Genomic DNA, 115,343 nt, shown 5'->3' with positions numbered 1-115,343 from the left:
TACCTGCCTGAGCGGAAATGGTTTCTGCCACAATTAAAAGTACCCAGACCAAGCCCAATGAGAAACGTAGACCCACTAAGATAGACGGCATAGCCCCAGGCAGAATGATTTCTTTATACAGTTGCCAGCGGGTCAGACCATAGCTTTTACCCATCTCAATCAGTTGAGGGTCGACTGAACGAATACCATGGTAGGTATTGATATACATGGGGAAAAAAACACCCACAGCCACCAGAAACAGTTTGGCAGACTCATCAATACCAAACCATAAAATCACCAAAGGAATGAGGGCAAGTGCAGGAATATTGCGAATCATTTGTAAGGTGGTATCGAGTAAGGTCGATGCAATTCTGGATGAACCATTGAGTAGTCCTAACAACAAACCGAGACCACCTCCCAACAGCAAACCAAGTAAAGCACGTCCAGCACTGACCTTAACGTGATGCCAAAGTTCACCACTGACTAAAAGATGCCAGAAGGCGCTGACCACGGCGCTAGGTGCAGGTAAAATTCGACTTTGTAATAGACCTGTCGTTGATGCAAGTTGCCAAATGGCAATCAGGATCACGGGAACAACCCAAGGCAGCAGACGCTGTCCAAGGGCTTGTGTTCCACGTGAAACATTCAGTTTTTTAGAATAATTCATGCAGTCTCCTTCGGATTTTGATCTTTGGAGAGTTTCTTTTTCTTATCTTCATCAGGTACATAGTTGTTGGCAATAATCTCACCGAACGGCCCAGTCAGATTTGGTTGTGCCAGTCTTTCACGCGTTTTAAGCGGAAGCAGTGGAAATACCAGTTCAGCAAAACGAATTGATTCTTCAAGATGCGGATAACCCGAGAAGATAAAGGTATCGATGCCTAAGTCTGCATACTCCTGAATACGTGCAGCAACGGTTTCTGGATCACCTACCAACGCTGTACCTGCACCGCCACGTACCAGTCCAATCCCTGCCCAAAGATTCGGTGAGACTTCGAGCTGATCACGTTTTCCGCCGTGAAGTGCGGCCATACGCTGCTGACCGACAGAATCCATCTGGGCAAATTTCTTTTGCGCAGCGGCAATGGTGTCATCATCTAAATACTGAATCAGTTCATTGGCTGCTGCCCAAGCCTGTTCATTGGTTTCACGTACAATCACATGCAAACGGATCCCGTAATTGAGGGTACGACCTTTGGTTGCAGCACGAGCGCGCATCGCTTCAATTTTTTCTTTGACCGCAGCAGGAGGTTCCCCCCACGTCAAATAGGTATCGACTTGTTCTGCGGCTAATTCTGAGGCGGCATCGGATGAACCACCAAACCACAGTGGCGGGTACGGTTGTTGTACGGGTGGATACAGCAATTTGGCATCATCCACGCTTAAACGATCACCATGAAAGGTGAATGATTCACCTGTATGTGAACGAGTCAGAATTTCGCGCCAGATTTTCACGTATTCGCTGGCTGTTTGGTAACGGGTGCTGTGATCTTCATACAACCCATCGCCTTTAAGCTCTTGTTCATCACCACCTGTCACCAGATTAAGCAAGATTCGACCGTTAGACAGACGATCAAAGGTCGCGGCCATACGTGCCGCCAGTGCTGGCGTGGTAATTCCAGGACGCAGTGCCACCAAAAATTTAAGCTGTTTGGTTGCATCAATCAGACTGGCGGCGGTAATCCACGGATCTTCACATGAGCGTCCAGTTGGAATCAAAACCCCGCTATAACCCAAATTATCAACTGCGACCGCAATTTGCTTCATATAGGCATGATCGACCTGTCGTGCACCTTTACTTGTACCTAAATAGCGACTATCACCGTGAGTGGGAATAAACCAGAAAATATTCATGGGAGAGTTTCCTTTAATGTGTTCAATCTTGGGTTTTTGGTGAGTGGGTCGACCAGATGGTCTGACTGACATGAATCTCTTTAGGGATCAGTTGAACCTGTTTAAACAGATCAGCAATCTGTTGCTGTGCTTCAACCACCTCGGTCGTAAGTGGATGAACAGGCGAAGGTTTCAGGCGTTTATCAAGTACAGCTTTGGCGACTTGTGTATCTAATCCTGTACTTTGTGCATAAATACTTAATCCTTCATCCTGATGTTTGACAAACCATTGATCTGCCTGATTCAGACCATCCAGTACCTTTTGTGCTGCATCTGGATGTTGTTGGATAAATTTTGGATTGCCAATATAAAAAGAATAGGTGGTTGGAAATGCTGTTCCATCAATCAAAGATTTGGCATGACCTTTAAGCTCGGTTGTACTCAGGTACGGTTCCCAGATTGCCCATGCATCAATGGCACCTTTATCAAACGCGGCACGCGCATCGGCAGGTGGAAGCCAGATCGGTTGAATGTCTTGCCAGCTTAGACCTGCTTTTTGTAAAACTTTGGCCAAAAGCTCATGTGCACTAGATCCCTTTTGTACCGCGATACGCTTACCTTTTAAGTCTGCAATCGATTTAATTGGACTGTTGGATGGAATGAGAACGGCCTGTGAATTGGCAGGTACCACCTCATAGCCCACATAGCTCAAGTCCTTGTTGGCAGCTTGCGCAAAAATCGGTGGCGTATTGCCTACCGCGCCAAAATCGACGGCACCTACAGCCAAAGCTTCAAGCATTTGTGGGCCAGCAGGGAATTCACGCCATTCGATTTTGGCATTTGGAAATTCTTGCTCAAATATTTTTTGCTGCTTGGCTATCAGAAAATTTAACGACGACTTTTGAAAACCAATGGATAAGGTTTTTACAGGATTCGCTGTTGATGCTGTTTCATGCGATGACTGCGCCTTAGATTCTGTTTTCTGACAAGCACTCAGCCCTGCCGTTACAATGATCGTTCCCAGAATACCAATCGTTTTAAATGTACTCATAATGATAAATCCAGATAATTTGCTTATTATTTAATCTCGCCCTTTAAAATGGCGTCTTGAATTTTGAGCGGCTGAGGAATGAGTTTTTGTTGATAGAAGGCATCGGCAACCTGTTGTTGCTCATTAATCACGGTATTTGACAGTGGTGTTACCCCAAAGCCCATGCGGGATATCGACGTTTTTAGAATGTTAAAATCGAGTGCAGTTGGTTTTTCAAGAAGTTTCGCTGCGTCATCCTGATGAGTTTTGACCCATTCAGTGCTTTGATTCAGTTCTTTGACCAGCGTTTTTAGAACCTCTGGATGATTCTGGGCAAATTTACGATCTGCCAAATAGAACTGATGATTGCTCACAAGATCTTGTCCAGTCGCAATCACACGAGCGCCAATCTGTTGCTCGGCAGCAGCAAAGAACGGATCCCAAATCACCCATGCATCCACTGCACCTTTTTCAAAAGCAGCACGGGCATCGGCAGGCGGTAAATACACCACCTGAATATCGTTCAGCGTTAAATGATTTTTTTCTAATAGTTTGAGCAATAGATAATGAACATTGGAGCCTTTATTTAAGGCAATACGTTTGCCTTTTAAGTCTTGAACACTATGAACGGATGAATTTTTTTGTACAATCAGTGCTTCTGCATTGGGTGCAGCTGGCTGATTAGCAACATAAACCAGATTAGAGTTGGCTGCCTGTGCAAAAATGGGTGGTGCTTCACCTGCCTCGCCAAAGACAACACTGCCTACATTTAAACCCTCAAGTAGCTGTGGGCCAGCGGGGAATTCAACCCACTTGATCGTAATTCCTTCTTTTTTTAAGATTTTGTCTAATTCACCACGCTCTTTCACAATCGGTAATAAACCATATTTCTGAAAGCCAATATTTAAGGTGGTCAAATCCTGTGCTTCTTTTTTGGCACAGCCACTCAGCATCATGATGCCAGTGATACTTGCTGCAACCACTGAAAATTTGAACCATGAAGATGAAATGATACTGGTCATGATGTGCTGTGCCTCTAACTCAGAAAAATAAAGATGAGGCCACACCATAGAATTATTTCTATTCCATAAAAAATAAAATTTTTAATATTACTTATATAAAAATCAGATAACCAAAAAACTGCAAAGCTTATCTGAATTGTTGGAGTATAAATCCTAAAGATTATCTTGGATTATTTTTATAAATATTTGTTTTACATATTATTTTAAAAAAAGACTAAATTTATTCATTTTACTGATTTGTAAGATGTCAATAATTCAGCAGATTTACGACTAAATATATATGGAATAAAGATATAGAAACTTATGCTAAGGGATTGTTCTACACACAATCATTGAGCTGAAAACAGATTAAAATTCAAAAATCCGTCAGCTTTATGAGAAAGGGACGGAATTGCAATTTAACTAAAAATTGTGCCCAAATTACATCAGTATTTTTTTAAAAACGAGTGAGTTACGTTGGTAGTTATACAGCTCTTGTCGGGCACTAGGGAGATCATCGACACTTGCTGTTTGGAAACCGTGTTCCAGAAACCAGTGTGCAGTACGGGTGGTGAGAACAAAGAGTTGCAAAATCCCTTCTTGACGTGCTTTCTCTTCTAAAAAATGCAGAATTTGACTACCCCGATTCGATTTACGATAGGCAGGATCAACGGCAACACAGGCGATTTCAGCAGAACGAATTTCATTTTTTGCTGTCGGAATTGGATAGAGCGCGGCACAGGCCAGAATCATGCCATCGCGTTCGATCACCGCAAACTGACTAATCTCACTTTCCAGACGTTCACGTGAACGGTAAACCAGAATGCCTTCTTCTTCGAGAGGGCGTAGTAGATTAATCAGACCTCCTACATCTTGAATAGTCGCTGTACGAACGTCTTCATAGTGGGCATCGGTAATCATGGTACCAATGCCATCACGAGTAAATAACTCTTCAATCAGGGCGCCGTCATAAGCATAAGAAATCAGATGAACGCGATGTACACCAGACAAAGACGCTGTTTGTGCGCCTTGTAAATGTAGTGCCATCTCATGATCAAGTTGCTGGAAATGTTTGATATACGGCTCAAGCTGTTGAGGGGTGAGTTCACGTAATAGTTTACCTTGATCACTGAGTAAGCCTTGCTTCTTGCCTAAAAAAATCAATTTATCTGCATGCAGTGCAGTGGCGGTTTTTGTTGCAACTTCTTCTGCCAAAAGGTTAAACACTTCACCCGTGGTGGAATAACCTGTGGGACCCAACACCACAATATTATGATTATCTAAATGCCGCTGAATGGCGTCAGTATCAATAGCGCGAACTTCACCCGTAAGCTGAAAATCGACACCATCACGTATCCCGTAAGGTTTGGCCGTGACAAAGTTACCTGAAACGACATCAATCCGCGCACCAAACATAGGTGAATTGGCAAGCCCCATCGAAAGGAGTGCTTCAATTTCAAGTCGAATGGAACCCACAGCATTCATAACGCAAGCCAGAGATTCACGTGTTGTGACTCGACGATGTAAATGAATGGGTGTCTCAATCTGCTTTTCTTGCAGATTTTGATTGATTTGTGGACGTGCGCCATGAACCAGAATCAGACGGATTCCGAGAGAATGTAACAGTGCAATATCATGAATAATATGCTGAAAATTTGGATGCTGAACTGCTTCACCACCAAACATTAACACCAGGGTTTTATTTCGATGAGCATTAATATAGGGTGCTGAGTGACGAAACCAGTGGACATATTGTTGTGTTATGTTCTGAACAGAAGTGGTTTCATAACGCTGCATATCAAACTCAGGAAGGTGAAGACATAAGGATGATTCTAAACAAAATTAGTGAGCCTTCAATAAAAAAATGTCCAAACCCGAAAAGTTTGGACATTTTAAGTGATTATGGATTTAGTTAATCACTTTAATAATTTTGTGATTATGATCATTGATCAAGACATAATGACCGTTGGCTTTAATCCAGTGCTGACCTGGGCCTGGCTTGTGAAGGCGTTTGTGGTCGCGATGATCAACTTTGTAACGTGCCGAATTATACTGTTTAGGTACAGCCTGGCCTGGACGCCAGTTTTGTTTTTTGTCCTGATGAACTACTTTCTGAGGGGAACGATCATGATTGTCGTGTGGCGCCGCCATTGCAGATGTCGCGATGATGCCTGATGTTGCTAAAATAATTGCTGTTGCTAGTTTACGCATTTTTGCCTCGTTTATATCATATCTATCTTTGATAAAACCAATGTAATGAATAACTTAAGATATATAATGGAGGTGAGTTATCAAATTGTGAAGTTAGTGAACAAAAGATGTAGGCTCACTTGACATATAAAAAAGCCCGATATTTTAATCGGGCTAAACATGTCACTGACTCAGCTTAAAAATTCAGAATACGTATAATGTCGTTGCTGTCTGAATTGACCAGAATAAAATCATTATTAATCTTGTACCACTGTTGACCACGCCCTGGTCTTGGCAGATTATAATCACGATAATCCGCTTTATAGGCATCACCGCGATAATGCTGCGGCATAATATAGCCCGTTTGCCATTTGTGTTGCTTTAAGCGCTGTACGCCTTGTTCCTGACGCATTCGACGTTCTGAACGGATCATATCGTCGTTACTGCGATCAAATCCAGCCGAACCACGATCTCGACCTGGTCCACCCATACCTGGCCCATGGTCAAAAGGTGGTGCAGCCAAAGTGACAGTGCTCATTAACGTCACAAAAGATAATGCCAAGCCTGTCAGAACCTTTTTCATGAAGCATCCTCGTCGACACATATTTTCTCTTTCATTGTTTTACTGTACAAAAAAAATGCAGAGAAACTGTGAAGATCATTCAATAATTCAATTAAAAATATGGAGATATATTCTTTTAGCTATTTTTTAATAATTTAGCCATTCTTATATCAAAATGTATTATGTAACAGATTAAAACATACTGTTCAGATCGTCTCGACTTTTGTTCGGTTTTAAAAAACGATCGTCAAAAGTATGAAGGTCTCATGCAAAAAAGCATCCCGCAGGATGCCTTATACCGGCTTAAAGTTTTAATCCTGTGCATCAATACTTTGGCCATTCAGATGCAAACTATCTTCACCCATTAGATAAAGATAGGCTGGCATAATCGACTCAGTTGTTGGTAAAGTCAGAGGATCTTCTTCTGGATAAGCCTTGGCACGCATGGCTGTGCGTGTTGCACCCGGATTAATGCAGTTAAAGCGAATGTTCGGATAGACATGCTCACTGGCAAAAATTTTGCTCACTGCCTCAATGGCCACCTTGGACACCGAATATGCACCCCATAAGGCACGTGCTTCACGTCCTACACCAGAACTTGCAAATACAACCGAGGCATTATCTGACCTTTCAAGTAACGGTAGCAGCGCCTGAGTCAGCACAAAAGGCGCACGCAGGTTAACAGCCATCACATCATCCCAGACATCGGCTGGGTAATGCGCTAGGGGCACACGTTCACCCAAGATACCTGCATTGTGCAAAATTCCGTCCAGACGCCCAAACTGATCTTCCAGTGTATTGAAGAGCAGCTCATAGTCACGGTCCGATGCACTGGAAAGCTGTAAAGGTAAGATCGCAGGCTGCGGTGCACCCAAGCTTTCGATTTCATCATAGATGACTTCAAGTTTATTTAAGGTTCTTCCATGCAGAACAACAGTCGCACCGTGTAGCGCATAGCTCATGGCTGCTGCTCGTCCAATTCCATCGCCTGCACCTGTAATTAAAATAATACGGCCTTTTAATAAGTCGGTACGAGGTTGATATTCTGAATATTTCATTGGAAAACCTCCTTTAAAATCGAGTCATTATTATGATGTTTGTAGCATAGTATCCTGATTTAATGGCGTAATGTGTAGCTGTTGAGACAAAATTTTCTGTAACTCGGTAACATGCTGAACAATCACGTCAGCCTGCCATGCATTCAGGTTGTCTTTATGTTGCAGGGGTAAATAACCGTAAGCAGCCAAAATGGTGTACATGTGTGCGGCACGACCGGCGTCGATATCTCTTGGATGATCGCCGACGTAAATGATCTGCTCAGGTGCGATGTGCAGTTGGGTTGCTGCCAGAAACATCGGTTCAGGGTCTGGTTTGGTTCTTTGCACATCTTCAGGGCAGACCAGCACCGCACAGCGCTCGGTCAGGTTCAGGCGTTCTAGTAGCAACTCAGTCAAATGACGTGGTTTGTTGGTGACAATGCCCCAAGGAATTTGTTGGGATTCGAGCATTTCAAGTAAAGGATACATCCCTTTAAACAGGTCGGTATCCACCACGATATTCTGTTCATATCTGTCTAAAAAGCGCTGACGATGCGTCAGAAATACCGCATCATCGACAGCCAGTTCAGGATACACCAGCTTGACCATCGCACGTGCACCTTCGGATACCTGTGTACGAATCAGATCGGCATCAACCACTTCGCGCTGTTCTTCACGACACATTTCTTGAATGATGCGAATAAAGTCCGCAGCCGTATCAATTAAGGTTCCATCAAGGTCAAATAAAACTGCTTTCATGATTGACCTTCTTTGAGGGTATGCACCATGTAATTGACATCGACATTTGGCGCCAGCCAATAGTGTTTGGTCAATGGATTGTAGTGCAAACCCGTCATATCTTTAAGCTTAAGACCTGCTTCACGAATATCGTGTGCCATCTCTGACGGGCGAATAAATTTGTGGTAATCGTGAGTTCCTTTTGGCAGTAAACGCAGAACGTATTCGGCACCAATGATCGCAAATAGGTAAGATTTTGGGTTACGGTTAATGGTCGAGAAAAACACATGCCCACCTGGTTTGACCAGAGTCTGACAGGCTTTGATGATTGATGCAGGATCTGGAACATGCTCCATCATTTCCATACAGGTCACAATGTCATATTGGCCTGCTTGCTCTTGAGCAAGTTCTTCAACTGGAATCTGACGATATTCGATATTTGCGACTTGTTCTTGCTCTGCATGTAAACGTGCTACATTCAGCGGTGCCTCACCCATATCGATTCCGAGTACATCTGCACCGCGACGTGCCATACTTTCAGCCAAAATCCCGCCACCACAACCGACATCCAGTACTTTCTTGCCCGCAAGGCCACCTGCATGTTCATCAATCCAGTTTAAACGTAAAGGATTAATTTGGTGAAGTGGGCGAAATTCAGAATGCTGATCCCACCATTTGGCTGCAAGTGCTTCAAATTTTGCGATTTCCTGTGGATCAACATTCAGTTGTGACATGGGTATGGCCTCAAATTTAGATGATTTTAATGCGTTTAATTTGCTGTTTAGTGTAGCGGTAATTCCAGAAAAAGCGATAAATTCAGAAAAAATCTTCACATAACGAAACGAAATTTGAATATTTGTTTTATATTTAACGCATACACTCAGCATAACGGTTTAGAGGATAACACGGACAATGAAAAAATTTGTATTGGGCGGACTTTCAGCAGCGATTATGGCATTTTCGGGCACCACCATGGCTGCCGACTTTGTAGCAGGTAAAGATTACACGGTGATTGCCAATCCAGGCAAAGTAGATGTACCTGGTAAAATCGAAGTGCGTGAGTTTTTTTGGTATGGTTGTCCGCATTGTTATAAGCTTGAACCGTTTATGCAGACTTGGTTAAAGCAGTTACCTAAAGATGTTAATTTTATTCGTACGCCAGCGGCAATGAATAAAGTATGGGAGCAGGGCGCACGTGCTTACTATGTCTCTGAAGCATTGGGTGTACGTCAAAAAACGCATTTGCCATTGTTCCATGCGATCCATGCACAAAACCAGCAACTTTTTGATCAGGCGTCTTTGGCAAAATTCTATGTGAATTATGGTGTACCTGAACAAAAATTTAATAGCATGTTCAACTCTTTCCCAATCACATCCAAAATTGCAGAATCGAATAAACTGGCACAGCAATATCAATTGACAGGTGTGCCTGCGATAGTGGTGAATGGTAAATATGTGGTTCAGGGTGAAGATGGTAAAGTGACACAAGTGGTTAATTATCTGATCCAGAAAGAACGTACTGCCAAGAAATAACCATGCAGAATTTTTTCTGAATGCATAAAAAAGGTTTCTATGATGTAGAAACCTTTTTTATTGACTGTGATTTAGAGGCGAGCGTTACGAAAGATCTTTCAGATCGATTTCAAAGGCATCCAGATTGATCGACTGCGCAGGCAAGGACAGTGCCTGATTGACATATAGGTTGATCAGTTTTTGTCTTGAGCCAATCGAACGTTGATAATAACTTGAGTTCAGCAGCAGCGCAGCACCATAGGTCAGTGACCAGATGTAAGACAGATAGTCACGAATCGACATATCATAGTTGACCGATTTTAAATAGGCTTCGGTAATGTCCTTAATGGCCAGAATACGTTCCTGACGAATTTCATAAAGTGCTTCAAACAGATGATTGAGCTTCGATTCGGTCATGGTCAAATTTTCTTCAAGCTGGTGCAGCAAGATGGTTCGTGCAGGTGCCAGTAAATGATGCAACATATAAATCGGTGCATATTCCTTGAAATCATGATGGTGCTTCTGTGAAATTTCCAGCAAGCGTCGTTCATTCTGAATCACCAGTTCGAGTAGCAGCTCATTTTTACTCTTGAAATGTTTATAGAGCGTTCCTTTCGCAATGTCGAGCTCTGCGACAAGCTCATCTAGCGTAATTTCCTGATTGTTTTCCAGTAACAGCCTTTCAGCGACACTCAGGATGCGTTCTTTGCGGATTAGAAATTGTTGATGGCGATCTGGATTCATGAGTCTTCCTATCACTGTTTGATCACACGCGAGCATCCATTTGCTTTTGGCGAGATTGTCTATTGCTTTAATTAATATCACTTTACTCTATATCATGTACAACACATGGTCTTCAACAAAAAAACCAGCTTATCCCCAGTTTGCCACGCCACGAAACATCAAACGGATTTGAGTATTGGCATTTTCAACAAACTGTTGCTGGTGTTGCGATAGTGCCGCATCCTGATACTGGCTTGCAAGGCTGAGCCAAGTCATGGCCCAAGTAAAAGAAAGATTAATTAAAATGGTAGAGAGAACTTTCAGATCCTGTGAATCCTGAATATGTTCAAACATCGGTAGCTTGCGCAAATCGGTGGCTAGATCTTCAATCAAATCTTCAATTTCGCGTGCAATCGCCTGACGCACCGCAGCAGATCCACCCCAACGCTCTGCAATCATAAATTGCCATTCGAGTGGACTATGATTAATGGCCTGAAAAAACAGCTCGATACTGCTATCTGGATGCGTGCTGACTTGCTGTAAATAGCTTTGTCCAAGCTGATGAATCAGGCTTTTGATATGAAGTGCGACCTGATCAACCAGCTCTTGGCCCAATGCATCCATATCTTGAAAGTGCCGATAGAACGCAGTGGGCACCAATCCTACTTCACGTGCAACTTCGCGCAGACTGATACTGCTAAATGAACGACCTCCTGTACTCAGTTGCAATGCTGCATCAAGTAAAGCCTGGCGGCTCTGCTGTTTACGTTCATCCCGTATCGACATGCACATGACCTATTAAAAACCTGTCAAGAGTCTACCAAAAACTTACTGCCTTTCACAAAAGTTAAAAAGAATAAATCAAAAAATGAGTGAACACCTGTTGACTGAATTATAAAAAAGGAATAATGTGTACAAGTGTTCACTAAAAGCACATTTGTTCACTCATATAAATAGCCAGATACAACGAGGAACGTATGAACATGTTAGCCAGTTATCAGCCGCAATGGGTACGTGAAGATTTTGTTGATTTCATATTGGAAAAAGTTAATCCAATGTGGACATGGAAAAAAGCCAAAGCACAGGTGGTCTCCATCACGGCTGTGGCTTCCGATTTTTATCAAATTCGTCTATTACCAAATCACCATTTTAAAGCGCCGCATTTTAAAGCAGGGCAAAGCGTCTTGGTGACTGTTCCTATTCAGGGGGTAATGCATCAGCGTAGTTATTCGGTGATGCAAATCGATGCAAATGGTGTGATCCAGCTGGGTGTTAAAGTGCAGGGTCGTGTATCTCGTGCGTTTAGTCAGCTTGCAGTGGGTGACATTATCGAGATTTCACAACCACAAGGTGGCTTTTATCTTGAACCTAAAGCAGATGGCATTGTCCTGATTGCATCTGGAAGCGGAATAACGGCCATCTATGCTTTGCTACAACAAGCGATCAAACAGCAACTATCACACATTACCGTGATGTATTTTACCCGTGATGATGCATTTCATGATCAGTTACAAGAGATGATACAGCAGCATAGTCATATTCGATATTTACATATCAACACTTTGCAACAGTCGCAGCATCTCACCTTATCATTGCTTAAAGAGCATATAGAAGACCTTGAGCGTAAACAGACTTATATATGCGGCGCATCTGGCATGATGCAGGCGGCAAAAGACATTTTTAATCAACTCAATGCCATTGATCGTTTACATATGGAGTTTTTTCAACCATTGGTAGATGATAGTCAGGAAGCACAACCCATCACTTTCCTGCGTTCACAGCAAGAGTTTGAAGCCAGAACCAATTTACTGGAAAGTGCGGAACAGGCAGGTTTACGTCCATCTCATGGTTGCCGTATGGGCATATGCAACACCTGCACCTGTACCAAAGTGAGTGGTTCGACTAAAAATATTCTCACGGGTGAAATTGATCATGGCAATAATACCCAAATCAAACTTTGTGTAAGTCAGGCCATTAGTCCTGTCGTGATCAACCTTTAAGACCGTAAGAATCCATCAGATTCGGAGAAAAATAATGAATATGTCTGTCAAATTCCCTGAAAATAGTAAGTCACAATATCTCAACCCAGAGCAGGTTGAAGCATTTGGTCGTCGCGTTGAAGAGATTCGCCGTGAAGTGATGGAAAATCTAGGCGAAGCCGATGCTAAATATATCTATAAAATTCGTAATTTTGTCCGTTATAGTGAAATTGCATCACGCGGCATGTTGATGTTTGGTGGCTGGATTCCACCCGTCTGGTTAGCTGGAACAGGTTTACTTGGACTATCCAAAATTGTAGAAAACATGGAGCTTGGGCATAACGTCATGCATGGTCAGTTTGACTGGCTCAATGACCCAAGCCTCAATGGTGCCAATTATGACTGGGACACCATTGCAACGGGTGATGACTGGAAACATACCCACAACTATGTGCATCACACGTATACCAATATTGTAGGCAAGGATCATGATGTAGGATATGGCTTACTGCGCGTGAGCGAACAGCAAAAATGGGAGCCTCGTTTCTTATTTAATATTCCTTTGGGAATACAGTTGATGGTGTTATTTGAATGGTATGTTGGGGTACAGAATCTGCACCTTGAAGATGCTCTGGTTTATAAAACTAAAACCTGGAAACAAGTATGGTCGGATTCGACTAAATTCCGTAAAAAATTAGTGCGTCAGGTGGGTAAAGACTATGTGTTCTTTCCGCTCATTGCAGGGCCTAATGCTGTTCCTGTATTTTTAGGTAACGCTGTTGCAAATGTAATTCGCAGTTTGTGGGCTTCTGCCGTGATTTTTAATGGTCATTTTACCGAAGATGCGGAAACTTTTGAGGAAGACAATACGGCCACCGAAACACGTGCACAGTGGTACCTACGTCAGATTCGTGGCTCAAGTAATTTCAGTGGCACGGAATGGCTGCATATTTTAAGTGGTAACTTAAGCCATCAAATCGAGCATCATTTATTTCCAGATATGCCAGCCAACCGTTATGCCGAAGTTGCACCTAAAATCAAGGCACTCTGTGAGGAGTATGGGGTGAATTATAACGAAGCCAATTTCGTTAAACAGTTCTGGAGTGTCTGGGTTCGTTTGGCAAAATGCTCGTTGCCAAATGGATATACAGATCAGGTTTCAAGTAAGATTCAAAAAATGAAAACGATCTTCAGCTTGAGCAAATAAGGCTTTTGTAAAAAGCACAGAATTGGGCCGAATTCGGCCCAATTTTATTGGAGTCATTTGTTATACTATGCTGCAATCTTATTTAGCGGCAATGAAAGGATGGTTTATGCGTCTTGACCAACGAGCACTTGATCAATTACGTGATGTAAAAATTACGAGAAATTACACCCGTTATGCAGAAGGTTCGGTTTTGGTCGAATTTGGTCATACCAAGGTGTTATGTACCGCAAGCATTGACAATTCTGTACCACGCTTTTTAAAAGGTCAGGGACAAGGCTGGGTGACTGCTGAATATGGCATGTTACCGCGTTCAACCCATACGCGTAGCGACCGTGAAGCCGCACGTGGCAAGCAAACTGGTCGTACACAAGAGATTCAACGTTTGATTGGCCGTAGCTTGCGTGCCATGGTCGATTTGAAAAAACTCGGTGAAAATACGATTACCATTGACTGTGATGTGATTCAGGCAGATGGTGGTACACGCACCGCAGCAATTACAGGCGCGGCAGTTGCGCTGATTGATGCCATGAATGTGCTATTAGAAAAGAAAAAAATTAAGCAGGATCCACTTAAAGGTCTGGTGGCTGCAATTTCAGTCGGAATCTATCAGGATGAAGTGCTACTTGATCTTTGCTATGAAGAAGATTCAAACTGCCAGACAGATTTAAATGTCGTGATGACTCAGGCGGGTGAGTTTATTGAAATTCAGGGTACTGCGGAAGAAAAACCGTTTACCCGTACCCAAGCCAATGCCATGCTTGAAGTGGCTGAAAAAGGCATTCAGGAACTCATTAAGAAACAACAGCAAGCATTGGGCTGGTAAGGTTCTTTTAAAATCAAAACGCATCTTTGGATGCGTTTTTTTATTTTTATAGTGACTGGACAAATAATTATTGTAGAAATATTAGCATCTCTAATACTATTATAAATAAATCTAATACTATTATAAATAAAAAGCCTATTAACTGAATGTAATGATTAGATCTATATTTTTTACCAAACTTCAAAAGTTTGTTATGATTGATGTTTAAACAATAAAATGAGATATGAACTCATATATGACAAGTCCAATTTTTTTACATGAATTACCCATCGAACAATTACAACAGATGTCTCAAGAAGATATTGAGCAAACTTTGAAGGCAGAACAGCTCTATTTTCAACACCGCCCTAAAGCAATGTATTACCTCGCTGTCAATGGATCTAAAACTAAACAAGGTGGTCTTGTTAAAGCCAGTGCGACACAAGGGAAAATTGGAGATCTATCAATTGCTCGTATTGGCGATGACGTGATCTATGCGGACGGCACAATTGCCAAGATTATTTCAGGTGCAGGAAAAGTCTGTATTGTTGAAGGACTTTCTGCTGCATTGGTCGGGAGTCAATTGGATAACGGTGATGAAATTATCGATAGTCCAAACCGTACAGTTGCAATTAATATTTTTAAAGGTGAAACATTACCTGAAGGATTTTTAATTCCTGAAGGAACTGATCATGGCTAAAGGCTTTGCAATTCACAATGCACCAACCAATCACGGTGGAATTATTCCTTCAACCCAAGTGAGAGGTTCACAACAAGGAAATTTATTTGTACGTGCTGGAGATGGCCACTTTTGCCCTAAATGTAAGTGTTGGTCTACAGTCATTAAAAGTCATGATCATGTCATCATGGATGGTAAGCCTGTGGCTTATGCTGGCGATAAGCTAACTTGTGGTGCAACGATTCAGCCTCAGCAGAGTCATGTGGTTGGAGATAGTGGTAGTTACTATAATGGATCTACAAACTTTAGTCAGAATTTACTAGACTCTCAAAAAGGGATATTTGATGAGCAAATACAAGTTGAAGTTAATAACAGTTTTTCAGATTTATTCTTAGGATTAGCGTATAGGCTTAAAGTTGATGGAAATGTTATTGAAGGAACACTGGACTCTAATGGAAAAACATTAAGATTTGAGACTAAAAAACAATCACAAGTAACTGAATTTGAAATTTTTTTCAAAGAAAATATTAAGTATTTTTCTGATTTAGAAGGAGAAGAGTAAAATGGGATTAAATATTATTGAAAATAATTTAGATAAAATAATCACGAATAATAAAAATGATAGTTTAGCTAAGTTAAAGCTAAGAACACGTTTATTAACACTGGGGGAAATTGAACTATGCAGATTAGTTTATAAAAATAGTATTGATTATTCTAGAGTTACTATTATAGAGGGAAGCTTTTTTCCATTGGATTTACAAAATGAAGATACTTTTGTTACTCCTAATGGACATATTTTCATTCCAACTAAGCATTTTCTATTAGATTATAGTACTGCTAGTCTAAGCTATAAGCATCTATTTATTCATGAAATGGGGCATGTTTGGCAACATCAAAGAAAAAACAATGTACTTATAAATGCTGGGATAGCACAAGCATGTACTATTTTTAAAGATCCATATAAATATAATATTCATGGTGCAGATACTGTAGCTGATTATGTAAAATATAAGAATACCAAAAAGTTTGTTAATTATAATTTAGAGTCCCAAGCAGAAATTTTTGCAGACTACTGGGCATTAAAAACCAATAATATTCATGTAATTAGCAAAAAAAACATATCTAATATAGATAAAAGTAATTTAGATACCACACTGGCAATTTATGAAGAAAAAATAAGCGAAGTGATTAAGTAGATGAACATGAAAGAAAAAAAAATAGTTGGATATATCATTATAGGATTTTTTTTAATTTATATTATTTCTTTTTTCATTAGGAATGAGAATGAAAAATTTACTATTAGCCTTGTTAATAATAATCTATTGATTAAATTTCCTAATAAGATATTTGTTAAAGATTATGCAATAAAGGACTATGAGGAAACTAATCAATCAAATATCAATAAAATATTTGAGTACAAAACAATTTTGGAAAAAGAATACTATCAAGAAGTTAATGAAGTTTTTATAAGAGATATATCAAATTATGGTATTAAAGAAAATCATGCTTATTTCTATACTATGTTTCAAGAGGATAATAAAAACTCTAGTAAAAAATTAAAATCACTCGGCTTCTGTATAAAAAAAGATTTTGTTCTCGTACAGGGTAGTAGGGAAAAAGATAGTGACTTTATAAACAAGTGCCATTAAATTAGGCTTTGATTAGGAATATTAAGATTTGAGATTTTTATTTAGAAATAATCTTAATAACTATTTGAAATTATTAATAAAATTAAAATAATACGCCTTATGCAAATTTTGATAAAAACTAAGTCATAGCTAAGTTTTTACCTATTGACTCCTCTTTGGGATGGAAATAATAATGAAAAAAGATTTTTTAGGTTATAGAATTATTAGTATTGTAGCTGTTATTTCTATAATTTACATATTATTTATAGTCTTGTATTTAAAAAAATAGTAAAGAATTGAGTATCTATACTAGAAATTCTAATATTTACTTTGTTTTTAAAAATAATGAAATTTTAGTTCATGATTACCACATAAGAAGTTTAATTGAGAGAAAACAAGGAAGTATTGAGTATAAAAAATTTTAGAAAAATTTGTTGAAAAAACATCTGAAATTATTTTAACTAAATATAGCAAATATGGTTTGGAAAGAAATCATCCTTACTATCTCTCTATTTCAAGAGAAGGTTTAAATAATGAGCCTGGTGTAGTGCTACAAACATTTAATTTCTGTATAAAGGATAAAGATATAATCTACTCAAAGAAAGATGATGAAATTTTTATTCAAAAATCTATTAATTAAATAATCTACCTTTATAACGTAAATAAAATGATTAACTCGAATCGCGGATAAGTAATTGATTTGAAAAAGAGAAAGATTAGAGCCATCAATTGAGTGACTACACCAAACTTACAGCTCTATTCCTTATGTTCGATATTATCCAATTATTCTGTGTCATTGATGATTTCTTTCTAAAATTTAAATTAATTTACTGGAAATTTATAAAACAGAACTTTCAACACTTAAGACATCGAGCTGCTCAGCTCAGTATTTCTGAAATTATATTTATTGCTGTTTGATACAAGTGCTCTCATTTCAATAAGTCCAAAGCCTTATTTACCTCATTAAAACTGGACAAAAACTATTTGTTTAAACAGCTTCCTTATTATCAATGCATGATTCATCTGATCAATATGCATCAACTGGCTTTAGATGTCTTGCATTTTGCTTTGATGAAAAATCAGCAAAGTTCTTGTTTATGGATCGGTTCTACGACATGAGTTGTCTGTAAAAAACTAGCGAATACAACGGAATCAATCGTTAGCAGCCATTTCAACACAAGGAAAAAGCTCCATGCGTTGGTTCCTTGCCTGTAAGCTGCATGTGCTCATGAATCATTCAGGAGATATTGTTCGTACAGTTTTATCGAATAGATATACAGCAGACATCAAAATGGTTGAAAAATTGGTCAAAGGAATGACTGCCAAACTGAATGCTGATCATGGCTATATAAGCCATATATGGCGCAAGAGGAGTTAAAAAGTAGATTAAAATTACAAAGCATTGATTTAGTTACTTATCACCTCAAAAACATGAAATCTATACAGTTATCAAACATAGATAAATATCATCTGAAACAGCGCAATAAAATAGAAACGTTATTCAGCTTACTGAAAGGAACTTACAATCTATTGACAACTGAGCGAGAAGTGTTGCAGGTTATTTAGCTAGTATTTATACATCTTTATGTGCTTATCAAATATGTCATCAAAACAAGTCGATGATTCGTATTATAGGAATATCCGCTTAAGCAGGATTCGGGTAATAAATAAAAATCTCACTGCTGTTCTAAATATGCATAACAGCACACTTGACCAGATTAAAAAGAAACAGATAGTTATTTTGAAGTCACTGAACAATAGAAAACTGCCTACAAATACAGTGTATAAGTGTAAGTCCTATAGATTTGGGGAGTTGATCAATTAGCGCCATACACCTTGTAGAAACTGATATGTTCAACATGCCTTATTTCGTTTGATAACGGATATTCACGGTCATCCTGTTACAATATTGCAAATTGTTTCACAAACCATAACCTTTTGCATTGAAGCACACACACAACCTGCGCAAGTTTGTCACTTTTGCCAACTAAGGTGTTAAATCATTGAAATGCATCAGATAGAGGAAGCTATGCTTCAGGTTTTTATTATTATTTGCGCTGTGATCACCTTTAGCGTTATGGCTGCCGATCCACGTCATACCCAGCAGGATCAGGCTGTTTCGGCATGGCAAAAAACCACCCAAACAGCCAAAAATACATCAAAAGATCAGACTCATCTTAATTTAACTCAAACAAACCGTGAGGAGGGTTAAGCATTAAAACGCATCGACAGATCAATCGCGGTCACATCTTTGGTGAGTACACCCATCGAAATATAATCAACACCAGTGCTGGCAACTTCGCGTAAATTATCCAGTGTGATATTGCCTGAGGCTTCGAGTTTACAACGACCTGCCACATATTTTACGGCCTCAATCATTTGCTGCTGACTAAAGTTATCCAGCATCACAATATCGGCGCCTGCCTGTAAAGCTTGGTCAAGTTCATCCCAGGTTTCAACCTCGACTTCCACAGGTTTGCCAGGTGCGATCTGATGGGCTTTTTCAATGGCTTGAGCAATACCGCCAGCCGCCATAATATGATTTTCTTTAATCAAAAATGCATCAAATAAACCTAAACGGTGATTTTGACCACCTCCCAGTGCGACCGCATATTTTTGTGCAATACGCAAACCAGGTAAGGTTTTACGGGTATCGAGCAGCTTGGTGTGTAATCCTTCAAGTTGCTGTACATAAAATGCAGCTTTGGTTGCAACCGCAGATAATGTTTGAACAAAATTGAGTGCAGGACGTTCAACCGTCAATAAACTACGTGCCGAACCTGCGAGCTTTAAAAACGCTTCACCAGCAGCAACCTGTTCACCTTCCTGTTTCAGCCATTCAATTTGAACCGAGGCATCGTAACGGGTAATCAAGGCATCTACCCACGGACGACCAGCCAATATCATGTTTTCACGTGTAATAATGGTTGCGGTGGCCTGTTCATCTTCTGGTGTCAGCATCGCAGTAATGTCACCATCACCAATATCTTCCTGTAATGCCTGTTGGATATTGATTTGAATCGATTGCTCAAGCAGGGATTGAGGGATGCTCATAATTACGTCCAAGATGTAATCCAGAAAATTGAGCGATATATTAGCATTGTCGTTTTAAAAAATAAGTATTATTGGCACAATAATCCACAAAAGCAGATGCAATGCTGCTGTTCAAATGATATGTGTGGACTACACTTACATGTCAATGTACACAGGCCACAGTCGTCAATGAGGGAATCAAGCATCATGAAATCACATTTTCAGGTTAAGGATGGCGTGCTGATTGGGGCTCAGCAATTGTCATCGCCAAATTATAATCAGCGTCCTGAAAATACCGAAATTTGCCTGATCGTGGTGCATAACATTAGTTTGCCACCGTCGCAGTTTGGTGGTGGTTATATTCAACAGTTTTTCCAAAATCAGTTAGATTGGCGCTTGCATCCGTATTTTGAAACGATACAGGGCATGCAGGTGTCGGCACATTTATTGATTTTACGCTCGGGTGAAGTTATCCAGTTTGTCAATTTTCAGGATCGTGCATGGCATGCTGGGCGTTCGCAATATCTTGGGCAGGTCGAATGTAACGACTACTCGATTGGTATTGAACTTGAAGGAAGTGACGATCTGCCTTTTGAAGATATTCAGTATGAACGCTTGAGCGAAGTGACGCAGCTACTGCAACACACCTATCCGAAAATTATGCAGCATCTGGCAGGCCATTCTGATATCGCACCTGTGCGTAAAACTGATCCAGGCCCATTTTTTGACTGGCGTTATTTCCGCCGACTGCTCGACTCAAAAAAAACTGAATTTGGACATGATTTCGCAACGAAATAATCTGCAACTTTCATTACAATATCGACTTTGTGTTTAGCCGTAGGTAGAGACGATGGCATTGTGGCGATCGACGTTTATTGTCAGTGCAATGACGATGTTATCTCGAGTATTGGGTTTGGTCCGCGATATGGTCTTACTCAATGTTTTTGGGGCAGGGAAGGACTTCGATACATTTGTAGTGGCGTTTCGGATTCCTAACTTTTTTAGGCGACTGTTTGCCGAAGGGGCATTTTCCCAAGCATTTATTCCTGTGCTCACCGAATATAAATCGGGACGTGCACATGCAGAAGTCCAGATTCTGATTAGTCGGGTATTTGGATGCTTGCTCATGGTGATGAGCCTGCTCACCCTGATTGCCATGATTATTGCACCTGTCATTATTTACGCCTATGCACCAGGTTTTCATAACGATCCTGAAAAGTTTGATCTGGCCGTCGGGATGTTTCGCCTGACTATTCCGTACCTCATGTTTATGTCGCTGACTGCATTTGCCAGCAGTATTCTCAATAGTTACGGCTCTTTTGCCTCTCCTGCATTTTCACCTGTACTGCTCAATGTGGCCATGATTGCGGGCGCATGGTGGCTCACACCGTATATGCAACAGCCGATTATGGCTTTGGGGTGGGCCGTACTAGGTGCGGGGATCTTACAGCTTGCGATTCAGATTCCAGAATTGTGGCGTAAAAAACTGTTGATTCCACCCAAGGTCGATTTTAAGCATGAAGGCGTAGAACGCATTATGAAGCTGATGCTACCAGCATTGTTTGGTGTATCGGTAACCCAGATTAATCTCTTGCTAAATACCATTTGGGCCTCGTTTATGCAGGATGGCTCAGTTTCGTGGCTATACAGTGCAGAACGTATGACCGAATTACCCTTAGGCTTGATTGGGGTGGCGATTGGTACCGTGATTTTACCTTCATTGTCTATGCGTCATGCAGAGCAAGATCAGGAAAAATTCCGTGGTATGCTGGATTGGGCAGCGCGTGTCATTGTCTTGGTGGGTTTACCTGCGAGTATTGCGCTGTTTATGTTGTCGACCCCAATTATTCAGGCTTTATTTCAGCGTGGCGAGTTTACTTGGGAAGATACCAGAATGACTGCGCTTGCACTGCAATGTATGAGCGCGGGTGTGATTGCATTTATGCTGATTAAGGTTTTTGCGCCTGGTTTTTATGCCCAGCAGGATACCAAGACTCCAGTGCGTGTCGGGCTGATCGCAGTTGCTGCCAATGCTCTGTTAAACGTGATATTTATTGGTTTCTTTAAACTGATCGATTGGCAAGCGGAGCACATGGCTTTAGCGCTGTCATCTTCTGGCTCTGCTTTGGTGAATGCGGGTTTACTCTATTTTTATTTGCATAAGCGAAATATTTTTCGTTTTGGCGCACATTGGAAGAAACTGGCAATTCAATATGCGATAGCCAATCTTGCCATGATTGCAGCGCTATGGGCTGCATTACACTGGTACGATGGACAGTCTTCACAGTGGATGCGCATTATTGAAGTGATTGCATTTTGTGTTATTGGTGTTGCTGCATATGGTATTGCATTATTTGCAGCAGGCTTTCGCCCACGCCACTTAAAACATGAGGCATAAATAAAGCAACGCTTTATTTATGCCGCAAGACAAGCGAAGCGCGTAGATAACAAAAGCAACGCTTTATTTATGCCGCAAGACAAGCGAAGCGCGTAGATAACAAAAGCAACGCTTTATTTATGCAGTAGCGCAATATCGTGCATGAATAAAAAACGCTGTCATCATGACAGCGTTTTTTATTATTTGGATGGAAGAATTTCCAGTAATTCGATATCAAAAATCAGCGTACTATTTGGTCCAATCGCATCACCGCTACCGACTTCACCATACGCAAGTTTGGCTGGAATAAACAGACGCGCTTTTTCACCTTCTTTCATCAGTTGCAAGCCTTCGGTCCAGCCTGGAATCACTTGGCTGAGCTGAAACTCGACAGGATGATTACGGGCAATTGAGCTGTCAAAGACTGTACCGTCCAGTAAACGCCCCTCGTAATTTACTTTTACGCGAGAACTGGCTTTCGGTGATTTACCTTTCCCTGCACTGAGTACTTGATACTGCAAACCCGATTTAGTGCTAATCACACCCGATTTCTTGGCATTTTCTGCAAGAAAAGCTTCACCACGTTTGAGGTTATCTTGTGCCAATTGCTGAAATGCATAGAGCTGTTTGGCTTCGACCTGCTTTTTATACTGGCTTAGAACTTTAGCCATGGCCTCATCGCTCAAAGCTGAATCCTTGCCTTGAGCACCTTCTTTAAGGCCCTGAACAAAAGCATCTACATTCAGATCCTTTAATGTATCTGCATTGGTACGTCCCATAACGTAACCATAGCTATAGCCCAGTTGATCTTTTTGTGGACTCGATGCACCAATCGATGCGGCAAAAGCAGTCACTGTCATACTTGAGGCGATCAGAGCCAAACCTATTTTTTTCATCATGATATTTCCAAAAAAATAAGGAGAGTATCGCACTCTCCTTTTTCACTATTTCACTTCTAACAGTTCTACATCAAAAATTAAAGTACTGTTTGGTGGGATCATGCCAGGAACACCTTGCTCACCATAGCCCAGTTTGGCTGGGATATACAAGGTCGCTTTACCACCTTCCTTGAGAAGCTGTAAGCCTTCAGTCCAGCCTGGAATCACTTGATTTAATGGGAACTCGACAGGTTGACCACGCTCGTAAGAGCTGTCAAATACCTTACCATCAGTCAATTGACCTTTATAATTGACCTTTACCACAGATGAAGCGCTTGGACGTTTACCTGTACCTTCGGTAATAATTTTGTACTGCAAACCAGAAGCAGTGGTTTTAACGCCTTCTTTTTTGGCATTTTCTGCAAGAAAATTGTTGCTGCTTGAGGCAGACTGATGAGTTTGATCAAGCTGTTTTTTCTGCATTTCCTGCTGATATTCTTTATAAGCTGCTTGTAACTGTTCTTCGGTATAAGCGGCAGGAGCATGTGCATGACCATCACGAATACCTTGCACAAATGTATTAACATCGAGCTCGGCAGGCGTCTGGTTTGCTACTTCGTAGCCCAGTGCATAACTGATTTTTTGTACTGGAGTCGCATTTTTATCTGCCTTGCTACCTACATCTGTCGCAGGATGCTGAGAGGCGTAATAAACAGGGATAAGTGCAGCACCGCCTAAAATTACAGCGACAGCAATGGGTAAGGCTTTACTCATACAAGGTTCCAAAAAGATGTTTATTTGATCATGTTGTTCATGCATGTGATCTTAGCACGCATCTGCAAAGCATATAATGTTTGCAGAAAAAAACGAGTGGATTTTTTTATATTTTGCGTTGCTTTTGGCAATAAAAAGCCAGATTCTAAAATCTGGCTTTGATCGCTAATTAATCGTCTTTACTGGCTTTATAACCATAAGCATAGTTATAGCCATAACCGTAGCCATAACTTGCACTGGCCTGAATGTCATTCAGGATAAAGCCATTGATTTTGACACCTGCCTGTTCAAAACGGTTAACCGTCAGCTCAAGTTCCTTCATATGCGTTTTGGCATGACGTGCAACAATCAGATTAACACCTGAATATTGAGAGATAATAATACCATCGGTCACTGCAAGTACTGGCGGCGTATCAATCAGAATATGATCATAAAGCGGCATCAGGCGCTCAAGCATTGCTTGAAACTGTGCTGAGCTCAGAATTTCTGAAGGATTGGCTGGGCTTTTACCCCGTGTGATCATATCGAGCCCAGACACTTCCGAATGATGTGTAACGTCTTCCAGACTTGCCTGATCGGTCAAATACTCGGAAAGGCCGGGTTTGATTTCTGTATTAAAGTATTTATGCAAATAACCACGGCGCATATCTGCATCGATAAGCAATACACGTTTGTTATTTTGTGCCAATATCGCAGCAAGATTGGTCGAAATAAAAGACTTACCCACTTCTGGTGCAGGGCCTGCAATCATAATGACATTATTTTTGGCATTTGCCAGTGCAAAGTGAATCGCTGTACGCATACTACGCAAGCTCTCAATCGCAATATCATCACTGTTTTTGATGGCAAGAATAGGAATATTTTTCTTCTTCTTCAGCAGTTTAATGCGGCTTTCCTGAATAGGTGAGCGTGGAACAGTTGCATATACAGGAAAATCGAGCTCATTTTCAATTTGAGATGCATCTTTAATACCTGTACGCAACATCTTACGTAACAGTGCCGCCATGACCCCAATAAAGCCACCTACGAAAATTGATAAGATTAAAATAATCAATTTTTTCGGTTTAATTGGTTTTACAGGTTCAATCGCTGTATCGACAATGCGTACATTGCCAATTTCACCTGCTTTGGCAACGTTTAGGGTTTGGTAGGTATTGAGTAAAGCAGTATAGAGCTGTGTTTTGACTTCGACATCACGATAAAGCTGTAAATACTGGCGTTGTACGTCTGGAAGTCGTTTAAGTGTGCCATTTAACTCATTAATCTTACTATTAATTGCACCAAGTTGCGCATTGATTTCCTGCATGGCTGGATGCTCAGGCGTATATTTGGCACTGAGTTCAGCTTGCTTTTGCTGTAATTCTGCTTTCTGTGTTTCGAGTGTGACACTCTGAGTTAAATAAAGCTCAGATTCTTTACTCACATCGACTGTATTATACTGCTGACGAAATACGTTAAATTGACGCTCGGCCTGATCGAGTTCTTTTTTGAGCTCTGGAAGCTGTTTGTCTAGAAATTTTAGCGTTTGCTCTTTTTCTGCAGAGCTACGTTCAATATTTTGCTGCTTATAGGTTTGCAAAATAACATTCAGTACACTGGTAATTTGAGTCTTATCATGACCTTGATAGCTAAGCCCAATGACACCTGTTTGTTTGCCACGTTCGGCGGCAGAAAAGTTATCTAGGAGGCTATTTACTGCTGTTGGAAGTGCTTGTTTGGTAACAATATATTCTTCTTCTAAAGGATTACCAAAAATAGTAACTTTCCAGAGACCATCACGGGTAGATAAGATATTGTTTTGATTTAACTGCCCTTTAAAAACCACTTCTTCTTTATCAAGATCTGTCAGGGTAATCTGCTTGTTCTCTGATATATTTAATAGCAGTGAGCTGTTCAAATATTTTTCAGGTACAGTAAATTGTTGAATATCGAAATGATCTGAATCATTTTCTACCAGTACGCCACGTGAAGAATATTGAGTGCTAAAATCTGAGCTTGAAATTAATCGTTGAATCACGGAGTCATTTTTAGGTTGAACAGTGATATCCAGATTTAATTTCTCGATGGTTGTACCTACAACCAAGCGTGATCTCAATATCTCAATTTCTGCTTGCGCAAGCTGTTGGCCTAGTCCAGACGTATCCATAACGTTAGAAAGTTCTTGACCTAACAGTGCTGCTGAAGCACCGCCTTTAGGACTTTCAACTTGCACGAGAGCATCGACAGAGTAAGTATCGGATGTAACACGTAAATAAAGTAACGCTAAAACTATGCTAAGTAATACGCAAAGTAAGATAAGTTTCCACTGCACAATCAGTGAAAAAAACAACTCACGTAAATCTATTGTATCTTCATTATTTGTCGTCTGGTTCATCGTCATTATCTATAATTACGTTAAATGTACTTTTTCCAGTCGGCTATACATTGCTGGATAAGCTGAAAGGTGTCATCAAAAAAAGCCTGATCATGCTGATAAGGGTCTGGCACATTTTTATGTTGCCAATGGCCTAAACGAAATGTTTTTCCTTTGGCAAATGGCCAAGTTGCCTCAATATGCTTTTGCTGATTTTGACTCATGACCAAGATCAGATCTGCCTGCTTAATATGCGTGGCTTCCAGCTTTTTTGCAATATGCGTACTCATATCGAGATGGATACGTTGCATACATTGCTTTGCCTTGTCATCCGCGCCATGACCGACCATAGCTGCAATGCCAGCAGACTCAATGTGAAGCTCAGGGTATTGTGCTTTAAGCAAGTATTCGGCCATTGGGCTACGGCAAATATTACCAATGCATACCACTAAAATATGTTTGATTTGCATCACTGTCCTAGACGGTCAAGATTATATAAGGCATTTGAAAATGGAATAATCTGATTGACCACACGCTGCCAGCGAGTCAGGCCTGTCGCATCGACATATACAATATCATTACTTTTCATCTGAAATTGATTGGCAAGGCTAAAGTCACCAAGGCTCATCAGGTTGAGATGAAACAATTCACTGGTGTGATCTTTGGGGTTGGTTCTAAGCACATAGACTCTGCTAGCGCTTGCAGAAGTTGGGTTGATACCTAAACTTTCACCCAGTACGTCACTCAAGGTCATACCTTGATCACGCATCGGTAGAGCCTGATTCTTTTGTGCTTCACCCATCACATAAATTTTCTGGTTTTCACGGGCATTGACATACAGGGTATCGTCTGGCTGTAACAGTAACTTATGCAGTGAATAACCCGCTTTTTCAAGCTCAATGGTGTTTAAGTTATATGTCACACCGTTACGTATGAGTCGAACAGAAGTATTATCGCCAAGCTCTGTGACACCGCCTGCCAGCCCCAAAGCCGTATAAACACTAATCGGTTGGTCTCTAAGATAAAAAACACCGCCTTTGGTCACGTTACCTTGTACAGAGTACGGTTTACCCTCATAAGAAATCACACGTGCCGTAAGGTCTGGATTTTTTAAATAACGTTTGAGAAGCTGTGGCAACTCACGGTTGACTTGTTCTAGTGTTTTACCTTCTGCCTTGTAGCGACCAATCAGTGGAAACTGAATATAGCCTGAAGAGTCAATCGGATAACCTATTGACTGAGCAGAAAGATCATTACTTACATTATTGCCTAATGGAGGAGTGATTTCTGGATATGCCCATAACTGAATCGAGAGCACATCGCCATTGGTCAGGCGATAAGCGACACGTTGATCTTTAAACAGGGCAGCATAATTTTGCTGCACTACTGCATGATCAAGCGAAAAAGCTTGAACAGTTTCTGGCGTAAGCTTTACAACATTTAAAACAGCACCGAGATTGGTCTCATAGCGACCTTGATCTGGGACATCGTAGGACTGTAGACCAGATGTAACGGCACATCCAAAAGAGCCCAAACTCAAACTTAGAATAATCAATGATTGGTAAAGCTTCACGCGCGACCCTTGATGTTTATTTATAAATAAAATTATAGCTTCAATCGAAGCTAAGAATACCTCAAATTACATGCATTGTACCGAAAAAGAAATTTAAAAAAATTCTCTCTGTGACGGGTTTTGTATTATTTACTTAAAAAGCGGTTAAATTAAATGAATGTAAAAAATAAATTGTATTTATCTGATACCAACCATTTGAACTGAAATCAAATCGAAGTAGTATTAGACCAATTTTGATAGAACATGCTTTTTTCAAATATGCTTTATAGAGAAATGCCCCATCATTTGCTAACAATTCGCAGGCTTGAAATGGGTGCTTATAGAGCCTCTTAAATGTGTATCTGGAAAAATCATGCTTTGCTGGATGGCTACATCATCTCGAACCATGTCTCTTAATTTTGTCATTTAGATATCGTGTTAAAGTTTTATTTTATAAATTTTTTATATGAAAGTTTTTGAGGGAAAGTGTGTGAATATTACAATTGTAGGTACAGGCTATGTAGGTTTGTCCAATGCTATGTTGTTTGCACAGCAGCATCAGGTGATTGCATTGGATATCGATCCAGCTCGTGTAGACTTGCTCAATCATAAAACTTCTCCCATACACGATACTGAAATTAGTCAGTATTTACAAAAAGAGATTAATTTTCAAGCAACACTTGATTCAACAGTTGCTTATGCCAATGCCGAAGTCATTATTATTGCAACCCCGACCAATTATGATGAGCAAACCAATTACTTTGACACAAGTTCGATTGAACAGGTTTTGAGTGACCTAAGTAACCAAAGCAGTCAGGCAATTATTGTCATTAAATCTACAATTCCTGTGGGTTTTACTCAAAAAATGCAACTGCAATATCCAAGTTTAAAGATTGTATTTTCACCCGAGTTTTTACGTGAAGGAAAAGCACTGTTAGATAATCTTTATCCCTCACGCATTGTGGTGGGTGATACATCCGAAATAGGCCAAAAGATAGGTGCACTTTTTAAAGCGGGCAGTTTAAAAGAAGACGTCGATGTACTTTTAATGGATGCTACTGAAGCAGAAGCGGTTAAATTATTTTCAAATACGTATTTGGCTATGCGAGTTGCATATTTTAATGAGCTAGATACCTATTGCGCTTCACGAGGGTTAAACAGTAAAGATATCATTAGCGCTGTAGGTAAAGACCCGCGTATAGGTACACATTACAACAATCCATCTTTTGGCTATGGTGGTTATTGCCTTCCAAAAGATACCAAGCAGTTACTTGCAAATTATCAGGATGTACCACAAACCCTGATTTCTGCAATTATTCAATCCAATACGACACGTAAAGATTTTATTGCAGAGCAAATTGTCAAGAAAGCACCTGAAACAGTAGGCATTTACCGACTGGTGATGAAAGCGGGCAGTGATAATTTTAGACAGTCTGCGATACAAGGCATTATGAAGCGCCTTAAAGCAAAGGGTATTCGTGTAGTGGTATATGAACCCGTGCTTCAAGAATCCTCTTTCTTTGGCTCAGACGTCGTAAATGACTTAGTAGAGTTCAAACAACAAAGCGATATCATTATTGCAAACCGAATTGTATCTGATTTAGATGATGTACTTGAGAAAGTTTTTACACGTGATCTGTTTGGTGACAATTAATTCATACAATTTTGAGATATGGATACGATTATGAAAACAATTGCCATGGTAGTGATATTGTATGGAAAGCGTTTTGAAGAATCTAAAACGTTACAAAGTTTAATCAAATTTTCACATCAACTGGATCAATTGCTGATCGTAAATAATGGACCAGAAAGTTTAGATGGCCATGATCCTTTTTTTATAGCGTTATCTAAAAAACATAAGCATGTAGAATTTGAAAATCAAATTCAGAATAAACCATTAAGCTGGATTTATAATGATTTTATAAACGCTATTGATGCAGATTATTATGTGTTATTTGATGATGATACAGAAATTAATTCGAGCTATGAAAAATTTTTATTCCAAATGAATAATATTGATCTTGAATTACCAAAGATAATGTCGATTATTGATAAAAAGCAGTATTATCCGAAACTTAATGAGCAAATAATTTCTGAAAATGGTGTAATAGAAAGCAGAGGTGAGTTGTTCTCGATAGGATCAGGTCTTATCATTTCTAATAAAATAAAAAATACTTTCAAAAAATATAATTTAGAACTCTTTGATCCAAAATTTGCGCTGTATGGCGTAGATTTTAGCTTTTTTAGACGCTTAAATAAACTTGGAAGAGATGGTTTTTTAATTTCTACTCAAACTTTTTTAAATCATTCTTTATCCGGTGCTGAGGGAGTGATTGCTAAATGGCGTAAAAAGGAAAGATTATATGATGAGGTCTTAACAGTAAAACACTACTCAGAACTTCGTCTCCTAAGAATAGGAAAGAGAATATTGAGAGAGATTTTATATTTAAGATTTTCTAATATATTAATTATTTTGAATACTTTTTTTTCTGGTGTACATCCTCGTTGTTGTAATCAGATTAATAAAACACAAAATGGTGAGAATCATGCTAATTGATATTGCTCTTGCGACATATAATGGTGAGAAATATATTCAAGAAATGTTGAATTCAATTTCTAATCAAACATATCAAGATTTTATGATTCATTTAAGGGATGATGGCTCAACAGATAATACTTTAACTTTGTGTGAAAATCATAAATTATATGAACAAGGTAAATTAAAAATTTATAAAGATAATATAAAAGGGTTGGGTGCTTCAAAAAATTTTTTAAAGATATTAGGTCACTGTAATTCAGAATATATTTTTTTATGTGATCAAGATGATTTTTGGATGAAAGATAAAATTCAAAAGATGTTAGATCACATTCAAAAGCATGAATATAAAAATAATATAAAAGTTCCAACTTTAGTATTTAGTGATTTACAGATAGTAGATCGATCATTGAATATTATAGCTGATTCGTTCTATCGAAACTCTATCAAGAGTTCGATGTGTAGTTCTCCATTTGATTTTTTACTAAGCAATCATATTCCTGGTTGTGCAATGGTTGTAAATAAATCTTTATTAGAGTCGATTCAACCATTACCTGAAAACTTTAGAATGCATGATTGGTGGCTTGCTTTTGTTGCATCTTTTTATGGGAAAATTGCTTATTTAGATGAACCCTTAATTAAATATAGACAACATGGAGGAAATACAGTTGGTGTGCCAGGCATGAATATTAATATATTAAGGCAGATAAAGAGTATATTGAATTTCAGAGACTTACTTGATAAGGGATTATTACATAAGAAAAAGATGGAAATTTATATTGATAAAACTTGTTCAAATAAAATTCTTTCTTACGAAAGTAATAGATTTTATGATTTCCTTAAAGGTAATATGCCTTTTTTAGAAAAAAATAAAATTTTTAAGCAGATTAAATTTGGTGAACCTCTCATCCTAAGTTATTTGGTATGGTTGTTTTTATGAAATCCAAAGAGTTAAAAGAAGTAGGATATCTGTATTTAATACAAATAGTTAATTTTGTATTACCTATTTTTTTAATGACCTATTTGGTGAAAATTTTAGGTTTGGATGGTTATGGTAAATTAAGTTTCTATCAAATATGTAGCTTATTGATGATTTTTATTGTCGATTTTGGATTCAACCAATCATCTGCTCAGAAGTTCGCAGTTTCGGATGCAAGGGACAGGGATAAAATATTTAATAATACACAAAGTATTAAATTTTTTATTTCGATTTTTATAATAATTTTTACAGTTTTTTTCCTATCTTTTGATTTTATTGTTTTTAGTGATATTGATAAAAATATCTTATTAATTTCCAGTTTAACTACATTAGGTACAGTATTATCATCTGCTTGGCTTTATCAGGCTATAGGTAAAAATTCAGCACTTGCCTTAATTACTGTTTTTTTTCGATTGATATCTTTTTTCTTAATAATATTTACTGTTAAAGTTAAAGACGATCTGATGTATTGTATTTGGGTGCAATTTTTTTCTTCAATTCTAATTGGTTTCTTTTCTTTATATTATTTGATAAAAAAGAAAATAACAGCTATTGACTATAAATTATTTGATTTATCATATTCTTTTCTTCTTGTAAAAGATAGCTATCATATTTTCCTTGCATCTTCAATTACTTTGGGCTTTACTTATTTAAATCCATTATTTGTTAAATATTTTTTTGGAGATGCTTTTCTTGGACTTTATAGTATAGCAGATAAAATTTCTAGTACTTTGAAAATGGTTTTTGGTCCATTTATTCAGGCATTTTACAGTAAATTCTGTACTTTAGCTAATCAGCATAAATACTGGGAAAGTATTAAGCTATCTTCTAAAATTATTACCTTTTTTCTTGTTGTTTCTTTTATTGGGTTTTTGCTTAATATTTGGATTGGAAACTCTATTTATAATCTATTTTTTAGTCATGTGGAAGAATTAATAAAGCTGCTGAATATTATGATTTTATCTCAAGCTATAGTTGGAGTCGCTATGGTTTTGGTTAATTTAAATATAATACCTTTAGGTAGGGCATTTGTATTAAAAAGATTCTACTTGATTGGTTTGTTTTTTCACTTTACTTATCTGTATTTTTTAATTTCCAATTATGGTGTGTATGGTATTGCTTTATCAGTTTTTTTAACAGAGTTGATTTTGGTTTTTTTATTTGCTTTATATTTGTTTTTCTATTTTAAGAGAAATAAATACTTGTAATTTTATTTTAATTTTTTATCGGAGTAATAATGATGAAAATATTAATAACAGGTGGTGCTGGTTTTATTGGTTCGGCAGTGGTACGTCATATTATTCAGAATACTGATAATACTGTACTTAATGTCGATAAACTAACTTATGCTGGTAATTTGGAGTCATTGGCGAAAGTCGCAGACAATTCACGCTATCAGTTTTCTCAAACAGATATCTGTGATCGTGCGGCATTAGATCAGTTGTTTGAAACGTTTCAACCAGATGCTGTTATGCACCTGGCAGCAGAGTCACATGTTGACCGTTCGATTACAGGACCAGCAGCATTTATTGAAACCAATATTCTTGGAACTTATCAGTTATTAGAAGCTGCAAGACATTATTGGAATGGTCTGGCACAAGATAAAAAAGCAGAGTTCCGCTTTCATCATATTTCAACAGATGAAGTGTATGGTGATTTGGAAGGTACAGAAGATTTATTTGTGGAAACCACACCATATGCACCGAGCTCTCCGTATTCTGCAAGTAAAGCCAGCTCTGACCATTTAGTACGTGCTTGGCATCGTACCTATGGCTTACCTGTGGTATTAACGAATTGTTCTAATAACTATGGACCATACCACTTTCCAGAAAAGCTTATTCCGCTTGTTATTCTAAATGCACTTGCTGGCAAGCCTTTACCTGTTTATGGGAATGGTGCCCAGATTCGTGATTGGTTGTATGTTGAAGATCATGCACGTGCCTTATATAAAGTTGTAACTGAAGCTAAGGTTGGAGAAACTTATAATATTGGTGGGCACAATGAACAGCAAAATATTGATGTCGTGAAAGCGATTTGCAATTTACTTGAAGAGCTAGCACCCAATAAGCCAGAAGGTATTGCAAACTATCAGGATCTGATCACTTATGTAAAAGATCGCCCTGGACATGACTTACGTTATGCCATTGATGCCAGTAAAATTAAGAAAGATCTGGGTTGGGTGCCTCAAGAGACTTTTGAATCTGGATTGCGTAAAACAGTTGAATGGTATCTGGCAAATCAGGAATGGGTAAAGCATGTGCAAAGCGGCGAGTACCAAAACTGGGTACAAAACCAATACCAAGCCTAGGTGAAAGAGATGGGTCACATGAAAATACTGATATTGGGCAAAAATGGACAAGTCGGCTGGGAATTACAACGATCGCTTCAGCCCTTAGGTGAAGTTATTGCTTTAGATCGATATGAAGATGTTGAGCATGGCTTTAGTGGTGATATCACAAATTTTGAAGCCATTGAAAAAGTGATACAAACATTCCAACCTGATATTGTGCTCAATGCAACTGCATATACGGCGGTTGATAAAGCAGAGTCAGAGGTTGAACAGGCCGATTTGGTCAATCATATTGCTGTGAAGCATTTGGCCGAGCAATGCAAAGCAATAGATGCTTTACTCATACATTATTCTACAGATTATGTATTTAATGGACAGGGCACAGCAGCTTGGCAGGAAGATGATACGACAGAACCTCAAAATGCGTATGGAAAAACCAAACGAAATGGTGAGATTGCGCTTGAACAAAGTCAGGTAAAGTTTATCAATTTACGTACAAGCTGGGTGTATGCTTCACGTGGTCATAACTTTATAAAAACCATGCTTAAGCTGGCTCAAAGTAAAGATGAACTTAGCATTATTGATGATCAGATTGGTGCACCTACTGGCGCAGCTTTAATTGCAGATGTGACAGCACAAATTGTTCGTTATTATGCTTTGCAGCCACAACTTCAGCAAAAGCATTTGCTCGGTCATTATCATTTGGCCGCTCAGGGTGAGACATCTTGGTATGCTTATGCAAATTATATCTTTGATGTTGCCAAAGCACATGGATTAGCACTTCAGCTTAAAACAGTGAAGCCAATATCGACAGTTGATTATCCTACACCAGCAGTTCGACCGCTCAACTCAAGATTAAATACTCAGAAACTCCAACAAATGTTTGCTTTACACCTTCCTCAATGGCAGCAAGGTGTTGAGCATATGATTAAAGAGACCCTATAAATGACAGCATCAAAACAACGTAAAGGTATTATTCTGGCGGGTGGCTCAGGTACACGCTTGTACCCAATTACCATGGGTACATCTAAGCAGTTATTGCCAATCTATGATAAACCAATGATCTATTATCCATTGTCAGTGCTTATGCTGGCAGGGATTCAAGATATTTTAATTATTTCAACACCAGAAGACCTACCAAATTTTGAAAAATTATTGGGAACGGGTGAGGAACTGGGTATTCGTCTCTCTTATAAAGTACAGCCATCACCAGATGGCTTGGCACAAGCGTTTATATTGGGTGAAGAATTTATTGGGCAAGATAACGTTACATTAATCTTAGGTGATAATATTTTCTATGGCCAAAGTTTTGGTCAGCAGCTTAAGCGTGCGGCCGAGCAGCAGACAGGTGCAACGGTATTTGGTTATTATGTCAATGATCCAGAGCGCTTTGGCGTGGTCGATTTTGATGAAAATGGTAAAGCATTAAGTATTGAAGAAAAACCTGAGCAGCCCAAGTCTAACTATGCGGTTACCGGTCTCTATTTTTACGATAACACTGTGGTTGAAATTGCGAAAAATATCAAACCCTCCCACCGTGGTGAGCTCGAAATTACAGATGTGAATAATGTGTACCTACAGCAAAATAATCTCAATGTAGAAGTACTTGGCCGTGGTTTTGCATGGTTAGATACAGGTACACATGACTCACTATTGGAAGCAAGCCAGTTTGTACAGACCATTGAGCATCGTCAGGGCTTAAAGGTGGCGAGTCTGGAAGAGATTTCATTTAATAATGGCTGGATTAACGCAGATCAGCTTAAAGCACGTGGCGAGTTTTTCAAAAAAACAGGCTATGGGCAGTATTTGCTTAAGTTATATAAAGACCAGTCAAATAAAGCTTAACCCTTAAATTGGCAGAAGTGATTTATAATGAAATAAATCACTTCTTGCCGATTATCAATCAGGTAAAAATATGAATATTATTGAAACTAAAATCAAAGATTTACTCATCTTTGAACCACGGGTATTTGGTGATGATCGTGGCTGGTTTATGGAAAGCTTTAATCAGCAAGTATTTGAGCAGGCATTGACTGAACGTGGTTTGGATATACCTAAGTTTGTTCAGGACAATCATTCCTTTTCTAAAAAAGGGGTACTTCGTGGATTGCACTATCAGCTCAACCCGCATGCTCAAGGCAAATTGGTGCGGGTAGTACAAGGTCGAGCGTGGGATGTTGCAGTAGATATTCGTGAAAATTCATCTACATTTGGTGAATGGGTCGGAGTTGAACTGACGGCAGATAACCATAAACAGTTTTGGATTCCAGCAGGGTTTGCACATGGCTTTATTGCTTTAGAAGATAATACTCAGTTTTTATACAAGACGACAGATTATTACTCTAAAGAATGTGAGCGATCCATTGTATGGAATGATGAAACGATTAATATTGAATGGCCTATTGAAAAAGACCTAGAAATTCTTTTGACCGATAAAGATCGTTTAGCACCACAACTGATTCAAGCTGATAAATTTTAAGTGATATAGATTAATGCTAATTATTCATGAACATGGCGAACCTTCTCATTATATGGGGGCTGTAGCTGCTGCTAAAAAGAAACAAGAGTCAGTTTGTTTTCGTGAGTTCTTAACTCTTAAATTAATCTATCGGGGATTAAAGAAAAAAAATCTTTCATTGATCAAAAAAGCAATCAAAGATTTTTTCTTCTTTGTATTTTGTTTTTTATTTCCAAATTATTTAAAAAATACTAATGTAATTATCGGAATTGCTCCAGAGAACTGGAGGATCATTTTTTTTAATCGTATTTTAAAATTTGCAAATGTTACTTATCATACCTCTTGGCATATATGGGACGGTAGTAAATTTCCATACGAGCCAAAACCAATTATCAAAAAATACATTGCATTGCAGTGGCAATTTTTTTTAAAAAATACTGTAAAAAATATTGCTGTAGTGACACAAACGGTTAGAGATCAACTTATTGAGCATATGAGGGTCGAGAGATCTAAGATAGAGATTGTTTACCATTCATATGATGAGAGTGTTTTTTATAATCAAAACGATTCATTTCGGGAAAATGATGTAGTTTATGTTGGTCGGCTTATAGAGAGCAAAGGAATATCTGATATTTTAAAAATATCAGAGACCTTATCTAATCTAAAGGTGGTGTTTGTTGGAGCTGGCTCTGAAGAAGAAAAAATTAAACAGAGTTTACTTAGAAATCATAATATTCAATTTCTAGGTTATATTTCAGATAGAAGAAAGATTGCAGAAATTTTTAACAATACTAAATACTTATTGCTCCCATCAAAAAGAACAAAAGATTGGGAAGAGCTTTTTGGTATGGTTATTATTGAAGCAATGGCATGTGGATGCATTCCATTATGTACAGATCACAATGGACCTAAAATTATTTTAGGTACTAAATTCTTAAATAAGAATATTTTTACTGAAAGTAGTTTTGTAGAAAAAGCTATCCAGATTTTAGATGGAAAACATATTTCAGATAAGCAAATTTTACAAGATCAGATAGAGGCTCTGGAGATAGCCAAAAGCTATTCAATTGATGAAATTTCAAAGAAATGGGAGCACCTATTATATGAATATTAATTATTCTTCGGTATATGTTGTAATTTTGAATTGGAACTCTGCACAGGATACAATTCATTGTATCAAAAGTGTTCTAAATCTAAACAGAATTGAAGATGTAACTATAGTCGTATGTGACAATGATTCAAAAAAAGAGTCATATGAAGAAATTAAAAATTTTGTTTTAGATCAAACTAATATTTCTAATTTGATTATTTCTGAAAATGAAATTCCTAATTATAAGAACTCAAATTATAAAATTGTTTTAATTAAAAATGAAAAAAATTATGGTTATGCGGGTGGGAATAATAGAGGGGTAAGATTTGCTCTTAATCAAGAAGCTATGCAATATGTATGGATTTTAAATAATGATACTGAAGTTGCATCGGATAGTTTGGATTATTTAATTGATAAATTTGAATCGAATAGAAAATATGGTGTTGTTGGCTCAAAATTAGTTGAATTTGAAAATAGAACAAAAGTACAAGGTATTGGTGGAATAATAAATCCTAAGTTTTGTACGACAAAAGAAATAGGAAATGAGCTCGCAATAGATGAAAATATTGATGAGCTAAATTATGAAAAGAAAGTAGATTATGTTATTGGTGCTTCTATGATGTTTAACCGACTGTGCTTACAACAAGTCGGACTTATGTGTGAAGATTATTTTCTATATTATGAAGAAATCGATATTTGTAATCGAATTAGACAGAAAAATTTAGACGTGGGTATTGCAAGTAAAAGTATTGTATACCATAAACATGGAGCATCTACAGGAAAAGGTAAAAGTGATATAGCTGATTATTATAGTGTCAGAAATCGGTTGTTAATATCAAAGAGATTTTATGGGAATTATTATTTTTATGTTAGATTTTCAATATTTTTGATAGTTGCAAATAGATTTAGGAGAGGAGAAATAAAGAGAGGTATTAATTATCTAAATTTTTTATTTTTCTGATTATATAGTGGTCTGATATATGAATATTTCAAATGATAATATCATTTTTAAGAATTTTTCTTATTATTTTATTTTTATTCCAATATTGATTTTTCTTGTTGGTTTAAAGGATAATTCAATCTGGCTCGACTACTATGTTTATGTTGATTATTTTAATCAAGCAAGTGCAAGTAGTTTTAACGAGATTATTTTTTCCTTAAAAGACCCATTTTTTTTAATTATTAATAAGTTCTTTTCAGGTTTTGGTTTCAATGTGTTTGTGTTTTTTTGTGCAGCTTCAACTTTATATTTAAAATTTTCCGCTTTTGCGAAAAGTACACATAATATTATAGCTCTGTTGTTTTTATACTGTTCTTTATATTTGTTTTTACATGACTATATCCAAATACGTATAGCATTAGCATTAGCATTAGCATTATACGCAATTTACTCTGTGCGTAGTAGCATAATTAAATATATCTTTTTGTTTTCATCAGTTTTAGTTCATTTATCTATTTTTCCTTTGGTAATAACGTATTTATTTTCAATTAAAAAGATTACAAAATTATCTATTTTTCTATATGTGATATTTAATTTGTGTTTTATATATTATATAAAGATATTTGGTGGGGAAAGAGTGGAATCATATATTGATTTCGATGTTTATAACTATTTTAATTTTTTTGCATTGTTGCCAATGTTGCAATTATTTTTTCTGATTTATGTAAGTTTAAAATTTAAATCTAAAGTTTTTTCATTTGAATATTTTTCTACTTTAATGGGGGTTGTTTTATACTATTCTCTTTATCAACTTCCAGCTGTAAGTACTCGTTTTTTTGAAATGTTTTCAATAATTTTTATTATATATTTATCGAATCTATATAAGAGGGATTATTTTTTTCTTATAATCTATTTTTCTTACTTATTTGTTTGTTTTTATAATTTGCTGATTAAGCCTGGAGCGATATTAAATCAGAAATTTAATTTTTTTCTTAATTTTTTTTAGTAAATGAGGTTTTTTAAATATGATTATAAATTGTAGAAACTTACTAGGACATACCACTGGTGTTCAACGCTATACCAAAAAAATTATTGAAAATTGGACAGATTCTTCAATTCAACAGATCAGCCCTGAAGAGAAATTTTCGTCTGGTTTAAAAGGGCATTTTTGGGAACAATTTATTTTACCTCGTCATTGCAAAGATAAAGAGCTTTTATGGTGTCCTAGTAATACAGGTCCTTTATCTTACGCCAATCAGGTTGTTACAATTCATGATACAGTACCTTTTGATCACCCTGAATGGCTGAATCCTAAGTTTGTATGGTGGTATAAATTCTTACAGCCGAAATTAGCACATAAAGTTAATCATATTATTACTATATCAGAATTTTCAAAAAACAAAATTATCGAAAATCTTAAAATTCCAGAATATAAAATTTCTGTTATATATAATGGAGTTGATATTGTTAATATTGAAGATGGTTTGCAAGAAGAAAATAAATTTTTAAATTTACCACCTTATATTTTAAGTGTGGGTTCTTTAGAGCCACGTAAAAATTTAACTCGTTTAATTTCTGCATTTATTCAGTATAAGAACGAAACTAAATCAGAAATTAAATTAGTTATTGTTGGAAAAAAAGGTGTAAATAGAGTTTTTAATGAAGCTGGTATTGATGAAATAAATACTGATGATATTATTTTTACAGGACATGTTTCAGATACTGAGCTACAGTATCTTTATAAAAATACATTAGGTTTTTGTTATCCCTCATTATATGAAGGGTTTGGATTGCCTCCACTTGAGGCTATGCAATTTTCTGTTCCAGTTTTAACCAGTAATACTACTGCTATTAAAGAACTATGTGAGCATAGAGCAATTCTTATTGAACCCACCTCAATAGACTCAATTTCTGAAGGAATATTTAAATTGTTAAGAGGAGATATTTCTCAAAAAATTATTGATGATAATTTAAAATATGTTCAAGAATTATCATGGAAGAAGTGTGCTGAAAAAACATATGAGATTTTATCTCAATATCAATAAAAAGGAATTCTTATGGTAATTGCTTCTATTGTGATATATAAACATAGCTACTCTGATTTAAAGCAAACTTTAGATAGTCTGTTGGCAGTATCTTCAATCAATAAAATTGTCCTAGTCGATAATGATCATAGTGATTGGGCTTCAACATATCATCATCCGAAAATAACTTATTTAAAATCGGATGGTAATTTTGGCTTTGGCTATGGCCATAATTATGCAATTAAGCGATTTGCAGCGCAGTCCGATTACTTTTTGATATGTAATCCAGATATTGTCTTCGAATCATCTGAATTTGAAAAATTATTAAACTTTATCCAAACACGTGAAGAAGCTCTCTTTTTACCTAAAATTGTATATGAGAATGGTGAAAATCAATATGGAGCGCGTCTTTTACCATCTCCATTCAACCTTTTTGCACGTCGCTTTTCTCCGAAGTATGCGGAGCAACTAGATGAAGACTATTTGTTGAAAAATTTTGATTTATCGAAGCCTATATTTGCACCGTATCTACATGGATGTTTTATGTTATTCAGATCTAAAGCATTGTTAGAATTGGGTGGTTTTGATGAGCGTTTTTTTATGTATATGGAAGATGTTGATCTATCGAGACGTTGTGCAGAAAAATTTGGAAATATTTATTATCCATTAGCACAAGTCATACATTTACATGAGCAAGGCTCATATAAAAACAAGACGCTACTCAAAGCACATTTGAAAAGTGCATGGCAGTATTTTTGTAAGTGGGGCTGGTTGTATGATGCTCAGAGAAGCTCACTCAATGGAAAATGCTTAAAACAACGAAATGGATAAAGTTATTTTATCCATTTCGTTTTCGAATCAACAACGACCATATAAGTCTTCGAAACGAACAATATCATCTTCACCTAAGTAAGATCCCGATTGTACTTCAATCAGCTCTAAAGGCACTTTACCTGGATTTTCAAGGGCATGTATCTCACCTAAAGGAATATAAGTCGATTGATTTTCTGTGAGTAAAAAAGACTCTTTTCCTTTGTGAATTTTGGCGGTGCCATTCACCACAATCCAGTGTTCAGAGCGATGATGATGCATCTGGATCGAGAGCTTCTGACCAGGTTTCACCGTAATTCGTTTTACCTGATAGCGCTCTGCATGGTCAATACTATCGTATTTGCCCCATGGTCTGTACACTTCGCGGTGGCAGAAATGTTCAGTACGGCCTTGCTCCTTAATACTTTCGACAATCTTTTTAATGTCTTGTACTTTGGATTTGTCTGCAACCAGTATCGCATCTTTGGTTTCAATCACCACCAGATTGTCAACGCCCAGTAAACTGACCAAACGGCTTTCGCTAAAGACATAATTATTTTGGCTTTTTACAGTAATGACATCACCTTGAATCACATTGCCTTGGTCGTCTTTATCCTGAATATCCCAAAGCGCAGACCAAGAGCCAACATCGTTCCAATTGGCATCGAGCGGCACGACCACAGCATCTTTGGTTTGTTCCATCACAGCATAGTCAATTGACTCAGAACGGCATTGCTTAAAGGCCTCTTTATCAATACGGATAAAATCTAGATCTGCTTTGGTGTCCTGCATGGAAGCAACGCATGAGTTATAAATATCCTGTGCATGCTGTTGCAGTTCGTTTAAATAAATATCGGCTTTAAACATGAACATGCCGCTGTTCCAAAGAAACTTCTGACTCTCTAAGTATTCTTGGGCTGTGGCAGCATCGGGTTTCTCTACGAAGCGTTGTACCTGAAAGCCATTAAGCTCGCTGTTGCCTTTTTCGATATAACCGTAGCCTGTCTCTGCATGTGTAGGCACAATCCCGAAGGTGACCAGTTTATCGAGTTTGGCAAGTTCTAGTGCTTGCGTAATACTCTGTTCAAATTTGTCTTGTTCGGTAATGACATGATCGGCTGCTAACACTAGCATGATTGTATCTGAGTCTTGAGCCTGTTGAATTTGATACAGTGCAGCAAGAGTAATTGCAGGTGCAGTATTTTTACCTTCTGGCTCCAGAATAATCTTGGCAGAGATACCTATTTCACGCATTTGCTCGGCTGCCAAAAAGCGATGCTCTTCATTACAAATGAGTAGTGGGTCTGCACAATCCAGATTTTTTAAGCGCAATAGCGTGGCTTGTAATAATGTATAGCCATCAGGAGAAAGTTTTAAAAATTGTTTCGGATATTGTGTACGTGATAAGGGCCATAATCGTGTACCACTACCACCTGCCATGATGACAGGTAAGATTTTAGTTGTCATGTTAAACCTTTACTTTGAATATGTACCTGAATACAGAAATTAGATATACACTAAAAATTGAGCATCATGATTGCTTTGTAAAAAAAAATAAAGCCATGTATAGACAGAATTTACGGATTTATAAAAAAATCTGAACATCATCATATTTACATGGCATGCATGATTCTTTATATGATCTTAATCCTGATGTTTTACAGCAATAAGACGAAAGCTTTAAATCTGGTTTATGATTAAATTTCATGGAAAAAAATGACACATTTCAGTGTTGAGAATGTTGTAGAATAACGTTATCTATTCACAGAATAATCAACGTTTATGTCTTGTCGCATGCCTCTGGATCTACAAAATCTTCGTATTGCTATCATTGGTTTAGGTTATGTGGGCTTACCGCTGGCCGTAGAGTTTGGCAAGCATGTATCTGTTGTGGGTTTTGATATCCATCAAAAGCGTGTGGCAGAGCTACAGCAGGGGCAAGATCATACCCTTGAAGTGACTCCCGAAGAACTCAAGCAGGCACAGTTGTTAAGTTATTCTTGTGATCTATCGGACTTGAAAGACTGTAATTTCTTTATTGTGACCGTACCTACCCCAATCGATCAGTTTAAACAGCCTGACTTGACCCCACTAATCAAGGCTTCACAAAGCATTGGCAAGGTGCTCAAAAAAGACGATATCGTGGTGTATGAGTCGACGGTATATCCGGGTGCCACCGAAGAAGTCTGTGTCCCTGTACTGGAACAGGTGTCAGGTCTAACTTTCAATCAGGATTTTTTTACAGGCTATAGTCCAGAGCGTATTAATCCAGGCGATAAAGCCCACCGCGTGACCAATATTTTAAAAATCACGGCAGGTTCTACACCAGAAGTTGCAGATTATGTCGATGCAGTGTACCAATTGATTATTGAAGTGGGTACGCATAAGGCGCCAAGTATTAAAGTCGCAGAAGCAGCAAAGGTGATTGAAAACACCCAGCGTGATGTCAATATTGCCTTAATCAATGAGCTTGCCATTATTTTTAATAAGATGGGTATCGATACGCAGGATGTGCTTGAAGCCGCAGGAACCAAATGGAATTTCTTGCCGTTTCGCCCAGGTTTGGTGGGTGGACACTGCATTGGGGTTGACCCGTATTACCTGACGCATAAGGCTCAGGCGATTGGCTATCATCCAGAGATTATACTGGCAGGGCGTCGTCTAAACGACAACATGAGTATGTACGTGGCCAATCAGCTCATCAAGAGCATGAACAAAAAGCGCATCCAGATTGAAGATGCCAAAGTGCTGATTTTAGGCTTAACTTTTAAAGAAAACTGCCCCGATATTCGTAATACCAAAATTGTCGATATTATTAGCGAGCTTAAAGATTTTAACATGCAGGTCGATGTTTATGACCCATGGGCAGATGCAGAAGAAACGCGTCATGAATATGCGATTGATCTGATTGCCGAGCCAGCGCAGGGCAGTTACGATGCCATCATTTTAGCGGTGGCACATCAGCAGTTTAAAGCAATGGGTGCAGCCGCCATACATGCGCTGGGACGCAGTAACCATGTGATTTATGATCTGAAATATGTGCTGGATCGTCAGCAGTCAGATATTCGTCTGTAAGTCGCACACTCAGGATGGATGATATGGTCATGACAGCTTATCAAAAACAATGTATCACATTGCAGGCCGCACCCAAGACTTGGTTGATTACAGGCGTTGCAGGGTTTATTGGCTCAAATTTGCTTGAGACACTGCTTAAGCTTGATCAACGCGTGATTGGGCTAGATAACTTTGCCACAGGGCACCAGCACAATCTGGATGAAGTTCAAGGTTTGGTGAGTCGCGAGCAGTGGAATAATTTTAAGTTTATTCGCGGTGATATCTGTCAGTTGCAGGACTGTCAGGCTGCATGTGAAGGCGTGGATTATGTACTGCATCAGGCTGCACTGGGTTCTGTGCCACGCTCATTAGTCGACCCGATTACGACCAATAGCGTGAACATTGGCGGCTTCTTAAATATGCTGGTGGCTGCGCGTGATGCACAAGTCAAAAGTTTTACCTATGCTGCCAGTAGCTCCACTTATGGTGACCATCCTGCCTTGCCAAAACTGGAAGATCATATTGGCAAACCGCTTTCACCGTATGCGGTCACCAAATATGTTAATGAGCTGTATGCCGATGTATTTGCACGCAGTTATGGCTTTTACTGTATTGGACTGCGTTACTTTAATGTATTTGGGCAGCGTCAGGACCCAAATGGTGCCTATGCAGCGGTCATCCCAAAATGGACCGCAGCCATGATTCAGGGCGAGGATGTTTTTATCAATGGTGATGGTGAAACCAGTCGCGATTTCTGTTTTATCGAAAATACGGTTCAGGCCAATCTTTTGGCAGCCACAACGCAAGATGCAGCCGCTAAAAATCAGGTGTATAACGTGGCGGTGGGGGATCGAACCACACTTAACCAGTTATTTGCCACACTACAAAGTGCTCTGGCTGAAAATGGGATTCATTACAACAAGCCTGCGGTATATCGTGAGTTTCGTGCAGGTGATGTGCGCCATTCACAGGCTGATATTGGCAAGATTAGTCAGTTACTGGGGTATCAACCAGAATACAGATTTGCGCAAGGGGTTCATAAAGCCATGCATTGGTATGTGCAGGACCTGACCTCAGCCTGATGTATAAAAAACTCCTGTCATCTTCGGTACTGGTGTTGCTGATTGGCATCGCCGTCAGCGCACTCGGTTTTATTAAGGAGATGCTGGTGGCGTACCATTTTGGTACGTCGGCTGCCATTGATGTGTTTTATCTGGCACTCAGTGTGCCGCTGTATTTGGTAAGCCTGTATGGCTCATCCATCAATGCCACAATTATGCCCGCTTATTTACAGGCCAAGGTACAAGAGAAACATCGACAGTTTTTTTCAGAGCTGATGGGGTTAAATCTACTGTTTTTGTTGGCACTTTCATTTATTTGTCTCGTTTACAGCATCTGTTTGCAGCCCTTTTTTCTACATGGGAGTGCTGTTCAAAACCAGCAGGTGCTTTGGATTGGACTGTTGTTGTGTCCCATGATTGTGCTGCAAGGTCTGACCTCATACTTCGATAGCATTTTAAATGCCGAAAAGCGTAATCTCATTAATAATTTATTTTCTCTGGGTATTCCATTAGGAACCATCATCCTGCTTGGTTTTAATCAAATTCCCGCCGCCTTGTTGCTGACACTCGGCTGGTATTTCGGTTTTTTGCTGCGTTTTTTGGGTCAGTATGTGATCCTCAAACGCCAGATTGGATTTTGCTGGCAAGCACCAAAACGCATATTTTTTAAAAAGTATCAGAAATTGATTCAGGATTTTTTCTGGATTGTTTTTTCTTCGGCTATTTTGGGCTTACTACCAGTCATTTCAAACTATCTGGCCGGGTATTTGGGAGCAGGTCAGGTGGCAAGTTTGAACTATGCCACCAAGCTGATTTCTACAGGCCTGATGTTGGTGGGAATCATCATCAACTCCGTGTTATTTCCACATATTGCCGAGCAAATTGTCAAAGATCAGGCACAAGGTATTCGAGAAGGTATGCGTCTGGCCGCGGCGAGTCTGTTGATATTCGGATTCATCATGATCCCGCTGTATTACTATGTCGAACCCATTGTGGCGCTTGTTTTTGAACGTGGTCGCTTTACCGCAGACAGCACACATCAAGTAGCTTATATTCTTAAGTACTTGCTGTTGTATATTCCCTTTTATGTGCCGTGTATCTTGTTGTCGCGTCTGGTGGTTTCTCTGGGGATTTCCAGAATTTTTGTATGGGGCAATCTGATTTCATTGGTCTTGTTTTTTATGGCAGGCTGGTATCTGATGGTGTATTTGCAGCTTGGGATTCAAAGTCTGGGTTGGGCACTCATGCTGGTCTATCTGGTGTCTGCGTTGTATTTGTTGATGAATATTATGCTGTATAGGAAACGTACGCAATGAAAAAAGTAGCGTTGGTCATTCCGACTTTGGGCGGTGGTGGTGCTGAGCGTACAGCAGTTTTACTGGCAAATGGCTTTGCAGCAGCAGGGGTACATACCTCTGTGATTGTGGTGAATATACAGGGTGAAAAGGGCAAACTACAGGCTGAACTTGCCCCACAGGTAGAACTTGTCGATCTGAATTGTAAACAAGTCAAATACATGACTCGGCCCTTTGCAGCATGGCTAAAACAGGCACAACCCGATGCGATCATTAGCACCATGACGCATACCAATATTATGGTGTATTGGGCCAAGTTACGTGCTGGTGTATCTTCTAAATTGATTTGCCGTGAAACCAGTACTGCCAGTATAAATCTGAAGCACCGTACAGGGCTTAAAAAGTTTTTATTGCAAACGGCAATGCGCTGGGTCTATCAGCGCTGTGATGTGCTGGTTCCAGTTTCAAAGGGCGTGGCACAGGATATGCAGCAGTATCTTGGCGTGAGCTTGATCAAGACACAAGTGATTTATGACCCTGTGATTACGCCTGAGCTTTTTGATCTGGCACAGCGTACTGTTGATGATGCATGGTTTACCAGTACACATGATATTCCTGTCATTGTGGCTGCTGGACGCTTAACTGAAGCCAAGAATTACAGTTTGCTGTTGCGTGCATTTGCCGAGCTGATTCAATTTACACCTGCACATTTATTGATTTTGGGCGAAGGCGAACAGCGTGCCTCACTGCAACAACTTGTTGAATCGTTAGGAATTGCAGCATCGGTGTCCATGCCAGGATTTCGTGCCAATCCATTTGCCTATATGGCCAAGGCCGATGTCTATGTGATGAGTTCACAGTGGGAAGGCTTGCCAGGTGCCCTGATTCAGGCCTTGGCCTTGCAATGTAATATTGTTTCGACTGACTGCCCAAGTGGCCCGCGTGAGATTCTGGAAGATGGGCGTTATGGCGTGCTGGTGCCTAATCATGATCAAAAGGCCCTGACACAGGCCCTTCAAACTGTGCTGACAGGTCAGGTAAAAACCGAGAAATCACAGCACGCGGAACAGATCTATGGGCTGGATGCCATTACCCAAGCCTATCTGGCGCTGATCTAAACGGGTGCTGTCATGAAAGTCTTGCATGTGATTACCAATTTTTCAGCCGTCGGCGGTGCAGAAACCATGCTGTCGCGTTTGATTCTGGCTCAGCCTCAGTTTGAGCATCATGTGGTTGCATTGATGCGTGTCAATGAAATCTATCAGACTGCGCTGGAACAATGCGCTTCGGTCACAGCACTGCAATGGAATGGACGCAATAGCCTAGCTGTTTTAAAGCAGTTGCGAGATATGATACGACAGATTCAACCCGACGTGATTCAGGGCTGGATGTATCATGCCAATGTCATGAGCAAGCTGGCATGTATTGGCTTGAAACAGGCGCCACCATTGTATTGGAGCATTCATCATTCTCTGGCGGCATTTCAGGACGAGTCACGTAGTACCAAACTGGCGCTATATCTCAGTCGTGTTCTGTCACCTTATGTGACGGGAGTCGTCTACTGTGCGCATTCAGCTCAAGCACAGCATCAAGCTTTTGGTTTCAGACCAAAGCAGCACTGTGTCATTGCCAACGGCATTGTCATGGATGATTTTAAGATTCAACTCAATAAACCTCAACAGCATAAACCATTGTTGGTGGGTTTTGCAGGACGGTATCATGTTGCCAAAGGGTTTGAATATCTATTTGGCATGATTGCCAGCGTGCAACATTTACCTATTGAGTTTTGGATCGCAGGTAAAGGTGCAGATTTAAACAATCCCGACATTCAACAGTTGATTCAGCAGTATCACATTGATTTAGATAAGATCAAACTGATGGGGCAAGTAGAGGATATGCCAGCGTTTTACCAACAGCTCGATTTGTTTGTGATGACGTCAATTACCGAAGGGTTACCTACCGTATTGATTGAAGCAATGGCTTCAGGTGTACCCTGTGTTACTACTAATGTTGGGGATGCGGGTTTTATTGTACAAGATACGGGGTATGTGGTGCCTGCACGAGATGTCGAGCAACTCAGTCAGGCGGTACAGACTTTTTATGCTTTGCCCGAGGCACAAAAGATGCAGCTTAAACAGCAGACCCGGGCACGTGTTCAGCGTCATTTTAGTATTGAATCGATTGCCGCGCAGTATGCCGCACTTTGGAATTCGTCCACATGAAGTTTTTAATGATCAGCAGTTATTTGCCTTCGGTGCTTAACTTTCGGGGAAAGTTACTCGAAGCGATTGCAGCCAAGGGATATCAGATTGTGGTGATTGCGCCCAATCATGCCGAATTTCCAGAGCAGGTGCAGCGCTTGCAGCAACTGGGCTATCAACTGGTCGACGTTCCCATGCAGCGCACTGGCACCAATCCTGTCGCCGATCTCAAAACTCTGTTTGCATTGTATCGCGCGATTCGGCAGATTCAGCCAGATATCCTGCTGTCTTATACCATCAAGCCTGTGATTTATGGGACTTGGGCAGCCAAGTTGGCCAAGGTGCCACAGCGCTTTGCACTGATTACGGGTCTGGGGTATGCTTTTCAGCGTACACAAAATCAGCGTCAAGGCATGTTTCAGCGCGTGATTCATGGCATGTATAAGCAGGCGTTGGCGTATAGCGACAAGGTTTTTTTTCAGAATCCTGATGATCTGGCCCTGTTTCGCAAGCTTAATTTGCTTGAATTAAACAAGCCCGCAGTAGTCGTGAATGGTTCGGGGGTGGATATTGCCAGATTTGAAGAGGTGCCGCTTCCTGTTCAGCCCAATGGCGTCATCAAAGTCGCCTTTTTACTGATTGCACGCTTACTGGGCGATAAAGGTGTGCGAGAATATGCCGAAGCAGCCAAGATCATCAAGGCACAGTATGCTGATGTTGAATTTCATCTGGTGGGCTGGTTAGACCAGAATCCATCTTCGATTAGACAAAGTGAACTGGATCAATGGGTTATAGACGGGCGCTTACACTATTGGGGGCGGCTTCAGGATGTTCGACCAGCGATTGCTGCAACATCTGTGTATGTCTTGCCATCGTATCGCGAAGGCACACCCAGAACCGTACTTGAAGCCATGGCGATGGGCCGAGCGATCATTACCACAGATGCCCCAGGCTGTCGTGAAACCGTAACAGATGGAGACAATGGTTATCTGGTCGAGGTCAAATCGGTTGAGTCACTGGTACAGGCCATGCAGCGTATGATTGCAGAGCCAGAGCAGATCATGGAAATGGGCAAGCGTTCACGTGAGATTGCACTAAATAAATACGATGTACATCGGGTCAATGGGCACATGCTACAGGAAATGGGATTGGAATCATCATGCTAAAACGTACACTGGATATTGTCATTGCTTCAAGTGCCTTGGTGGTGTTGTCGCCGTTATATCTATATGTGGCTTATAAGGTACGTAAAAATCTGGGTTCACCTGTTCTGTTTCGTCAGACCCGACCGGGGCTACACGGTCAACCCTTTGAAATGATTAAATTTAGAACCATGACTGATGCGCGTGATGCATCAGGACAATTGCTGTCCAATGATCAACGCCTGACGCCGTTTGGCAAGATGTTGCGTGCAACCAGTCTGGATGAAATACCAGAACTCTGGAATGTAGTTAAAGGCGAGATGAGCATCGTGGGGCCGCGTCCGCTACTGATGGATTATCTTCCGCTGTATAATGCCGAGCAGGCCAAACGCCATGATGTTCGTCCCGGCATGACAGGCCTTGCGCAGGTAAATGGCCGTAATTCAATCTCATGGCAAGAAAAATTTAAACTGGACACTTGGTATGTCGAGCATCAATCGGTATGGCTTGATTTCAAGATCATGTTGCAAACGGTGAAAAAAGTACTGGTCAAAGAAGGGATTAACCAGTCTGAAACAGTGACCATGACCCGTTTTACAGGAAATCCGCCAGATGACCACGCCAGTAAATAAAGTCGTTTATGCAGTTTATGGTGCCAGTGGATTTGGTCGTGGGGTTATGCCTCTTGCCAGAGCCCAGTTGAAGTCACAGCTTGATGCCGAAATGTATGATTTGGTCTTTATTGATGATGGCGAACGGGCAGATATCGTAAATGGTCATCAGGTGTATGATTTTGATCAATTTCTGGCTTTGGATGCATCTGAAAAATATGTCAGTATTGCGATTGCCAATAGTCAGATTCGCGAAAAACTGATCAACAAGCTACAACAGCATCAGATTGGCTCATGGAGCATCATTGCACCGACGGTGATCCAGATGGATGATGTCCAGATTGGAGAGGGTGCGGTGCTTTGTCATCATGTGCATTTGACCTCGAATATCCGTATTGGCCAGTTTTTTCATGCCAATTATTTTAGTTATGTGGCACATGATTGTGTGATTGGCGACTATGTGACCTTTGCACCTTCGGTACAGTGCAACGGCAATGTACATATTGGCGACCATGCCTATATTGGGGCAGGGGCAATCTTGCGTCAGGGTACGCCAGACCGACCTCTTATCATTGGCGAAGGCGCGATTATCGGAATGGGTGCAGTGGTTACCCGAGATGTTGCTGCACACACGACTGTGGTGGGGAATCCTGCCAGAATTTTAACTGCCTATCCATCAGGAAGCTAACACATGCTGAATACTGCTTTTGCCCCATGGCCAAGTTTTACCCAAGAAGAAGCGGATGCAGTGTCGAGTGTGCTGCTCTCTAATCGGGTCAATTACTGGACAGGGCAGCACTGCCGTGAATTTGAAAAAGAGTTTGCAGCATGGGTCGGTACAGCCTATGCGGTGGCTGTGTCAAATGGTACCACAGCGCTTGATCTGGCGTTGAAAGCATTGGATATTGGTGCAGGCGATGACGTGATTGTGACTTCACGTACCTTTTTGGCATCGGCAAGTTCAATTGTGACTGCAGGCGCAAATCCTGTATTTGCAGATGTTGAGCTGGACTCACAAAATATTTCCAAAGCCACAATTGAAGCGGTTCTTACACCGAAGACCAAAGCCATTATCTGTGTGCATCTGGCAGGTTGGATGTGCGATATGGACCCAATCATGCAACTGGCTGCCGAGCACGGGCTTTATGTGATTGAAGACTGTGCTCAAGCGCATGGTGCCGCGTATAAAGGTCGTGCAGCAGGCTCAATTGGACATATTGGTGCCTGGTCGTTTTGTCAGGACAAAATCATGACCACGGGTGGCGAAGGGGGTATGGTCACCACACATGATGAAACATTGTGGAAAAAGATGTGGGCCTACAAAGATCATGGTAAAAACTACGACAGCATTTACCATAAACAGCATCCGCCAGGGTTTCGCTGGTTGCATGATTCGTTTGGCACCAACTGGCGAATGATGGAAATGCAGGCGGTGATTGGTCAGATTCAGCTAAAGCGTATGAACGAATGGACCGCATTACGCACAGTTCACGCTGAACACATTCTGCAAGCCTTTGAGGCATCTTCATATTTTCAGGTGGATCGTCCAGATTCTAATTATGTTCATGCCTATTATAAGTGCTATGTACAGGTCATTCCTGAGCAATTGCCCGAAGGCTGGACACGTGATCGTATTATGAATGAGCTAAATGCGCTTGGGGTGCCATGTTTTAGCGGTTCATGTTCGGAAGTCTATCTGGAGCATGCCTTTGATGATACGCCGTGGCGACCAGAGCAGCGCTTAGCCAATGCAAAACGGCTGGGCGAAACCAGTCTGATGTTGTTGGTGCATCCCACATTGACGGCTGAAAATATGCAGCAGACCCTCAATGGTATTCAGCATGTTCTTCAGATGATGGCAGCATAGGATGTTAAAAACAGGCATGGTCAAAATTTATCTGAATTATTTGTCGGGGCTGGGACGGGTACAAAAAAAAGCCCTGTTACTGTTCATCGATGCCTGTATGTTGCCACTCCTGATGTGGTTTGCTTTTGCGATCCGACTTTTTAACTACAAAACACCTGTGATGGCAGGTTTTTCTTGGTGGCCTGCACTGGTGATTGTTTTAGGCATCAGTTGTCTATGGCTTACTGGCGTGTATCGTGCGGTGATACGGAGCTTTAACGAAAACTTTATTTTACGTCTTGCCTTTGCCGTAATTCTTAACATGCTGGCGCTATATGTGGTCGCAAAGCTCCGACTGGCTTTTGTACCGATGAGCATCCCGATTATTTTTGCTTCATTACTATTTGCATGGGTATGGTGTAGCCGCGCATTTATCCGTATTGTGATCAACAATACCTTGTATAGCCATACCGAAAAAACCCGTGTTGCGATTTATGGTGCGGGTAATGCGGGTCAGCAAATGGCTTTGGCGCTGGAACGTTCACCCAATCATATTCCTGTGCTTTTTCTGGATGACCACGTGGGTTTGCAAGGACAAATGGTGCAGGGGTTAAAAGTTTATTCACCTCGACAGCTTAATGAACTCAAACAGCGTTTTCACTTACATGAAATTTTGCTGGCGATTCCATCGATTGGACGTCAGCGTAAAATGCAGGTGATTCAACAACTGGAATCTCTAGCGTTAAAAGTGAGGGAAATTCCGAGTGTAGAGCAAATCATTGATGGTCAGTTGCATGTATCCGATATTCGCGAAGTGGATATCGAGACCCTGCTTGGACGTGAACCTGTCCCGCCCAATGTTGAGCTTCTGGATAAAAATATCCGAGATAAAGTGGTGCTGGTGACTGGAGCAGGGGGATCAATTGGTTCTGAGCTATGTCGTCAAATCTTGCAGCGTCAGCCCAAGTTACTCATCTTGTTTGAGCAATCTGAATTCTCACTCTACAGCATTCATCAGGAATTACAGCAGCGTCATCAAGCCCTGATTCCCATTTTGGGTTCGGTGTTCAATGAAAAAAAACTGACGCGGATCATGCAGCAGTATCAGGTCCAAACGGTCTATCATGCCGCAGCGTATAAACATGTACCTTTGGTAGAAGCCAATCCGATTGAAGGTCTGCGTAATAACAGTGTTGGAACCGCCAAAAGCTTAAATGCAGCAGTAACGGCAGGTGTGGAAACTTTTGTTCTGATCTCGACCGATAAAGCCGTACGTCCGACCAATGTCATGGGAGCGTCCAAGCGTTTGGCCGAATTGTACTGTCAAGCGGTAGCTGCTTCACAGCCCAAGACTAAAATCAGTATTGTACGTTTTGGCAATGTTTTGGGTTCATCTGGCTCTGTGGTGCCTTTATTTAAAAAGCAGATTGCGGCAGGTGGCCCCATTACAGTGACTCATCCAGATGTCACCCGTTACTTTATGACCATTCCTGAAGCCGCGTTGCTGGTGATTCAAGCGGGAGCTATGGGTGAGGGCGGCGATGTATTTTTATTGGATATGGGAGAGTCAGTTAAAATACGCGATCTGGCATTACAAATGATTGCTTTGAGTGGTCTCAAGCTGAAAGAAGGCGCCGAGGATGAAGGCGATATCGAGATTCACTATACAGGATTACGTCCAGGTGAAAAGCTTTATGAAGAGCTCCTGATCGAGCAAAGCAATGTTCAGCCTACAGCACATGAGCGCATTGTCAAATCTTATGAAAAGCAGTTTGCTCTAGAGCAAATCAAAATCCTGATTGATCTCATCCAGCACAGTTATACCCATCGTGATGATCTAGATGTGATTTTGCAGCAGCTTGAGCACTATGTCGATGGTTATAAACGCAGTGATCAGGTCGTGGTGAGTTGAGATGCTTCCTAGATATAGCCTTGTACTAGCGGCTTACATTCAAAAGTTACAATCTGATCTAGAATATCGCCCATATATTTCATAATTCTTAAAAATAAAATTTATATTTTTCAATGAATAATTTGTTAGAGAAATTAGTATACATGTTTAAAACTATTAGGCTTATAGCGTGATCCTGTTTCCAGAATACATAAAAAATGCTGAATAACTCCATCAGTTAAGCTATTGATCATGTAACCAAGAAAATGTAGCCTATAGCTCGATTTATCCATCATTTATCTCTCAAATATAATTTGATCAGAGATAAATTTTTAATAAACAGAAAGTATAAAACTTACTTTCCTGTAAGTTGTATTTTGATTACGGCATACAGCTTTTTAAATAAAATATAAGCTTACTTCCAAGGGTCCAAGATGGCTTCTAGATTAAATGCATCCTATATCTCAATATTGCAAAGATTTTGTGATGTGGTTGCGATATATTTGGGATTGTATGTTGTTTTTAAAATAAACAGTTTGCCGATTAATAATCATACATTGCTCGCATTTTTAAGTATTGTGAGTATTTTCCAACTGATTGGTGGTCTTACAGACTTCTATCGTTCATGGCGTGGGATTAGTTTTTTGAGTGAACTAATTTCATGTTTCAAAAATATTACGCTCAGTGTTTGTGTGTTTTATTTGATCAGCTTTTTCTTTGTAAGTATAAAGCTGCTCGAAGTTTTTGAAGTTCTCTTTTTACTCATTGTTTTTATGAGTATTTTTAGAGGATTAGCGCGGGTTTTATATTCTTTATTTTTTAAAATTATAGATAATTCTAAAGGCGTTATGGTGATTGGTGATTCACCCAAAGCCAGTAAGCTTTTTCTTGATCTGGGTATTTCAAAATGGACAGGTTACAATCCAGTGGGATTGTTTTCATTTAAGATTGATTTTAACCGTTTGAATTTTCATGGGGGCATCCAAGATGCAATTACTAAAATTCAGTCAGGAGATATACGTAAAGTTTATATCGTGATTGATCAAGACAATGTGAAGCAGGTTGAGTCATTACTTGAGATCTTGGCAGACTCGACCTGTTCAGCAGTGATTATTCCAGATCTATTTTCTTATGATTTTCTCTATTCGCGTGTTGAAGACGTTAATGGTACGCCAATCATTCCTTTATTTGACTCCCGAATTGACGGGATTAATAATTTTTTAAAGCGGGTTGAAGATATCGTCATTGGTTCGATGATTTTATTATTGATTTCGCCCCTACTGCTGGTCATTTCGATTGCGATTAAGTTGACTTCGTCAGGCCCCGTGTTTTTTAAGCAAATTCGTTATGGTCTAAATGGCAAATCCATTCTGGTTTATAAGTTTCGAACCATGAAAGTGATGGAAAACGGTTCTCAAGTAAAACAAGCTGTAAAGAATGACCCAAGAGTGACCTCTGTTGGACGCTTGTTACGGAGAACTTCACTGGACGAGTTACCACAATTTTTTAATGTGATTTTAGGTAATATGTCGATTGTGGGTCCACGTCCGCATGCGGTCGCGCATAATGAGGAATACCGCAAACTGATCCCTGGTTATATGTTACGTCATAAGGTGAAGCCTGGAATTACGGGATTGGCTCAAATCCGTGGGTGGCGTGGTGAAACCGATACTTTAGATAAAATGGAAAAACGGATTGAGTGCGATCTTGAATACATACGTACGTGGAGCATTTGGCTTGATATTAAGATTATTTTTCTGACCGTATTTCGTGGGTTTATCCATAAAGCAGCGTATTAATAACATTTCTCACTCTGTATCAAGACTTCGAATATTTTAAATAAATTAATTTAAGAGAAGTCCTAATTTTTTAGACTAAGTGGTTGATAAAATGATCAAAAAAGCAATTCTTCCAGTCGCAGGTTTAGGAACGCGCTTTTTACCAGCAAGTAAGTCAATTCCCAAAGAAATGGTCACTGTCGTGGACCGCCCAGCGATCGAATATGTGGTGCGTGAAGCCGTCGAAGCGGGAATTACCCAAATTATTCTGGTGACACATTCTTCAAAGGCATCAATTGAAAATTATTTCGATCGAAATTTTGAGCTGGAAACCACACTTGAACAAAAGAAAAAGCATGATTTGTTGGCCGAGATTAGCAATATTGTACCCGCAGGTGTCACCATTGTCAGCGTACGTCAACCACAGCCTTTAGGTTTAGGACATGCGGTTCTCTGTGCCAAAGATGTGGTGGGTGATGACGATTTTGCAGTACTACTACCCGATGTATTGGTCAAGGCAAAGCAAGCAACTCATGATCTTACCCAAATGATTGCACGCTTTGATGCTGCTCAGGCTGCACAGATTATGGTCGAGGCTGTACCTGATCATCTGGTGGATCAATACGGGATTGTAGACGTTGCTCAAATTCCTGCCGAAGGTCAGAGTGAAGTGATGAAGGGAATTGTAGAAAAACCGAAACAGGATCAGGCACCTTCTAATCTTTCAGTGGTTGGGCGCTATATTTTACCAGCAAAAATTATGCAACTGCTTGAACAAACACCTAAGGGTGCAGGAAATGAAATTCAGCTCACAGATGCGATTGCCTTACTCCAAAAGACAAATGTGGTAGAAGCTTACCGTATGCAAGGTCAGACATTTGATTGTGGGAGTAAGCTCGGTTATTTGAAAGCTGTGTTACATTATGGATTAGAACACCCAAAATTGGGTCATGATTTTAAACAATTGATTAACGAACTCGATTTATAAAAATTTAGATTGCGGCGCAGAATAGAATGAAAATAGCAATTTTTGGTACTACACTCCATGCAGGTGTGATGGCTGCATTATTGGCAGAACGTGGTAATGACGTTTTCTGGTGTGCAGATCATGACTATAAAGGTCTTGAAGAGCAAATTGTCTGCCAGACTTATCAGGAACAAGACGTAAATCGTCTGTTGGTTAAGCAGCGTCAGCTTGGTTTTCTCAAGGATTGTCGTTTTTCTTCTATTCCGCTGGATATTGAAGCTTACTTATTTTGTTTTAGCCCAACAGAGTTACAGTTCGCTCTCGAAGTCACCCAGCTTTTAAATATACGTCCGATTATTCATCCGCGCCTCATGATCAATGGCTCAACCTTTGGCTTGCATGGCACAGAAAAGCTGAAGCAAAATTTGCCTAAAGATCACTGGGTTTATTTTCCAGATATGATTCAGGAAGGTAATGCCATCAACAGTGTACTTACTGTAAAACATGTGATTGTTGGTGTGGAATCGGATTATACCAAAACCATTATGCACGAAATGTTGCGCCCATTTTTTCGTTTCAATCATCAGTATTTGTTTATGCCAATACTTGATGCCGAATTTACCAAACTGAGTATTTCAGGAATGCTGGCAACACGTATCAGCTACATGAACGATATGGCGCTTGTAGCAGAGAAGCTTGGCATTGATATTGCTAATGTCAAAGAGGGAATGGCAGCCGATACACGTATTGGTTCGGCTTATCTCTCTGCAGGTGTAGGATTTGGTGGCGAAAACTTTTCACATGATATCTTGACCCTGTCTAATGTTGTCTCTGACACAGGTGCCCGTAGTCGTTTATTAGAGCAGGTATGGGAAATCAATGAGCAACAAAAAGAAGTGTTATTTCGCAAGCTCTGGAATTACTATCACTGCGATCTTAAAGATAAGGTGGTTGCGATTTGGGGTGCTGCGTTTAAGGAAAATACATCGAATATTCATAATGCTCCAATCCATAGCATGTTAACTGCTTTGTGGGCGCAGGGAGCCATTGTAAAACTCCATGATCCACAGGCACTTGAGGAGATTCAGGCACGGTATGGAAAACGCAATGATCTTATTTTGTGCACTGAACAATATGAAGCCACACGCGGTGCACACGCTTTATGCGTAATGACCGTATGGAAACAGTACTTGAGTCCAGATTATAAAAAACTTCAACAATTGATGGCACACCCGTTTATTTTGGACGGACGTAATGTTTACGATCCAGTTTATATAAAACAGCAAGGGTTTGCCTATGAGGGTATAGGTCGGTTATGAACAAAAATATCGAACAATTTCCAAGGAAAACCACGTTGACACCTCAACAAAAACTTGAACAGCTGATGGAACAGCACAAAACAGTTCATTTGACTGAATTGTTTGACAAAGAACAGGATCGTTTCGCCAAGTATTGTGTGGGCTGTGAAGATCTGGTTTTTGATTTTAGTAAACAGCGCATTAATCAGCCCATTTTAGATGCGCTGGTTCAACTGGCCGAGTCTAAACAATTAAACAAATGGATTGATACTTTATTTTCTCAAAACAAGATTAATTACACTGAACAGCGTGAGGCCATGCACTGGGCACTACGTTTACCTGCGGATAATCAGGTCTATCCAGAGCTCGCTAAACAAGTCAGTGATCAGTTAGAGCGAATGTATCAACTGGTGAATAAGATTCATGAAGGACAATACCGTGGTGCAACGGGTGAAGTCATTCAGGATGTTGTGAATATAGGTGTGGGTGGCTCAGATTTAGGGCCTTTGATGGTCAGTCATGCGTTATCCGATTTTAAAGTCAAAACAGCAAAGCCTTTAAATATCCGTTTTGTCTCGACGATGGATGGTAGTCAGCTCTCTGATATTCTGCATCAGTTAAGACCTGAAACCACTCTATTTATTGTCTCATCCAAGTCATTTAGTACCATTGATACACTTTCTAATGCGCATACTGCTCGAAAATGGTTAGAAAAAGCCTTAGGTCGTGAAAGTAGCATACTCAAAAGCCATTTCATTGGCGTTTCAACCAAACCTGATAAAATGACCGAATGGGGTATTCATCCAGATAACCAATTCTTGCTGTGGGACTGGGTGGGTGGTCGTTATTCTTTGTGGTCATGTATTGGTCTACCTATCGCATTGACGATTGGTGTGGAAGGTTTCAAAGCCTTTTTGGCAGGTGCACATGGTATCGATGAACACTTTAGAACCACAGAATTTCATCAAAATATTCCAGTGCTGATGGGGTTGATGGGGATCTGGAATACCAATTATTTAAATTTAAAAACTCATGCAGTTTTGCCTTATGATGGACGTTTAAAATATTTTACGTCTTATCTGCAACAGCTCGAAATGGAGTCTAATGGCAAGTCTACTCAGCGCAATGGGCAAAAAGTGGAGAATACCACCTGTCCAATTGTATGGGGTGAGGTTGGACCAAATGCACAGCATGCGTTCTATCAGCTTTTGCATCAAGGGACACAAAAAGTCAGTTGTGATTTTATCGCACCAATGCACCGCTATAATGCCAATCATTTTACGTATGTTGAAAATGCAGATGCTTTGATTGATCAGCATTTACTCGCGTTATCCAACTGTTTGGCACAATCACGTTTGCTGGCTTTTGGAAATGATGCACTCAAGGTAGATCAGCGAGAGCAGCTTCCAGCATATAAACAGTATGAAGGCAATCAGCCAAGTACCACCATGCTTCTGAAAGAGCTCTCTCCTCGGACGATGGGTAAACTGATTGCGTTGTATGAGCATAAAGTTTTTGTTCAGTCGGTGATTTGGGACATTAACCCGTTTGATCAGTGGGGCGTCGAAAAAGGTAAGGAAATTGCCAATGACTTGCTACCTATCTTAAACGGCGAGAGCAGTGATCTTTCACACCTCGATGACTCGACGCAAGGTTTAATTCAGTTTTTGTTGGGAAAGTCTAATGGCTAAGATTTTGGTAACAGGTGGGGCAGGCTATATTGGCTCGCACACCTGTGTGGAATTGTTAAATGCGAACCACAGTGTGGTTGTAGTGGACAATTTATCAAATAGCTCAGAAGAAGCGTTGTTTCGCGTGCAACAGTTGACTGGGAAAAGTCTGGATTTTGTACAAGGTGATATTCGTGATAGCACATTGCTGGATCAGGTCTTTGCACAATATTCAATTGATGCAGTGATTCATTTTGCAGGTTTGAAGGCGGTCGGTGAAAGCCAGCAGATTCCACTTGCCTACTTTGATAATAATATTGCAGGCAGTATTAGTCTGGTCAAAGCCATGGAGCGTGCAGGTGTATTTAAGTTGGTGTTTAGTTCATCTGCGACCGTGTATGATGAAGCCAATACTTCTCCACTGAATGAAGATATGCCAACAGGTATGCCATCCAACAACTATGGCTATACCAAGTTAATTGTTGAGCAAATGCTGGAAAAACTGGCAATTGCAGATACACGTTGGTCAATTGCCTTATTGCGTTATTTCAATCCTGTGGGTGCACATCAAAGTGGACAAATAGGCGAAGATCCACAAGGTATTCCAAATAACTTAATGCCATATGTGACTCAGGTTGCAGTGGGACGCCGTCAAAAACTGTCGATCTTTGGCGATGACTATGACACCATCGATGGAACAGGCGTGCGAGATTATATCCATGTGGTCGATTTAGCCAATGCACATTTGTGTGCTCTGAATAATCGTCTGAATGCAGTAGGTTGTCGTGCCTGGAATATTGGCACAGGAAATGGTTCGTCGGTATTACAGGTCAAAGATACTTTTGAACAGGTCAATGGTGTCGCCATTGCTTTTGAGTTTGCACCGCGCCGTTTGGGTGATGTTGCAACTTCATTTGCCGATAATCAGCGCGCGCTTGATGAACTCGGATGGGTACCACGCTACACTCTTGAAGACATGCTGAAAGATAGCTGGAACTGGCAAAAACAGAATCCACAAGGGTATTCGAACTAATTATTTATCGATTTAACGGGAAACAGTCAGAAAGGTGTGGCTGGTTCCCCGCGTGTGTATAATAGCCAGCATTGTGGATTTTCAGTGGCCGTTATGCGCTTTCTTTTGTTACTTCTGACCGCAGTTTTGATCAGTCTGGCTTGGTTGTCGCCAGACCATAGCTATCCATGGTTGACCTTTGCCAGTGAAATGCTGAGCTTTGCAGCATTTTTGAGTTTGCTGGCGTTATTCCTGAATCGTCCCTTAGAATTGCCGCGTGTGCAATTGCTGGCATTGCCTGTGGTGTTTATTCCCATGATTCAATGGGGCTTTGGACTGGTGGTCGATTTTAGTTCAGCACTGTTGTCGAGTGCCTATCTGCTGGGCTTTTGGTTGACCATGCTGCTTGGCTATAATTTAAGCCGTTCTTCTGCGGATCGTGAGCGGATGTTTACCCTCAGCAGTTATTTATTATTTGCCGTTGCACTGCTCACCAGTCTGATTGCGTGTATTCAGTGGCTTAATCTGGAATCTCATGTACCTGGGGTGATGAATCTTTATAGTCATCGTCCTTATGCCAATTTTGCTCAGCCCAACAATATGTCAACTTTCCTGATTTTAGGGTTGCTGGGCTGTTTGTATCTGGCCGAAAAGCAAAAATTAAAACAATACTATATTTGGCCTGTTGCGGCGTTGATTGTTTTTGCGATTACTTTAAGTCAGTCGCGTACCGCATGGGTATTTGGACTGTTCTTTATCATTTACTGGACCTATAAATCCTGGCGTTATCCAACCCATTTAAAGCGCTATGCGGTATTGCTCTGGGCAATTGGTTTTTTTGCTGTTGGTCTGCTCTTTCCCCGATTTACCCGTTTAATCCAGAAACTTAAGGAAGGTAATGTTGTACAGACCTCAAGTGTCGTAGAGCGTGCAAGTGCTGGACATGAACGTTTGGGAATCTGGCAGCAGATGCTGGATGCAATCCATCAAAAACCGTGGACAGGCTATGGCTGGAACCAGACCAGTATTGCAGAATTGTCCAGTATGTCTTCCAATACCATTCATGTCTGGTTTACCAGTGCACACAATGTGGTTCTGGATTTACTGGTATGGAATGGATGGTTGCTGGGTGGGTTGATTACGATTTGTATATTGATCTGGATATGTTGGTTGAACGTTCATGCCAAAACGACAGAATCGATCATCGCTTGCCTGATGGTCTCTGCGGTATGGATTCACACGCTTTTGGAATATCCATTACAGTACGCCTACTTTTTATTGCCTGTCGGGTTTTTAATGGGTTTGATTCAGGCGCAAACGCCAGATCAGACAGCCCGATCTGTTCCAGTCTCTGTCATACGTAGTATTTGGGTAATTGGAATTATGTTACTCGCTTTAATCTGGCGAGATTATAATCTTTACAAGGTCAATAGCTTACGTATTTTAAAAAATCAGCCAGCAAATATCGAGATCTGGGGCAGTTCAAAGATTCTGGTACTCACCGAGTTCGATCAGCGCTTATACTGGTTAAAGTTAAGCCCAGTTGCACCACTGACCAGCACAGAGCTGGATCAGATTGAGAAGATGGTACAAAACAAAGCTACGCCTTACAATTTGCAAAAATATGCGCAGCTTTTGCTGGCCAATCATCAATTTGAAAAAGCCCAGCAGCAGATCGCGTATCTAAACAGGTTGCACAAAAAAGATTACACGTTACAAGATTTGCAACAGGCCAATGCTTCTGCTGTAGAGTCATCCAAGTAAAAGCGAATTGATAAAAAAGGCGATTCATGATGAATCGCCTTTTTACATCGATTTTTAATTAAGCCTGAATCAGGGCTGTCACTTCATCGACATAATGTTGAATCGATTGAGCCTGATCATCATGGCCACGGCTTTCGATATTCAGGCGTAATAGCGGTTCGGTATTCGATGCACGTACATTAAGACGCCATAAACCAAAGTCCAGGCTGACACCATCGGTGCGATCGATTTCTGGATTTTGATCATTGTAATGATCAAAGAGTTTTTGAATGGTGGCTTGAGTATCTGCGACCTTAAAGTTAATTTCACCACTACATGGGAATTTGGCAATCATATTTTCGACCAATGTAGAAAGTGATTGCTCTGTTTCAGATAAAAGTGTAGTGACCAGTAACCATGGAATCATGCCACTATCGCAGTAGGCAAAATCACGGAAGTAGTGGTGTGCACTCATTTCGCCACCATACACAGCGTTATGCTCACGCATCACTTGCTTAATAAAAGCATGTCCAGATTTAGACTGAACCGTAACGCCGTCATAGGCATCGACGATATCCAGTGTGTTCCAGACCAAACGTGGATCATGCACAATTTTTTCGCCAGATTGCTTGATTAAAAATGCTTGTGCCAGTAAACCGACAATGTAGTAACCTTCGATAAACTGCCCTTTTTCATCAAACAGGAAGCAACGGTCAAAGTCACCATCCCAAGCAATTCCCATATCTGCTTGATGTTCAATCACCGCATTACGAGTACTGTCACGATTTTCTACTAAAAGTGGGTTCGGGATACCATTTGGGAAACTACCGTCTGCGTCATGATGAATTTTGATAAATTCAACAGGAACATTCAATGCCTTGAATTTTTCTTCAATAGCATCAATCACATGGCCTGCTGCACCATTGCCTGCATTGACCACCAGTTTAAGCGGGCGAATCTTGCTTGGATCGATGTAAGTCAGAAGGTGATCTACAAACTCAGGCAAAATATTATAAGATTGCGTATTTCCTTTCACCGATACTTCGGTGAATTGATTTGACTCAGCCAGTGCTTGAATTTCTTTTAAACCTGTATCTGCACTGATTGGACGTGCGTTTTCACGAACCAATTTCATGCCATTGTAGTCCATTGGGTTGTGGCTGGCCGTGACCTCAATGCCACCTTGCACATCCAGATGAAATGCACCAAAGTACACTTCTTCGGTCCCAGTCATGCCTAGATCAAGGACATTAACCCCTGCATCGTTTAAACCACGAATAGTGGCCTGTTTGAGATCTTCACTGCTTAAACGTACATCGCAGCCCACAACAACCGTTTTGGGTTGATAAATTTGACCGTATGCACGTCCGATTTTGTAGGCAATTTCTTCATTGAGTTCTGTACCGAGTTTGCCTCGGATATCGTAAGCTTTAAAGCAAGTGAATGTTGTCATCTTAGATATGATATTAAAAAATTATGTAGACTCATTATACTCAAGCAATACGAAAAAAATATGATCGTTTTATGCCGAAAATCAGAGTTTTTATTTTAAAATTGCATCTAAATATAAATGAAGAAATTAAATAAGTGCTTAATTAAACAATAGTTTTGAAAATTTCGTGACAGGCTTGACGAAACCACTGGTGGCTGGTCTTGTGATGGCAGCACATGTGCCAGTGCTGTTTGATGCTATAGGTTGGAAAATCTAGCGGCGCATCAAAAATTTGTAAGTTACCCCGTGCCAATAGTACCTGACTCAGATAATAAGGCACAGTTGCAATGGCATCTGTCTCCTGAACCACTAGACCGACACCGAGATAACTCGGTAGACGAATCAGGACATTACGTTTTAGTCCCTTGTTTTGTAATTCGTTTTCGATGTGATAATGACCTGCACCAGCATCAATATCGATATGCATTTCTCGGATATAATCATCGACGCTAATTCGTTCCTCTTTAAGACGTGGATGATTTTTCCGTGAAATTACCACGTAGCGCTGTGAGAACAGTTTCTGCTGATAAAAACCATCTTCAAGCTGTGGTAAAAAACCAATGGCCAGATCAATTTCACCATTTGCCATCTGATAACTGGTTTCAGAGCTAATCGGGCGTACATTGAGACGGATAAAAGGCGCATTTTTATTGAGAAACTGGGTAATTTGCGGCAAAAGTACCAGATGTGAAACATCCGTCATCGCCAAGGTATACAACAAATCTGATTTGGAAGGATCAAAATTGACACTGAAATTATTGATGCTTTCAACTTTGTTGATTACTTCACTAATCAGCGGAAAAATTTGCTTGGACAATTCGGTGGGAATCATTTCATTGCCCACACGCAAAAACAGCGGATCACCAAAATGCTGGCGAATTTTAATCAGACCATTGCTGATGGTTGGCTGGCTAACACCAATCGCATCTGCGGCTGCAGAGACACTTTTTGATTTATATACATGATAAAAAATATTGAGTAATCGGCTATCGAGATCAAACATTCTCTTTTTTCCTTAACCACCGTGAAGCAAATAGAAGAGACCGACTGCTCGTGATGTAAATATTTAATTTCAAATTATATCATTGAACTTTATAAACAGAAACTGATAGGCATATTCGTTCAAAACTATAGGTGACGCTGATAGCAGTATGGAGATTTATGGTCTGGAATGTACAGCGCTTTAGCATGAGGCCATCATTGATGGTCATCACACTTATAATTTCTTGTGCACCGTGTAAATCTTTTCATTTTTAAATTGAGCGACATAATCTTCTATATCACTGCGCAGGCATTCAACTTTAGTCTCAGATAATTTTTACCTTATGTAGCAGTCGGTCTATTTTTCAATATTTTATAATTGGTATGACCAATATAATGTTTTCAGAGGCTTGAACTTTGCTTTTTTAGAGATTAATATGCAGTAAATTTAAATTAATTGGTTATTTTTGCGTCTTTATCGAAATTGGTAATACCAATTTTAACGCGATAACCAGAATACCTATGATCCGTTCAAGGTAGAACATCGATACCATCGGCATTTCAAGGAGATGAAAATGCTTCAAGTATGGCAACAAACCTATAATCCACTTGGTAATATTTGGCTGTCCAGTTTGGTCGCCCTGATTCCCATTATTTTCTTCTTTCTGGCCCTGGCTGTTTTTCGCTTAAAAGGCAGTGTGGCGGGTACAATTACCGTCGCGATTGCACTTGTGATTGCATTATTCTTTTATCAAATGCCTGCTGCGATGGCATTTGGCTCCCTAATCTATGGTTTCTTTTATGGCCTATGGCCAATTTCATGGATTATTCTAGGTGCAGTTTTTCTGTATAAGGTCTCAGTGAAAACGGGGCAATTTGACATTATCCGTTCCAGTATTTTGTCAATTACAGAAGACCAGCGTTTACAAATGTTATTGGTTGGATTTGCCTTCGGAACTTTCCTTGAAGGGGCGGCAGGCTTTGGTGCACCTGTGGCGATTACCGCAGCATTGTTAATGGGATTAGGTTTTAAACCTTTATATGCTGCTGGATTATGCTTGATTGTCAATACAGCACCTGTTGCCTTTGGTGCGATGGGGATTCCAATTATTGTGGCTGGTCAGGTTTCGGGTGTCGATACCATGGAAATCAGCCAGATGGTGGGTCGTCAGTTACCTTTTCTGGTGATCATTGTGCTGTTCTGGATCATGGCGATTATGGACGGCTGGCGTGGTGTCAAGGAAACTTGGCCTGCTGTACTGGTGGGTGGTGGTGCTTTTGCGATTGCGCAGTATGCCACTTCAAACTTTCTTGGGCCTGAGCTTCCAGATATCACTGCTGCAATTGCATCATTGATTAGTTTGACCGTGCTGTTTCATTTCTGGCAGCCAAAACATATTTTCCGTTTCGAACAAGCAGAAAAGCTTGATCAGACAACGGCACCCGTACAGCAATATTCGATTGGTCAAATTGCCAAAGCATGGTCGCCTTTTGCCATTTTGACAGTAATGGTGACGATCTGGAGTGTAAAACCATTTAAAGCACTTTTTGCAAAAGGTGGTGCTTTAGAACACTGGATTTTTAAAATCGAAGTACCTGGTTTACACCGTTTAGTTGAAAAAATGCCACCGATTGTGTCTCAAAGTACACCTTATGATGCGATTTACAAATTTGACTGGTTCTCTGCAACAGGTACAGCCATCTTTATTGCAGCCGTGATCACCATCATTTTTCTAAAAATGAGTGCCAAGCAAGCTGTGGTGACATTTGGCGAAACAGTGAATGAGTTAAAAATACCAATTTACTCAATTGGAATGGTACTGGCTTTTGCTTTTATTGCCAATTATTCAGGCCTTTCTGCAACACTGGCATTGGCATTATCACACACTGGGCACGCATTTACGTTCTTCTCACCATTTTTGGGTTGGCTGGGTGTATTCCTGACAGGCTCAGATACGTCATCCAATGCATTGTTTTCGGCACTACAGGCGACCACGGCACAGCAGATTGGTATTCCAGAAGTCTTATTGGTTGCGGCCAATACCAGTGGTGGCGTGACAGGTAAAATGATTTCTCCACAATCTATTGCGATTGCTTGTGCGGCCGTCGGACTTGTGGGTAAAGAATCTGATTTATTCCGTTTTACTGTAAAACATAGCATCATATTCACAATCTTTGTGGGCATCATTGTGACGGTTCAGGCGTATATTGTACCTTGGATGATCCCTTAAACTGGATAGATAAAGGAATAGGTATGAGAGTGTCGGATCAAGTGGTGCAAAAGTTACAGGGCTTAATTGAGCAACGTCACTTAAAACAAGGTGATCGCTTGCCTGCCGAGCGTCAACTTGCCACCAGCTTGGGAATTTCCCGGCCCTCTCTGCGTGAAGCAATTCAGCAACTCAATAGTCTGGGGATTCTGGCAAGCCGTCGTGGAGACGGAACCTACATTCAGCAGCTCCCTGAAACATGGTCACAGCAACTGATTGTAGAGCCGATCAGCAATCTGATTGAAGAAGATCCAGAATACCGCTTTGATGTGCAGGAGGCACGCATTGTGCTGGAGGGCGGTACAGCCTGGTACGCGGCACTGCGTTCGACTGAGGCCGATCGTGCCAAGATTCATCAGTGTTTTGATGAAATTGCCTATCATCAACTACAAGGCGACTCGGCGGCAGCGGCTGTGGCAGACGCCAATTTCCATTTGGCGATTGCCGAAGCATCACACAATCTTGTGTTGATCCAGATGATGCGAAGCCTATTTGACTTATTGCAATACAACGTCGTTTTAGGACGGAAAAAAGTTTATAACCATCCTGTGAGTGCAGATCAGCTGAGTGAGCAGCATTTTCAGGTGATGGATGCGATTGACCGTCAGGATGCACAGGCCGCACGTGATGCTGTATGTGGGCATATTGAATTTGTTATCGATCATGTGCGTTCTCTGGATGAAGATGAAGCTCGCCAGAAACGCGCCACACGTTTACATAGGATTGATCAAACATGATTATTTCTTCTTCAAATGATTATCGCGAAGCAGCAAAGCGCCGCTTGCCACCATTTCTGTTTCACTATATCGATGGTGGGGCGTATGCAGAATATACGCTTAAGCGAAATGTTGAAGATTTATCGCAAATTGCGTTACGCCAGCGTGTACTCAATGACATGTCTAGCTTGAGTTTGGAAACAAAACTGTTTAACGAAACACTTTCGATGCCCGTTGCTTTATCACCTGTAGGCTTAACTGGGATGTATGCGCGTCGTGGCGAAGTGCAGGCCGCTGTCGCCGCCGATAAAAAGGGTATTCCCTTTACCATGTCGACAGTTTCGGTATGCCCAATTGAAGAAGTGACACCTGCGATCAAGCGTCCAATGTGGTTTCAGCTTTACGTATTGCGTGATCGTGGCTTTATGAAAAATGCGCTGGAACGTGCCAAAGCTGCGGGTTGCTCAACACTGGTGTTTACCGTAGATATGCCTGTTCCTGGCGCGCGCTATCGTGATGCACATTCGGGAATGAGTGGGCCAAATGCGGCGATGCGTCGTTATTTACAGTCTATGATGCACCCGCAATGGGCTTGGGATGTCGGATTGTTGGGTCGTCCTCACGATTTGGGGAATATTTCAAAATATTTGGGTAAAACCACAGGACTTGAAGATTATATTAGCTGGTTGGGCTCCAATTTTGACCCATCCATTTCATGGAAAGATTTGGAGTGGATTCGTGAGTTTTGGGATGGCCCAATGGTGATTAAAGGCATTCTAGATCCTGAAGATGCCAAAGATGCTGTGCGTTTTGGGGCAGATGGAATTGTGGTGTCTAATCATGGGGGGCGTCAGCTTGATGGTGTGATGTCTTCAGCGCGAGCGATGCCAGCGATTGCAGAAGCAGTGAAAGGTGACCTGACCATTCTGGCCGATTCGGGCATTCGTAATGGTCTGGATGTCGTGCGTATGCTCGCCTTGGGTGCAGACAGCGTAATGTTAGGTCGTGCCTTTATCTATGCATTGGCTGCACAGGGCGGGCAAGGTGTATCCAACTTGCTTGATCTGATTGATAAAGAAATGCGCGTTGCCATGACCTTGACGGGTGCAAAAACCATTGCCGATATCAATGAAAGTTGTCTGGTCGAAATGAATAAACTCATACAATCCTAAAAGGTGGATTTGATGACACAACAGTCCGTTACAGCCTCTCAGCTATTAAACCAGCTTAAAAAGATTGTTGGCCCATCCTATGTCTTGACGGATGATCAGCAAACCCGCCAATACCGTCAGGGTCGACGCTTTGGTGAGGGGCATGTGCTGGCGGTGGTGTGTCCTGCTACGCTCCTTGAGCAATGGCATGTTTTACAGGCGGCAATCGCAGCTGATTGTATTGTGATTATGCAGGCAGCAAATACAGGGCTAACGGGAGGTTCTACTCCCTATGGCCAGGATTATGATCGACCTGTACTGGTGATGAGCACGCGCCGCTTAAAAGGAATTCAGGTCATCCATGAGGGTAAACAAGTGGTGTGTTTACCGGGTGCGACGCTGGATCATCTTGAGCAACTGTTAAAAAGCTATAATCGAGAACCACATTCAGTGATTGGCTCTTCCTGTATTGGCGCATCAGTGTTGGGGGGAGTATGTAATAATTCGGGTGGAGCACTGGTACGCCGTGGTCCTGCCTATACCGAGCTGGCTTTGTACGCACAGGTAGACCAACAAGGACAGTTGCATCTGGTGAATCACCTTGGCATTGATCTTGGACAGACACCCGAAGAAATTTTGACGCGACTGGAATCACAGCAGTATCAGGCCAGTGATATTCTGGATGATACGCGTCAGGCCTCTGATCGTCGTTATGCCGATGACGTGACACAAGTTGATGCAGATAGTCCAGCACGTTTTAATGCAGATCCTTCCCGTTTGTTTGAGGCTTCGGGTTCAGCGGGTAAAGTCTGTGTATTTGCGGTACGCTTAGATACCTATGAAAAAGTTGAAAGTGATGTGTTTTATGTTGGCAGTAATGATGCAGATGATCTCACGGCAATCCGTCGCTATCTGCTGACCTCCTTGCCGAGCTTACCGATTGCGGGTGAATATATTCATCGTGATGCCTATCAGATTGGGGAAAAATACGGTAAAGATACCTTTTTATTTATTGAAAAATTTGGGACTGCCAACGTACCCAAAGCCTTTGCCATGAAAGACAAAATCGATGGTGTTCTGGAAAAATTGAAGATAAAAGGGCTTACGGATCATTTATTACAAGCTCTGACTTTTTGCTTACCTAGCCATCTACCAAAACGCATGACCGAGTTTCGCGATCTATACCAGCATCATCTGATTTTAAGAATTGAGAAAAACAGTAAAGCACTGACCGAACAGTTTTTAACAGAATATTTTGCGCTCCATTCTACGGGTGCTTATTTTTTATGTGATCAAGATGAAGGTCGTAAAGCCTTTTTACATCGTTTTGCGATAGCAGGTGCAGCCATTCGTTATCGGGATACACATCGTAATGAAGTAGAGGATATTGTGGCACTGGATATTGCCTTGCGCCGTAATGATCGGCAGTGGGTTGAGCAACTGCCAGAGGAAATGGAAAAAAAGATTTTACATAAGCTGTATTATGGTCATTTTTTCTGTCATGTGTTTCATCAGGACTATATTATTCAAAAAGGCGTTAATCCGCTTGAGATGGAACATGAGATGTGGAAATTACTGGATGCACGACGTGCAGAGTATCCCGCAGAACATAATGTTGGACATTTATATATTGCCAAACCTGCGCTAGCAAATTTTTATCAAAGGCTTGATCCAACCAATCGTTTTAATGTGGGTATTGGGCACACCTCAAAGCTAAAGTACTGGGGAAAATCGACACAATAACAGACCAAAACATAATACAAAAATACATAGCGCGGGCTTCTTACATTTCAGTTGGTTTTAAGGTTGCAAAAGCAAAAGAAAGAAACTAAGGTGAACGGGATATAATAAACTAGAGAAAGACAAGGTCATGTTGTTTAAAAAAAGTTTTTTATTTTCTGCGTTAATGGGACTGAGTGCATTCAGCTTTGCTCAAGGAATTGTGCTCAACAATGAAAATTTACGTACTGATTTGAATTGGCTCAACCAGCAGGGTGTGATCCAGATTAGTACATCGACATGGCCTTTAAGTGGTGACGAAATCCAGCGCGCGCTTTCCAATGCCAAGGTACAAAATCATACTCAGCAACGTGTCATAGACTCAGTGACCAATGCCCTTAAAGCCGATCAGCAACCTGTCAAGGTTGGATTGTTTGCAGAAACCGATCAGAAAAAGCTCCCTCAAGCATTTGGTGACCAGCAAAAAGCACAATATGTGGCATCGCTTGAAATGAATGCTGGTGGTGAAAACTGGGATGGTAAATTACGCATAAATGGGGAAAAAGACCAGCAAATTGACAATGGTCATAAAGTCAATGTTGAAGGCTCTTATTTAGCTGGAAAACTTTGGAATCAGTGGTTTATTGCAGGACAGATTCCAACATGGTGGGGGCCAGGTCATGATGGTAGCCTAATTCGTGGAGATGCGAGTCGTCCAGTCTATGGCGTTACCATACAACGTGCAGAGCAAAATGCTTTTGAGACTAAATGGTTGTCCTGGATTGGACCTTGGCAGTATCAAGTCTTTGCTGGTCAGCTCGACGATTATAAAGCCGTTCCTGATGCAAAACTGATTGGAATGCGCTTAACAGCACAGCCTTTACCTTATCTAGAATTAGGTGCTTCGCGGACTTTCCAAATTGGTGGCAAAGGACAACCTGATAGCTTTAAAGCATACTGGAATGCATTTATTGGCAAAGATAATGAGTGTAACGACAAAGGCTGTGTAAACGATCAGAATGCTTCAAACCAGTTGGCAGGTTTTGACGGAAAATTGAATTTACAACCCTTACTGAATGTTCCTGTAAGCTTGTATGGTCAGTATGTTGGAGAAGATGAATCAGGATTTCTTCCATCACGGAAACTCTATTTAGCAGGACTAGACTATTCTTCATCATTGAAGAATATGCCTTATCAGCTTTATGCGGAGTGGGCTGATACCCGAACTAATGGCGATGTACTGGGTTATAGTTATAATCATCACCAATATACAGATGGTTATTACCAACATGGTTTTCCTTTAGGTCATGCCATAGGTGGAGATGGCCAAATGTATTCGGTCGGTGGTGATATTCGTATTGATGTCATGAACCGTCTTAGTGGTCGTGCCATGGTCGCTAAAGTGAATCAGTCTAATTTAAAGATCAATCAGGCGTTCCCTGAAAAAGATGAGATCAAGGCACTCGACCTGACCTGGACGCATTACATCAAACCTGAGATTCCTCTTAAGATTAATGGTTGGATCAGTGATTCTGATGTACATGGCCGTGATACTGGCGCTTCAATTGGTGTTGAATTTCCACTCGATATCAAACATTTTAGATTCTAATCCGTCCGTATTTAGAACAATAATCGGGTCTCGCCATTGGTAAGACCCGATTTTTTTGATTATTTATAAGGAGGTAAAGAATGCGGCTGCACCAAATAGGATGCCAGGGGCATTTGCAGCAGCGAGAGGATAATCTTTACGCTTTAAACCATATAAAACCCACAATAGACAATTAATTGCAGCGACAAATGGCTGGATCGGATTACCTTTAGTTCCTGCGAGATTATTCATGATCTGAGGAATATAGGAAACGTACATGCCAATCGCGGTAAAGGTTGCCACCCAGCCCAGTATTTGAATAAATCGTTCATCATTTTTTTTGATCATTATGACCTGAAATTATTAAGTAATTGACTTTATTTAAATTTAATATATTCAAAAAAAATAGTGAGGCTCTGTAACAAAAAAGACAATATTGAAAGAAGCCAGTTATGACTTTGTAAAATTTCTAAAGTACAACTGGCGTTGTGTAGGATAATCTTAAGCAGGAGTCACTTCGGTGGCTAATACTTCAGCCATCGCTTTGGCTACAATATAGACATTATTCATGTTTAAACCCGCAACACAAATACGGCCACTACGAACCAGATAGATGGCATAATCTTCACGCAGGGTATCGACCTGATCTGCAGTCAAACCTGTATAGCTAAACATGCCTTTTTGATCGACCAGATAGTTAAAGTCACGATCTGGTAAAGCCTTGGTCAATTCATCACGTAAAATGATACGCATTTTGAGAATACGTTCACGCATCTCCTTAACTTCATTTTGCCACTGTTGACTGAGTTCAGCATCATTCAAGACCTGATCGACCAACCATGCACCTGTAGTCGGTGGACTAGAATAAATTCGACGTACAGTCGCTTTTAACTGGCCAAAAGTGCATTGAGCTGCTTCGGCATCATCACAAACAAAGGTGAGCCCGCCTACACGTTCGCCATACAGTGAAAAGATTTTGGAGAACGAATTGCTGACAATAAAATTAAGACCAGACTGATCAAGTGCACGAATTGCATAAGCATCTTGCTCCATGCCATCACCAAAGCCCTGATAGGCAATGTCGAGGAAAGGAATCAGATGGCCTGCTTTTAATACGTCAATGACCTGATCCCATTGTGCCGGTACCAGATCAACACCAGTCGGGTTATGACAGCATGGATGTAGTAGCACAATGCTGTGCTTTGGAAGCTGTTTTAATGTCGCTAACATGCCTTCAAAATCGAGACCACGTGTTTCTGCATCAAAGTACGGATAAAAATGCGTTTTAAATCCTGCACCATTAAAAATGGCGATATGATTATCCCAGGTTGGCTGGCTTACCCAGACTTCTGAATCTGGGAAATAGTTTTTTAAAAAATCTGCACCCACTTTAAGTGCACCTGAGCCACCAAGCGTCTGAATGGTCACGGCACGCCCTGCTTTAACTGCTGGGCTATTGTGACCAAAGAGCAAGGTTTGAATTGCATCACGGTAAGGTTTAAAACCTTCCATTGGCAGGTATGGCTTAACCTTGTTTTGACGTGGTTCAATGCGTTTTTGTGCTTCAATGACGCTGTCAAGCTGAGGCACAATACTGTCTTCATTATAATAAAGACCAATGCTCAAATTAACTTTCGCTTCGCGTGAATCGGCGTTGAATTGTTCCATAAGCGACAAGATTGGATCGCCCGCATACGGTGGGATATGTTGAAACATCAAAAAAATCCTTGCATTCCACAGTTGGAACCACTAACTGTGTCGTAGTGAAGTAGGTGAGTTTAAGGTGCTCAAGAGCCTTAAACTCAATTAATGTAACAGTAAGTACATGATGCAGCCATACTCTTTGTACCTTCTATGGGAATTATTTTTTACAAAATCTTTCGCCTCTAGTGTCTGGCTTAAATATGATGTTGATCTGATTTGTAAGATGATTCTGCTTTAAATACAAAATTCGATTCATTCATTTTCAGGTTACGTTGATGGTGCAGTTAGGGCTTTAGAGGTCAATCCTGCATATGTATCTTTAATATCAAAATAGTAGATTTCCTGAAAATTTAAATTTTTTTCATACAAGGTCGGTCAATATTCCAATGTGAACCTGATATTCGTTACGGGTCAGATGATCAATTCTCTCTATGTTTCTTTATCCTGACCATTTTTCTAAATTTCATGTCTTGATCTGATCATGCGGTGTCTTGCCACCGAATGGCTTAAAGCAGAAGATTGAAACTACTTTTCATAAAATAAGTAATTTGATTATTTTCATTTATACTTATTAGGTTGAGAGTAAGCTGATCATGCACCAAAAATGCATTATTGGATATTTAAACCAAAAAAAACCACACAGGGATGTGTGGCAAAAATGATCTGTTTAGGATATTAGAAAAATAGTTGATCAAACTTAAATAAAACTTAACGAGATTATGATTTGATCACATCCAAAAATAATGTTTCCTTGATTTCTTCCATCACAATATAACTATGCGACGATGCAGAAGAAGGCAATTTTTTGAGCAGATCTCCCAAAAGACGTCGGTAAGCACTCATTTCTTTCAGGCGTGCTTTGACTAGGTAATCAAATTCACCTGAAATAAGATGACATTCGAGCACCTCTGGAATTTCCACTAAATCACGTGCCACCTGATCAAATACATCTCCAGACTTTGCCGAAAGTTTGATTTCCAGAAATACCAACAAATTACGATCTACATAGATTGGATTCAGGCGTGCATGATAGCCTGTAATAATGCCATCCCGTTCCAGACGTTTCACCCGCTCCGAGCAAGGGGTAGTTGATAGATTGACTCTGGAGGCCAGCTCACTAATTGCAATACGGCCTTCCTTTTGCAAAATATCCAGAATCTGCCGATCAATTCGGTCTAATGCACGCATGAAAAATTTCCTTCTTTTCGATTTTTGGCACGACAAAATTTAAGATTTAACTGGATTATAGCTTTAAAAATAGTGAAATAAACTATTGATGCGGAAATATACTAGTTAAATAAACTAGTATGTGCCAGGGGATAGGGTATGCGTGTCATTGTTTTAGGTAGTGGTGTGATTGGTGTAGCAAGCGCTTATTACCTTGCGCAACAAGGGGCACATGTCACTGTTCTTGATCGTCAAACAGGTCCAGCAGAAGAAACCAGTTTTGGTAATGCAGGACAAATTTCTCCTGGTTATTCGACGCCTTGGGCAGCGCCTGGCATTCCATTTAAAGCGGTCAAATGGATGTTTCAGCATCATGCACCATTGGCCATTAATCTGGATGGCAGCATGTGGCAATTACAGTGGATGGCACAAATGCTGAAAAACTGTAATCCGCAAAGTTATAGCCAAAATAAAGAACGCATGATGCGCGTTGCGGAATATAGTCGTGACTGTCTGAAATCTCTACGCGAGACTACGGGAATCAGTTATGAAAATCGCGCTAAAGGTACACTACAGGTGTTTCGTAAAGAAGCACAGCTTGAAGCAGTACAGCGTGATATTGAAGTTCTACAAGAGTGTGGTGTCAGTTATGAGCTGTTATATCAAGATGATCTGGCGCGTGTAGAACCAGCACTCGAACATGCCAAAGATAAACTGGTCGGTGGTTTACATTTACCAAATGATGAAACAGGTGATTGCTACCTGTTTACCAATGCCTTGGCCCAGAAAGCCAAAGAACTGGGTGTAAATTTTCAGTTTAACCAGAATGTAGAAGGTCTGGTGGTTGAAGGTGACGAGATTAAAGGCGTTCGTGTGAATGGTCAGGTGTTAAAAGCAGATCGTTATGTATTGGCATTTGGCAGTTATTCACGTGATTTTCTCAAACCACTGGCGTTAAATTTACCTGTTTATCCAGTGAAAGGTTACTCGCTGACCATCCCAATTGTACAACCTGAGTTTGCACCACAGTCGACGGTACTGGATGAAACCTACAAGATTGCCATTACCCGTTTTGACCAGCGTATCCGTGTAGGGGGAATGGCTGAGCTCAGTGGTTTTAATTTGGGTTTGAATCAGGATCGCCGTGCCACACTTGAAATGGTGACACAAGACCTTTTCCCTGGCGGTAATATGGCAGAAGCTTCGTTCTGGACGGGCTTACGGCCTATGACACCAGACAGCACGCCAATTATCGGTGCGACCCGTTTTAAAAATCTATTTCTAAATACAGGACATGGCACCTTGGGCTGGACGATGGCCTGCGGCTCGGGCAAGTTGATCAGCGATATTGTATTGAGCCATCAGACCGAGATTAGTACCGAAGGTCTTTCACTACAGCGTTATTCAACCGCTGCTTAAGCTTTATTATTGAGTATCAAGGAAGACACTTATGCCACGTCCGATTCAGGCTGTTATTCATCTTGAAGCACTTGCGCACAATCTTAAGATTGTGCGTGCATCTGCCCCAGAAAGTCAAGTCTTTGCAGTAGTTAAAGCCAACGCTTATGGGCATGGAATTGAACGCGTTTATCAGGCATTTAAACAGGCAGATGGATTTGCACTGCTGGATATTGAAGAAGCCAAACGATTACGCGCTCTGGGCTGGACAGGGCCGATTTTATTGCTCGAAGGCATTTTTTCGCCGCAGGATCTATTTGACTGCGTTCAATACCAGTTGAGCTTTACTGTACATCATGATGTTCAGATTGACTGGATCGAAGGTCATCCTGAAGACGCCCAGTTCGATATTTTTCTTAAAATGAATAGTGGCATGAACCGTCTTGGGTTTAAACCTGTGCAGTATCGTCATGCCTGGCAGCGTTTAAATGCACTTTCCCAAGTCAGACACCTGACGCATATGATGCATTTTTCTGATGCGGATGGTGAGCGTTTTGGCGAGTCGGGAATTACCTATCAACATGATCTGTTTGAAGACACCATTCGTGATTTGCCAGGACCAAAATCGGTCAGCAACAGCGCTGCTATTTTACGCCATCCGTTGCACTCCGATGTGGTGCGTGGCGGAATTATGCTCTATGGCAGTTCACCCGATTATCCAACACATGGTCTTCATGACTGGTCACTCAAACCCACGATGAGCTTGCGTAGCGAGATTATTGCTATCCAGATGCTGGAACCCAATGAAAGTGTGGGCTATGGCTCAAGTTTTGTGGCAGATCAACCGCTTCGGATCGGGATTGTGGCATGTGGCTATGCAGATGGTTATCAACGAATTTCTCCGACAGGAACGCCTGTACTGGTTGATGGTATTGAAACGAGAACCATTGGACGTGTGAGTATGGACATGCTCGCCGTTGATCTGAGCGCAGTTCCTAAGGCAAGAATTGGTTCGGAGGTGGTGCTTTGGGGATACTCCTCCACGGGTGTGATTTTACCGATTGATGATGTCGCGGCAGCATCTGGCACCGTCGGTTATGAACTGATGTGTGCTGTGACCGCACGTGTTCCTTTTACAATTCAAACATAAGGATAATGAGCATGTCTCAGTCTGATATTCAACGCATTAATACCACACAGGTCATGAGTTCAGTCACCATTTTTAATCAGGTGGCTTATCTATCAGGTCAGGTACCACAAGATACAGCACTCGATATTGAGGGACAAACCCGAGATGTCCTGAGCACCATCGATCAATTGCTGGCAGCAGCCAACTCAGATAAATCCCGACTTCTATCTGTGCAATTGTTTCTCAAAAATCTTTCAGATTTTCCCAAGGTCAATGCGATCTGGATGGAGTGGCTAGATGGTCTGGCAACGCCAGCACGTGCCACGATTCAAGCCGACCTGGTCAATCCAGACTGGTTGATTGAGATTGCGGTAATCGCGGCACAGAAGTAGTGCCCTTCAAAACGGGGAGATCATAAGATGTCCGCGTTTTGAAAATTCAAGATAGAAATTGAAGCCAAAAGATTCAGTCATAGTTTCTATGTTGTTGAGGTTTAAACATATTGTTCCTGTTTCTTGCCTATGTGCAGTAATCCGAATCGAGGGATTGAGACAGTCTGAACGTGTTTGAAAGGAAGTTTTTTAAAAAGGATGTTAAATCATGACTACAGGACGTCATTCTGAGGGCGAGCATGCCCCACATGACCTGCAACGTAAACTGTCCAATCGCCATCTACAACTGATTGCGATTGGTGGTGCAATTGGTACAGGTTTATTTATGGGATCAGGGAAAACCATCTCTCTGGCAGGGCCTTCAATTTTATATATTTACATGATCATTGGGGTCATGTTTTTCTTTTTAATGCGCGCCATGGGTGAGCTTCTGCTTGCCAATCTGCAATATAAGTCTTTTGTGGATATGGCACATGATCTGATTGGGCCTGGGGCAGGGTATTATTTGGGCTGGACTTACTGGCTCGGATGGGTATTGGTCGGGATTGCAGATCTGGCCGCTATTATTAACTATCTGAACTTTTGGCTTCCAGATGGCACGGTATTTACCCCGATGGGACAGGCACTGATCAGTGCAGGCTGTGTGCTACTTGTACTTGGACTCAACCTGTTGACGGTTCGTCTGTTTGGCGAAATCGAGTTCTGGTTTGCGCTTATCAAGATTTTAGCGATTGTGGGGCTGATTGGTGTTGGTGGATACATGGTATTTAGCCATTTTCAGGCGCCCGCTGGTACAGTCGCAGCGATAAGTAACGTGTGGTCGGAAGGTGGTATGTTCCCTAAAGGAGTTACTGGCTTTCTGGCAGGCTTTCAGATTGCTGTATTTGCTTTTGTTGGTGTTGAGCTGGTTGGAACCACAGCCGCAGAAACCAGGGATCCACAGAAGAATTTACCCAAAGCCATTAATGCGATTCCTGTTCGTATTATCTTATTTTATGTGTTGGCGTTATTTGTGGTGATGTCTGTCACGCCATGGAATCACATTAGTGCAGATAAAAGTCCTTTTGTTGAATTATTCTTGCATGCGGGTATCCCAACATCAGCGATTATTATGAATCTGGTGGTGTTGTCATCTGTCATGTCATCGATGAATAGTGGTGTTTTCTCTACAAGCCGCATGTTATTTGGATTATCGCGTGATGGACAGGCACCTCAGGCGTTTGCACATTTATCACGCCGTGCTGTTCCTGCAAATGGGTTGTTGTTTTCCTGCTTTTTCATCATGGCAGGCGCAGCCTTACAATATTTTGTTCCTAACACCATGGAGGCATTTACGCTGGCTAGTTCGCTTTGCGTGATCCTGTTTATTAGTGTGTGGGGCATGATTATGGTTTGCTATCTGCGTTATCGTAAATTACGCCCAGAATTGCATGCGCAGTCAACCTTCAAAATGCCAGGTGGTATCTGGATGTCGTATATCGTGCTGGCATTTTTAATGTTTACATTGGTGATTCTTGCATTAGAACCAGATACGCTAAAAGCTCTTTATATCAGCCCTTTATGGTTAATTCTTCTGGCACTGACTTATCAGTTTATGTATAAGCCACGTTTAAAACGCTTAATGCACAATTAAATGATGCAATATTGGAGAGCATGATTTAAAGCATGCTCTCTTAACTTAAGAATGTATCAGAGCATAGACCTTCATTCAGATCTAGCCTATACGCATAGCCCTATTATCGAGAGGATTACCTGAAGTAAGAAGTCTGAAGAATGTGACCCGTAGTGGTTTGATTATTTTAAAATTAATACCCTCATTTTGATTAATCAGATCATCTTTATATTTAAATTGTGGTTGATTGGTATGATGTCATTTTGCAATCTGACCTAGTGTAATGACACGGAATTTCGGCCTTATTCTATTCTGCATGTACTTTAAAACCATATTCTATTTTTAGATTTCTAATTCCAATATTCAAACGTACAGCTTTTATTGGATCAATAACTGATGTCAATTTTTAAATTTTTAGTGTCAATATTTTTTTGTTTTTTTTCGTTAACTTAAGCTCGAATACCAAATACATCACATTTTAACGATTGATGTGAATTAAGTATTCACTCTAAGAAATCTCTAACTTTTTGATAAGAGTAGCTTTTTAATGAAAATTAAACTATTGATGGGTGTAATGCTGACCTTAGGTATCATGCAAGCTGCAACTGCAGCAGATACGATTACTTTCACTGGCACGATTGACTCCAATACCTGTACGGTCAATGTGGGGAATTCAGCATCACCGACGATTACCCTTCCAACCGTTGGCGCGGGTAGTTTAACCACTGCGGGTAACACCGCAGGTGCAACACCATTTAGTATCAATATTACAGGGTGTACTTCAACTGCCGATGACGTGGCTGTTCGCTTTACTGCACATAATCCTGATGGCACCAATTTGGGGGTAAGCACGGGTGAGAATACTGCAACCAACATTTCAGTTCAGCTTTTAAGCGGAAGTGCGGGGAGTTCAGCATTGGTTTTTAATAATGGAATTGCCACCACAGCGAAGCAAGCGACTGCATCGGGTACTGCAACTTACAATATGACAGCGCAATACTATGCAAAAGGTAAAGTTGAAGCAGGTACTGTAACAGCAGTTGCTGATTACGAAGTTATTTATCCTTAACGGATTTTTAATGATCCGCCATGTGCTCTGTATAGGATGACATGGCGTTTTTGACAAAATACAAGAAAAGGATAAAACGTGAAAAAAGCATCTAAATTCTGGTCAAGTGTGCTGATGATGTACTGTATGGGCAGTACCTCAATAGTACATTCGAATGTTGTGATGACAGGCACCCGAGTGATTTATCCTGCCGAGCAGAAAGAGAAGACTTTGCAGTTTAGCAATAATGCTGATCAAAGTTATCTTGTGCAAATCTGGCTGGATAAAGATAATCCGCAATCGACACCTGAAACAGCAGATGCACCTTTTTTGATCAATCCGCAGGTGTTCCGAATTAATCCCAAACGGGGTCAAATGGTTCGGATGGTCTATACAGGTGATGCAATTTTACCTGCAGACAGAGAGTCGGTTTTTTACCTGAATTTTAAGCAAATTCCCGCACTCGAGAAAAATAAACTTGATCAAAATATGTTGGTGTTATTGGTTAAGAGTCGAATAAAAGTTTTTTATCGTCCTAAAACCATCATTGGACCACCAGAAGATAGCTTTAAAACACTGACATATTCACTGGTAAAAGATCAGCATCTCACTTGGCTAGAAGTCAATAATCCGAGTGGCTACTACGTCACTGCAACTCAGGCGACTGTCAAAGACAATGTATTGCAGGCCAAAGCCATTGATGTTGGCATGATTCCACCCAAATCAACAGCACGATGGAAACTTGATCAATCACTGGTTCAAGAGGTAGGTACGGAAGTGACCTTGCGTCTGGTCAATGATTATGGGGCTTATGTAAATCAGCTTATTCAACCCCAACAGCACTCCAATTAAGGTAGGCTGATGATGGTCAAGCATAGCCGCCCTTTGTGGGCACATTCATTTTTATCTGTGGTGATTCACTCGTTACTGTTTCATTCGGGTCAGTTGTATGCCGATTCGATTGAAACAGAAAGTACATCCGCTTCAGAAGCTTATACATTTGATCCCCATCTTTTTAAGGGAACAGGGCTTAATCAAGAACTGATCGAACGTTTCAATCATTCCAGTCAATTACAGGCTGGACAATATACGCTTGATGTGTATGTCAATAAACGCTTTATCGATCGACAACAGATTAAGTTGGTAGATGGTTCTGAACAGGCGAATACGATTGATGCCTGCTGGACCACTTCTTTGCTGGAACGAGCAGGTATTTTGGGGAGTCCAGATTTCCAGAAAACGCGTGCTGAAGCAACGCATCAGATTCTGGCAGATGAATGTTTAAAGCTTGACCAGATTGCACCAGGAAGCCAAAGCGATTTTGATTTTTCCAACTTGCGGCTGGATTTGAGTATCCCACAACAGTTTTTAAAGAACCTGCCGCGCGGTTATGTCAGTTCAGAGGAACTTGACGCTGGAGAAAGTATTGGGTTCGTTAACTATTCAGGCAATTACTATCGTACAGAAAGTAAATTTGAGCATAAACAACGTCATGAATCAGGCTTTGTCAGCTTAAATGCTGGTGTTAATGCGGGAAAGTGGCAGTATCGCCAACAAAGTAATTTTTCGATCGATAACGACAGTCATCGTCACTGGAATCATATTCGAAGCTACTTACAACGCCCAATCGATTCGTGGGCATCTGTTCTTACACTCGGTCAACAATATGGATCAGGACAGTTTTTCTCAACATTGCCATATCTGGGGCTAAGTATACAGACCGATGAGCGTATGCGTCCCGATTCTATGCGGGGCTATGCGCCTGTTATTCGGGGAACCGCGCAAACCAATGCTAAAGTGTCGATTGAACAGAATGGTCGAGAAATCTATCAGATCAGTGTTGCGCCAGGCCCATTTGAAATTAAGGATCTCTATCCGACCAATTTTGAAGGCAATTTAAAGGTGGTGGTTACAGAGGCCGATGGAACTGTACATACGCATGATGTACCTTATGCGGCTGTTCCAAACTCATTGAGAGCAGGTCTTTATAATTATAATTTTTCATTGGGTCGAACAGACCTTGACCGTGCACAGGATGCCTATTTTTCAGATTTTAACTATGAATATGGCTTGAGTAACAGTATTACTCTCAATGGGGGCGTACGGTTGAGTCAGAATTATCAGGCCGCGCTGTTTGGGGGAGTCTGGGGCTCTTCTTTGGGGGCACTGGGCACCAATGTGACTTATTCTCGAGCTGAGTTGGCCAATCTATCAGGCAAAGATACAACGGATGGCTGGATGGCCAATATTACTTACAGTAAAACCATTCAGTCCACCAATACCACAATTGCGATTGCAGGATATCGATATTCAACGGAAGGTTATCGTGAACTCAATGATGTACTGGGTTTGGCCTATGCTGCCAAACAAGGAGGAGACTGGAGTTCCAATACCTATCTACAACGTTCACGTTTTCAGATCAATTTGAGTCAGCAATTTGGCAGGTTTGGGAGCTTTTACGTTGCGGGTTCCACGCAAAGCTATCGCGATGAACGTAAACGCGATACCGCATTTCAGGCGGGATTTAGTAAAAGTATTGGCATTATGAGTTTCAATTTGAACTATACACGTCAGAAAGTCTATAGCATGCGTGACGACAGCTTAAAACACGAATATTCGGATAATTTTGGAGGTATTAGCGTGCATATTCCTTTAGGGAAAGCGCGTAATCCACTACGTCCAACATTAAGTGCTTATTACAACCAGAGTAAGAACAATGAGAATTATCAGCTCGCATTGAATGGCGCACTGGATCCAAATTACAGTCTTAATTATACCCTTGGGGTAAATGGATCGTCTGATCAGACCGATACCACCTATACAGCCGGGCTATATAAACGTTTCGCTTCGCTTCAATTGGGGGCCAATACCTCGTATGGCAATCAGTACTGGCAAAATTCGATGAGTGCTAATGGTGCAGTGGCATTGCATTCAGGAGGCGTTACATTTGGCCCATATCTGACGGAAACATTTGGTCTCATTGAAGCCAAAGGTGCAAAAGGTGCCAAAGTGATCAGTTCACCTTATAGCAAAATTGACCGCTTTGGTTACGCGCTGGTGCCAAGTCTGAGTCCATATCGTTACAACAGCGTGATTTTAGATCCGCAAGGTATTGCCAATAATATTGAGCTTGAGGGCGGAGAGCAGCGTGTCGCGCCGTATGCAGGTGCCAGTGTAAAAATTAAGTTTGTTACTCGAACAGGCTATAGCGTACTCATTCAAAGCCGTCTAAATAATCAGCACATGATTCCAATGGGAACAGATGTACTCAATGCCAATGAAGAAGTGATTGGCATGGTTGGACAAGGGGGGCAAATGTATTTGCGTGTTGCACAACCAAAAGGGATATTACATTTGCGCTGGACTGATCAGCAGGGTGCATCAAGCTGTTCGCTGCCTTATGCAATCAGTGACATCGAACTGAATCAGCCTTTGATTAAATTAAGTGCAGTGTGTGAGATAGGGGCTAAATAAATGATACTTCATAATAAAAATTTTCAGTTAAATTTTAGATTTCTCGTGTTATGTATTTCCTTCTTATTGATCGTGCTGATCTCAGGTCAGAGTTGGGCAACTTGTCAGATAAATACAAGGCCTCAGTATCTGGAAACGGATGATGGAAGTGCTGCTAAAATAAGATTTGGTAATATACAACTGATGAATCAAGCAATCCAGCCACTGGGTAGTGTAATTGCCAGTACGATTGTTGCACCGACTGAATTTCGTGGACGCAATGCCAATTCGGAATCGATTTTATGGACGTGTGATGAAGGCGACCAGAATGATATTACCTTTCTCGTTTCGACCAATGGAGATGATTATTACGGGGGTCGCACTGAGGTTTCAGCAACAGATGCAGGCGGGCAATCGGGGGTATTTTATACCTATGCACAGTTGATCGGTTTAAGGCTGACCATGGGTGGAAAAGTCATTACTCCCTATTATCAGGATGTACCCGTAAATTATGAAACTGGAGCAGGTAGCAATGGTTGTGAAGTCGGAAAAATCTGTATTCGACTTAAACATATTCCAAACTTGCAGGCAGAGCTAATACGCATACAAACCAGCCCTGAAGGTGGCTCCAATCAGGTCAGACCACCTTTAGCTAGTGGATTATATAGTTATGCTGGGCCAGCAGCGTACATTCAACTGAGTAATAAAACCAATGGTATTGGGCCACAGCCTGTAGCTTTTGGACATGATGAAATTGGAGAAAGTCACACAAACAAGTTTAATTTTTGGTGGGCTGATAATGGATTTGGTTATACCTTATTCAATGCGATGTATATCAGTCCACCCACCAATTCATGTTTGACCACCTTTACCACACCTGTAGTCAATTTTCCTAAAACCAATATCCAGACATTAAATAATGGCGGGGAGGTTTCGGCAGATTTTGAGGTACAGGTGCAATGTCATAATAATGCTCAACGAGGAACCTCAACGGGTCAAAATGCCATTGGTATACAGGTATCATCAACTACCTATGCAGCAGCTCAAACATTAGGATTAGTCAATTCATCGACGGGCGTGAGTGCGCTGATCTCAGATCGTTATGATCAAGATACCAGTTTGGCACAAAATGTAGGAATTTATCTGGTCAATCCGTCAAACAATACCACTATGAATTTTGTGGGTCAGCCTGGTTTGACTGGTTCATTCCCTGCGACCTATGGAACGGGTTGTAGCGGATATTGTTATAGTGCAGTCACTTATCCAAGCGGAAATGCAGCTGGCTGGTATTCCCTGACACAAAATGCTCAAGTTATTGGTTCGCCTGTAGAGAGTCATACCTTGTACCGGATTCCTTATCGTGCAGTCCTGAAAAAATTACCTAAAGGTACTGCCACAGCAGGTCGCGTTTATGCCACCGCAACCGTGATGGTTAAAATCCAATGAAGTTAGTTCTTTTTACTTTGATTATATGCTTGGGTTTATGGGGAGTCCCTGCAATTGCAGGCATACTTCCTGAAAATACGCGTGTGATTTTTGATGGGACTGCTTCATCGCGGTCATTTATTGTCGCCAATCAAAATCCGTATCCTATTTTGGTTCAAACTTGGGTCGATCATGGTTTAGGTGACCCAGATCACGATCAAGCACCTTTCGTAATAAATCCTCCAATATTCAAAATGCAGCCAGATGCCATTCAAGTTCTAAAAATTATTTATACAGGCGATCAAAAACAGACCGATTTTGAATCACAGTTTTGGCTAAATTTATATGAAATCCCAGGAAAGAAAAAACTACAATCTAATCAAAAGCCAGAAACTAATCATCAATTAGATTTGTCTATTCAAACACAACTCAAAGTCTTTTATCGACCTGCAAAAATTCTGAAAATGAATATTGAAGAGATTGCAAAGCAACTGAAATTCAATTTTAAGAAAATTGATAATCAAATTTATCTCATATGTGAGAATCCAACGCCGTATTTTATTTCATTCTCAAAGATTGCTCTTATTTCGAATAAAAATTCTGTTTTTATTGAAGATTATCTCGATCAAATGGTCGCACCAAATGCTGATCAAATTTACCCTATCAAATATAGGATTGATGATCTGAAATACATTGAATTTAGTGTGATCGCAGAGGATGGTTTTGCATATTCGTTTAAATATGACTATTATTAAGTTTGGTTAAAATGTGAAGTTAATTAAAATTAACAAATTACTACGTTTTATTACGAACTTAATCTTATAAATAAAGAATGAATTTTAAAATATGAAGACTTCTGTTACGGTTTTATTATTACTTATGATTGTAGATTTTTGTAAATCGAATAATCTGCAAATTCCTTCAAGTTGTAAAGTTTATTTTAATGATAATCATTATAATTGTCTTAATAATATCTACGATCGTGTCCCATTTAGCACTTGGCAAAAAATTATTTATGAAATTTATGAGCAATATCCTGTTTCTGATTTGAGTATAAAAATTGCAAGACATGCAAATATTTCTTATGCAGGATTACCAGGCTATCTTATTCTTTCCAGAGAAAACTTATATCAGGCTGCCATGGATTTTATCTATTATGAGCGTTTGATTGTAGATTTTAATTCTGGAACCTTAAAGGTAAAGAATGGCCTCATTGAAGTAGGTTGGTCTGATTTTCATGGTAAAGCAGGGCTACTGGTCGATGAAGTGATTATCTTCACCTATATTGAGATTGCAAAGCATATTATTTATCCTCAGGAATTAAAATTAGAAAAAATTTCATTTTATTATGATAAACCTGATAATACCGATTTTTATGAAAAAATATTAGGGTGTCCTGTTTATTTCAATAGTCCAACTATTTCTGTTGTCATATCAGCAGCACATTTAGAAAGTATAAAGTTACCAACTAAAGATCCTATTTTATATGCCATCTTAAAACAAAAGGCGAACCGATTATTATTGGAGCTTCCTTCAAATCATGATTTTGAACAAAGACTAGAAGTATGTATTATGCACTGCATTAAAGAGATTAGTTTAAATAATGTGGCAGATTATTTGAATATATCAGTCCATGTATTAAAACAGAATTTATTGGAAAAAGACCTTAATTTTAGTGTATGTGTAAATAATGTAAGAAAAAAACTTGCAGTTGCGTATCTTGAAAATGAACGATTAACTATCAGTCAAATATCAGAATTATTAGGATATTCTGAACAAAGTGCATTTCAGCGGGCATTTAAAATCTGGATGAATATTACACCATTACAATATAGAAAAAACCTGAAGCAGGATGATTATCTTGATCTAAAAGTTTTAGATTGATTTATCATCTATTTAATTAATCAACAGTTGTTACATATGATAACAACTCTTTTTTGATTGATCCGAAAGGTCGAATAAGTTACTTGTTACAAAGATCATTCAGTATAATTTTATCTACATAATGATCTTTATCATCCATGATTTAACACACAAAATTTACTATTTTGAAAATAACTTTTTCTGCACGTGCGGATTGCATAATAAAATTGCGAACAGAATAATAGTGATACCAATGAGGGTGAAAAAGTCGGGTAATTCATGCCAGAAAATAAACCCCCAAATTCCTGCAAATACAATTGCAATATAATTCATGGGGCCGATTTGTCCCGCAGGCGCCAAGCTATATGCATAGGACATAAATAATTGACTGATATTGGCAAGAAGACCAGCTGCAGCCAGTAGCGTGAGTTCGTGCCAGCTAAAGCTTCGCCAATGCCAAAACATCGGAATAGCCGAGATGAGCGTACCAAAAACACAAAAATAAAATACAATTCTTTCGGGTGGTTCAGTTGTGGTTAAAGCACGTACCGTTACAAAAGCCATTGCAGATAAAAAACATGATCCTAACCCAATAAAAGATAATATATTCAATAGGCCTTCATCGGGTTTGGCCACAAATAACACACCAATTAAACCGACCATAGCGGCCAAGATCATTGTAGGCGTAATTTTTTCTTTTAAAAATAACCATGCAATTAGCGGAATAAAGATAGGCGAGGAATAGCTAAAGACCATGGCATTTGAAAGTTTTAAATTAGCAATTGCATAAAAAAAACCATACATTGCCGCGAGTCCTACGATACTTCGCCAAGTGTGCATCCACAGTTTATTGGTCTTCACAAAGCCTAAGCCTTGTTTAAATAACATAGGAATAAAGATGAACAGACCGACTGCATTACGGAAAAACACGATCGTTGCATTATCTACCGAATGCGAAGCAAAACGAATGCATACGCCCATAATCGAAAATAAAAATGCAGACATCATTAAGCATAACAAGGCTTTACCAACTTGAGAGGGCGGAGCTGAGTAAATATCTTGCATAAAAATAAGGCAGACTAAAAATATATAGGTAGTTTAACAATATCTATTCCATCAGGTAACAGGAGCAGGATTAAATACTGCAAGAGAATTATGAATGCCCCAGCGATCAGACCAGGTTTGTTGTTCACCACTCGCGACACGTAAAATCATTTCAAAGAGCTCCCAGCCAACGTCTTCAATGGTTTTTTTACCTACTGCAATATCTCCAGCACTAATATCAATTAAGTCGTACCAGCGATTTGCAATGTTGTTACGACTGGCCATTTTAATGACAGGAACCGCAGCTAATCCGTAGGGTGTACCGCGTCCAGTTGTAAAAACCTGAACCGTAATTCCTGAGGCCATTTGTTGTGTACCGCAAATAAAATCACTTGATGGCGTTGCTGCAAAGATTAAGCCCTTTTTACTGGGTCTTTGGCCTGGTGATAACACCTCAACAATTGAAGATGTACCCGACTTGGCAATTGAGCCCATGGCCTTTTCTACAATATTATTCAGTCCACCCTTTTTATTGCCAGGAGTGGTGTTGGCACTACGGTCTACTTTACCTGCAGTTAAGTAGTCATCGTACCATTGCATTTCTCGAATGAGATCTTTAGCGACATCTTCATTTGCTGCACGTGGGGTAAGTAAATGAATACCGTCGCGGACTTCAGTAACTTCTGAAAACATGACCGTTCCTCCACAGCGAACAATTAAATCTGTTGCAAAACCCACTGCTGGATTTGACGTTACACCTGAAAAAGCATCACTACCGCCGCATTGCATACCAACCACTAAATGTGATGCATCTACAGTTTCACGCTGGCGCTGGTTCAATTTTTCAAGATGCTGTTCTGCCACCGTTAAAATATGTGCGACCATACTTTCAAAGCCGTGATGTCGTTCATCTTGCAACTGAATAATATCTTCATCTGCTAAGGCAATACGTTTGTTTTCTGCGGTCATATTTAAAAGACGTTCGGGTTGCATTTTTTCGCAGCCTAAACTGACTACCATAATTTCACCGCCAAAATTTGGATTTAGCGCCAGATTATGAATGGTACGAATTGGGACAATAGCCGCAGGTGCATCAATGGCGACGCCACAACCATATAAATGATTTAATCCGACTACACCATCAACATTTGGATATTTAGATAATAGTTCTCGCTCTATAATTTTAACCACATAATCGACAATACCTTCTACACAGTTCACGCTGGTGGTAATCCCTAAAATATTTTTGGTTCCAACGCTGCCATCTTTATTTTTATAGCCTTTAAAAGTAAATCCTGTAAGAGATTCTAACGGCTGTGCAGGACGAGTTGCCAGTTCAAGTTTGTCGAGCTCTGGTGCCTCAGGCATACGGGTTACAGATTCATTAACCCAACGACCTGCTTCCAGATCTGCATTTGCATATCCGATGATTTCACCATAGCGAATAATTGCCTCATCTTTTTTTAATGCTTTTAATAATACTTTATGTCCTTGAGGAACATCATCGACCAAAGTTAGTTGATATTCTTCAATAACGGTTTGTTTTTCTAAACCATGGTCGTTGACCACTATTGCGACATTATCAAGTGGATTAATTTGAATTAGAATTGGCTTTAACATAATGATCTTCCTTGAAAAAACTAAGAGAACCAGAAAGCTTGCGTCCTAAGCTTTCTGGTCAAAATCACTTATATGACTTTTTTGAGTTCAAAGCGTTCAATTTTTCCTACAACGAATAAATAGCAAAGTATGGCGATGATGGCATGGATGCCTACAAACACCAGTGCACCATTAAATGAGCCTGTTGATGCAACAATATAGCCAATTGCAATAGGGATGATAATTCCAGCGGTATTACCAAAAGTATTGAATAACCCACCAGATAAGCCGATCATTTCTTTTGGTGCGACATCAGACATCACCGCCCAACCGAGTGCTCCAAATCCTTTACCAAAAAATGCTAAAGACATAAAGAAAACAATCGCTGTTTGTGAATCAACATAGTTGCAAACAATAATGCTGGTTGAAAGTAACATGCCAAGTACAATCGGGAATTTGCGTGAGAAGCTGAGGGATTTATTCATGCGAATAAGTCGATCAGAAATAATTCCACCAAGAATACCTCCAATAAATCCACACAGCGCAGGTAAAACTGCAGCAAAACCAGCTTGTAAGATCGTCATATGACGTTCTTTCACCAGATAAACCGGGAACCAGGTGAGGAAAAAATAGGTCAGACAGGTGATACAATATTGCGCGATAAAAATACCAAGGAGCATACGTGAAGAAAGAAGTTTTTTGACATTAGACCAACTCATTTTATTTTTTTGATCTAGAGTTTTTGATTTGTTTTCTCCCATCGATGTGATGGCACCATTTCCCTGTAAATAGGTTAATTCTTCTTTATTAATTCTAGGATGTTTTTCTGGGCTATAAATTACTTTTAACCATATAAACGCAATGACGATACCGATTGCACCCATAATCCAGAAGACAGATTGCCAATGAATATGTGTGACTAGCCAACCCATAAATGGCGCAAATATGACGGTTGCAAAATATTGTGCTGAATTAAAACTTGCTGCTGCTGTACCACGCTCTTTAGTGGGAAACCAAGCTGCAACAATTTGGCTGTTACCAGGAAAGGCTGGGCTTTCTGATAAGCCGACTAAAAAACGGAGGATAAATAATGAAGCGATGATCAGAGGGATAGAACCAAAAATATCAACAAAACCAAGTAATACTGTAAAAATAGACCAGAGTAAAATACTCCAGAAGTAAACTTTCCGTGCACCGAATTTATCCAGTAGCCAACCGCCAGGCACCTGTCCAATGACATAGGCCCATCCAAATGCGGAAAAAATATAACCCATAGTGACGGAAGTCAGCCCTAATTCTTGTGACATTGGCGTTGCAGCCATGGAGATGGTTGCTCGGTCACCGTAGTTTAAAGCTGTAACTAGAAAAATCATCGCTAGAATATAGTAGCGAGTTTTATTGTGAGTCACTCTAACTTTTGAGATAGAGACAGCACTTGTTTGCAAATTGTCCATAATACAAACTCTTTTAATAATCTACCTATTTTGCATATCCATGCAATAGGTGACTTCATGTCAAATTCATCGATAGAATAGAGAAAAGGACGTATTGAGTGAAATCATTTCTCTTGTTCTATGATCCTCGTTTCTAAACCGATATTAGATGTAGGACATCATACGACTAAATATATTTATTTAGCAAGTCTCCAATGCACAAAAGAATAAGCGATTAACTTGACATGTTGTATGATGTCTTATAAGTTGTTTCATATCAAAGATAGATCAATAAGGCCAAGGAGTAACAAGATGGCAGCCTCAACACCAATCATTCAGTCCGTTCGAGCCATACCTGTTGCAGGACACGATAGTATGCTGCTCAATCTAAGTGGTGCACATGCCCCATATTTCACGCGTAATCTACTAGTCATAGAAGATAATTCTGGAAACATTGGTGTGGGTGAAATCCCTGGCGGAGAAAAAATTCTAGCCACGCTTAATGATGCCAAGTCACTGATCTTGGGTCAGCCTATTGGGGAATATAAGAATTTACTTAAAAAAATCCATCAGACATTTGCAGATCGGGATAGTGGTGGGCGAGGCAATCAAACCTTTGATTTGAGAACCACTGTTCATGTCGTGACTGCTTATGAATCCGCATTACTGGATTTGCTTGGAAAACATTTGAACGTCAATGTTGCGAGCTTACTCGGTGATGGTCAGCAACGCGATGAAGTTGAAGTACTAGGCTATTTATTCTTTATTGGAGATCGTAAACAGACCTCTCTAGATTATGCAACTTCTACGCATTTAAATCATGACTGGTATCAAGTGCGTCATGAAAAAGCACTGACACCAGAGGCAATACAACGTTTAGCTGAAGCCTCTTATGATCGTTATGGCTTTAAAGATTTTAAATTAAAAGGTGGCGTATTACACGGTGAGCAGGAGGCTGAAGCAGTCACTGCAATTGCACGACGTTTTCCAGATGCACGTGTCACACTTGATCCAAATGGCGCTTGGTATCTGGATGAAGCCATTGGTTTAGGTAAACATTTAAAAGGAGTGCTTGCCTATGCTGAAGATCCGTGTGGTGCTGAACAAGGTTATTCAAGTCGTGAAATCATGGCGGAATTTAAACGTGCAACTGGTTTACCAACAGCCACCAATATGATTGCAACAGACTGGCGAGAAATGTCACATAGTATTCAACTTCAGGCGGTGGATATTCCGCTGGCCGACCCGCATTTCTGGACGCTTGAGGGTTCTGTTCGTGTTTCTCAATTGTGCAATATGTACAATTTAACTTGGGGCTCACATTCAAATAATCATTTTGATGTCTCTTTGGCCATGTTTACTCATGTGGCAGCAGCAGCAGTTGGAAATGTCACAGCAATTGATACACATTGGATCTGGCAAGAAGGTACAGATCATTTGACCAAACAGCCTCTTGAGATCAAGGGTGGAAAAATTCAGGTTCCAAGTGTGCCTGGTCTAGGTGTAGAACTGGATTGGGATAATATCAATCGAGCCCACGAATTGTATAAAGCAAAAGGTTTGGGCGCACGTAATGATGCAGATGCTATGCAATTTATGGTGCCTAACTGGAAATTTGATCATAAAAAACCATGTCTTGTCCGTTAACGATAAAATCTAAAAAGTGACGGTTATATTAGATATTCAGGATCTATTTATTTAGATCCTGTCAGCTATATTCAACAGAGTCCTTAAATTATCTTGTAAATCTTTTATTTTTATAAAGATCTTGTGATCAATCATTGAGCTGAATTTTAAAATAATTTCGCGCTAAATGCTGATGTTAAACTGGCATGATCTATTTGTAGCCGTATTTGAACTTCATAGATAAATAAACTTTTCAATGATTCGTTATAAAAAAATCTTTCACTTTTTTGTTGAATGGTTGCGCTATTCATCAGTTCAATTGTTTTGATGCGATAAATGATGACTGATTTGCGCAACATAGCGAATGCTTACTCAAATATTTTTCTAATGCAATCGCAATGATTCATCTATTGGGGAACATGAGTAACTGCATGGATGATAGAGGATATCTGATGACTATGACGTATAGCCAGAATTTGGCACCTTCTCTTTAAGTAATCTATATATCTGCAATCAGTATGTATTCGCACGCCAAAGGACGAATGCTGTTATCGCATTGACTTAAATTCATTGATAAGCAGTTTTTCTAGCCTGTTTTTTCCACAGTGATTAATCAACAAATATTTTTAAGTATAGAAATTTCTATAAAAAGAAAAGAGAAGTAGATTGGAAAACTAAAACATATGATGTAAGATGTCTGACAACAGCAAATTATTTATGGAGAACTTGCTATGGATGCTCTTGAATTAAAAAATATTGTTTCTGATGGTTTACTCTCATTTCCAGTGACCGATTTTGACCAAAATGGTGACTTTAATGCTGCATCTTATGCAAAACGTCTCGAATGGCTGGCTCCGTATGGTGCAAGTGCATTATTTGCTGCGGGTGGAACAGGTGAGTTTTTCTCACTAACGGGTGATGAATATTCAGATGTCATTAAAACTGCAGTCGATGCTTGTAAAGGAAGTGTTCCTATTATTGCAGGTGCGGGTGGACCAACCCGTCAGGCAATTTTACAGGCTCAAGAAGCTGAACGTTTAGGTGCACATGGTATTTTATTAATGCCTCATTACTTGACAGAAGCGAGTCAGGAAGGTTTGGTTGAGCACGTAAAGCAAGTTTGTAATGCAGTCAATTTTGGCGTGATTTTTTATAATCGAAGCGTGTCTAAGCTCAATGTTGATTCCTTACAGCAACTTGTTGAAAGTTGTCCAAATCTAATCGGTTTTAAAGACAGTTCTGGTCAGATTGATATGATGACAGAAGTCGTACAAACCTTGGGTGACCGTTTATCATATTTAGGTGGTTTACCAACAGCTGAAATTTTTGCTGCACCATACAAGGCTTTGGGTTCACCTGTTTATTCATCTGCTGTATTCAATTTCATTCCTAAAACAGCGATGGAATTTTACAATGCGCTGCGTAATGATGACTTTGCAACGACACAACGTTTAATTCGTGACTTCTTTTTACCACTGATCAAAATCCGTAATCGTAAATCTGGTTATGCAGTCAGTATGGTAAAAGCGGGTGCCAAAATTGTAGGGCATGATGCAGGGCCAGTACGTCCTCCATTAAGCGATCTAACTCCTCAGGATTATGAAGATTTAGCGGCATTAATTGCAACGCTTGGACCACAGTAAACTCAAACTTCATACAGGTTAGGAAGGCAAAGATGAGCGAGAATAACGGTAAACAGTTTATCAATGGTCAGCGTGTAGCAGCCAATGCTCCTACCATTGAAAGTATCAATGCGACAGATTATCAGCCTACAGGTTATTTGTTTAGTCAGGCTACGCTTGATGAAGTTGATCAGGCGGCACAGGCAGCGTATCAGGCCTTTTTAAAATATCAGCATACGACACAACAACAACGTGCTGACTTTTTAGATGAAATTGCAATTCAAATTGAGAATCTGGGTTCCAAGTTGCAAGAAGTAGCAGCACAGGAAACAGGTTTGCCACTGGTCCGTCTTCAGGGTGAAACTGGACGTGTGACAGGACAACTTCGTTTGTTTGCAGAACTCTTGCGTCGTGGTGATTTTTATGGTGCCCGAATCGATACGGCATTGCCAGAACGTAAGCCTTTGCCTCGCGTTGATTTACGCCAGTATAAAATAGGTGTAGGGCCTGTCGCGGTATTTGGTGCAAGTAATTTCCCACTGGCATTCTCTACAGCGGGTGGGGATACGGTCGCTGCTCTTGCCGCAGGCTGTTCAGTGGTGTTTAAGGCACACTCAGGACATATGGCTACAGCTGAATTAGTTGCGCAAGCGATTGAAAAAGCGATTCTGAATAGCGGTATCCCAAGTGGAACATTCAATATGATTTTCGGTTCACGTGTGGGCGCAAATCTGGTTGAACATCCGTTGATTCAGGCGGCAGGTTTTACAGGTTCACTCGAAGGTGGAATGGCCTTGTTTAATCTGGCACAAAATCGTCCACAACCCATTCCTTTTTTTGCAGAGATGTCGAGCGTTAACCCTGTCATCGTTATGCCTGAGGCTTTAAATGCCCGCGGCGAGAAAGTTGCTCAGGATACGGTTGCCTCTTTTAATATGGGGTGTGGTCAGTTTTGTACTAAACCTGGATTAATCATTGGAATTAAGAGTCCTGCATTTGATCAATTCGTTACAGCTCTCATCGATACGACTCGTACTGCTGTTCCACAGATCATGCTCAATCAAGGCACATTGAAAAGCTATCAGCAGGGTATTGATGCTTTACTCAATGAACAAGGGTTTAAATGCATTGCCTCTGGTCAGGCCCCTGAGTTGATTTCCCAAGCACAGCCACACTTGTTTCAGGCAGATCAGTCGGTATTGTTATCAGGAAATCCAAAATTACAGCATGAAGTATTTGGGCCAATGTCGATCGTGATTGCTGTGGATGATGAAGCAACGCTTTTGAATGGACTTGAAAAGTTGGCTGGTCAGCTGACGGCAACCATAATTGCTGATGAAAGTGATCTGCCACAGGCAAAAGAGTTACTTAATCTTCTGACGCGTAAAGCTGGGCGAGTATTATTCAATGGGTTTCCAACGGGTGTTGAAGTCTCTGATGCCATGGTACATGGAGGCCCATTTCCAGCAACAAGTGATTCCCGCGGTACTTCAGTGGGAACGGGGGCGATTGAGCGTTTCTTGCGTCCCGTCTGTTATCAAAACACCTCTCAGGTATTATTACCTGATGTCTTAAAAGACGGTAATCCTTTACACATTACCCGCTTGGTCAATGGTGTATTAACACAAAATTAATTCGCTTTGAATGATTCACCGCTCTTCTTCAATGAAGGGGGGTGAATGCAATCAATTGGAGTCTAAGTTTCTGCTATCGAATTTGAGAGTAGTGAAAATTTTCTGTTATCAAGATTTTTATAATTTCATTGAAATGAAAGTTGTGGTGACGCTATAGCCGAATTATCGTAAAATAATTGCTAAATTTTTCAATTTTATTATGAGCCCTTCAGATTATGTCTAGTATTACAAAATCTAGATCAACAAAAAAATTAAGTCAGGTCATTGTTGAGCAATTGATTGAAACGATTCAATCTGGAGAATTTAAGATTGGAGAAAAAATTCCAACCGAACTTGAATTGATTGAGCAATTTGATGTCAGCCGATCCGTAATTCGTGAAGCGATTACAGAGCTACGATCTCTTGGGTTTGTTGAGACACGACATGGGATTGGAACTTTTGTTAAAGAGCAAAACATTGAACAAAATTTTCTGTTGTCAAATGCAAGTCTTGAAACAATCAATGATATTGTTGCACTGCTTGAATTGCGCATTAGTCTTGAGTCTGAGGCCGTATTTCTTGCTTCTGAACGAAGAAAAAACAAGCATCTGGAAAAGATGAAGATAGCACTCAATGATTTTGAAGCACATATTTCTTCAGGTGAAAATGATGGAACAGTCAAGGCTGATTATGACTTTCATATCGCGATTGCTGAAGCTTCAGGTAATCAATATTTTGTCGATTTTCTGAAATATTTGGGTGAAAAAATTATTCCTCGGGCAAGGGTGAAGTCAATTGAACAAAGCCCAGAAAATCGGGAAGAATACCTTAAAACAGTACACCATGATCATGTGAATATCTATAATGCAATTCTTGATCAGGATGGATTGCTGGCTCGTCAAATGATGCGCGCTCACCTTTCAAAAAGTATCAAAAAATTCAAGCAATAAAAAAATTGAAAATAATACTTTTATTACATGACGTTGGTGAGAATAACCACTAACGCCATGCCAGAATTAAACTAAATTTTGTGCAATACCGTTCATGTTTTTATTAATATTATCTTGCAAAATATCAAATAAACGCTGTTGAGCCTCTTCTGTTCCCCAAGCAATATGCCCAGTAATCAGAACATTTGGGTGCTGATGCTGCAACATGAGAAGTGGGTGATCTTTTGCTGGTGGTTCCTGATCCAAAACGTCTGCACCAAATCCAGATAATTGATGATTAAGTAATGCTTCAATGAGATCGGAATCCTTGACTAAACCCCCTCGTCCTACATTAATTAGAATACTTTCGGGTTTCATTTGAGATAAAACTGAATGATCAATGAGATGGTGAGTAGATTGGTTGAGTTCACAATGCAGTGAAAGAATATCAGCTTGTTGAATGGCCTGTTCAAAAGGAACATAACCTTCACGACACTGTGATGCATTTTTTCGTTCGCTAAAAATTATATGCATGCCAAAAGCTCGGGCTTTTTGTGCAAGTGATTCACCAATTTCACCTTTACCCAAGATCGTTAATGTTTTTCCTTTAAGTTCACGCATAGGGGCTGCTAGATAAAAAGAACTTTGTCCTGTTCCCCATAGTCCTTGTTTAACGCCTTCAACCTGTTGAGAAAAATTTTTAATCAGCTGGATCATCAGCGTAAAAGCATGCTCTGCAACAGCATCACCAGCATAACCGCGAATGTTGCAGACCTGAACATTATGCTGGCGCAATAACTCGATATTGACGTGGTTATAGCCTGTTGAACACAGTGCCAGTAGTTTTAGATTTGGATTGTTTTTAAGAACCTGTTCATCAATGATCAAATCGCTAATAATAATAACGTCTTGATCGAATACTTGATGATAAAGCTGGTCTTGAGAGAGCTGTTGATACTCTGTGTATTCAACAGGAAAATCAAATTTGAAATCTTGATCGATGAGTACATATTTTTCAGTACATGTAATTTTTAGTGGTGTCATGTTTGCACTCAATGAACTAAAGATAAGATATCATACAACAGTCCTTGGCAAAACTATAATAGTTACTAGCGTGCTGTATGTTTCAAATGGAAAAACGATTCGGTGCAGTTAGTTGTTTACCACATCCAATTGAATGGCTAACAGATAATGGCAGTTGTTATATGACGAAATCGACACGGCAATTTGTCCATGTGCTTGGATTGCTGATCTGTACTACGCCGAGTCCTCTTGAGTACAGGACCTGATTTCTTTAGTTAAATAATCCGAGTCCTGCTCAAGCCAATACATCCATAATTTGAATTGTTGGCTTAAGTAGGGTTGGGGTTAAATATAGACACTGTTTTTTCGGTTATACTTAGAATAATTTTAATATTCAGATATTATTTGGCCCTAAAAATGCAAAGTAACGTTAATAAAAAAACTATAACTATAAGTGATGTAGCGCTTGCTGCTCAGGTTTCTCGAACGACAGTATCTCATGCCCTAAATGGTAAAGGTGAAGTTAACCCTGATACAAGAAAAAAAATTCAGGAAATCGCGGAGCAATTAGGATATCGTCCAAACCGATTTGCAAAAGCTTTACGAAGTGGAGGTACTAAGACAATCGCCTTAATTTCGACTATTCCAAGTGCTATTTCTGGTGGCGCATCTAAGTTGGGTTTTATGATGGAAGTGGCGAATGTCGCAGCAATTTATGCTTTAGAGCATGATTTGTATATCTTGTTAGTGCCTTTTATTGATCATAATAATTTCGATGGTAATTTAATGAATGTTGATGGCGTTATTTTACTTGAGCCATGCCTGAATGATCCAATAGTTAAAAAATTACTACAGTATAAAATTCCATTGGTATGTATAGGTACACCTGGTCAAGATAATAAAGAAGTCCCTTATGTCGATTTGCAGTCCGAACAAACTGCTATAAAACTACTTGAACATCTAGTTGAGGAAGGTGCTCATCAGATTGCATTAATTACTGGTCAATCCAAACGGAATGCGTCTCTAAAGGCTGAAGAGATTTATAGTCAATATTGTCAACAGTATGCTATGACTGAAGTCGTGTATAAGGTTGAAGAGCATTTAGGTGAGATGGGCGGAAAATCTGCAATAGCAGAAATTATGAAACAATATCCAAAAACGGATGCTATTTTAGTAATGATTGATACTTTTGCTACTGGTGTGATGCAATATTTAACTGAGAAGGGAATATCGGTACCCAAACAAATGAAGGTAGTCACACGATATAATGGAATTCGTGCATTAACCTCAAATCCCCCTCTTACGGCTGTTGATCTACATCTTGATGATGTAGCTAAAATAGCAATTGATTTACTAATAACACAGTTAAACGAAGATATCGAAACAGGATCTTTACGAGTCATGCCAGCACCAGAAATTATAAAACGCACATCAAGTGTGCAAATATCATCTTCGAATTAAAATTAGGGTAAATTATTAGAAAACATAGGCTCATATTCTTTTTATATAAGATAATTAAATACAGATTTTTTTATTCAATAAAATTTTAAATAAAAACAAATATCTACTCATAATATTGAACACATTTGATGTTCCAGCAAAAATATGTTTTTAAAATTTTATTCTGGTCGGCACAATTCTTGCTTTTTAAACGTCACCCAAATCGATTTGGGTGACGTTTAAAAACAGAGGTGGTGATATGAGCACGGTAAAGAATGGAACATTAGAACAAGATAAATTGAACTGGTTTAAATATCTGCTTTTTGGTATTCAGCATGTATTGGTTATGATCGCTGTGCCCATTACTTCTGTATTTTTAGTTGCTAAGGCATTAAGCCTATCCGATCAGCTCACGGTTAATTTAATGAGTGCCACGTTTCTAGTCTGTGGTTTGGGAACATTGCTACAGTCAATAGGAGTATACAAATTTGGTTCAAGACTACCCTTTGTGATGATTCCAGGTGGAGCCCCTATTGTAATGTTTTTGGGGATAGCACAAGAAAAAGATCTTGCCACAGCATCTGGTGCAGTCATTCTCACTTCACTGTTTTATTTTATTATTTTGCCTGTATTTAAACGTTTTTTGAGATTTTTTCCGAATATTGTAATTGGTACATTATTGATTCTCGTATCGATCAATCTGATTAAAATTTATGGTGGCTTAGTGATTGGTAAGCCAGACACGGCTGACTTTGCTAGTACTTTAAATATTGGACTGGCTTTTGCCACTATTGCAGCGAGTTTGTTTTTTGCACGAGTACTAAAAGGCACACTATCACAACTTTCGATATTACTCGGATTGATATTTGGCACCATTTTGTCTGCTTTTTTAGGGCAAATGCACTTTGAAACAATAACTCAGCCAACTATTTTTAGTTTGCCCACAATCATGCCGTTTGGTGTACCAAAGTTTGATTTAGTTGCAACTATTCCACTCCTCATATTTAGTCTAATTTCAATGGTAGAAGCGACTGGTCAGACGATTGCGATTTCAGACCTTGTCGGTAAAAAGGAGACGGCATTTGAGCGTGTACCACCCACTATCCGTGGAGATGCACTAATTTCATTATTAGGCGGTTGGTTAGGTACATCAATGATTATTACAAGTGGTGAAAATATTGGAATTGTACGTGCTACTCAGGTTCGTTCACGTTATGTGACCATTATAGCTGGCATTATTTTACTCATCATTTCAGTTTTTACCCCACTTGCACATCTAGCAAACGCCATTCCTGTTGCTGTTGTCAGTGGTACAGCCATTATTGTTTTCTCTATCATTGGTACAATCGGTATTGATATTTTGCGTCGCGTCGATCTGCATGAAAAAGGAAATATGTATGTCCTTGCTGGCGCTTTGACCATGGGTCTCCTTCCTATTTTAGTCAATGGTGTATACACCAATTTCCCACACGCCTTACAACCTATTTTAAATAATGGCCTAGCAATGGGTGCATTAACAGCCATCCTCTTAAATATAGTTTTTAGTACTCATTCACAAGCCGATGCTCATCAAGAATCAAAATAAGGATAAATTTATGAATACTGCAAATTTTTCAGCACAGCAATTACAAGCTGAACGTTTGCTCCTTTTACCGAGCTATATTTTATTAAAAGAAGGTTTAGTTCAGGATCAAGCTATTCTAGTTGAAAATGGAATTTTTCAGGACATTGGTACACATGTCGAATTAACAAAAAAATATCCTGACATTGTACCAGTTAAATTACAAGATCAACTGATTATGCCAGGAATGATTGATGGGCATCATCATTTAACGCAATCTTTCGCCAAGTCCTTAGCTTATGGAGAACCGTCAGAAATTTTTAAACGGATTTGGGTACCTTTAGAATCCAACCTTAATGAACAGTTTGTTTATTTATGTACAAAACTTGCAGCGCTCGAATCTCTAAGAGGTGGATTTACCACAGTTTGCGATGCTGGTACACGTAGTGAAATTGGCATGCAATTGATGGTTCGAGCACTTGAAGAAACAGGGTTACGCTGTGTCCTCAGCTTGATTTGTAATGATGGTCGGGCACATAGTACGCTGGAATTACGTCAAAATATTTTAGAAAATGCACAAATTTTTATAAAAAGTTATAAACAGCACAAAAATGTTCATCCTTCTCTAGCCATATCAATTCCTGAAGTTGCCTCTGATGACATGCTTTATGAGGTTTCAAAATTGTGTGCTAACAGTAATATCATTTTCCAAGTACACGTCAATGAACATTTGGCCTCAGTTGAACGCTCTATTATTCAACAAGGTATGCGTCCACTTGAACATTTAGCAAAAGTAGGTGCCTTAGGACCACAAACTTTAATTGCTCATGCCACAATGCTGACCCCATCAGAATTGTTACTTCTCCAACGTACCGATACGGCTGTCAGCTATAACCCTGTCGCAAGTCAATGGAAGGGCAATGCAGTAGCGTCTGCTCATCTGATGCATGAGTTAAATATCCGATTTGCATTAGGGACCGATGCAACTCGAGCAGATGGATTTCGCTTGCTTGATGCAGCTGAAGCCACACAAAAATTGATATTCGGAATCCCTACAGGAGATTGTTCAACAGGTGGCGGTTGGATGTGGCTTGATCATGCCACTACAGCAGGTGCTGAAGCAGTAGGGTTATCTCAATTAACTGGATCAATCAGTATAGGGAAACAAGCTGATTTTCTGATAATTGATCTAGATACCCCTGAGTTTTGTACTTCACAAGATATCACCTGGGATATGGTTCGATTATGTCAACGTGATCAAATTCAAGCCGTTTTTGTCGGTGGTCGTATCTGTCTTTGGCAAGGTTGGCCGCTTGACTGGGATGCAAAAGAATTAATGTGCCGAATGAAGGTATTAACTAAGAAAGCCATAGAAGCTTCTCCTATTCAAAAGCTTCACCCCACTGCTGAACAACATCGGCAATTACATGGTCAAACTTCACAACAACAGAGCGTCCACATCTGATGAATTTTGAAGTCATAAGTTTAATTAGTCTAGCTGTCTTACTTGGTGCATTCATTCAAGCTACTTGTGGTATGGGGTTTGCCTTGATCGTTGTACCTGTCATCAGTTTACTTAATCCTGAGAGTTTACCTGTTACTGTACTTCTCTTAATGTTGCCCTTAAATGCCTATGTTGCATGGCGTGAATGGAGTGCACTCGACAAAAAAGGTGCTGTTTGGATTGGTGCTGGCCGTTTTGTAGGAACTTTTGGTGGAATTGCTATTCTCAGTATACTTTCAATGAAAAGTCTATCTATTTTTATTGGTTTATCTACAATTTTTGCAGCGGTAGTGACATGGTTTATTCCACCATTTAATCCTAACCAAAAAGCCTATATCGGTGCTGGTTTGATTACGGGAATTACTGAAACCACCACAGGTATTGGTGGACCACCACTAGCTCTGACCTATCAGCACCGCCCGATTGCAGAAATGCGTGCCACTGTTGCTATTTCTTTTCTTTTTGGCGAAATTATTTCACTGATTTTTTTAGCTATATCAGGACATATTCATCCGTACTTGATGTTCAGCACTTTATTTTTTTTACCTGCACTAATTTTAGGTTCTCTTTTAAGTCAGTTTATTCATAACAGTATTAACCAAAAGTATATGCGGTTATTTGTGCAGATATTCGCACTTAGTTCGAGCCTCTTACTCATTGTCAAGGCACTGAGTCAATGAAAGATAAATCAGCTATTTACCTAATGTTTTACATATTCCCCTTAAATTAAACAGGTATTTTTCCATGTTAAATTTTAAAAGATTTACACTCTTGAATTTATCACTTCTCTGCATACACGGTAGTCATGCGGCACTGTATGTTCAACCAGAATGCAAAAACAAAGTTAGTGCAGATAATATATCTGATATGTTTCGCTGTGGTACCGTCACTGGTAGTGCCCGGATACGATCATTTTCATTTAATAATGCTTTTTTTAACGGTCAAAGTCAGGATACAACATCTCTTGGGGGCTTTTTGACCTATAAAACCTCTGAATATAACCACATCTCAGCAGCAGTTGGTCTACAAGGACAACAACATATTTTGAAAGGTGCACATGCCATCGGTGGATTTGATAATGACAATATCGGACTTGGGGAAGCTTACATACAGTGGCAAAATAACAATACCAAAATCACATTGGGTAACCAACGGTTAAGTATTCCATTTCTCGGAGATTATTCTTCATTTAGAACACAGCCTTGGCTTTATCAGGCGGCAGATTTTATCTATGACAACCAATCATACTTTATTCATTTGAATGCATTTCAAAAATACAAAAGCTATATGGGGGATGAATTTACCTCTGACTCTCGTCTGAATGATAATTTATATCTGAAGACAATTGATGGGAAAAGTTATAACCAAAACTCTGATTTAACCTCATCAATAGGTGTGGGTAAAACCATCAAAACAGACAATAGTAATCTATTGCTACAAACATGGTTCCAAAACTACCAAGACATCACAAATATTTTTTATACCCAAGCAAATTATACTTTGCTAAATCAACCATTTCAGCCCGAACTTGGTGTGCAATATATTCAAGGAGTTGAAACTGGCGAAGCTTATTTAGGCAATATCGACAGCAAATCTATTGGATTTAAATTAAAACTGAATTTCCCGAATAAAATTATAGTCAATAGCGGCTTGAACTATATTAAAACCAGCAATTATGCATGGCAAAAAGGACGGTTAGTTACCCCATACTCACATCAAACCACATCAGATCCATATTTCGCGCAACCTTTTTTTACCAGTACACAGGATATTGGCCCAGGTATATTTTATATGATTGATACATCTACTAAATATATAGATAACCTGAATCTCGGTCTGCGCTTGACTTATGCTGATATAGATAAGTCATATCAAAATAACAATGATATGTACGAAATCATGCCTTATTTTATATATAATTTTTCTGGTAAATATAAAGGTCTTTCTATCAGCAACTTTTTTGGTCTACAAAAAGAGAAAAATGATAAAAAAGGATTTCTCAATAGCCGTCTTGGTATAAATTATAATTTTTAAGATTTTTTATGAAAATATGATTATGGCTTTAATAAGAAAAAACCATATAAATCAAAAAGAAAAAGCCCCAATCTTTCGATTGAGGCTTTTCAAAATCTGGAGCGGGAAACGAGACTCGAACTCGCGACCCCAACCTTGGCAAGGTTGTGCTCTACCAACTGAGCTATTCCCGCAAAATGAGCAGTTTTGATAAAAACTTTCACAAAAAATAATCTGGAGCGGGAAACGAGACTCGAACTCGCGACCCCAACCTTGGCAAGGTTGTGCTCTACCAACTGAGCTATTCCCGCGTGCCGCCTATAATACATTAAGAAAAACAAGGGTCAACAACTTTATGCAAATAATTCGACTGATTGCATAAAATAAAATCAGTTTGATGCTCAAAATGCGTTTCACAGAATTGATAGCCAAGCTTTACGTCATAAAATCTACAGATGTTATGGTGTTGAATGTCAGAAAAACACAAAGAACAGGTTATACTGCCATGACCTTTCATCCATAAAAAGGATATAGCATGAGTCTTGAGCAACAATTGATTGAGCGTTTAACGACACTTGCACCAGTTCATTTGGAAGTGATCAATGAATCATCAGGTCACGGTGGATATTTTCCTGGTAAGGAAAGTCATTTCAAAGTTGTTGTCGTAAGCAACGAATTTAATGGATTACGTTTGGTTCAACGCCATCAAAAAGTGTATGCAGTTGCTTCAGATTTAATGAGTCCTGGCCGTATTCATGCTCTCGCGATTCATGCGTATGTACCAGAAGAATGGCAGGGACAGTCGCCAGCCAGTCCAGAATGTGCGCATGCCCCAAAAGCTTGAGTAGATAAAAGATGGATGCACACTTAATCACCAAAATTATTCATATGACAGCCGTTGCTCTGTCATTACTGGTGTTTGTTTTCCGCGCAGCGACATTATTTGTCGGTGTAAAAGGTCAACAACCTAATCCTGTAGCACGGGTTCCTTTGATTGCGACTCAACATCTTAGTTTTAGCGTCGTCATTGTAACGGGAGTAATTCTACTTTTTATGAAAGACTTTCAGGTTCAACCTTGGTTTTATGCCAAAATTATCCTATTTGTGGTGCTTTTATCTTCACTTCATAAAGCTTTCAAAAAGGATCAGGATATTTTACTGGTGCAGCGCCGTGCAGGGCTGATCATTGGTGCAGTGGCTTTTGCTGCTATTATAAGCCTTGTTATGATTAAGCCAGTTTTTGCGTAATTGTTTGACACACTTTCTCTTTTTGGCGTAAGTCTAGGTTAAACTGGATCATGGTTTTAAAATAACAGCTAGAGGGAAAGTATGCGAACAAGAGTGGTTTTTAATCAAAAAGGTGGGGTGGGTAAGTCGAGTATTACCGTCAATCTGGCGGCGATGAGTGCAAAACATAACCTCAAAACTTTAGTGATTGATCTTGATCCGCAAGCAAATTCCAGTCAGTACCTTTTAGGTGACGCAGCTACTTATTCGGCAGAGAAGCAGGCACTTGAACCGAATATTGAAAACTTCTTTGAAGATGTACTTGGAACAACTCAGCAAAAAGGTTTAATTGGCAGTGCTATTGGTTCGATTCTAAAGTCACGTTCAAAAGGTTTAGATCATTTTGTGCATCAGACAGCATTTCCGATGCTGGATGTTATTCCTGCAAGTCCAACGCTGGGTGCGCTGGAACATGCATTAGAATCCAAACATAAAATTTATAAATTGCGTGATGCCATTCAGGCATTAGTCAGCAAGTATGATCGTATTTATATTGATACGCCGCCTGCATTTAACTTTTTTACATTGTCTGCCCTGATTGCTGCGGATCGTGTCTTAATTCCATTTGACTGTGATGTATTTTCCAAACGTGCGTTACAAACTTTGATTGAAAATGTGATCGAAACCCAAGATGATCATAACGATAGCTTGGAAATTGAAGGGATCATTGTGAACCAGTTTCAATCTCAGGCCAAACTCCCAAGAGAAGTGGTTCAGCAATTAAAAGATGAAGGCTTGCCAGTCCTCAACAGCATGTTACCGCCATCTATTTTGATGAAAGAGTCACACCAGAAAAATTTACCTTTGGTTCATTTGTCACCTGAGCATAAGCTGACACTTGCGTATCAGAATCTGTTTAGCGAAATTGAATCTATTGAATGAGAACAATGGTATGAAAGGCTTAATAGTCATGCCTTTATTGGCAGCTACTTTATTGTTAGGTGCATGCGCCACAACGGTTAAACCTGCTTATGTTTCACCAACCCAATATCAGTCTTTAAATTGTCAGCAATTGCAAAGTGAATATAATCGTATTCAACAATATATCGACAATGGCGTGCAAACCCCAAAACGTACCGGTGTAGGTTTGGGGTTAGGGCTTGGCGGTGGCTGGGGGCGTGGAGGTTGGGGCTTCGGTCCTTCTGTTTCTGTGAATTTGGGACAGTCATCAGAGACTAAAAATACTGAACTTTCTCGTGTACTGGGTCAGCAAGAAGCGATTGCACAAGCCGCCCAGTTTAAAAATTGCCCAATGATTGTACGTAAAAAGAGCACAAATTAGTCGGAATTGCTGATCTGGCTGGCATAAGCTGGCCAAATTATCATTAAATTTTTGCAAAATGTTTTGATATATTATTATAAAAAACAATTATATAGTTTTTGTTTTTGCATTAATATAGTGCTGCTACGCGATGCTGCCCGTCTCTTTAACTTGTCAGATGAAACGACTTTCGTATAAGGTGTGTTCATCTTCATCACTATGGATGTTTTATGATTGAGAGTTGGCTTTTTGTTATTGCAATGATCGCGGTTTTACTCATTCCAGGACCGACCAATGCTCTACTGGCCAGTGCTGCTCATCACCAAGGTATATTGAAAACAGCATATGTTATTCCTGCAGAATGGCTAGGTTATCTCTATGGAATTAGTCTATGGGCAATTTTTATTCATTTAGGTGAACCGATCTGGCCTGCACTTATTCCAATTCTACATACCATTAGTGCGGCGTATGTCATCTGGCTGGCATTTAATCTTTGGAAAAGCTCACATTTGCAACGTTATAGCCAGCATCACTTATCTATCCGTCCACGGCAATTATTTTTTGCCAGTCTTAAAAATCCGAAAGCATTGTTGTTTGCGGCAGGAATTTTTCCGCCTGAGACTTGGGAATCTTTAAAAAATACGGCTTATGTATTTGCTTTATTTAGTGTGATTCTGTTGCCTGTGGCTTTATTCTGGATGTGTTTTGGACGCGCATTATTATCTGGCGATGTCAAGGGCGTAAAAGCAGATCATTTATATAAAGGATCTGCACTGTTACTGGTGATTTGTATGTTGCCTGTGATTTTTAGATTCTTCTAAATCCGTTTGTCTTTTACTTTGCTGCCTAGCTTTTGACGTATGAACCCAATAATCGCAGGAAGCACGCTCAAGATAATGATTCCGAAAATCAAATGGGTAAAATTGTCTTTGACAACAGGCATATTTCCAAACAAATAGCCAAGTGTAATAAAAGACGCAATCCAGCAGAACGCACCAATCGCATTATAAGTCAGAAAGAATTTATAGTTCATACTGCCTGCACCTGCAACAAAGGGTGCAAAGGTACGAGCAAAAGGAATAAAGCGCGCAAAAATAATAGTTTTACCACCATGACGTTCAAAAAACTGATGTGTCTTGGTGAGATGCGCTTTATTGATAAATCGTGAATTGGTTTCAAACACGCGTGGTCCAATATAACGACCAATGTGATAATTCAGTGTATCACCCAGTACTGCGGCAATAAATAATAGAACACCCAGCACCCATGGATCCATTGCGCCCGTCGATGCTGCCAAAGCTCCTGCCGCAAATAGTAAGCTATCGCCAGGTAAAAAAGGCATGACGACTAAGCCTGTTTCTACAAAAATAATCAGAAATAGAATGGCGTAAATCCATACCCCATAATTACGAACAAATTCAAGTAGATGTTCATCTACGTGCAAAATAAAATCAAACAGTTCCATGAGACACAACAGCACAAAAGCGTGTTCAAATCCTAGCAGTGCTACAATCGAAAGTCAGTAAGATAAAGTATAAAAATTCAAAAAGATTTGAATGTGTTATTTTTGGAACGATGAGTCTTTCATTTGCATATTTATTGCAAAAATAAATATCCATATCATTGCTATATCGAACGAACAAAATTCAGAATTAAAGGTATTTCTTATGTTTAATCCAAATGTCGCGGTTAAAAATATTGTCACTCAAAATGGCGCAGATTCGATTATCTCACTGATTGCACGAATTCTGATGGCGTATATTTTTCTTGTCGCTGGTTGGGGAAAAATAACAGCTTATTCTGCGACAGTTGGCTATATGGAAGCGATGGGTGTGCCTGGCGCATTATTACCGCTCACGATTTTAGTGGAGTTTGGTGGTGGATTGGCTTTACTCTTTGGTTTCCAAGCTCGTTTTGCTGCTTTCGGGCTTGGGATTTTTAGTTTGCTTACAGCCTTTATTTTTCATGAAGGAACAGATCAGGCACAGGCCATTAATTTTATGAAAAACTTTGCGATGGCAGGTGGCTTATTCTTTTTGATGCTGCACGGTGCAGGTAAAATCAGTCTGGATGCAGCGATTGAAAAATAAAATATTTACAAATACAAGGTAGACGTAATTTTACCTTGTATTACAAAACTCTAGCCGATATTTCTTTAACTTTCTGTTTAGATGATTTGACGGTATTTAAACAGAGACAATAATGAGAAAACTGATATTTAGTACTTCTGTAGTGGCCACAGTTGTCTTATCTTCCAGTGCGTTTGCAGGTAAAGATGATCATTTGATTGTTCAGGAAGCAGCAAAAAATGTGGTGAACGTGCAGCAAATTACCAAACTGAAAGATGAAACAGGTGTGACCTTGACAGGTCAAATCACCAAACATATCAAAAGTGATCATTATGAATTTAAAGATACAACGGGTGTAATTAGCCTTGAAATTGATGATGATCTCTGGCGTGCGGTAGGCTTAAAAGTAGGTGATCATGTCCGTGCAGTGGGTGAGGTTGATACCCATCGCTACAAACCTACAGATATTGAAGTGGTTAAGATTGAAAAAATTCAACACTAAACTAAAAGGCACGAATCAAGTGCCTTTTTTTAATGCTGCTTTTTTGATAACTTTTGCTGATTGAAAGAACGTGCGCGATACTTGGAAAAATGCTAGAATATTGCGCTTCTCTCGTTGCCTTGCATAGTTGCGTAATCATGACAACCAATACTCACATTACTGATGATCGTATCTTAATTCTGGATTTCGGATCTCAATACAGCCAGCTCATTGCACGTCGTGTACGTGAAGCGGGTGTATATTCTGAAATGTATGCTTTTGATATGTCTGAAGAAGACATTCGTGCATTTAATCCAAATGGCATTATTTTGTCAGGTGGGCCTGAAAGCGTGCATGAAGAAGGCAGCCCGCGTGCGCCACAAGTGGTGTTTGAGCTTGGTGTACCTGTCTTAGGGATTTGTTATGGTTTTCAAACCATGTCTGAGCAGTTGGGCGGAAAAGTTGAGCCTGGTACTGTACATGAGTTTGGCTATGCCGAAGTGGATATTCAGCAGCGCGACCAACTTGTTGGAAACTTGCAAGATCGTGAGAATCAACTGCATGTCTGGATGAGCCATGGCGACAAAGTTAGTCGTTTACCAGAAGGTTTTAGTACCACTGCAAGTACCCCAAGCTGTCCATTCGCAGCAGCATCGGATGAAGCTCGCCGTTTTTACGGTGTGCAGTTCCATCCTGAAGTCACGCATACAGCGAAAGGTGCCGAGTTACTGGCAAACTTTGTGCATAAAATCTGTGGTTGTGGCGGTCTTTGGACACCAGAACACATTATCGATTTGCGTGTAGAACAGTTACGCGCCCAAATTGGTGACGAAAAAGTTTTACTTGGCCTATCGGGTGGTGTGGATTCATCTGTCGTTGCTGCATTGTTGCATAAAGCCATTGGTGATCAGTTGACTTGCGTATTTGTGGACAATGGTTTGCTTCGTTTAAACGAAGGTGACCAAGTGATGCAAATGTTTGCTGATAACATGGGGATTCGTGTGATCCGTGCAGATGCAGAAGAACGTTTCTTGACTGCGCTTGCAGGTGAAGTTGATCCTGAGAAAAAACGTAAGATCATTGGTCGTGAATTTATTGAAGTATTTGCAGAAGAAGCACGCAAACTGGATGGCGTGAAATTCTTGGCACAAGGTACGATTTATCCTGACGTGATTGAATCTGCTGCAAGCAAACAGGGTAAAGCACACGTGATTAAATCACACCATAATGTGGGTGGTTTACCTGATGATTTAGAATTTGAATTGGTTGAGCCATTACGTGATTTATTCAAAGATGAAGTGCGTAAATTGGGTACCACACTCGGCTTGCCGCACAGCATGATTTACCGTCATCCGTTCCCAGGTCCAGGTTTGGGCGTGCGTATTTTGGGTGAAGTGAAAAAAGAATATGCAGATATTCTTCGCCTTGCCGATGACATCTTTATGCAAGAGCTTCGCGCAAGTGGTTGGTATGACAAAACTGCGCAAGCCTTTGCAGTATTCCAACCTGTAAAATCTGTGGGTGTGGTCGGTGATGGTCGTCGTTATGCATGGGTGATCGCACTTCGTGCAGTTGAGACTGTTGACTTTATGACAGCGCGTTTCGCTCACTTGCCATACGAGTTGGTGGATAAAATCTCAACCCGTATCATGAATGAAATCAAAGATGTTTCACGTGTTGTGTATGACGTGTCATCTAAGCCACCAGCAACGATTGAGTGGGAGTAAAACTGGGGGTTCAAGCATCAACCTGCTTGCCAGTTTTACATCAAGCGAGCGCTCTGAGCGCGGTCTGATTTAAGACATATAAAAAAGGGCGCTGAAGCGTCCTTTTTTATTATCCTGTTGTTGGTGAAGAAATACTTAATGGGTCATTAGCTATATCTATGTTTAAGCTCTCTAATAAAGCAGTATATTGTTGTGTATCCTTTTTCACCTTTTGAATAATTGCTTTAGCTACTTGATGCATTTCAGGCACTTCCATTAGTGACATACCTCGTTCTAAAACACCTGAGCAATGAGAGTATTCATTATTTACTCTTCCTATAAATAATCGATAAATTTCATCATTCCAAAAAGTTTTTAATCTGTCATCATCATATTTATAGTACGTTGGGAATTTGAAGAAAGAATATATTTCTATGAATTTACGAGCATTATTACTAAAATTATAGAATATTGAGTAATTTTCATCAGTCAAAATATTTGTGATTGCACATGTATAAATTTGCTTAAATAAGTAATTGAATTCGGTTGAATATTCGCTTAGGTATTTAGGCATTTGATAAATTTGAGAAAAGGTTTCTTCTCTAGAAATTAGATATTTACTAACTTGCAATTCCTTATTTTTATCATTTCTTATGACCCTAGTATTCAATCTTTTTAAATATTTGAGGAAATCGAGATTATGTGTACTAATAAATAGCTGTGAGTATTTACCTTGCAAACAAATTTTTTCATTGATTAGGCTGTAGATAAAGAAAATATGGTTACTATCTAAACTACAGATAGGGTCATCTATCCAAATAATAGGTTCTTGACCACTGTTTAAAGATTCTTGTACTTTTGCTAAGAAATAACAAAATGAAATTAAGCTACATTCACCCTCACTCAAATTATGAGCTTTTGTTTTTATTCCATTTTTAAGTCGTTGTATTTCAAATTTTATGGATTGACTATTGGTGCTAGTAGTTTCAATTGGCTCAAGACTCAAATGCTGATGACCAAAATCATGCTGTAAAATTTCATTAATGTGTCGACAAGCTTCTCCCTCAGATTTTAATTTATCTTCTTTACTTTTTATTTCAGCAGTAATCGAGATTTTTCGAGTTTCAAGTGCGTCAAGTTCTTCTTGTAAGGGAGTTATAGCTTGAGATGTGAGTTTTATATCTGAAGTTAACTGAGTGTAATTAATAGATTGTAAGAAGTGATAAATATGATCTAAACGCAATGCATTTTTAGCTTCGTTTTGTTGAGTTTTTAAGTTGCTATTTAATTGAATGCACTCATTTCTGATTGCAGAGATTTTTTCAAGAATAGCTTTGATTTGATCTGAATGGTCGACTGGATATTCAGCATCTAATTCAGTAAACGGTTGTCTATTTTTTTGTTCGAGTAATTTTATAATTTGTTCAAGCGATAGCTTCTGTAGATCGATGGTCTTGTGAAGATTAACTTTTAACTCGGCTAAAGTGCCATGATGTTTTTGATAAAAATGATTTATATCAAAACTTATTTTTAAACTTTGGCTCTCTAATAATGTTTTTATCTTTTCTATACCATCTGCAATGCGATCTTGAAGGAGCTGGGTTTCTTGATCAAAATGTTGTCTTAATTCTTTTTGTCTTTGTTCAGTAATCTCACTAGTACAGAAAGCACAATTAGACCGATCCTTATGTAACAGATGGCCTTTCTGGACCCATAAATTAAGCTCACTGTCTTGGACTAATTCCTCAATTTTTTGAGAGCCGCCAACAACAGTTTTTAAAATTTGTGAGGTTGAATTTATAAGAGATGAGAAATTTAAAGTATAAGGCAAGAGTTCAGGTGGAGCGGATAACTCACGTTGTTGGATAATACTTTCAAATAATTCTATTTGCGTTCGTGTTAGCTGTTGATAGTTATTGCTCAGTACTTTAGAAATATCTGCTTCTAAATTTCGTTTATCGTAGCGAATCTCACCAAAGCGTTCATGATTGTCTTTTATCGATTCTAAGCCACGAGTTGCTTTATCTGAAAGTAATTTATCTAAATTACGTTTCTTAGAGCTATGATTTTCTGTAACATTCTTTATTTCATTATTTTTATTATAAATATTTAGGTAAACTCCTGATCTAGTATTTTCTTCATCTGAACCTAACTCATTTTTTAGTTCTTGAATCCGATTCAAAATCTGTTGATTGTCACCACCCAATGTGACTGAGAAAGATTCAATATTTGCATTTTCATCATGAATGAATCTTAAGTTTTCTTTGATGAAGTCGGAATTATAAACATGTATTGGATGAGAGAATGTCGATAGATTACTTTGTGAAATGATAGAGCCATTCGAGAGTTCAATTTTGAAATCAGGATTATCGTATTTGGGTGAAAGTGTTTTAGTTTCTAACGCTCGGATAATTTTAGAAAGGCTAGTTTTTCCAGAGTAGTTTCGACCATAAAAAATATTGATATCTTTAAAGTCATAAGTTTGGTTCTGTTGAGCAGGATTAGAGGAAAGATGAGTATTCCAATCAAAGTTTTGAAAAATTCCAAAATTATCAATTTTTGCAATTTTCGTAATTTTCGTAATTTTCGTAATTTTCGTAATTTTAGACATGCTAATTCCTATTGAAATGATTATAAGTTAATAATTTTTATATTTAAATTAATGAATTATTAGATGAAGTCAATACTAATTTTAACTATAAGTAATATCTTAACTTGCTAAAAGATATACTAAGATATATCTTAATATATCTAAATTAAGCAATATGAGAAAATAAAGATGAGACATCGATCCAGTCATCATCAACCTGAACAGGATTTACAGCATCGAGAGCATCACCATTCAGGCCGTCGTGGGCGTCTATTTGAAGCGGGTCGGATGAAGCTCCTAGTATTACATCTCATTCAGCAAAGTCCGAAACATGGCTATGAAATTATTAAAGAAATTAGCGATCTCGTGGGTGATGGATATACACCAAGCGCAGGAACAATTTATCCAACATTAACCAACTTAGAAGAAATGAATTTCATTTCTTTACAAGATGCAGAACGTAAGCAATATCAAGTGACTCAGCTGGGTGAAGCTTACATGCAGGAGCAACAAGGCAAACTGGATGAGTTGCTAGAGAAATTAAGACTAAGACGTGAAATTCATAATAATGACCAGTTGATTGAGATTCATCGTGCGATGGAAAACCTTAAAACTGCACTGCGTCTAAAACTCAATACTGCCGATTTACAGCAAGAGCAGATCTACCAGATTGCTGAAAAAATTGATCAAGCTGCAATTGCGATTGGTCGTTTGTAAACACTTTATCCCATATCAAATTAGAGAAAATTTATGAAACAACATCAATATTTTGTCAGCGTTCAGCATTTAAAAGATGCCAAAGGTAACGTATCTACGTATGCGCAAAAGCTTGAATTCTATACAGGCAATCATGATGATATTTTCCAGATCG

At 39.9% G+C, this 115,343-nt stretch carries 104 protein-coding genes, 2 tRNA genes and 2 pseudogenes (2 of these 108 cut by a window edge); 76 read left to right on the top strand and 32 right to left on the bottom strand.

Going from position 1 to position 115,343, the window contains the following annotated elements; all coding sequences use genetic code 11:
• The 10 genes from ssuC to ubiG form a co-directional block, all read right to left on the bottom strand.
• Nucleotides 1–646: the 5' portion of an aliphatic sulfonate ABC transporter permease SsuC gene (gene ssuC / locus F952_RS16490; protein ID WP_004930931.1), read on the bottom strand. The gene continues 155 nt to the left of window position 1, outside the view; only the first 646 of its 801 coding nucleotides appear in the window; it begins with the start codon at nucleotides 644–646; its stop codon lies beyond the left edge, outside the window.
• The gene (gene ssuD / locus F952_RS16485) at nucleotides 643–1,833 is read right to left on the bottom strand and encodes an FMNH2-dependent alkanesulfonate monooxygenase (protein WP_004930930.1); all 1,191 of its coding nucleotides are present in this window, start codon (nucleotides 1,831–1,833) and stop codon (nucleotides 643–645) included. The genes ssuC and ssuD overlap by 4 nt, the downstream gene beginning before the upstream one ends.
• Before the next feature lie 22 nt (nucleotides 1,834–1,855).
• A complete protein-coding gene (locus F952_RS16480; RefSeq protein WP_004930927.1) occupies nucleotides 1,856–2,863 on the bottom strand; it encodes an aliphatic sulfonate ABC transporter substrate-binding protein in 1,008 nt (335 codons plus the stop codon).
• Nucleotides 2,864–2,889: 26 nt separating this feature from the next.
• Entirely contained in the window at nucleotides 2,890–3,864 is a 975-nt protein-coding gene (locus tag F952_RS16475; RefSeq protein ID WP_026057001.1) for a sulfonate ABC transporter substrate-binding protein, read from the bottom strand.
• Nucleotides 3,865–4,284: 420 nt separating this feature from the next.
• A complete protein-coding gene (argA, locus tag F952_RS16470) occupies nucleotides 4,285–5,640 on the bottom strand; it encodes an amino-acid N-acetyltransferase (protein WP_004930920.1) in 1,356 nt (451 codons plus the stop codon).
• 111 nt (nucleotides 5,641–5,751) lie between these two features.
• The gene (locus tag F952_RS16465; protein WP_004930917.1) at nucleotides 5,752–6,054 is read right to left on the bottom strand and encodes an RcnB family protein; all 303 of its coding nucleotides are present in this window, start codon (nucleotides 6,052–6,054) and stop codon (nucleotides 5,752–5,754) included.
• Nucleotides 6,055–6,229: 175 nt separating this feature from the next.
• On the bottom strand, nucleotides 6,230–6,616 hold the full coding sequence (locus F952_RS16460; protein ID WP_004930916.1) for an RcnB family protein: 387 nt from the start codon (nucleotides 6,614–6,616) through the stop codon (nucleotides 6,230–6,232).
• A 290-nt stretch (nucleotides 6,617–6,906) separates the two neighbouring features.
• Nucleotides 6,907–7,653: a YciK family oxidoreductase gene (locus F952_RS16455; protein WP_004930912.1), complete on the bottom strand. Its 747-nt coding sequence runs from the start codon at nucleotides 7,651–7,653 to the stop codon at nucleotides 6,907–6,909.
• Between the two features lie 30 nt (nucleotides 7,654–7,683).
• Nucleotides 7,684–8,394, bottom strand: a complete 711-nt coding sequence (locus F952_RS16450; protein WP_171056892.1) for an HAD family hydrolase — start codon at nucleotides 8,392–8,394, stop codon at nucleotides 7,684–7,686.
• Nucleotides 8,388–9,104 carry a bifunctional 2-polyprenyl-6-hydroxyphenol methylase/3-demethylubiquinol 3-O-methyltransferase UbiG gene (gene ubiG, locus F952_RS16445; RefSeq protein ID WP_004930907.1) on the bottom strand — a complete coding sequence of 239 codons (717 nt, stop codon included), beginning with the start codon at nucleotides 9,102–9,104 and terminating at the stop codon, nucleotides 8,388–8,390. Before ubiG ends, F952_RS16450 begins: the two co-directional genes overlap by 7 nt.
• A gap of 178 nt (nucleotides 9,105–9,282) precedes the next feature.
• Here ubiG and F952_RS16440 point away from each other — a divergent pair, with 178 nt between their 5' ends.
• Entirely contained in the window at nucleotides 9,283–9,903 is a 621-nt protein-coding gene (locus tag F952_RS16440; RefSeq protein ID WP_004930904.1) for a thiol:disulfide interchange protein DsbA/DsbL, read from the top strand.
• Between the two features lie 84 nt (nucleotides 9,904–9,987).
• Here F952_RS16440 and F952_RS16435 read toward each other — a convergent pair whose 3' ends face one another.
• The gene (locus F952_RS16435; RefSeq protein ID WP_004930900.1) at nucleotides 9,988–10,626 is read right to left on the bottom strand and encodes a TetR/AcrR family transcriptional regulator; all 639 of its coding nucleotides are present in this window, start codon (nucleotides 10,624–10,626) and stop codon (nucleotides 9,988–9,990) included.
• A 129-nt stretch (nucleotides 10,627–10,755) separates the two neighbouring features.
• Nucleotides 10,756–11,391 carry a TetR family transcriptional regulator gene (locus F952_RS16430; protein WP_004930896.1) on the bottom strand — a complete coding sequence of 212 codons (636 nt, stop codon included), beginning with the start codon at nucleotides 11,389–11,391 and terminating at the stop codon, nucleotides 10,756–10,758.
• A 191-nt stretch (nucleotides 11,392–11,582) separates the two neighbouring features.
• On the opposite strand from F952_RS16430, the gene F952_RS16425 reads away from it, so the two are divergent.
• The 9 genes and pseudogenes from F952_RS16425 (at nucleotide 11,583) to F952_RS16380 (ending at nucleotide 19,112) form a co-directional block, all read left to right on the top strand.
• Nucleotides 11,583–12,605, top strand: coding sequence for a ferredoxin reductase (locus F952_RS16425; protein ID WP_004930891.1), 1,023 nt, complete (start codon nucleotides 11,583–11,585; stop codon nucleotides 12,603–12,605).
• Nucleotides 12,606–12,639: 34 nt separating this feature from the next.
• On the top strand, nucleotides 12,640–13,791 hold the full coding sequence (locus F952_RS16420; protein WP_004930890.1) for a fatty acid desaturase family protein: 1,152 nt from the start codon (nucleotides 12,640–12,642) through the stop codon (nucleotides 13,789–13,791).
• A gap of 106 nt (nucleotides 13,792–13,897) precedes the next feature.
• Nucleotides 13,898–14,614, top strand: coding sequence for a ribonuclease PH (rph, locus tag F952_RS16415; RefSeq protein WP_004930887.1), 717 nt, complete (start codon nucleotides 13,898–13,900; stop codon nucleotides 14,612–14,614).
• A 235-nt stretch (nucleotides 14,615–14,849) separates the two neighbouring features.
• On the top strand, nucleotides 14,850–15,293 hold the full coding sequence (locus F952_RS16410; RefSeq protein WP_004930883.1) for a PAAR domain-containing protein: 444 nt from the start codon (nucleotides 14,850–14,852) through the stop codon (nucleotides 15,291–15,293).
• Nucleotides 15,286–15,834 (top strand): PAAR domain-containing protein, encoded by a 549-nt coding sequence (locus F952_RS16405; protein ID WP_004930880.1) that lies wholly within the window; start codon nucleotides 15,286–15,288, stop codon nucleotides 15,832–15,834. Before F952_RS16410 ends, F952_RS16405 begins: the two co-directional genes overlap by 8 nt.
• Before the next feature lies 1 nt (nucleotide 15,835).
• Entirely contained in the window at nucleotides 15,836–16,468 is a 633-nt protein-coding gene (locus tag F952_RS16400; RefSeq protein ID WP_004930875.1) for a hypothetical protein, read from the top strand.
• 6 nt (nucleotides 16,469–16,474) lie between these two features.
• Nucleotides 16,475–16,921, top strand: coding sequence for a hypothetical protein (locus tag F952_RS16395; protein WP_004930874.1), 447 nt, complete (start codon nucleotides 16,475–16,477; stop codon nucleotides 16,919–16,921).
• A 744-nt stretch (nucleotides 16,922–17,665) separates the two neighbouring features.
• A pseudogene (locus F952_RS16830) lies at nucleotides 17,666–18,549 on the top strand (IS982 family transposase).
• 380 nt (nucleotides 18,550–18,929) lie between these two features.
• A complete protein-coding gene (locus F952_RS16380) occupies nucleotides 18,930–19,112 on the top strand; it encodes an ABZJ_00068 family colistin stress protein (protein WP_004930868.1) in 183 nt (60 codons plus the stop codon).
• Here the strand turns inward: F952_RS16380 and nadC are convergent.
• Entirely contained in the window at nucleotides 19,109–19,954 is an 846-nt protein-coding gene (gene nadC / locus F952_RS16375; protein WP_004930863.1) for a carboxylating nicotinate-nucleotide diphosphorylase, read from the bottom strand. The genes F952_RS16380 and nadC overlap by 4 nt on opposite strands.
• A gap of 186 nt (nucleotides 19,955–20,140) precedes the next feature.
• Here nadC and ampD point away from each other — a divergent pair, with 186 nt between their 5' ends.
• Nucleotides 20,141–20,731 carry a 1,6-anhydro-N-acetylmuramyl-L-alanine amidase AmpD gene (gene ampD, locus F952_RS16370; RefSeq protein WP_004930861.1) on the top strand — a complete coding sequence of 197 codons (591 nt, stop codon included), beginning with the start codon at nucleotides 20,141–20,143 and terminating at the stop codon, nucleotides 20,729–20,731.
• Between the two features lie 52 nt (nucleotides 20,732–20,783).
• The gene (gene murJ, locus F952_RS16365) at nucleotides 20,784–22,331 is read left to right on the top strand and encodes a murein biosynthesis integral membrane protein MurJ (protein ID WP_004930858.1); all 1,548 of its coding nucleotides are present in this window, start codon (nucleotides 20,784–20,786) and stop codon (nucleotides 22,329–22,331) included.
• A 179-nt stretch (nucleotides 22,332–22,510) separates the two neighbouring features.
• Here the strand turns inward: murJ (F952_RS16365) and F952_RS16360 are convergent, their stop codons facing one another.
• The 5 genes from F952_RS16360 to F952_RS16340 all read right to left on the bottom strand — a co-directional run bounded on the left by F952_RS16360 (nucleotide 22,511) and on the right by F952_RS16340 (nucleotide 27,888).
• The gene (locus tag F952_RS16360; RefSeq protein WP_026057002.1) at nucleotides 22,511–23,206 is read right to left on the bottom strand and encodes a BamJ family beta-barrel-assembly machinery protein; all 696 of its coding nucleotides are present in this window, start codon (nucleotides 23,204–23,206) and stop codon (nucleotides 22,511–22,513) included.
• Nucleotides 23,207–23,254: 48 nt separating this feature from the next.
• A complete protein-coding gene (locus F952_RS16355; RefSeq protein WP_004930852.1) occupies nucleotides 23,255–23,962 on the bottom strand; it encodes a BamJ family beta-barrel-assembly machinery protein in 708 nt (235 codons plus the stop codon).
• A gap of 169 nt (nucleotides 23,963–24,131) precedes the next feature.
• Nucleotides 24,132–26,336, bottom strand: a complete 2,205-nt coding sequence (locus tag F952_RS16350; protein WP_026057003.1) for a polysaccharide biosynthesis tyrosine autokinase — start codon at nucleotides 26,334–26,336, stop codon at nucleotides 24,132–24,134.
• Nucleotides 26,337–26,356: 20 nt separating this feature from the next.
• Nucleotides 26,357–26,785: a low molecular weight protein-tyrosine-phosphatase gene (locus tag F952_RS16345; protein ID WP_004930846.1), complete on the bottom strand. Its 429-nt coding sequence runs from the start codon at nucleotides 26,783–26,785 to the stop codon at nucleotides 26,357–26,359.
• A complete protein-coding gene (locus tag F952_RS16340; RefSeq protein ID WP_004930843.1) occupies nucleotides 26,785–27,888 on the bottom strand; it encodes a polysaccharide biosynthesis/export family protein in 1,104 nt (367 codons plus the stop codon). Before F952_RS16340 ends, F952_RS16345 begins: the two co-directional genes overlap by 1 nt.
• Nucleotides 27,889–28,357: 469 nt before the next feature.
• Here F952_RS16340 and F952_RS16335 point away from each other — a divergent pair, with 469 nt between their 5' ends.
• From F952_RS16335 to F952_RS16275, 13 genes are all read left to right on the top strand, one after another.
• The gene (locus tag F952_RS16335) at nucleotides 28,358–29,521 is read left to right on the top strand and encodes a nucleotide sugar dehydrogenase (protein ID WP_004930841.1); all 1,164 of its coding nucleotides are present in this window, start codon (nucleotides 28,358–28,360) and stop codon (nucleotides 29,519–29,521) included.
• Between the two features lie 30 nt (nucleotides 29,522–29,551).
• Nucleotides 29,552–30,424: a glycosyltransferase family 2 protein gene (locus F952_RS16330; RefSeq protein WP_004930839.1), complete on the top strand. Its 873-nt coding sequence runs from the start codon at nucleotides 29,552–29,554 to the stop codon at nucleotides 30,422–30,424.
• Nucleotides 30,414–31,343, top strand: coding sequence for a glycosyltransferase family 2 protein (locus F952_RS16325; protein WP_004930836.1), 930 nt, complete (start codon nucleotides 30,414–30,416; stop codon nucleotides 31,341–31,343). The genes F952_RS16330 and F952_RS16325 overlap by 11 nt, the downstream gene beginning before the upstream one ends.
• Nucleotides 31,340–32,590, top strand: coding sequence for an oligosaccharide flippase family protein (locus F952_RS16320; protein ID WP_004930832.1), 1,251 nt, complete (start codon nucleotides 31,340–31,342; stop codon nucleotides 32,588–32,590). Before F952_RS16325 ends, F952_RS16320 begins: the two co-directional genes overlap by 4 nt.
• A gap of 32 nt (nucleotides 32,591–32,622) precedes the next feature.
• Complete coding sequence (gene rfbB, locus F952_RS16315; RefSeq protein ID WP_026057004.1) at nucleotides 32,623–33,690, top strand: dTDP-glucose 4,6-dehydratase; 1,068 nt, start codon at nucleotides 32,623–32,625, stop codon at nucleotides 33,688–33,690.
• Nucleotides 33,691–33,708: 18 nt separating this feature from the next.
• A complete protein-coding gene (gene rfbD, locus F952_RS16310; RefSeq protein ID WP_011181960.1) occupies nucleotides 33,709–34,617 on the top strand; it encodes a dTDP-4-dehydrorhamnose reductase in 909 nt (302 codons plus the stop codon).
• On the top strand, nucleotides 34,618–35,517 hold the full coding sequence (gene rfbA / locus F952_RS16305) for a glucose-1-phosphate thymidylyltransferase RfbA (protein WP_004930823.1): 900 nt from the start codon (nucleotides 34,618–34,620) through the stop codon (nucleotides 35,515–35,517).
• Between the two features lie 70 nt (nucleotides 35,518–35,587).
• On the top strand, nucleotides 35,588–36,151 hold the full coding sequence (rfbC, locus tag F952_RS16300; protein ID WP_004930821.1) for a dTDP-4-dehydrorhamnose 3,5-epimerase: 564 nt from the start codon (nucleotides 35,588–35,590) through the stop codon (nucleotides 36,149–36,151).
• Nucleotides 36,152–36,164: 13 nt separating this feature from the next.
• Entirely contained in the window at nucleotides 36,165–37,244 is a 1,080-nt protein-coding gene (locus tag F952_RS16295) for a glycosyltransferase family 4 protein (RefSeq protein WP_004930819.1), read from the top strand.
• Nucleotides 37,234–38,181 carry a glycosyltransferase family 2 protein gene (locus tag F952_RS16290; protein WP_004930816.1) on the top strand — a complete coding sequence of 316 codons (948 nt, stop codon included), beginning with the start codon at nucleotides 37,234–37,236 and terminating at the stop codon, nucleotides 38,179–38,181. Before F952_RS16295 ends, F952_RS16290 begins: the two co-directional genes overlap by 11 nt.
• Nucleotides 38,182–38,200: 19 nt before the next feature.
• Nucleotides 38,201–39,166, top strand: coding sequence for an EpsG family protein (locus tag F952_RS16285; RefSeq protein ID WP_004930813.1), 966 nt, complete (start codon nucleotides 38,201–38,203; stop codon nucleotides 39,164–39,166).
• A 19-nt stretch (nucleotides 39,167–39,185) separates the two neighbouring features.
• Nucleotides 39,186–40,205: a glycosyltransferase family 4 protein gene (locus F952_RS16280; protein WP_004930811.1), complete on the top strand. Its 1,020-nt coding sequence runs from the start codon at nucleotides 39,186–39,188 to the stop codon at nucleotides 40,203–40,205.
• 12 nt (nucleotides 40,206–40,217) lie between these two features.
• Nucleotides 40,218–41,015 (top strand): glycosyltransferase family 2 protein, encoded by a 798-nt coding sequence (locus F952_RS16275; protein WP_004930808.1) that lies wholly within the window; start codon nucleotides 40,218–40,220, stop codon nucleotides 41,013–41,015.
• 27 nt (nucleotides 41,016–41,042) lie between these two features.
• On the opposite strand, the gene F952_RS16270 is transcribed toward F952_RS16275, so the two are convergent.
• A complete protein-coding gene (locus tag F952_RS16270) occupies nucleotides 41,043–42,461 on the bottom strand; it encodes a mannose-1-phosphate guanylyltransferase/mannose-6-phosphate isomerase (RefSeq protein WP_004930806.1) in 1,419 nt (472 codons plus the stop codon).
• 327 nt (nucleotides 42,462–42,788) lie between these two features.
• Between F952_RS16270 and tviB the strand changes: the two genes are divergently transcribed.
• The 16 genes from tviB (at nucleotide 42,789) to F952_RS16190 (ending at nucleotide 62,584) form a co-directional block, all read left to right on the top strand.
• Nucleotides 42,789–44,069, top strand: a complete 1,281-nt coding sequence (gene tviB, locus F952_RS16265) for a Vi polysaccharide biosynthesis UDP-N-acetylglucosamine C-6 dehydrogenase TviB (protein ID WP_004930805.1) — start codon at nucleotides 42,789–42,791, stop codon at nucleotides 44,067–44,069.
• Between the two features lie 29 nt (nucleotides 44,070–44,098).
• Nucleotides 44,099–45,130 carry an NAD-dependent epimerase/dehydratase family protein gene (locus F952_RS16260; protein ID WP_011181963.1) on the top strand — a complete coding sequence of 344 codons (1,032 nt, stop codon included), beginning with the start codon at nucleotides 44,099–44,101 and terminating at the stop codon, nucleotides 45,128–45,130.
• A complete protein-coding gene (gene murJ, locus F952_RS16255) occupies nucleotides 45,130–46,425 on the top strand; it encodes a murein biosynthesis integral membrane protein MurJ (protein ID WP_004930799.1) in 1,296 nt (431 codons plus the stop codon). The genes F952_RS16260 and murJ (F952_RS16255) overlap by 1 nt, the downstream gene beginning before the upstream one ends.
• Nucleotides 46,422–47,522 (top strand): glycosyltransferase, encoded by a 1,101-nt coding sequence (locus F952_RS16250; RefSeq protein WP_004930796.1) that lies wholly within the window; start codon nucleotides 46,422–46,424, stop codon nucleotides 47,520–47,522. Before murJ (F952_RS16255) ends, F952_RS16250 begins: the two co-directional genes overlap by 4 nt.
• 12 nt (nucleotides 47,523–47,534) lie before the next feature.
• The gene (locus F952_RS16245; RefSeq protein WP_004930792.1) at nucleotides 47,535–48,626 is read left to right on the top strand and encodes a glycosyltransferase; all 1,092 of its coding nucleotides are present in this window, start codon (nucleotides 47,535–47,537) and stop codon (nucleotides 48,624–48,626) included.
• The gene (locus tag F952_RS16240) at nucleotides 48,623–49,771 is read left to right on the top strand and encodes a glycosyltransferase family 4 protein (protein ID WP_004930788.1); all 1,149 of its coding nucleotides are present in this window, start codon (nucleotides 48,623–48,625) and stop codon (nucleotides 49,769–49,771) included. The genes F952_RS16245 and F952_RS16240 overlap by 4 nt, the downstream gene beginning before the upstream one ends.
• A complete protein-coding gene (locus tag F952_RS16235) occupies nucleotides 49,765–50,379 on the top strand; it encodes a sugar transferase (RefSeq protein WP_004930785.1) in 615 nt (204 codons plus the stop codon). Before F952_RS16240 ends, F952_RS16235 begins: the two co-directional genes overlap by 7 nt.
• Nucleotides 50,360–51,046, top strand: a complete 687-nt coding sequence (locus F952_RS16230) for an acetyltransferase (RefSeq protein ID WP_004930781.1) — start codon at nucleotides 50,360–50,362, stop codon at nucleotides 51,044–51,046. Before F952_RS16235 ends, F952_RS16230 begins: the two co-directional genes overlap by 20 nt.
• A 3-nt stretch (nucleotides 51,047–51,049) precedes the next feature.
• Nucleotides 51,050–52,225 (top strand): DegT/DnrJ/EryC1/StrS family aminotransferase, encoded by a 1,176-nt coding sequence (locus F952_RS16225; protein ID WP_004930778.1) that lies wholly within the window; start codon nucleotides 51,050–51,052, stop codon nucleotides 52,223–52,225.
• 16 nt (nucleotides 52,226–52,241) lie between these two features.
• Nucleotides 52,242–54,116: a nucleoside-diphosphate sugar epimerase/dehydratase gene (locus F952_RS16220; RefSeq protein ID WP_004930775.1), complete on the top strand. Its 1,875-nt coding sequence runs from the start codon at nucleotides 52,242–52,244 to the stop codon at nucleotides 54,114–54,116.
• Between the two features lie 413 nt (nucleotides 54,117–54,529).
• Nucleotides 54,530–55,894 (top strand): undecaprenyl-phosphate glucose phosphotransferase, encoded by a 1,365-nt coding sequence (locus F952_RS16215; RefSeq protein WP_004930767.1) that lies wholly within the window; start codon nucleotides 54,530–54,532, stop codon nucleotides 55,892–55,894.
• Nucleotides 55,895–55,985: 91 nt separating this feature from the next.
• On the top strand, nucleotides 55,986–56,861 hold the full coding sequence (gene galU / locus F952_RS16210) for a UTP--glucose-1-phosphate uridylyltransferase GalU (protein WP_004930764.1): 876 nt from the start codon (nucleotides 55,986–55,988) through the stop codon (nucleotides 56,859–56,861).
• Nucleotides 56,862–56,887: 26 nt separating this feature from the next.
• The gene (locus F952_RS16205; RefSeq protein ID WP_004930762.1) at nucleotides 56,888–58,159 is read left to right on the top strand and encodes a nucleotide sugar dehydrogenase; all 1,272 of its coding nucleotides are present in this window, start codon (nucleotides 56,888–56,890) and stop codon (nucleotides 58,157–58,159) included.
• On the top strand, nucleotides 58,156–59,829 hold the full coding sequence (pgi, locus tag F952_RS16200; protein WP_004930760.1) for a glucose-6-phosphate isomerase: 1,674 nt from the start codon (nucleotides 58,156–58,158) through the stop codon (nucleotides 59,827–59,829). The genes F952_RS16205 and pgi overlap by 4 nt, the downstream gene beginning before the upstream one ends.
• Nucleotides 59,822–60,841, top strand: a complete 1,020-nt coding sequence (galE, locus tag F952_RS16195; RefSeq protein ID WP_004930756.1) for a UDP-glucose 4-epimerase GalE — start codon at nucleotides 59,822–59,824, stop codon at nucleotides 60,839–60,841. Before pgi ends, galE begins: the two co-directional genes overlap by 8 nt.
• Before the next feature lie 93 nt (nucleotides 60,842–60,934).
• Nucleotides 60,935–62,584, top strand: a complete 1,650-nt coding sequence (locus tag F952_RS16190) for a PglL family O-oligosaccharyltransferase (RefSeq protein WP_004930753.1) — start codon at nucleotides 60,935–60,937, stop codon at nucleotides 62,582–62,584.
• A gap of 58 nt (nucleotides 62,585–62,642) precedes the next feature.
• Here the strand turns inward: F952_RS16190 and F952_RS16185 are convergent, their stop codons facing one another.
• Both F952_RS16185 and F952_RS16180 read right to left on the bottom strand, forming a co-directional pair.
• Complete coding sequence (locus F952_RS16185; RefSeq protein WP_004930750.1) at nucleotides 62,643–64,016, bottom strand: phosphohexomutase domain-containing protein; 1,374 nt, start codon at nucleotides 64,014–64,016, stop codon at nucleotides 62,643–62,645.
• A gap of 142 nt (nucleotides 64,017–64,158) precedes the next feature.
• Entirely contained in the window at nucleotides 64,159–65,058 is a 900-nt protein-coding gene (locus tag F952_RS16180; protein WP_004930747.1) for a LysR family transcriptional regulator, read from the bottom strand.
• 547 nt (nucleotides 65,059–65,605) lie between these two features.
• Between F952_RS16180 and lldP the strand changes: the two genes are divergently transcribed.
• The 5 genes from lldP (at nucleotide 65,606) to F952_RS16155 (ending at nucleotide 72,501) form a co-directional block, all read left to right on the top strand.
• Nucleotides 65,606–67,267: an L-lactate permease gene (lldP, locus tag F952_RS16175; RefSeq protein ID WP_171056884.1), complete on the top strand. Its 1,662-nt coding sequence runs from the start codon at nucleotides 65,606–65,608 to the stop codon at nucleotides 67,265–67,267.
• Nucleotides 67,268–67,290: 23 nt separating this feature from the next.
• Nucleotides 67,291–68,043, top strand: coding sequence for a transcriptional regulator LldR (gene lldR / locus F952_RS16170; RefSeq protein WP_004930741.1), 753 nt, complete (start codon nucleotides 67,291–67,293; stop codon nucleotides 68,041–68,043).
• A complete protein-coding gene (gene lldD / locus F952_RS16165; protein ID WP_004930738.1) occupies nucleotides 68,040–69,194 on the top strand; it encodes an FMN-dependent L-lactate dehydrogenase LldD in 1,155 nt (384 codons plus the stop codon). The genes lldR and lldD overlap by 4 nt, the downstream gene beginning before the upstream one ends.
• A gap of 12 nt (nucleotides 69,195–69,206) precedes the next feature.
• Complete coding sequence (gene dld / locus F952_RS16160) at nucleotides 69,207–70,916, top strand: D-lactate dehydrogenase (protein ID WP_004930735.1); 1,710 nt, start codon at nucleotides 69,207–69,209, stop codon at nucleotides 70,914–70,916.
• Nucleotides 70,917–71,043: 127 nt separating this feature from the next.
• The gene (locus F952_RS16155) at nucleotides 71,044–72,501 is read left to right on the top strand and encodes a capsule assembly Wzi family protein (RefSeq protein ID WP_004930731.1); all 1,458 of its coding nucleotides are present in this window, start codon (nucleotides 71,044–71,046) and stop codon (nucleotides 72,499–72,501) included.
• Between the two features lie 63 nt (nucleotides 72,502–72,564).
• Here the strand turns inward: F952_RS16155 and F952_RS16150 are convergent, their stop codons facing one another.
• The 3 genes from F952_RS16150 to F952_RS16140 form a co-directional block, all read right to left on the bottom strand.
• Entirely contained in the window at nucleotides 72,565–72,828 is a 264-nt protein-coding gene (locus F952_RS16150) for a SemiSWEET family transporter (RefSeq protein WP_004930728.1), read from the bottom strand.
• Nucleotides 72,829–72,981: 153 nt separating this feature from the next.
• Nucleotides 72,982–74,196, bottom strand: a complete 1,215-nt coding sequence (locus F952_RS16145) for an amino acid aminotransferase (protein ID WP_004930725.1) — start codon at nucleotides 74,194–74,196, stop codon at nucleotides 72,982–72,984.
• A gap of 705 nt (nucleotides 74,197–74,901) precedes the next feature.
• Nucleotides 74,902–75,372, bottom strand: coding sequence for an Lrp/AsnC ligand binding domain-containing protein (locus F952_RS16140; protein ID WP_004930722.1), 471 nt, complete (start codon nucleotides 75,370–75,372; stop codon nucleotides 74,902–74,904).
• 138 nt (nucleotides 75,373–75,510) lie between these two features.
• Here F952_RS16140 and F952_RS16135 point away from each other — a divergent pair, with 138 nt between their 5' ends.
• The 10 genes from F952_RS16135 (at nucleotide 75,511) to F952_RS16090 (ending at nucleotide 87,692) form a co-directional block, all read left to right on the top strand.
• Nucleotides 75,511–76,770, top strand: coding sequence for a D-amino acid dehydrogenase (locus F952_RS16135; protein WP_004930721.1), 1,260 nt, complete (start codon nucleotides 75,511–75,513; stop codon nucleotides 76,768–76,770).
• Nucleotides 76,771–76,801: 31 nt separating this feature from the next.
• Nucleotides 76,802–77,899, top strand: a complete 1,098-nt coding sequence (gene alr, locus F952_RS16130) for an alanine racemase (RefSeq protein ID WP_004930719.1) — start codon at nucleotides 76,802–76,804, stop codon at nucleotides 77,897–77,899.
• Between the two features lie 11 nt (nucleotides 77,900–77,910).
• Nucleotides 77,911–78,270, top strand: coding sequence for a RidA family protein (locus F952_RS16125; RefSeq protein WP_004930717.1), 360 nt, complete (start codon nucleotides 77,911–77,913; stop codon nucleotides 78,268–78,270).
• A 208-nt stretch (nucleotides 78,271–78,478) separates the two neighbouring features.
• Nucleotides 78,479–79,903 carry an amino acid permease gene (locus F952_RS16120; protein WP_004930716.1) on the top strand — a complete coding sequence of 475 codons (1,425 nt, stop codon included), beginning with the start codon at nucleotides 78,479–78,481 and terminating at the stop codon, nucleotides 79,901–79,903.
• 526 nt (nucleotides 79,904–80,429) lie between these two features.
• Complete coding sequence (locus F952_RS16115; protein ID WP_004930714.1) at nucleotides 80,430–80,951, top strand: fimbrial protein; 522 nt, start codon at nucleotides 80,430–80,432, stop codon at nucleotides 80,949–80,951.
• A 78-nt stretch (nucleotides 80,952–81,029) separates the two neighbouring features.
• Nucleotides 81,030–81,782 carry a fimbrial biogenesis chaperone gene (locus tag F952_RS16110; RefSeq protein WP_004930713.1) on the top strand — a complete coding sequence of 251 codons (753 nt, stop codon included), beginning with the start codon at nucleotides 81,030–81,032 and terminating at the stop codon, nucleotides 81,780–81,782.
• A gap of 9 nt (nucleotides 81,783–81,791) precedes the next feature.
• Complete coding sequence (locus F952_RS16105; protein ID WP_227499413.1) at nucleotides 81,792–84,404, top strand: fimbria/pilus outer membrane usher protein; 2,613 nt, start codon at nucleotides 81,792–81,794, stop codon at nucleotides 84,402–84,404.
• Between the two features lie 183 nt (nucleotides 84,405–84,587).
• Nucleotides 84,588–85,829, top strand: a complete 1,242-nt coding sequence (locus F952_RS16100; RefSeq protein WP_228132657.1) for a fimbrial protein — start codon at nucleotides 84,588–84,590, stop codon at nucleotides 85,827–85,829.
• Nucleotides 85,826–86,563, top strand: a complete 738-nt coding sequence (locus tag F952_RS16095) for a fimbrial biogenesis chaperone (protein WP_004930702.1) — start codon at nucleotides 85,826–85,828, stop codon at nucleotides 86,561–86,563. Before F952_RS16100 ends, F952_RS16095 begins: the two co-directional genes overlap by 4 nt.
• Nucleotides 86,564–86,654: 91 nt before the next feature.
• Nucleotides 86,655–87,692, top strand: coding sequence for a helix-turn-helix domain-containing protein (locus tag F952_RS16090; protein WP_004930699.1), 1,038 nt, complete (start codon nucleotides 86,655–86,657; stop codon nucleotides 87,690–87,692).
• Between the two features lie 159 nt (nucleotides 87,693–87,851).
• Here F952_RS16090 and F952_RS16085 read toward each other — a convergent pair whose 3' ends face one another.
• The 3 genes from F952_RS16085 to F952_RS16075 all read right to left on the bottom strand — a co-directional run bounded on the left by F952_RS16085 (nucleotide 87,852) and on the right by F952_RS16075 (nucleotide 91,768).
• A complete protein-coding gene (locus F952_RS16085) occupies nucleotides 87,852–88,736 on the bottom strand; it encodes a DMT family transporter (RefSeq protein ID WP_004930688.1) in 885 nt (294 codons plus the stop codon).
• 51 nt (nucleotides 88,737–88,787) lie between these two features.
• Nucleotides 88,788–90,335: a galactarate dehydratase gene (garD, locus tag F952_RS16080; protein ID WP_004930686.1), complete on the bottom strand. Its 1,548-nt coding sequence runs from the start codon at nucleotides 90,333–90,335 to the stop codon at nucleotides 88,788–88,790.
• 68 nt (nucleotides 90,336–90,403) lie between these two features.
• Nucleotides 90,404–91,768 carry an MFS transporter gene (locus F952_RS16075; protein ID WP_004930683.1) on the bottom strand — a complete coding sequence of 455 codons (1,365 nt, stop codon included), beginning with the start codon at nucleotides 91,766–91,768 and terminating at the stop codon, nucleotides 90,404–90,406.
• 291 nt (nucleotides 91,769–92,059) lie between these two features.
• Here F952_RS16075 and gudD point away from each other — a divergent pair, with 291 nt between their 5' ends.
• From gudD to F952_RS16050, 4 genes are all read left to right on the top strand, one after another.
• Nucleotides 92,060–93,394 (top strand): glucarate dehydratase, encoded by a 1,335-nt coding sequence (gene gudD, locus F952_RS16070; protein ID WP_004930680.1) that lies wholly within the window; start codon nucleotides 92,060–92,062, stop codon nucleotides 93,392–93,394.
• 710 nt (nucleotides 93,395–94,104) lie between these two features.
• A complete protein-coding gene (gene kdgD, locus F952_RS16060) occupies nucleotides 94,105–95,016 on the top strand; it encodes a 5-dehydro-4-deoxyglucarate dehydratase (RefSeq protein ID WP_004930673.1) in 912 nt (303 codons plus the stop codon).
• A 32-nt stretch (nucleotides 95,017–95,048) separates the two neighbouring features.
• Entirely contained in the window at nucleotides 95,049–96,629 is a 1,581-nt protein-coding gene (locus F952_RS16055; protein ID WP_004930669.1) for an aldehyde dehydrogenase (NADP(+)), read from the top strand.
• A gap of 215 nt (nucleotides 96,630–96,844) precedes the next feature.
• Nucleotides 96,845–97,558, top strand: a complete 714-nt coding sequence (locus F952_RS16050) for a FadR/GntR family transcriptional regulator (RefSeq protein ID WP_004930666.1) — start codon at nucleotides 96,845–96,847, stop codon at nucleotides 97,556–97,558.
• 66 nt (nucleotides 97,559–97,624) lie between these two features.
• Here F952_RS16050 and F952_RS16045 read toward each other — a convergent pair whose 3' ends face one another.
• Entirely contained in the window at nucleotides 97,625–98,581 is a 957-nt protein-coding gene (locus F952_RS16045) for a D-2-hydroxyacid dehydrogenase (RefSeq protein ID WP_004930662.1), read from the bottom strand.
• 86 nt (nucleotides 98,582–98,667) lie between these two features.
• Here F952_RS16045 and F952_RS17245 point away from each other — a divergent pair.
• The 6 genes and pseudogenes from F952_RS17245 to F952_RS16020 form a co-directional block, all read left to right on the top strand.
• Nucleotides 98,668–98,802 (top strand): annotated as a pseudogene (locus F952_RS17245) (IS3 family transposase); the annotation flags it as partial.
• 175 nt (nucleotides 98,803–98,977) lie between these two features.
• Nucleotides 98,978–100,021, top strand: a complete 1,044-nt coding sequence (locus tag F952_RS16040; protein WP_004930660.1) for a LacI family DNA-binding transcriptional regulator — start codon at nucleotides 98,978–98,980, stop codon at nucleotides 100,019–100,021.
• Nucleotides 100,022–100,259: 238 nt separating this feature from the next.
• Nucleotides 100,260–101,585 (top strand): uracil-xanthine permease family protein, encoded by a 1,326-nt coding sequence (locus tag F952_RS16035; RefSeq protein ID WP_004930656.1) that lies wholly within the window; start codon nucleotides 100,260–100,262, stop codon nucleotides 101,583–101,585.
• 10 nt (nucleotides 101,586–101,595) lie between these two features.
• Nucleotides 101,596–103,026 (top strand): amidohydrolase family protein, encoded by a 1,431-nt coding sequence (locus tag F952_RS16030; RefSeq protein WP_004930653.1) that lies wholly within the window; start codon nucleotides 101,596–101,598, stop codon nucleotides 103,024–103,026.
• Entirely contained in the window at nucleotides 103,026–103,745 is a 720-nt protein-coding gene (locus F952_RS16025; protein WP_004930649.1) for a sulfite exporter TauE/SafE family protein, read from the top strand. The genes F952_RS16030 and F952_RS16025 overlap by 1 nt, the downstream gene beginning before the upstream one ends.
• Nucleotides 103,746–103,809: 64 nt before the next feature.
• A complete protein-coding gene (locus tag F952_RS16020) occupies nucleotides 103,810–105,099 on the top strand; it encodes a hypothetical protein (protein WP_004930646.1) in 1,290 nt (429 codons plus the stop codon).
• Between the two features lie 97 nt (nucleotides 105,100–105,196).
• Here the strand turns inward: F952_RS16020 and F952_RS16015 are convergent.
• Both F952_RS16015 and F952_RS16010 read right to left on the bottom strand, forming a co-directional pair.
• Nucleotides 105,197–105,272, bottom strand: a tRNA-Gly gene (locus F952_RS16015).
• A gap of 41 nt (nucleotides 105,273–105,313) precedes the next feature.
• Nucleotides 105,314–105,389: transfer RNA gene (locus tag F952_RS16010), tRNA-Gly, on the bottom strand.
• Between the two features lie 224 nt (nucleotides 105,390–105,613).
• On the opposite strand from F952_RS16010, the gene F952_RS16005 reads away from it, so the two are divergent.
• The 5 genes from F952_RS16005 to F952_RS15985 all read left to right on the top strand — a co-directional run bounded on the left by F952_RS16005 (nucleotide 105,614) and on the right by F952_RS15985 (nucleotide 108,447).
• Nucleotides 105,614–105,922, top strand: coding sequence for a BolA family protein (locus tag F952_RS16005; protein WP_004930643.1), 309 nt, complete (start codon nucleotides 105,614–105,616; stop codon nucleotides 105,920–105,922).
• Nucleotides 105,923–105,933: 11 nt separating this feature from the next.
• On the top strand, nucleotides 105,934–106,326 hold the full coding sequence (locus F952_RS16000; RefSeq protein WP_004930638.1) for a SirB2 family protein: 393 nt from the start codon (nucleotides 105,934–105,936) through the stop codon (nucleotides 106,324–106,326).
• An 81-nt stretch (nucleotides 106,327–106,407) separates the two neighbouring features.
• The gene (locus F952_RS15995) at nucleotides 106,408–107,247 is read left to right on the top strand and encodes a ParA family protein (RefSeq protein ID WP_004930635.1); all 840 of its coding nucleotides are present in this window, start codon (nucleotides 106,408–106,410) and stop codon (nucleotides 107,245–107,247) included.
• A gap of 10 nt (nucleotides 107,248–107,257) precedes the next feature.
• Nucleotides 107,258–107,647 (top strand): hypothetical protein, encoded by a 390-nt coding sequence (locus tag F952_RS15990; protein ID WP_004930632.1) that lies wholly within the window; start codon nucleotides 107,258–107,260, stop codon nucleotides 107,645–107,647.
• A gap of 209 nt (nucleotides 107,648–107,856) precedes the next feature.
• A complete protein-coding gene (locus tag F952_RS15985; RefSeq protein ID WP_004930629.1) occupies nucleotides 107,857–108,447 on the top strand; it encodes a LysE family translocator in 591 nt (196 codons plus the stop codon).
• Here the strand turns inward: F952_RS15985 and F952_RS15980 are convergent.
• Nucleotides 108,444–109,091: a DedA family protein gene (locus F952_RS15980; RefSeq protein WP_004930626.1), complete on the bottom strand. Its 648-nt coding sequence runs from the start codon at nucleotides 109,089–109,091 to the stop codon at nucleotides 108,444–108,446. The two genes, F952_RS15985 and F952_RS15980, sit on opposite strands and share 4 nt — an antisense overlap.
• Before the next feature lie 202 nt (nucleotides 109,092–109,293).
• On the opposite strand from F952_RS15980, the gene F952_RS15975 reads away from it, so the two are divergent.
• The 3 genes from F952_RS15975 to guaA all read left to right on the top strand — a co-directional run bounded on the left by F952_RS15975 (nucleotide 109,294) and on the right by guaA (nucleotide 111,903).
• Complete coding sequence (locus F952_RS15975; protein WP_004930625.1) at nucleotides 109,294–109,716, top strand: DoxX family protein; 423 nt, start codon at nucleotides 109,294–109,296, stop codon at nucleotides 109,714–109,716.
• A gap of 112 nt (nucleotides 109,717–109,828) precedes the next feature.
• Entirely contained in the window at nucleotides 109,829–110,197 is a 369-nt protein-coding gene (locus F952_RS15970) for a NirD/YgiW/YdeI family stress tolerance protein (RefSeq protein ID WP_004930623.1), read from the top strand.
• A gap of 137 nt (nucleotides 110,198–110,334) precedes the next feature.
• Complete coding sequence (guaA, locus tag F952_RS15965; RefSeq protein ID WP_004930622.1) at nucleotides 110,335–111,903, top strand: glutamine-hydrolyzing GMP synthase; 1,569 nt, start codon at nucleotides 110,335–110,337, stop codon at nucleotides 111,901–111,903.
• A 109-nt stretch (nucleotides 111,904–112,012) separates the two neighbouring features.
• On the opposite strand, the gene F952_RS15960 is transcribed toward guaA, so the two are convergent.
• Nucleotides 112,013–114,493, bottom strand: a complete 2,481-nt coding sequence (locus F952_RS15960; RefSeq protein WP_004930619.1) for an AAA family ATPase — start codon at nucleotides 114,491–114,493, stop codon at nucleotides 112,013–112,015.
• Nucleotides 114,494–114,661: 168 nt separating this feature from the next.
• Here F952_RS15960 and F952_RS15955 point away from each other — a divergent pair, with 168 nt between their 5' ends.
• Both F952_RS15955 and F952_RS15950 read left to right on the top strand, forming a co-directional pair.
• Nucleotides 114,662–115,189, top strand: a complete 528-nt coding sequence (locus F952_RS15955) for a PadR family transcriptional regulator (protein ID WP_004930614.1) — start codon at nucleotides 114,662–114,664, stop codon at nucleotides 115,187–115,189.
• A 33-nt stretch (nucleotides 115,190–115,222) separates the two neighbouring features.
• A protein-coding gene (locus tag F952_RS15950; RefSeq protein WP_004930610.1) for a DUF3861 domain-containing protein crosses the window boundary here: on the top strand, nucleotides 115,223–115,343 show its beginning. It continues 197 nt past the right edge of the window; 121 of the gene's 318 nt are visible here — the first part of the coding sequence; it begins with the start codon at nucleotides 115,223–115,225; its stop codon lies beyond the right edge, outside the window.

Origin of the sequence: Acinetobacter baylyi DSM 14961 = CIP 107474 (genome assembly GCF_000368685.1) — a bacterium.
Taxonomy (GTDB): domain Bacteria; phylum Pseudomonadota; class Gammaproteobacteria; order Pseudomonadales; family Moraxellaceae; genus Acinetobacter; species Acinetobacter baylyi.
This window is presented reverse-complemented; position numbering and strand designations above follow the sequence as displayed.

Excerpts from the sequence above, each read along its gene's own strand:
- ssuD (WP_004930930.1), bottom strand. The coding sequence starts at position 1,833 with ATGAATATTTTCTGGTTTATTCCCACTCACGGTGATAGTCGCTATTTA.
- F952_RS16480 (WP_004930927.1), bottom strand. The coding sequence starts at position 2,863 with ATGAGTACATTTAAAACGATTGGTATTCTGGGAACGATCATTGTAACG.
- F952_RS16475 (WP_026057001.1), bottom strand. The coding sequence starts at position 3,864 with ATGACCAGTATCATTTCATCTTCATGGTTCAAATTTTCAGTGGTTGCA.
- argA (WP_004930920.1), bottom strand. The coding sequence starts at position 5,640 with ATGCAGCGTTATGAAACCACTTCTGTTCAGAACATAACACAACAATAT.
- F952_RS16465 (WP_004930917.1), bottom strand. The coding sequence starts at position 6,054 with ATGCGTAAACTAGCAACAGCAATTATTTTAGCAACATCAGGCATCATC.
- F952_RS16460 (WP_004930916.1), bottom strand. The coding sequence starts at position 6,616 with ATGAAAAAGGTTCTGACAGGCTTGGCATTATCTTTTGTGACGTTAATG.
- F952_RS16455 (WP_004930912.1), bottom strand. The coding sequence starts at position 7,653 with ATGAAATATTCAGAATATCAACCTCGTACCGACTTATTAAAAGGCCGT.
- ubiG (WP_004930907.1), bottom strand. The coding sequence starts at position 9,104 with ATGTCACAACTGAATGTTGATCCACAGGAAATCGCAAAATTTGAAGCA.
- F952_RS16440 (WP_004930904.1), top strand. The coding sequence starts at position 9,283 with ATGAAAAAATTTGTATTGGGCGGACTTTCAGCAGCGATTATGGCATTT.
- F952_RS16435 (WP_004930900.1), bottom strand. The coding sequence starts at position 10,626 with ATGAATCCAGATCGCCATCAACAATTTCTAATCCGCAAAGAACGCATC.
- F952_RS16430 (WP_004930896.1), bottom strand. The coding sequence starts at position 11,391 with ATGTCGATACGGGATGAACGTAAACAGCAGAGCCGCCAGGCTTTACTT.
- F952_RS16425 (WP_004930891.1), top strand. The coding sequence starts at position 11,583 with ATGAACATGTTAGCCAGTTATCAGCCGCAATGGGTACGTGAAGATTTT.
- F952_RS16420 (WP_004930890.1), top strand. The coding sequence starts at position 12,640 with ATGAATATGTCTGTCAAATTCCCTGAAAATAGTAAGTCACAATATCTC.
- rph (WP_004930887.1), top strand. The coding sequence starts at position 13,898 with ATGCGTCTTGACCAACGAGCACTTGATCAATTACGTGATGTAAAAATT.
- F952_RS16410 (WP_004930883.1), top strand. The coding sequence starts at position 14,850 with ATGACAAGTCCAATTTTTTTACATGAATTACCCATCGAACAATTACAA.
- F952_RS16405 (WP_004930880.1), top strand. The coding sequence starts at position 15,286 with ATGGCTAAAGGCTTTGCAATTCACAATGCACCAACCAATCACGGTGGA.
- F952_RS16400 (WP_004930875.1), top strand. The coding sequence starts at position 15,836 with ATGGGATTAAATATTATTGAAAATAATTTAGATAAAATAATCACGAAT.
- F952_RS16395 (WP_004930874.1), top strand. The coding sequence starts at position 16,475 with ATGAAAGAAAAAAAAATAGTTGGATATATCATTATAGGATTTTTTTTA.
- F952_RS16380 (WP_004930868.1), top strand. The coding sequence starts at position 18,930 with ATGCTTCAGGTTTTTATTATTATTTGCGCTGTGATCACCTTTAGCGTT.
- nadC (WP_004930863.1), bottom strand. The coding sequence starts at position 19,954 with ATGAGCATCCCTCAATCCCTGCTTGAGCAATCGATTCAAATCAATATC.
- ampD (WP_004930861.1), top strand. The coding sequence starts at position 20,141 with ATGAAATCACATTTTCAGGTTAAGGATGGCGTGCTGATTGGGGCTCAG.
- murJ (WP_004930858.1), top strand. The coding sequence starts at position 20,784 with ATGGCATTGTGGCGATCGACGTTTATTGTCAGTGCAATGACGATGTTA.
- F952_RS16360 (WP_026057002.1), bottom strand. The coding sequence starts at position 23,206 with ATGAAAAAAATAGGTTTGGCTCTGATCGCCTCAAGTATGACAGTGACT.
- F952_RS16355 (WP_004930852.1), bottom strand. The coding sequence starts at position 23,962 with ATGAGTAAAGCCTTACCCATTGCTGTCGCTGTAATTTTAGGCGGTGCT.
- F952_RS16350 (WP_026057003.1), bottom strand. The coding sequence starts at position 26,336 with ATGAACCAGACGACAAATAATGAAGATACAATAGATTTACGTGAGTTG.
- F952_RS16345 (WP_004930846.1), bottom strand. The coding sequence starts at position 26,785 with ATGCAAATCAAACATATTTTAGTGGTATGCATTGGTAATATTTGCCGT.
- F952_RS16330 (WP_004930839.1), top strand. The coding sequence starts at position 29,552 with ATGAAAACAATTGCCATGGTAGTGATATTGTATGGAAAGCGTTTTGAA.
- F952_RS16325 (WP_004930836.1), top strand. The coding sequence starts at position 30,414 with ATGCTAATTGATATTGCTCTTGCGACATATAATGGTGAGAAATATATT.
- F952_RS16320 (WP_004930832.1), top strand. The coding sequence starts at position 31,340 with ATGAAATCCAAAGAGTTAAAAGAAGTAGGATATCTGTATTTAATACAA.
- rfbB (WP_026057004.1), top strand. The coding sequence starts at position 32,623 with ATGAAAATATTAATAACAGGTGGTGCTGGTTTTATTGGTTCGGCAGTG.
- rfbD (WP_011181960.1), top strand. The coding sequence starts at position 33,709 with ATGAAAATACTGATATTGGGCAAAAATGGACAAGTCGGCTGGGAATTA.
- rfbA (WP_004930823.1), top strand. The coding sequence starts at position 34,618 with ATGACAGCATCAAAACAACGTAAAGGTATTATTCTGGCGGGTGGCTCA.
- rfbC (WP_004930821.1), top strand. The coding sequence starts at position 35,588 with ATGAATATTATTGAAACTAAAATCAAAGATTTACTCATCTTTGAACCA.
- F952_RS16295 (WP_004930819.1), top strand. The coding sequence starts at position 36,165 with ATGCTAATTATTCATGAACATGGCGAACCTTCTCATTATATGGGGGCT.
- F952_RS16290 (WP_004930816.1), top strand. The coding sequence starts at position 37,234 with ATGAATATTAATTATTCTTCGGTATATGTTGTAATTTTGAATTGGAAC.
- F952_RS16285 (WP_004930813.1), top strand. The coding sequence starts at position 38,201 with ATGAATATTTCAAATGATAATATCATTTTTAAGAATTTTTCTTATTAT.
- F952_RS16280 (WP_004930811.1), top strand. The coding sequence starts at position 39,186 with ATGATTATAAATTGTAGAAACTTACTAGGACATACCACTGGTGTTCAA.
- F952_RS16275 (WP_004930808.1), top strand. The coding sequence starts at position 40,218 with ATGGTAATTGCTTCTATTGTGATATATAAACATAGCTACTCTGATTTA.
- F952_RS16270 (WP_004930806.1), bottom strand. The coding sequence starts at position 42,461 with ATGACAACTAAAATCTTACCTGTCATCATGGCAGGTGGTAGTGGTACA.
- tviB (WP_004930805.1), top strand. The coding sequence starts at position 42,789 with ATGCCTCTGGATCTACAAAATCTTCGTATTGCTATCATTGGTTTAGGT.
- F952_RS16260 (WP_011181963.1), top strand. The coding sequence starts at position 44,099 with ATGACAGCTTATCAAAAACAATGTATCACATTGCAGGCCGCACCCAAG.
- murJ (WP_004930799.1), top strand. The coding sequence starts at position 45,130 with ATGTATAAAAAACTCCTGTCATCTTCGGTACTGGTGTTGCTGATTGGC.
- F952_RS16250 (WP_004930796.1), top strand. The coding sequence starts at position 46,422 with ATGAAAAAAGTAGCGTTGGTCATTCCGACTTTGGGCGGTGGTGGTGCT.
- F952_RS16245 (WP_004930792.1), top strand. The coding sequence starts at position 47,535 with ATGAAAGTCTTGCATGTGATTACCAATTTTTCAGCCGTCGGCGGTGCA.
- F952_RS16240 (WP_004930788.1), top strand. The coding sequence starts at position 48,623 with ATGAAGTTTTTAATGATCAGCAGTTATTTGCCTTCGGTGCTTAACTTT.
- F952_RS16235 (WP_004930785.1), top strand. The coding sequence starts at position 49,765 with ATGCTAAAACGTACACTGGATATTGTCATTGCTTCAAGTGCCTTGGTG.
- F952_RS16230 (WP_004930781.1), top strand. The coding sequence starts at position 50,360 with ATGACCACGCCAGTAAATAAAGTCGTTTATGCAGTTTATGGTGCCAGT.
- F952_RS16225 (WP_004930778.1), top strand. The coding sequence starts at position 51,050 with ATGCTGAATACTGCTTTTGCCCCATGGCCAAGTTTTACCCAAGAAGAA.
- F952_RS16220 (WP_004930775.1), top strand. The coding sequence starts at position 52,242 with ATGGTCAAAATTTATCTGAATTATTTGTCGGGGCTGGGACGGGTACAA.
- F952_RS16215 (WP_004930767.1), top strand. The coding sequence starts at position 54,530 with ATGGCTTCTAGATTAAATGCATCCTATATCTCAATATTGCAAAGATTT.
- galU (WP_004930764.1), top strand. The coding sequence starts at position 55,986 with ATGATCAAAAAAGCAATTCTTCCAGTCGCAGGTTTAGGAACGCGCTTT.
- F952_RS16205 (WP_004930762.1), top strand. The coding sequence starts at position 56,888 with ATGAAAATAGCAATTTTTGGTACTACACTCCATGCAGGTGTGATGGCT.
- pgi (WP_004930760.1), top strand. The coding sequence starts at position 58,156 with ATGAACAAAAATATCGAACAATTTCCAAGGAAAACCACGTTGACACCT.
- galE (WP_004930756.1), top strand. The coding sequence starts at position 59,822 with ATGGCTAAGATTTTGGTAACAGGTGGGGCAGGCTATATTGGCTCGCAC.
- F952_RS16190 (WP_004930753.1), top strand. The coding sequence starts at position 60,935 with ATGCGCTTTCTTTTGTTACTTCTGACCGCAGTTTTGATCAGTCTGGCT.
- F952_RS16185 (WP_004930750.1), bottom strand. The coding sequence starts at position 64,016 with ATGACAACATTCACTTGCTTTAAAGCTTACGATATCCGAGGCAAACTC.
- F952_RS16180 (WP_004930747.1), bottom strand. The coding sequence starts at position 65,058 with ATGTTTGATCTCGATAGCCGATTACTCAATATTTTTTATCATGTATAT.
- lldP (WP_171056884.1), top strand. The coding sequence starts at position 65,606 with ATGAAAATGCTTCAAGTATGGCAACAAACCTATAATCCACTTGGTAAT.
- lldR (WP_004930741.1), top strand. The coding sequence starts at position 67,291 with ATGAGAGTGTCGGATCAAGTGGTGCAAAAGTTACAGGGCTTAATTGAG.
- lldD (WP_004930738.1), top strand. The coding sequence starts at position 68,040 with ATGATTATTTCTTCTTCAAATGATTATCGCGAAGCAGCAAAGCGCCGC.
- dld (WP_004930735.1), top strand. The coding sequence starts at position 69,207 with ATGACACAACAGTCCGTTACAGCCTCTCAGCTATTAAACCAGCTTAAA.
- F952_RS16155 (WP_004930731.1), top strand. The coding sequence starts at position 71,044 with ATGTTGTTTAAAAAAAGTTTTTTATTTTCTGCGTTAATGGGACTGAGT.
- F952_RS16150 (WP_004930728.1), bottom strand. The coding sequence starts at position 72,828 with ATGATCAAAAAAAATGATGAACGATTTATTCAAATACTGGGCTGGGTG.
- F952_RS16145 (WP_004930725.1), bottom strand. The coding sequence starts at position 74,196 with ATGTTTCAACATATCCCACCGTATGCGGGCGATCCAATCTTGTCGCTT.
- F952_RS16140 (WP_004930722.1), bottom strand. The coding sequence starts at position 75,372 with ATGCGTGCATTAGACCGAATTGATCGGCAGATTCTGGATATTTTGCAA.
- F952_RS16135 (WP_004930721.1), top strand. The coding sequence starts at position 75,511 with ATGCGTGTCATTGTTTTAGGTAGTGGTGTGATTGGTGTAGCAAGCGCT.
- alr (WP_004930719.1), top strand. The coding sequence starts at position 76,802 with ATGCCACGTCCGATTCAGGCTGTTATTCATCTTGAAGCACTTGCGCAC.
- F952_RS16125 (WP_004930717.1), top strand. The coding sequence starts at position 77,911 with ATGTCTCAGTCTGATATTCAACGCATTAATACCACACAGGTCATGAGT.
- F952_RS16120 (WP_004930716.1), top strand. The coding sequence starts at position 78,479 with ATGACTACAGGACGTCATTCTGAGGGCGAGCATGCCCCACATGACCTG.
- F952_RS16115 (WP_004930714.1), top strand. The coding sequence starts at position 80,430 with ATGAAAATTAAACTATTGATGGGTGTAATGCTGACCTTAGGTATCATG.
- F952_RS16105 (WP_227499413.1), top strand. The coding sequence starts at position 81,792 with ATGATGGTCAAGCATAGCCGCCCTTTGTGGGCACATTCATTTTTATCT.
- F952_RS16100 (WP_228132657.1), top strand. The coding sequence starts at position 84,588 with ATGAATCAAGCAATCCAGCCACTGGGTAGTGTAATTGCCAGTACGATT.
- F952_RS16095 (WP_004930702.1), top strand. The coding sequence starts at position 85,826 with ATGAAGTTAGTTCTTTTTACTTTGATTATATGCTTGGGTTTATGGGGA.
- F952_RS16090 (WP_004930699.1), top strand. The coding sequence starts at position 86,655 with ATGAAGACTTCTGTTACGGTTTTATTATTACTTATGATTGTAGATTTT.
- F952_RS16085 (WP_004930688.1), bottom strand. The coding sequence starts at position 88,736 with ATGCAAGATATTTACTCAGCTCCGCCCTCTCAAGTTGGTAAAGCCTTG.
- garD (WP_004930686.1), bottom strand. The coding sequence starts at position 90,335 with ATGTTAAAGCCAATTCTAATTCAAATTAATCCACTTGATAATGTCGCA.
- F952_RS16075 (WP_004930683.1), bottom strand. The coding sequence starts at position 91,768 with ATGGACAATTTGCAAACAAGTGCTGTCTCTATCTCAAAAGTTAGAGTG.
- gudD (WP_004930680.1), top strand. The coding sequence starts at position 92,060 with ATGGCAGCCTCAACACCAATCATTCAGTCCGTTCGAGCCATACCTGTT.
- kdgD (WP_004930673.1), top strand. The coding sequence starts at position 94,105 with ATGGATGCTCTTGAATTAAAAAATATTGTTTCTGATGGTTTACTCTCA.
- F952_RS16055 (WP_004930669.1), top strand. The coding sequence starts at position 95,049 with ATGAGCGAGAATAACGGTAAACAGTTTATCAATGGTCAGCGTGTAGCA.
- F952_RS16050 (WP_004930666.1), top strand. The coding sequence starts at position 96,845 with ATGTCTAGTATTACAAAATCTAGATCAACAAAAAAATTAAGTCAGGTC.
- F952_RS16045 (WP_004930662.1), bottom strand. The coding sequence starts at position 98,581 with ATGACACCACTAAAAATTACATGTACTGAAAAATATGTACTCATCGAT.
- F952_RS16040 (WP_004930660.1), top strand. The coding sequence starts at position 98,978 with ATGCAAAGTAACGTTAATAAAAAAACTATAACTATAAGTGATGTAGCG.
- F952_RS16035 (WP_004930656.1), top strand. The coding sequence starts at position 100,260 with ATGAGCACGGTAAAGAATGGAACATTAGAACAAGATAAATTGAACTGG.
- F952_RS16030 (WP_004930653.1), top strand. The coding sequence starts at position 101,596 with ATGAATACTGCAAATTTTTCAGCACAGCAATTACAAGCTGAACGTTTG.
- F952_RS16025 (WP_004930649.1), top strand. The coding sequence starts at position 103,026 with ATGAATTTTGAAGTCATAAGTTTAATTAGTCTAGCTGTCTTACTTGGT.
- F952_RS16020 (WP_004930646.1), top strand. The coding sequence starts at position 103,810 with ATGTTAAATTTTAAAAGATTTACACTCTTGAATTTATCACTTCTCTGC.
- F952_RS16005 (WP_004930643.1), top strand. The coding sequence starts at position 105,614 with ATGAGTCTTGAGCAACAATTGATTGAGCGTTTAACGACACTTGCACCA.
- F952_RS16000 (WP_004930638.1), top strand. The coding sequence starts at position 105,934 with ATGGATGCACACTTAATCACCAAAATTATTCATATGACAGCCGTTGCT.
- F952_RS15995 (WP_004930635.1), top strand. The coding sequence starts at position 106,408 with ATGCGAACAAGAGTGGTTTTTAATCAAAAAGGTGGGGTGGGTAAGTCG.
- F952_RS15990 (WP_004930632.1), top strand. The coding sequence starts at position 107,258 with ATGAAAGGCTTAATAGTCATGCCTTTATTGGCAGCTACTTTATTGTTA.
- F952_RS15985 (WP_004930629.1), top strand. The coding sequence starts at position 107,857 with ATGATTGAGAGTTGGCTTTTTGTTATTGCAATGATCGCGGTTTTACTC.
- F952_RS15980 (WP_004930626.1), bottom strand. The coding sequence starts at position 109,091 with ATGGAACTGTTTGATTTTATTTTGCACGTAGATGAACATCTACTTGAA.
- F952_RS15975 (WP_004930625.1), top strand. The coding sequence starts at position 109,294 with ATGTTTAATCCAAATGTCGCGGTTAAAAATATTGTCACTCAAAATGGC.
- F952_RS15970 (WP_004930623.1), top strand. The coding sequence starts at position 109,829 with ATGAGAAAACTGATATTTAGTACTTCTGTAGTGGCCACAGTTGTCTTA.
- guaA (WP_004930622.1), top strand. The coding sequence starts at position 110,335 with ATGACAACCAATACTCACATTACTGATGATCGTATCTTAATTCTGGAT.
- F952_RS15960 (WP_004930619.1), bottom strand. The coding sequence starts at position 114,493 with ATGTCTAAAATTACGAAAATTACGAAAATTACGAAAATTACGAAAATT.
- F952_RS15955 (WP_004930614.1), top strand. The coding sequence starts at position 114,662 with ATGAGACATCGATCCAGTCATCATCAACCTGAACAGGATTTACAGCAT.